We start from the raw sequence: 115343 nt of genomic DNA on the forward strand, positions 1-115343 counted from the left end.
CGAGGTGCGCGCGGCGCGCAGCACCACCCTGGCGCTGCGCTGGCTGGTGCAGTACTCCCGCGCCCGCCGCGAGAAGACCATGACCGAGCGCCTCATGAACGAGCTCCTCGACGCCAGCAACGGTCTCGGGGCGAGCGTGAAGAAGCGCGAGGACACCCACAAGATGGCCGAGTCCAACAAGGCCTTCGCCCACTACCGCTGGTAACCCGGCGGGTTCGACGAGACGACGAGGACGCGAAGAAAGTGGCCACCACGACCGCACTTGACCTGGCCAAGGTCCGCAACATCGGGATCATGGCCCATATCGACGCGGGCAAGACCACCACGACCGAGCGCATCCTGTTCTACACCGGCATCAACTACAAGATCGGTGAGGTCCACGAGGGCGCTGCCACGATGGACTGGATGGAGCAGGAGCAGGAGCGCGGCATCACCATCACGTCCGCCGCGACCACCTGCATCTGGGACGGTCACACGATCAACATCATCGACACCCCGGGCCACGTCGACTTCACCATCGAGGTGGAGAGGTCGCTGCGTGTCCTCGACGGCGCTGTCGCCGTGTTCGACGGTGTCGCGGGTGTCGAGCCCCAGTCGGAGACGGTGTGGCGTCAGGCTGACGGCTACAACGTCCCCCGCATCTGCTTCGTGAACAAGATGGACCGCGTCGGCGCGGAGTTCCACCGCTGCGTCGACATGATGATCAGCAGGCTGGCGGCCACGCCGGCCGTCGTCCAGCTCCCGTGGGGCGTCGAGGCCGACTTCAAGGGCGTCATCGACCTCATCCGGATGAAGGGGCTCCTCTGGAGCGCCGAGGCGGCCAAGGGCGAGATGTACGACGTCGTCGACATCCCGGCCGACCACGTCGAGGCCGCTCGTGAGTGGCGCGACCGCCTCATCGAGACGGTCGCCGAGAACGACGACGAGCTGATGGAGCTCTTCCTGGAGGGCACCGAGCCCACCGAGGAGCAGCTGGTCGCGGCCCTGCGCCGGGCCACGCTGGCGAGCGCCATCAACCCGGTGCTGTGCGGCACGGCGTTCAAGAACAAGGGCGTCCAGCCCCTGCTCGACGCCATCGTCGCCTACCTCCCGGCGCCGACCGACATCCCGGCCATCAAGGGCCACGCGGTCGGCGACGAGAACACCGCGGTCGAGCGGCAGCCCGACCCGCAGGCGCCGTTCTCGGCCCTGGCCTTCAAGATCGCCAGCGACCCGCACCTGGGCAAGATCACCTATATCCGCATCTACTCGGGCACGCTCGAGGCCGGTTCACAGGTCGTCAACTCTGTGAAGGGCAAGAAGGAGCGGATCGGCAAGATCTACCAGATGCACGCCAACAAGCGCGAGGAGCGCCCGTCGGCGATCGCCGGTCAGATCGTCGCCGTGATGGGTCTCAAGGACACCACCACCGGTGACACCCTGTCCGACCCGGCCAAGCAGGTCGTGCTCGAGTCCATGACGTTCCCGGCTCCGGTCATCAACGTCGCGATCGAGCCCAAGACCAAGGGCGACCAGGAGAAGCTCTCGACCGCGATCCAGCGGCTGGCCGAGGAGGACCCGTCCTTCCAGGTCCGCCGTGACGAGGAGACCGGTCAGACGGTCATCTGGGGCATGGGCGAACTCCACCTGGAGATCCTCGTCGACCGGATGCGCCGCGAGTTCAAGGTCGAGGCGAACGTCGGTCGTCCGCAGGTCGCCTACCGTGAGACCATTCGCCGCAAGGTGGAGAAGGTCGACTACACCCACAAGAAGCAGACCGGTGGTTCCGGTCAGTTCGCGCGGGTGATCATCGACCTGGAGCCGCTGGGCGAGGGCAACGACGGTTACGAGTTCGAGAACAAGGTCACGGGTGGCCGCGTGCCGCGGGAGTACATCCCGTCGGTCGACGCGGGCGCCCAGGAGGCCGCCGAGTTCGGCGTGCTGGCCGGCTACCCGATGGTGGGCGTGAAGGTGACGCTCCAGGACGGTGCCGCGCACGACGTCGACTCCTCGGAGATGGCGTTCAAGATCGCCGGCTCGATGGCCTTCAAGGAGGCCGCGCGCAAGGCTGACGCCGTGCTCCTCGAGCCGATGATGGCCGTCGAGGTCACCACGCCCGAGGACTACATGGGTGACGTCATCGGCGACCTCAACGGTCGCCGGGGGCAGATCCAGGCGATGGACGAGCGGGCCGGCGCCCGCGTCGTCAAGGCGCTCGTACCGCTGTCTGAGATGTTCGGCTACGTGGGTGACCTGCGTAGCAAGACGCAGGGGCGGGCGAGCTACAGCATGCAGTTCGACTCCTACTCGGAGGTGCCCCCGGGCATCGCCAAGGAGATCGTCGCGAAGGCCCGGGGCGAGTAGTTCCCGGTCCCTGGCGGGACGGTGCGAGCCGTCCCGCCGCCTAGGGGTTCGGGAACACCCGGGCCCGAGTGTGCAGACGAAAGTCAGTCAGATTCTCAAGGAGAGAACCAGTGGGCAAGGCCAAGTTCGAGCGGACAAAGCCGCACATGAACATCGGCACCATTGGGCATATCGACCACGGTAAGACCACGCTGACCGCGGCGATCACCAAGGTGCTCCACGACCGTTTCCCCGAGCTCAACGCGGCTACGCCGTTCGACAAGATCGACAAGGCGCCCGAGGAGAAGGCCCGCGGCATCACGATCTCCATCTCGCACGTCGAGTACCAGACCGACAAGCGCCACTACGCCCACGTGGACTGCCCCGGTCACGCCGACTACGTGAAGAACATGATCACCGGTGCCGCTCAGATGGACGGCGCCATCCTCGTGGTCGCCGCCACCGACGGCCCGATGCCGCAGACGAAGGAGCACGTCCTCCTGGCCCGCCAGGTCGGCGTTCCCTACATCGTCGTGGCCCTCAACAAGGCCGACATGGTCGACGACGAGGAGATCCTGGAGCTCGTCGAGCTCGAGGTCCGCGAGCTCCTGTCCGCGCAGGAGTTCCCCGGCGACGACCTGCCCGTGGTGCGCGTCTCCGCTCTCAAGGCCCTGGAGGGCGACGAGAAGTGGGCCGACAGCATCATCGAGCTGATGAACGCCGTCGACGAGAACGTGCCCGAGCCGCCGCGTGAGACGGAGAAGCCGTTCCTCATGCCGGTCGAGGACGTGTTCTCGATCACCGGCCGCGGCACCGTCGTCACCGGCCGGATCGAGCGCGGTGTCGTCAAGGTCAACGAGCAGGTCGACATCATCGGCATCAAGCCGGAGAAGACGACCACCACCGTCACCAGCATCGAGATGTTCAACAAGATGCTCGACACCGGTGAGGCCGGCGACAACGCCGCCCTGCTGCTCCGCGGCATCAAGCGCGACGAGGTCGAGCGCGGCCAGTGCATCATCAAGCCGGGCACGACCACCCCGCACACCGAGTTCGAGGGCCAGGTCTACATCCTGTCCAAGGACGAGGGCGGCCGCCACACGCCGTTCTTCAACAACTACCGCCCGCAGTTCTACTTCCGTACGACGGACGTGACCGGCGTGGTGAACCTCCCCGAGGGCACCGAGATGGTCATGCCGGGCGACAACACCGAAATGCGCGTTGAGCTGATCCAGCCCATCGCCATGGAGGAAGGCCTCAAGTTCGCGATCCGTGAGGGTGGCCGCACCGTCGGCGCCGGCCGGGTCACGAAGATCCTCAAGTAGTTCGACCGCGGGGCGGCGGTCGGCCCCCGGAAGGGGCCGGCCGCCGTGCCACGAACGGGGCGGTCCGCCGCGAGGCGGGCCGGTCCGGGCGCCACGGAAAGCCGTGATCCAGCAGTCACTTCGGGACGAGGACCGAAGTCACTGCCGGATCACGGAAGAAAAGACAGATCGAAAGCGTCTGTCACGTGGGGCCACGCACCCACCAGCGGCACAAGCCGCACGATACTTTTTCTGACGACAGCGAAGGACACCGAGGCCACTATGGCGGGACAGAAGATCCGCATCCGGCTTAAGGCCTATGACCACGAGGTCATCGACGTTTCGGCCAAGAAGATCGTCGAGACGGTGACGCGGACTGGCGCGAAGGTCGCGGGCCCGGTGCCGCTGCCGACCGAGAAGAACGTGTACTGCGTCATCCGCTCGCCGCACAAGTACAAGGACAGCCGCGAGCACTTCGAGATGCGCACGCACAAGCGGTTGATTGACATCATCGACCCGACGCCCAAGACCGTCGACTCGCTCATGCGGCTCGACCTCCCCGCGGGCGTCGACATTTCGATCAAGCTCTGAGGGAACGCACTGACATGGCTAAGACGATCAAGGGCGTCCTGGGCAAGAAGCTCGGCATGACCCAGGTCTTCGACGCGGACAACCGGCTCGTACCGGTGACCGTGGTCGAGGCCGGTCCGTGCGTGGTGACCCGCGTCCGCACTGCAGAGAAGGACGGCTACTCCGCCATCCAGCTCGGCTTCGGGCAGGTCGACCCCCGGAAGGTCAACAAGCCGCTCGGCGACTACCTGCGTAAGCACGACATCACCCCGCGCCGTTACTTCGCGGAGATCCGCACCGACGACGCGAGCGACTACACGCTCGGCCAGGAGCTGCTGGCCGACACCTTCGAAGCCGGCCAGTTCGTCGACGTGACGGGCAAGAGCAAGGGCAAGGGCTTCGCCGGTGTCATGAAGCGGCACGGCTTCGGTGGTCTGGGCGCGTCGCACGGTACGCAGCGCAAGCACAGGTCGCCGGGTTCCATCGGTGGCTGCGCCACCCCGGGCCGCGTATTCAAGGGCCTGCGCATGGCCGGGCGGATGGGCAACGTCCGCACGACTGTGCAGAGCCTCAAGGTTCACGCCGTGGACGCCGAGAAGGGTCTCATCCTGATCAAGGGTGCGATTCCCGGCGCCAACGGCAGCCTGGTCCTCGTCCGCACCGCTGCCAAGAAGGGGGCCGCGAAGTGACCAGCATCGACGTGCTCGACGCGAGCGGCGCCAAGACCGGCACCGTCGAGCTTCCTGAAGACATCTTCGGCGCGAAGGTCAACATCCCGCTGATCCACCAGGTCGTGGTGGCGCAGCAGGCGGCGCGCCGGCAGGGCACTCACAAGACCAAGACCCGCGGTGAGGTCTCCGGTGGCGGCAAGAAGCCGTACCGGCAGAAGGGCACCGGCCGCGCCCGTCAGGGCTCGACCCGTGCGCCGCAGTTCGCCGGCGGTGGCGTCGTCCACGGCCCGGTGCCGCGCGACTACTCGCAGCGGACGCCCAAGAAGATGAAGGCCGCCGCGCTGCGCGGCGCCCTGTCCGACAGGGCGGCCGCAGGTGCCGTGCACGTGGTGAGCGGCCTGGTCAGCGGCGAGACGCCGAAGACCAGGGCGGCCCTGCAGGCGCTGCGCGCCATCACCCAGGTCAGGTCCGTGCTGCTCGTCGTCGACGAGGCGGACGAGCTGACCTGGATGAGCCTGCGCAACGCGCCGGAGGTCCACCTGCTGGACTCCGGGCAGCTCAACACCTACGACGTGCTCTGCAACGACGCCGTGGTCTTCACGCGCGAGGCGTACGACCAGGTCGTGGCCCGGTTGTCTGCGGGCGCTCGCACTGAGAAGGAAGACGCCTGATGGACAACACCGCTCAGACGGTCGTCCGTAAGAAGACGACCATGGCGCGGATCACCGACCCGCGCGACGTCATCATCAAGCCGGTGGTCTCCGAGAAGAGCTACGGGCTGATCGACGAGAACAACAAGTACACGTTCCTGGTGCGGAACACCGCGAACAAGACGCAGATCAAGATCGCGGTGGAGAAGATCTTCGGGGTCAAGGTCACCGGGGTCAACACGATCAACCGGCAGGGCAAGCGCAAGCGGACCCGGACCGGTTTCGGCAAGCGTCCCGACACCAAGCGCGCGATCGTGAGCTTGGCCGAGGGCGATCGGATCGACATCTTCGGTCAGATCGGTTGATCGCCTAGGGCTTCGCCCTGGCGATCAACCCCGCGGGGGGCACGCCCCCCGCGTGCCCCCCTCGGGTCGCCTTCGGCGGCAAAGGCGAGGCGCTGCGCACGAATCGTCCATTCGAAACCTTCGGTTTCTCATCAAAGCCTGGCGGCTTTGAGGGGAGACGCGTGGGGCCGGATGACAGATGAATGAGAGATCCAGTTCTGTAACTGGGTTCTGACGAAGGATGAACGAAAAAGATGGGCATCCGTAAGTACAAGCCGACGACTCCCGGTCGTCGCGGGGCGAGTGTCTCGGACTTCTCCGAGATCACCCGCAGCACGCCGGAGAAGTCGCTGCTTGCACCCCTTCACGGCAAGGGCGGCCGCAACGTACACGGCCGGGTCACCGCTCGCCACCAGGGCGGCGGTCACAAGCGCGCCTACCGGATCATCGACTTCCGTAGGCATGACAAGGACGGCATTCCGGCCAAGGTCGCTCACATCGAGTACGACCCCAACCGCACCGCCAACATCGCACTGCTGCACTACGCCGACGGCGAGAAGCGCTACATCATCGCGCCGACCGGCCTCAAGCAGGGCGACCGCATCGAGAACGGCCCCGCGGCCGACATCAAGCCGGGCAACTGCCTGCCGCTGCGCAACATCCCGACCGGTACCTTCATCCACGCGGTGGAGCTCCGTCCGGGCGGCGGCGCCAAGCTCGGCCGCTCCGCGGGCGCGCAGATCCAGCTGCTCGCCAAGGAGGGCCAGTACGCCACGCTGCGTATGCCCTCGGGCGAGATGCGCATGGTCGACGTGCGCTGCCGCGCGTCGGTCGGTCAGGTCGGCAACGCCGAGCAGGCCAACATCAACTGGGGCAAGGCCGGCCGCATGCGGTGGAAGGGCAAGCGCCCGACCGTCCGCGGCGTCGCCATGAACCCGGTCGACCACCCGCACGGTGGTGGTGAGGGCAAGACCTCCGGTGGTCGCCACCCGGTGAACCCGAAGGGCAAGCCCGAGGGCCGCACCCGCCAGCCCAACAAGGCCAGCGACCGCCTGATCATTCGCCGGCGTAGCAAGAAGAAGCGGTAGGAGCAGCCAGAATGCCACGTAGCCTTAAGAAGGGTCCCTTCGTCGACGATCACCTTCAGAAGAAGGTGGACGCGCAGAACGAGAAGGGCACCAAGAACGTCATCAAGACGTGGTCGCGGCGCTCCATGATCGTTCCCGACATGCTCGGGCACACGATCGCCGTGCACGACGGCCGCAAGCACGTCCCGGTGTTCGTCACCGAGTCGATGATCGGCCACAAGCTCGGAGAGTTCGCCCCGACGCGGACCTTCCGCAGCCACGTCAAGGAAGACCGCCGCAGCCGGCGATAGACAGCCTTCAGAAGTAAGAGGAGTAAGCGATGGAAGCCAGGGCTCAGGCGCGGTTCGTCCGCGTCACGCCCCAGAAGGCCCGCCGTGTGGTGGACCTTATTCGCGGGCTGCCCGCTTCGGAGGCGCAGGCCGTGCTGCAGTTCGCTCCCCAGTCGGCGAGCGAGCCGATCTACAAGGTGCTCTCGAGCGCGATGGCGAACGCCGAGCACAACTTCGATCTCGACCCTCAGACGCTGGTCGTCAGCCGCGCCTGGGTGGACGAGGGCCCGACGCTGAAGCGGTTCCGTCCGCGTGCTCAGGGTCGTGCCTATCGGATCAACAAGCGGACGAGCCACATCACCGTGATCGTGGAGTCCCGCGAGCCGAAGGGAAGGACCCGATAGTGGGCCAGAAGGTTAACCCGCACGGGTTCCGCCTCGGCATCACGACCGACTTCAAGAGCCGGTGGTACGCCGACAAGCTGTACAAGTCGTACGTCGCCGAGGACGTGGCGATCCGTCGCATGCTGCAGAAGGGCATGGAGCGGGCCGGCATCTCCAAGGTGGAGATCGAGCGTACGACCGACCGCGTCCAGGTCGACATCCACACCGCGCGTCCGGGCATCGTCATCGGCCGCCGCGGCGCGGAGGCCGACCGCATCCGCGGCGACCTGGAGAAGCTGACCAAGAAGCAGGTCCAGCTCAACATCCTCGAGGTGAAGAACCCCGAGACCGACGCCCAGCTCGTCGCGCAGGGCGTGGCCGAGCAGCTCTCCAGCCGCGTCTCGTTCCGGCGTGCCATGCGCAAGGCCATGCAGTCGGCCATGAAGAGCGGCGCCAAGGGCATCCGGGTGCAGTGCTCGGGCCGTCTCGGCGGCGCTGAGATGTCGAGGTCGGAGTTCTACCGCGAGGGCCGGGTGCCGCTGCACACGCTCCGCGCGGACATCGACTACGGCTTCTACGAGGCCCGTACCACCTTCGGCCGGATCGGCGTGAAGGTGTGGATCTACAAGGGTGAGGCGGCGACCAGCCGCGCCGAGCGTGAGGCCGCCGCTGCCGGCGCCCGCGCCGGCCAGCGCCGGGAGCGTGACGACCGCAGGGGCGGCGGCGGTGGCGACCGTCCGCGCCGTTCCGGTGGTGCCCGCCGCGGCGGCGGTCGTGGCGACCGCGCCCCCAGGACTGAGGCGGCCGCGCAGGCCGCCCCCGAGACCGGCCCGGCCGCGCAGCCGGGTGCTGAAGGGAGCTGACCATGCTGATCCCGCGCAGGGTCAAGCACCGCAAGCAGCACCGGCCCGACCGCAGCGGAGCCGCCAAGGGCGGCACCAGGGTCGTGTTCGGCGAGTACGGCATTCAGGCGATTGAGCACTCCTACGTGACCAACCGCCAGATCGAGTCGGCCCGTATCGCCATGACCCGTCACATCCGCCGTGGTGGGAAGGTGTGGATCAACATCTACCCCGACCGTCCGCTCACCAAGAAGCCGGCCGAGACCCGCATGGGTTCCGGTAAGGGTTCGCCCGAGTGGTGGATCGCCAACGTCAAGCCCGGACGCGTGATGTTCGAGCTGTCCGGCGTGGCGGAGCCGATCGCGCGTGAGGCACTTCAGCGCGCGATCCACAAGCTGCCCATGAAGTGCAAGATTGTTAAGCGTGAAGTGGGTGAGGCGTGATGGCTAAGGGCCTGACCGCCGGAGAGCTGCGGGTGGAGGACCAGGACACCCTGGTCCAGAAGCTGAAGGAGGCGAAGGAGGAGCTGTTCAACCTCCGCTTCCAGGCGGCGACCGGTCAGTTGGAGAGCCACGGGCGGCTGCGCGCCGTCCGCCGCGAGATCGCCCGTATCTACACCGTGATGCGCGAGCGTGAGCTCGGCATCGTCACGGTCGAGAAGGAGACGAGCGATGGCTGAGACCGAGACCACCGAGACGGCGAACGAGCAGCGGAACTTCCGCAAGGTTCGCGAGGGCCTGGTCGTGAGCGACAAGATGGACAAGACCGTCGTCGTCGCCGTCGAGGACCGGGTCAAGCACCGGCTGTACGGCAAGGTCATCCGCCGTACGACCAAGTACAAGGCGCACGACGAGTCCAACGCCTGCGGCGTGGGCGACCGTGTGCTTCTGATGGAGACCCGCCCCCTCTCCGCCACCAAGCGGTGGAGGGTCGTGGAGATCCTCGAGAAGGCCAAGTAGGTTTTCTCGGATATACCGCGCCTCGTGGGGGGTCACACCCCCATGACGGCGTCCAAGGACGCGGGGCCGTCAGGCCTCGCGTCGCCTGCGGTGCGGCCCCAGGAGGCGAGTCCTCCGGGCTTGCCGGGCCTTCGGGCCCGGGAGTCCGGGACGGAGCCTCCTGCGGGTGTGTGGCCGGGGGACCAAGACCATATCGGGTTCCGCCAGGCTCACGGGGAAGCGCGCTTCCGCCGTGAGAACCGGCGCGACTAACAGGAGTCAACGTGATCCAGCAGGAGTCGCGGCTCAAGGTCGCCGACAACACGGGTGCCAAGGAGATTCTCTGCATCCGTGTGCTCGGCGGCTCGGGCCGACGCTACGCCGGTATCGGCGACATCATCGTCGCCACTGTCAAGGACGCCCTGCCCGGCAGCACGGGCGTCAAGAAGGGCGATGTCGTCAAGGCCGTCATCGTCCGCACCGCCAAGGAGCGCCGCCGGCCCGACGGCTCCTACATCCGCTTCGACGAGAACGCCGCCGTCATCATCAAGGACAGCGGTGACCCTCGGGGCACCCGTATCTTCGGCCCGGTCGGCCGTGAGCTGCGCGACAAGAAGTTCATGCGCATCATCTCGCTCGCTCCGGAGGTGCTGTAATGCCGAAGCTGCATGTGAAGAAGGGTGACCTCGTCACCGTCATCGCCGGCAAGGACAAGGGCGCCAAGGGCCGGGTCATCGCCACGCTGCCGAGCCGGGACCGCGTGGTGGTCGAGGGCGTCAACATGATCAAGAAGCACACCAAGGAGACCAACCAGGGTCCGCGTGGCGCCAAGACGGGCGGCGTGCAGACCATGGAGGCTCCCATTCACGTGAGCAACGTGAAGAAGCTCAAGGAAGACAGCGCCAAGGACAAGGCCGCCGACAAGCCCGCCGACAAGAAGGCTGACAAGGCCGACGAGACGGGTGAGGACAGCTGATGACTGCTACGACCACTGAGACCGAGCGTCCGACGCCGCGCCTCAAGACGAAGTACCGCGAGGAGATCGCGGCCAAGCTTCGCGAGGAGTTCGGCATCGAGAACGTCATGCAGATCCCCGGCCTGGTGAAGATCAAGGTCAACATGGGTGTCGGCGAGGCGGCCCGCGACTCGAAGCTGATCGAGGGCGCCGTCCGCGACCTGACCGTGATCACCGGCCAGAAGCCGGCGGTCGTCCGGGCCCGCAAGTCCATCGCCCAGTTCAAGCTGCGCGAGGGCATGCCGATCGGCGCGCACGTCACGCTCCGCGGTGACCGCATGTGGGAGTTCCTCGACCGGCTGCTGGCGCTGGCCCTGCCCCGGATCCGGGACTTCCGCGGCCTGTCGCCGAAGCAGTTCGACGGCAACGGCAACTACACGTTCGGCCTGACCGAGCAGGTCATGTTCCACGAGGTCGACCAGGACAAGGTGGACCGGCCGCGGGGCATGGACATCACGATCGTGACCACCGCGAAGAACGACGACCAGGGCCGGGCGCTGCTCAAGCTTCTCGGCTTCCCCTTCAAGGAGGCCTGATCCAATGGCGAAGAAGTCGCTGATCGCCAAGGCGGGGCGCAAGCAGAAGTTCGATGTGCGCGCCTACACCCGCTGCTCGCGCTGCGGGCGCCCGCGCGCCGTCTACAGGAAGTTCGGCCTGTGCCGCGTGTGCTTCCGCGAGATGGCGCACCGGGGCGAGCTGCCTGGCATCACCAAGTCCAGCTGGTAGTTACCCTTGGGGGATGGCGTTCGTCGTCCCCCACCGGGTGATCGCCCGCCGTACATATCTGTAAATCTCAAACCCGGGGCTCTCGCCGAGAGCTCCCATGACCGCGCCGAAGGTCCACCGGCAGAGCAGTGCACTCCACTGACACTCGGCCGACTGGAAACCGCGGCGAGGAAGGCCACTGGCCATGACGATGACCGACCCGATCGCAGACATGCTCACGCGTCTGCGTAATGCGAACTCGGCGTACCACGACAGCGTGTCGATGCCGTACTCGAAGATCAAGGCGCACATCGCCGAGATCCTCCAGCAGGAGGGCTACATCCAGGCCTGGAGCGTCGAAGACGCCAAGGTCGGCAAGAACCTCGTGGTGGAGCTCAAGTTCGGGCCGAGCCGTGAGCGTTCGCTGGCGGGCCTGCGCCGGGTTTCCAAGCCCGGTCTGCGGGTCTATGCGAAGAAGGACAACCTGCCTCGAGTCCTGGGCGGACTGGGCGTCGCGATCATCTCGACGTCCCACGGTCTCATGACTGACAAGCAGGCCGGCAAGCGTGGTGTGGGCGGGGAAGTCCTCGCCTACGTCTGGTAGAGGGGAGGAACACAGCATGTCACGTATCGGACGGCTGCCCATCCCTGTGCCCAGTGGCGTAGACATCACGATCGACGGCCAGGATGTCCAGGTCAAGGGCCCGAAGGGCACGCTCACTCACAAGATCGCCGAGCCCATCAAGGTGGGTCGCGACGACGACGGCGCCATCGAGGTCACGCGCCCCAGCGACGAGAACAAGGTCCGCGCGCTGCACGGGCTGTCGCGGACGCTGATCGCCAACATGGTGCAGGGCGTCACGCAGGGCTACTCCAAGTCCCTGGAGATCGTCGGCGTCGGTTACCGCGTCCAGGCCAAGGGCCCGACGCAGCTGGAGTTCTCGCTGGGCTTCAGCCACCCGGTCATCGTGAACGCCCCCGAGGGCGTCACCTTCCGCGTCGAGAAGCCGACCCTGTTCCACGTGGACGGCATCGACAAGCAGAAGGTCGGCGAGGTCGCCGCCAACATCCGCAAGCTGCGCAAGCCCGACCCGTACAAGGGCAAGGGCGTGCGCTACCAGGGCGAACAGATCCGCCGCAAGGTCGGAAAGGCTGGTAAGTAGGCATGGCTCCGAAGACTGCGTTCGGCAAGCACACGGCTGCCCGCACCGTCTCGCGGGCCCGCCGTCACCGCCGCGTCCGCAAGCAGGTCGTCGGTACGGCCCAGCGTCCGCGCCTGGTCGTCAACCGCTCGACCCGCCACATGTTCGTCCAGATCGTGGACGACACGGTCGGCCACACGCTGGTGAGCGCGTCCACCATGGACCCCTCGCTGCGCGCGCTGGAGGCGGACAAGACCGAGAAGGCCAAGAAGGTCGGCGAGCTCCTCGCTCAGCGGGCCAAGGAAGCCGGGATCACCGCTGTCGTGTTCGACCGCGGTGGCAACCGCTACGCCGGCCGCATCGCGGCTCTGGCGGACAGCGCCCGCGAAGGCGGGCTCGAGTTCTGATGGCAACTGAGAAGAGGAACCACTGATGGCTGCAGCTCCGCGTCGCGGTGGCGGCACCGGTGGCGAGCGGCGGGACCGTCGTGACGATCGCCGCGGTGGCGCCGCCGACAAGGGCGTCTCGTACATCGAGCGCGTAGTGAAGATCAACCGAGTGGCCAAGGTCGTGAAGGGTGGTCGTCGCTTCAGCTTCACCGCCCTCGTCGTCGTCGGTGACGGCAACGGCCTGGTCGGCGTCGGCTATGGCAAGGCCAAGGAAGTCCCGGCCGCCATCGCCAAGGGCGTCGAAGAGGCGAAGAAGCACTTCTTCAAGGTGCCCCGGATCCAGGGCACGATCCCGCACACCGTGCAGGGCGAGGAGGCGGCCGGTGTCGTCTTCCTGCGTCCGGCGTCCGCCGGTACCGGCGTCATCGCCGGCGGCCCGGTGCGCGCGGTCCTGGAGGCGGCCGGCATCCACGACGTGCTGTCGAAGTCGCTCGGCTCCGACAACCCGATCAACATCGTGCACGCCACCGTGGCGGCTCTGAAGGGCCTCTCCCGGCCCGAGGAGATCGCCGCCCGCCGTGGCCTGCCGATCGAGGACGTGGCTCCGGCCCGGATGCTCAAGGCCCAGCGCGAGGGCATCGCCGAGGCCGCGGCCGCTAAGGCGGTGAGCTAGTCGTGGCACGCCTGAAGATCACTCAGGTTCGCTCGAAGATCGGTGGCAAGCAGAACCAGCGTGACTCGCTGCGCTCGCTTGGCCTGAAGCGAATCGGCGACGTCGTCGTCAAGGAGGACCGCCCCGAGATTCGCGGGATGGTCTCCGTGGTGACGCACCTCGTCGTGGTGGAAGAGGTCGACTAGTCATGACTGACAAGGCTCCGCTGAAGATTCACGACCTGCGTCCGGCCCCCGGCGCCAACAAGCCGAAGATCCGCAAGGGTCGCGGCGAGGCGTCGAAGGGCAAGACCGCCGGTCGCGGCACCAAGGGCAGCCACGCCCGGACGACCGTCCCCCTCGGCTTCGAGGGTGGTCAGGTGCCGCTGCAGAGGCGTCTGCCGAAGCTCAAGGGCTTCTCCAACGCCCTGTTCAAGACGACCTACCAGGTCGTCAACCTCGACAGGCTCGGCGAGCTGTTCCCCGACGGTGGCGACGTCACCGTCGAGGCGCTGGTCGCCAAGGGCGCTGTCCGCAAGAACCAGCCGGTCAAGGTCCTGGGCACCGGGGAGATCTCGGTCGCGGTGAACGTGCAGGCGCATGCCTTCTCGAACGCCGCGAAGGAGAAGATCGCCGCCGCCGGCGGTTCCGTGACCGAGCTGTAAGAGCAATTACGGCGCGTGGGGGCTCTGACAATGGGCCCCCACGCACGTAGTGCGTTAGAGTTCGCGAGACGGCAGGATTCTGTCCTGCTCGATTTGACCTGAGACTCAGATGGCAGATCCCCGCACCATCGCATACTCACATCGCCTCATAGGCGCGCAGGAGGGACCGTGCTGACCGCGTTTACCCGGGCGTTCCGGACGCCGGACCTGCGCAAGAAGTTGCTCTTCACCCTGGGCATCATCGCGCTGTTCCGTCTCGGCTCGGTTCTTCCGACTCCGGGCGTTCACGTTCAGAATCTGGCGGCCTGCTTCGACCAGGCCCGTGAAGGCGCCAACGGAAACGTCTACGGAATGGTGCAGCTGTTCAGCGGCGGCGCCCTTCTGAAACTTTCAGTGTTCGCGCTGGGCATCATGCCCTACATCACCGCGAGCATCATCCTTCAGCTGCTGGTCGTCGTCATCCCGCGACTCGAAGCGCTCAAGAAGGAGGGCCAGTCCGGTCAGGCCAAGATCACGCAGTACACGCGTTACCTGACCATCGCACTCGGCGTCCTCCAGTCGACCGCGTTCATCGCCCTGGCCCGGTCCGGGCAGCTGTTCCCGAACTGTCAGCAGAACGTGCTGCTCGACCCCGACAACATCTTCCAGATCGTGACCATGGTCATCATCATGACCGCGGGTACCTCTGTGATCATGTGGCTGGGCGAGCTCATCACGGATCGCGGTGTCGGCAACGGCATGTCGATCCTGATCTTCACCTCGGTCGTGTCGATCTTCCCGTCCGAGATGGCCAACATCTTCCAGGCGAACAAGTTCACCTTCGCGGCCGTGCTCGTGGTCGGCGTGTTCCTCGTGGCCGCCGTGGTCTTCGTCGAGCAGGCGCAGCGCCGGATCCCGGTGCAGTACGCCAAGCGGATGGTCGGACGCCGGATGTACGGCGGCACGTCGACCTACATCCCGCTGAAGGTCAACCAGGCCGGCATCATCCCGGTCATCTTCGCCTCGTCGCTGCTCTACCTGCCGCAGCTGATCACCTCGCTGTTCGCGAACGCCGAGAACCCCAACGCGGTCATCCAGTGGATCTCGCAGAACCTCGCGACCGGTGACACGCCGATCTACATGGCGACGTTCTTCCTCCTGATCGTCTTCTTCACCTACTTCTACGTGTCCATCACCTTCAACCCCACTGAAGTGTCCGACAACATGAAGAAGTACGGTGGGTTCATTCCGGGCATCCGTCCGGGCCGGCCGACGGCTGAGTACCTCAACTTCGTGCTCACCCGCCTGACCACGCCCGGTGCGCTCTATCTGGGTCTGATCTCCATGGTCCCGATCGTCGCGCTCGCGGTGGCCGGTGCGAGCCAGAACTTCCCGTTCGGAGGGACGAGCATTCTGATCATGGTTGGTGTCGGCCTGGACACGGTCAAGCAAATCGAGAGCCAGCTGCAGCAGCGTAACTACGAAGGCTTCCTGCGGTAGTGCGTCTCGTTCTCGTCGGGCCCCCTGGAGCGGGTAAAGGGACCCAGGCCCAGTACATAGCATCGAACCTGTCCATCCCGAAGATCTCGACAGGTGACATTTTCCGTGCCAACGTCTCCGGGGGCACGGAGCTAGGCAAGCTCGCCAAGACCTACATGGACCGCGGTGACCTGGTGCCTGACCAGGTGACCATCGCCATGGTCCGTGACCGCCTCTCGGAGGACGACGCGCAGGACGGTTTCCTGCTCGACGGCTTCCCCCGCAACGTGCCCCAGGCCGAGATCCTCAAGAAGATGCTCGCCGACTGGGGCCAGGGGCTCGATCTCGTGCTGGAGCTCGTGGTCGACGACGACGAGGTGGTCAGGCGCCTGGCGGGACGGCGTACGTGCAGCCAGTGCGGGCGCATCTGGCACGTGGAGTTCGACGACAAGCAGGACGACCGGTGCGACGCCTGCGACGGCACGCTGTTCCAGCGTGACGACGACAAGGAGGAGACCGTCAGGCACCGCCTGGAGGTCTACCAGGAGCAGACGGCACCCCTGATCTCCTACTACGCCGACGAGGGAACCCTGGTCGGCGTGGACGCCACGGGGCCGGTGGAGGAGGTCACCCAGCGGGCCATGGACGCGATCCGTCCGTTCCTGGGGTGAGTTCCCGAGGCTGTTCGCGGAGGTGGCACGGAAATCCGTGCCACCTCGCGGTTATTGTGGGGGAATTGGGCTCCGATGTTGCCCGTTGAAGCCCTTGGGGGTGCCGTACGTGTTCAAAAGAAACAAGCATGGAATCCAGATCAAGTCGCCTGAGCAGCTGGAGAAGATGCGCGCCGCGGGCCTGGTGGTGGGGCGCACGCTCGATCTGCTGAAGCGGGCCGTCGAGCCCGGCATCACGCCGCTCGACCTCGACGTGATCGCGGAGAAGGCGATCAGGGACGAGGGCGCGATCCCGTCCTTCAAGGGCTACCAGGGCTTTCCCGCCTCGATCTGCGCCTCGGTGAACAACGAGGTGGTCCACGGGATCCCCACGGCCGCGCGCAAGCTGCGCGAGGGCGACATCATCGCGATCGACTGCGGCGCCATCCTGGACGGCTGGCACGGCGACTCCGCCGTGACGGTCGCGGTGGGTGAGGCGGATCCGAAGCTGCTGGAGCTGATCCGGATCACCGAGGAGGCGATGTGGGCCGGCATCAGGGCGTTGAAGCCCGGCCGCCACCTCTCCGACATCGGCCACGCGATCGAGCGCTACGTCAAGTCCCAGGGCAGGTTCGGCATCCCGCCCGAGTACGGCGGTCACGGCATCGGCACCGAGATGCACATGGACCCGTGGATCGCCAACCACGGCAAGCCCGGGCGCGGCCCCGTCCTGGAGGCGGGCATGTGCCTGGCCATCGAGCCCATGGTCAACCTCGGGTCGGAGCGGACGCGGGTGCTGGCCGACGACTGGACCGTGGTGACGGTGGACGGGAAACCGTCCGCACACTTCGAACACAGCGTCGCGGTAACACATAATGGTCCTTGGGTGCTAACTGCCCTAGATGGGGGCAAAGAGCGCCTATCGCAGTCTTAGCCGCGAGTCCGGGAGTGGGTGGGTATGGCGCAGAGTCCCGAGATGCGTGCTTCCGACGTCGATCGTGATCAGGTGGCCGCCGTGCTGCGTGAACACACCGCCGAAGGCCGCATCACCATGGACGAGTTCAACGAGCGGCTCGAACAGCTCTACAGGAGCAGGACCTATGGTGAGCTGGCCAGGCTCACCGCGGACCTGCCGGACGTCGACCTGCGCAACCGCCCCGCCAAGATCTCCCCGCAGCCGGTCGCCAAGCGCGGCATGCACCCCGGGATGATGGCGGCCTGGAGCGCGTGGGCGGCGGCCAGCGCGATCAACTGGGTCGTCTGGTTCATCGTCAGCCTCGCCTCCGATGACTTCGCCTATCCGTGGCCGCTCTGGGTGATGGGCCCCTGGGGGGCCATTCTGCTGGTCAGCACCATTTTCGGGAGAAGCGGGAAAGAGGAGTGAAGGGCCCGGTATCTGTGCACTAGTGCACTGTGCGTATTCGTCCACAGATGGAAATCGCGTGGCTTCCTAACGTGAGCGGTGTCGAGAACACGACTCACGGAGGAACCGAAATGCGCAAGATCATTGCAGCCGCAGCCCTCGCCGGTTCGATGACCGTCACCGGTCTCGCGCTCGCCCCCGCCGCCCAGGCGTCCGCCGCCCCGGCCGCCACCCAGGCGTCGGCCACCGCCGGCACCTGGGGGAAGTACTACTCCAGCAACAAGAAGGCCTACGCCTACGGGAAGACCTGGTCCTTCAAGGGCAAGGTCCACACGAAGTGGTACGGCAAGGAGTTCACCTCCAAGCACGGCTACGTCTGGTTCCGGTACGAGTACAAGAACGGCAGGACCGGCAAGCACTTCTACCGCTGGAACGGTTCGACCGGCCACACCTGGAGCAAGTCGAACATCAAGAAGCTGTACACCTACACCTGCTGGGGCGGCGCCACCAAGTACTGCGGCTCGGTGCACCGCATCTACTAGCAGCCCATTCCCCGCACCAGGAAGGCCCGCCGCTCCCCGGCGGGCCTTCTTGACGCGTGAGAGCTGATGCGCGGGGCGGGACGCGGCGGAGATGGTCCGAGACGGGGAACGGTTCGGGTAGACTGGGGCGTGGTTGTGTCAGGACACCTGGCACGCGTTTCGCGTTTTCCGCCATGGTGTCGTACACTCCTTAGTCGGCTCACTATGACTATCACGCGTCGGCGCCCCTTGCCGGTCGCCGCTCTCTCCGGAGCGTGAGGTCGCGGCTGCTTAGTGAACCGGAGCCTCAGACGATCGATCAGTGAAACGCGAGGGATTTTGGCCAAGAAAGACGGCGCCATCGAGATCGAGGGCACTGTGGTTGAGTCGCTCCCGAACGCCATGTTCCGGGTGCAGCTCGACAACGGCCATAAGGTCCTGGCCCACATCAGCGGACGGATGCGGATGCACTACATCCGGATTCTGCCGGACGACCGGGTAGTCGTGGAACTGAGCCCCTATGACCTCAGTCGTGGGCGGATCGTCTACCGATACAAGTAAGACGTCTGAGGACATAAAGGACTATGAAGGTAAAGCCGAGCGTCAAGAAGATCTGCGACAAGTGCAAGGTGATTCGCCGGCACGGTCGCGTCATGGTGATCTGCGACAACCTGCGCCACAAGCAGCGCCAGGGCTAGTCGCCGCAAGGCTTCTCCGAGTCCGCCCCGATCAGGGTGCGGGCTCGACGCATGAGAAGTCTGCTTCGTAAGCGCGTGTCACACCCGAGCAGGCAGGCCTCATCAGAGACCTGGACCACTCGGGAGACCCCCGGTCGGAGGCCGGGGCCCTCACCCCGGGCATGGGGAGGGGAGGTGGCGCGCAAGACCTCCGCCACAACGAAGGAGAATGCCCACCATGGCTCGCCTGGTTGGCGTCGACCTCCCCCGCGACAAGCGGCTGGAGATCGCTCTCACCTACATCTACGGCATCGGCCGCACCCGCGCCCAGGAGATCCTCCAGGCGACCGGTGTGAGCCCCGACCTCCGCGTGCACCAGCTCTCCGACCAAGAGCTCGTCCCGATGCGTGACTACATCGAGGCGAACTTCAAGATCGAGGGTGACCTGCGCCGCGAGGTCCAGGCCGACATCCGACGCAAGATCGAGATCGGTTGCTACCAGGGCATCCGGCACCGCAAGGGCCTCCCCGTCCACGGCCAGCGCACGCAGACCAACGCGCGCACCCGCAAGGGCAAGAAGAAGACCGTGGCCGGCAAGAAGAAGCCCGGCAAGAAGTAGTAGTCCACCGGAGCGCGAACGGTCAGGCCCGGGAGCGGTAGCTCGCGTGACCAGCGAGGGCCGAGTAAGCGCGACCATTCAGCACAGCCGCGGACCGAAGACCTCAGGAGTTGAAGGCAAGCAATGCCTCCTAAGAGCCGTCAGGGCGCGCCTAAGAAGGTGCGCCGCAAGGAGAAGAAGAACGTCGCTCACGGGCACGCCCACATCAAGAGCACGTTCAACAACACGATCGTCTCGATCACCGACCCCAACGGGAACGTGATCTCCTGGGCCAGCGCGGGCCACGTGGGCTTCAAGGGCTCCCGTAAGTCCACCCCGTTCGCCGCTCAGATGGCCGCCGAGAACGCCGCCCGCCGCGCCATGGAGCACGGCATGCGCAAGGTCGACGTCTTCGTGAAGGGCCCCGGCTCCGGCCGGGAGACCGCGATCCGCTCGCTCCAGGCCACCGGCCTGGAGGTGGGCTCGATCCAGGACGTCACCCCCGTTCCGCACAACGGCTGCCGGCCGCCCAAGCGCCGCCGCGTCTGATTCCAGGAGATAGAGAGAAATGGCTCGTTACACGGGCGCGGACTGCAAGCTGTGCCGCCGGGAGAAGACCAAGCTCTTCCTCAAGGGCAGCAAGTGCGATTCCGCCAAGTGCCCCATCGAGATCCGTCCTTACCCGCCGGGTGAGCACGGCCGCGGACGCCCCAAGGAGTCCGAGTACCAGCTTCAGCTTCGCGAGAAGCAGAAGACCCGCCGCATCTACGGCGTCCTCGAGAAGCAGTTCCGCAACTACTACGAGGAAGCCGCGGGCAAGAGCGGCAAGTCGGGTGAGGTTCTCCTCCAGATCCTGGAGAGCCGCCTCGACAACGTCGTCTACCGCGCCGGTTTCGCGCAGTCGCGTGACGCCGCCCGCCAGCAGGTCCGCCACGGCCACATCATGGTCAACGGCAAGAAGGTGGACATCCCGTCCTACCGTGTGCGCGAGCACGACATCATCGAGGTGCGCGAGACCAAGCGCAGCCTGATGCCGTACGAGGTGGCCCGCGCCACCGCCGGCGAGCGCACCGTCCCGGCCTGGCTGGGCGTCGTGCCGGACAAGCTCCGCATCCTGGTGCACCAGCTGCCCGTCCGGCAGCAGATCGACACCCAGGTGCAGGAGCAGCTGATCGTCGAGTACTACTCGAAGTAGTCACTCGCCTTCCTGGTTCTCGTACGGTTCCCGTACGAGAACTAGGCTGTTTCATCGGAGTGGCGTCATATAGCGGGCGCCACACGAAAAAGGGGAGACCCGCACATGCTGATCGCTCAGCGCCCGACTCTTCTCGAAGAGTCCATCGACGAGACGCGTTCCCGGTTCATCATCGAGCCGCTGGAGCCGGGCTTCGGCTACACCATCGGCAACTCGCTCCGCCGCACGCTGCTGTCGTCCATCCCGGGCGCGGCCGTGACGAGCATCCGGGTGGAGGGCGTGCTGCACGAGTTCTCGACCGTTCCCGGGGTCAAGGAAGACGTCACCGACATCATCCTCAACCTCAAGGAACTCGTCGTGTCCTCCGAGCACGACGAGCCGGTCGTGATGTACCTGCGCAAGCAGGGTCCGGGCGAGGTCACCGCCGCCGACATCGCGCCGCCGGCCGGTGTCGAGGTGCACAACCCCGAGCTGCGCATCGCCACGCTCAACAGCAAGGCGAAGCTGGAGATGGAGCTGACGGTCGAGCGTGGCCGCGGCTACGTCTCCGCCGCCCAGAACAAGCAGCCCGGCCAGGAGATCGGCCGCATCCCGATCGACTCCATCTACTCGCCGGTCCTCAAGGTCACCTACAAGGTCGAGGCGACCCGAGTCGAGCAGCGCACCGACTTCGACCGCCTGATCCTCGACGTCGAGACCAAGCCGGCCATGAAGCCCCGCGACGCGGTGGCCTCCGCCGGAAAGACCCTCGTCGAGCTCTTCGGCCTGGCCCGTGAGCTCAACGTCGAGGCCGAGGGCATCGACATCGGCCCGTCGCCGACCGACGCGGCCCTGGCCGCCGACCTGGCGCTGCCGATCGAGGAGCTCAACCTCACCGTCCGCTCGTACAACTGCCTCAAGCGCGAGGGCATCCACACCGTGGGCGAGCTGGTCGCGCGGAGCGAGCAGGACCTGCTCGACATCCGCAACTTCGGCGCGAAGTCGATCGAAGAGGTCAAGCAGAAGCTGCACGAGATGTCGCTGGCGCTCAAGGACTCCCCGCCCGGGTTCGACCCGAGCGCGGTGGCCGGCGGCGGCTACGACGACGACGACAGCGCGTACGTCGAGACCGAGCAGTACTGACCCGCGCGGGCCCCTGATCGCGGGGGCCCGCCGGGCAAGGCCGCACCCGCGCGGCCTTCGTATCGCGGGGGGCCGCGACGGCCTCCCGCCCGACCCCGGTACCTGGCACGGCCGGGGCGGTTAACTCACAAGGAGAGAGCAATGCCCAAGCCCACCAAGGGCGCACGTCTTGGCGGCAGCCCGGCCCACGAGCGGCTGATCCTGGCCAACCTGGCCACCGATCTGTTCCGCCACGGCAAGATCCGCACGACGGTCACCAAGGCCAAGCGCCTCCGCCCGCTGGCGGAGCGCCTGATCACCAAGGCGAAGAAGGGCGACATCCACAACCGTCGCCAGGTGCTCACGGTCGTCAAGGACAAGGGCGTCGTCCACCACCTCTTCACCGAGATCGCGACGACGTTCGCCGAGCGTCCCGGCGGCTACACCCGGATCACCAAGATCGGGGCGCGGAAGGGCGACAACGCCCCGATGGCCGTCATCGAGCTGGTGACCGAGCCGCTGAACACGGTGACCCGCACCTCCGCTCCGGCCGCCGCCCCCGCCGCTCCGGCGCAGGAGGAGCAGGCCGAGGCGAAGACCGACGCCGACACCGAGGCGAAGGCCGAGACCGAGGAGAGCGCCGAGGCTCCGGCCGAGGCCAAGAGCGACGACGCCGCCGAGGCGCCGGAGGCGAAGAAGGACGAGGCCTGAGACACGAGGCCCGACGGGCCCGGACCTCTTGATCGGGGTTCGGGCCCTTTGTCGTCCTCGTGACCGTGTGTTTCTTCGCCTGGAGGTGATCGTGGTACGGCTGCGGCTGGATCTCGGGTACGACGGGAGCGGATTCTCCGGCTGGGCCCGTCAGCCCGCGTTGCGTACCGTGCAGGGGGAGATCGAGCTGGCGCTCGGCCGGATCCTCCGGCTGGAGGACCCGGCGCTGACCGTCGCGGGGCGCACCGACGCCGGAGTGCACGCGCGCGGGCAGGTGGCGCACCTGGACGTGCCGGACGAGGCCCTGGCGCAGCTCGACGGCAACCGGCCGGAGCCGCTGGGGACGGACGAGCGGCTCGCCGCGCTCGTGAGGAGGCTCGGAGGCGTCCTTCCCGCGGATGTCCGTGTTTTTCGGGTCTCCATGGCCCCTGAGGGCTTCGACGCGCGTTTTTCTGCCTTGTCCCGGCGGTACGCGTACCGGGTGAGCGACGCCCCCGGCGGTGGCGATCCGCTGCGGCGGCACGAGGTCCTGTGGCACAACCGCCCGCTCGACCTCGACGCGCTGAACACCGCCGCCTCCCGGCTGCTCGGCGAGCACGACTTCGCCGCGTTCTGCAAGAAACGCGAGGGCGCCACCACCATCCGGGAGCTGCAGCGGCTCGACTGGGCGCGCGACCCCGACGGGGTGCTGGTCGCGACCGTGGTGGCCGACGCGTTCTGCCACTCGATGGTACGGGCCCTCGTCGGCTCCCTCCTGGCAGCGGGCGACGGCCGGAGGCCGGTCGAGTGGCCGGGACAGGTGCTCGCCGCGGGCGTACGCGACACCGGGGTGCACGTGGCGCCCGCGCACGGCCTGTGCCTGGAAGAGGTCTGCTACCCGCCGGACGAGGAACTCGCGGCCCGCGCCACCACCACGCGGCGGGTGCGCACCCTGACCCTCGAAGGCTGAATCCGCCGGGCCGGAGACTCAGTTGTCGGCGACGCGGCGTTCCAGGACCTTGGCCGTCTCGTCGCGGAACTCGCTGCTCACCTTGACCAGGGTCTTCTCCTTGCCGTTCGGCGTGTGGCCGTCGGCGTGGGTGGCGTAGCTGAAGACGATGTAGCGGCCCCACACCAGCCCGGCCGCGTAGCCGCCGGCGATGTTCACCCGGTCGCCGCCGGACCCGCCGGGGCCCGCCAGGCCGCGGAACCACAGGTTGCGGTCGAGGTTCTTGGCCTGGTCGACCTCCAGGGCGGCGTCCCTGCTCGGCAGGACCGCGATGCCGGTGGTCACCGCGTAGCGGCGCTTGCGGTCGACGTACGTGGCGCGCAGCACGCGGTTGCACTTCTGCGCCTTCAGCGCCTCCGCGAACGGCCCCGACGCGGCGTCCGCGCAGTCGTCGTCCAGCTCCGACCTGACCCGGGTGAACGTGGTGCCGGCCGCGTCCACCTTCTTGTCCGGGAACGCCTCCTTGAGCGACAGCGCCTTCGGATCGGTGATCTCCGAGTTGAGCATGGACGTGCCGGACGGCTGCGCGGGGGTGGTGACGGAGGGCGCGGCGGTGGGAGCCGTCGTGGGGGCGGCGGTGGGGGCGGCGGTGGGGGCGGCCACGCCCGTGGGCGCCGACGAGTTGACGGACCGGACGGCGAAGAACCCGCCCGTGGCGACCCCGGCGAGCACCAGCACGCCGAGCGTGGCGAACAGCGCCCGCTTGCTCTTCGGCGGCTCCTGGACCTGGATGGACGCGAGCGACTGCCCGAAGGGACCGCCCTGCCCTGGACCGCTCTGCCCGGGACCGCCCTGGCTCAGGGGGGTCAGTTCACCCTGCCGGGGTGGCCGTCCGGCGAGTTCGCCGAGGGCCGGTGATCGGCCGGGTCGTGCGGGCGGCAGGCCGGTGGGTCCGCCCTCGGCGGGCGACCGGCGGGGGACGGGCGTGCCGGGTGGAGATCCCTGCGGCGGAACGAGGCCGCCCTGAGTCGAGCCCGTCGCACCGGTGGCGCCCTGAGCGGGGCTGGCGGCGCGCGGCGTACCCGGTCCGCCGCTCGGCACGCCTGGCGCACTCGGGGGCGGGCCGGCGGGGGTCTGCCGCCCGGAGTGGGGCGCGCCCCCGGCCGGTCGAGCGGGGCCCGGCGCGGGCGGCATGTCTCCAGCGGCCGGGGAGGTCGCCACGGAGCCCAGCGGGGTCTGCGGCCCGCCGCGGGGCGTACCCCCGCCTTGGGTCACACCTCCGGCTTGGGGCGTGCCTCCGGCTTGGGGCGTGCCTCCGGCTTGGGTCACACCTCCGCCTTGCGGCGTGCCTCCGTCTTGGGGTGTGCTTCCGGCTTGGGCGACACTTCCGGCTTGGGCGACACTTCCGGCTTGCGGCGTGCCTCCGGCTTGGGGCAGGTGGGCGCCGAAGCCGCCCGGAGGCGGAACGGGAACCCCTTGGATCACGCTGCCCAAGGTCTGCGGTCCTGGATCGGCTGGAGTCTCCTGGCCGCCTGCGGCAGCAGGACGCGGGTCGGTTCCGATCCCGGCGGGGCCGTCTTCGACGGGTGTCAGGGAGGCGGCGGCGCCACCCCCAGCCTCGGGCTGAGCGTCGCCTTCAGTCGTGAGCTGAGGGCTGTCACCGGCCGGGCGCTCGCCCTGGAGAGAGACGGCCTCCCGCTGACCGGGCTCGGCGTCTTCCCCGGACCCCTGGGCGTTCCCGCCGGACCCTGACGAGGCGGACCGGCGCCCCCAGACCTCGGACGCGAACGGGAGGTCGAGCTGGTCGCGGGACTCCGGGGCGGGGGGCGGCCAGACGGGAATGTCGTTCGGTTCGGTCCGGCGACCCGTATGCCTCCTCCGGGGTTCGTGCGAGGTCTCGGAGTCATCCGTGGCATGGGACGCACCGGGAGGACGACCGCCGCCCGGGGACCGCTCGGCGGAGGGGCCGCCCTGGAGGGGAGCCTCGGCACGATGAGCGCCGTCCGGCGCGGACCGTCCGACGTGAGGGCTGTCCCCGGAGGTGGGCGGAGCGCTGACCGGGGACCGCTCGGCGGCAGCGCCGGCATGATGAGCCGAAGGGTCGCCTTGGGCGGGGGCGGTGGGCGCGGCGAGCGCATGGGCGCCGCTTGAGGACTGTCGGGGGGTGGGGCCGCCCTGGATGGGATCGCCCGCTGCCTCGGGGGCAGGCTTGTCGGGGGCGGGCGGGGGCACGGCGCCCTGCTGGGCGGCGGGGGAGAGCTTCGGGTCGAACAGCGGCGCCGGCGGCCCCTTCCGTCCGGGCGACGGCACCGGCATCCCCGGCCCCGCCTTCCGCGCGAACGGCGGCACGCGGCCCGGCCGGGTCGGCCCTTCGGCGCCCTGCTGCCGATCGGCGTCCGGTTCCTGGTCGTAGGAGGGGCGGGTCGGCTCCACGCCGTAGGGCGGCCTGGGGTCCTCCACCGGGTAGAGCTCCTCCGCGTCCAGCCCGTACGGCGGGGGGCCCTCGTCTCCGGAGGGCGGAGCCGCGTCGTGGTCGGCGGGGGTGGGCGCACTGAGAGGTACGGGCCGCGCCGCCATCGCGTCCGGGTCGAAGTAACGCGACGGCCCTGACGGCACCGGTTCGGCTCCCCAGCTGTCGGCGGAGTCGGAGGCCGACGCGGGGTCGGGACGGCGACCGGCGGATTCGCCCCAGCTGATCGGCCCGGCTGTCCAGCCTTCCGCGGCCGGGGGCTCGCCGGGCGGAGTCGGACCAGGTCCCCACGGCGGGCGCACGGACGCGGCGACGTCACCCTCGCCGGCGACGCGGTGATCGCCGGTCTGGGGGATGCGTCCGTAGGGACGGGTGTCGTGCTGGTCGGGCTGGGGGCCGTGCTCGTGGGGCCGGTCGTTCTGGTGGATGCGTTGGTACGGCCGGGTCTCGCGCTCGTCGCTCTGGCCGCCACTCCCGGGCGGCGTCTCCTGCCGGGGATCGCGTTCGTACGGGTGGGCGTGGTGCTCGCCGGTCTGGGGGCCGCGCTCGTACGGACGGGGCTGGTGCGGGCCGGGCTGGGGCGCGGGGGTGTCGTCGTCGGGTTCGAGCTCGCCGGTGGCGGCCGGCCACGGGGGCATGGCGGGGGAGTCGGTGACCGGCGTCGGCCATACCTGCATGCCGGCGGCCGCGGCGGTGAACGCCTGGGGAGGCCCCCAGCGCGTGCCGCCGAGGTCGGCGGGCTTTCCCCAGGAGCTCTTCGGCGGCTGGGAGATGACGGGCGGGACGACGGAGACGCTCGTGGGCGACTCCTCGTCGTCCGCGAACCAGTCGTACGTCGCACCCTCCGCGGCCTGCACCTCCCAGGGCTGGGCGCCGGGGAAGGGCGGAGGGGCCTGCTCGGCGGCGGTGCGTACGTCTGAAGAGCCGCTGTCCCGTGGCGGAAGGGGGCCGGTGTCTCGCATGCCCTCGCTGTCTCGTGCGTGGGGTACGCCCGAAGGGGGGTTGTCTCGTACGGGCGCGGCCGGGGTGGTGTCCCGTACGCCTGAGGGGGCGGCGGGACGGGACGGCGGGGCGGCGTCGGAGTCGTCGACGGAGAGCCAGGACTCGGCGGGAGCGGCGCCCGCGGGCTGCCAGGCGTCCTCGCGCGATGGCTCGCCCTCGACCGTGAGCCAGGCTCGCGCCGAGGGGTCGTCCGGGTATGCCGGTGGACTCCCCTGCTCGCTGGGTTGCTGACGACCGAAGCTCGGCGGGGGCGTCGGGGGTGCGCCGCCCGCTTCCCTGCGCTCGTGCCCTGACCCGGGTCCCTGCCCACGCATAAGGCGAGCGTAGCGAGAGTCCCTAGATCGTTCTCTCGGTATGAGTGTTCCGGGCCTTAGGAATCGTCACTTTTGCGGGATTTCGCGTACGAAGTGAAGGTTCAGGCCGCGCGGGCGCCCGTCAGCGTCCGTACGTCGAGGGCCTTGAAGACCGTCGCCTTGGTGATGTCGTCGGCCGCCTGGAAGAGACGCTTGGACGCGTTCTTGTCGGGCTCGGAGCCGTCCTTGTTCTGGAACCAGACCAGGACCGCGTAGTGGCCGTGGGTCCACACCTTGGCGCCGCCGCTGCCGGAGCCGAGGAACTTGGTCACCTCGTCCTTGCCCGCGAGGGGCTTGACGTAGTTGGACTTGTCGCCGGACTTGGCCACCCTGGCGGCGTTCTTGGTCGTGCTGAGGTTGGCCACGCCGACCGTGCCGATGATCTCCCCCTTCTTGTCACGGAAGCTGGCCCGCATCATCTGGGTGCACTTGGCCGACTTGAGGGCCTTCGTGATCTTCTCGCCGAGCACGCCGTCGCCGCACTTCTTGTCCTTGCTGGTGACGGTCATCTCGTACGAGCGACCCGAGGCGGTGATCTTCTTGGACCCGAAGAGCTCCTTCAGCGTGAGCGGGTCGGGGTCCGTGCTGCGGCTGCCCGCGTAACCGAACTCGCCGGGCGGGGCCGACGGGAGCGGGGCGGAGGTGCGCTGGGCCGAGCTGGACACGGCGGCCGGGTCGTCCGCGTTGAACATCACCGCCAGGCCGCCGCCGAGCAGCGCGAGCACGCCGACGCCGGCGAGCGAGGCCCACAGCGGGCCGCGGGAACGGGGGCCCTCGTCGTACGGGCTCCAGGTCCGGGGGCTGGCCTTCTCCGTCTGCTCCGGCTTGTCGGGGCTGTCCACCTGGTCGGCCTTGTCCGCCTTGGTGGCCTTGGCTGCCTTGGACCTGCCGCGCCTGCCGCGACCGGCGTCCTTGGGCTCGTCGCCGCCGGGCAGCGGGGCGTCTCCGGGGGGACCGGCCGGCGGCTGCTGCGCGTTCGCGGTGGTGAACGCCTCCGTGGGCTGCGGCGCGCCGGGCGGCGGCTTCCGGTTGCTCGGCGTGAACGCGTCGGACTGGCCGGTGGCGAACGGGTCGGACGGGTTCCTCGGACCCGAGGGGATCGGGGGCCCCTGCGGGCCGGTGGCGAGGGGGACCGGCGCGCCCAGCGGGCCGGTGGGCGGGCCGGCGAGCGGGTCGGAAGGGCCTCGCGGGCCGGGCGGGCCTGCGGGGCCTCCCCGGTCGCCCGCGGCGAAGGGGCCGGACGGGCCCTGCTGGCGGGGTGTGAAGGCGTCACCGGCCGGGGGGAATCCGCCGGTGGGCGGCTGTCCGTCGGCGCCCTGCTGGACGGGCGTGAAGAAGCCGGAGTCGGCCGGTGGCTGGCGGTCTCTACGAGAACGACGCGGGGTGCCGTCTGTGCCGGTTTGCGGTTCCTCGGGAAAACCCATGCGGAGACATTACCGTGAAGGTGGTCACGAACGTCCGAAGTCCTGCGTCCACCAAGGCCCGCCGGGGCCCCACACCACGCCGACGCCGATGGCGTTGAAGTCGCAGTTGAGCATGTTGCGGCGGTGGTCGGGACTGGCGAGCCAGCCCTGGACCGCCTCCTCGGCGGAGGCGTAGCCGCGGCCGATGTTCTCGGCGGTGCCGTTGCGGTACCCGGCCCGTTCCATCCGGTCCCAGGGCGAGGAGCCGTCGGGCGACTCGTGGGTGAACTGCCCGGACCGGGCCATCTCCATGGAGTGCGTACGGGCCGCCCTGGTGAGCCTGGGATCGGACGTGAGCGGGCGGCAGCCCTTCCTGGCCCTGGCGGCGTTGGTGAGGCGGACGACGTCGGCGGCCATGCCGGGCATGCTCCTGATCGACTGGTCGTCGCCCAGCACCCGGACCGGGTCGTCGTCGGTGAAGCCGGGGATCTCGCCGGTGGGGCTCTTCGTGGGCCGGACGTCGGCCTCGGCCTGGGCGCGCGGCATCGTGGTGGTCGCCTGCCTGGGGACCCGCTCGGCCTGGGGCTGCGCCTTCGGCGGCGTGGCGCGCGGGGTGGCCTGGGCGGTGGTGGGCGGCGTGGTCTCGTTCAGGAAGATGTGGTCGTCGGGTATCGAGTCGCCGGACATGCGGCCGAGCAGGACACCCGTGAACAGGGCCGCCGCGAGCAGGCCCACGGCACCCAGGTTGGTCCGGCGCCGGACGGTCCGCTGGGTGTGCCGGGTGTGAGAACTCTGCCACATACCGCCACCAACGATAGGGATGTCGGGTCCTGGTAAAGAAGGGATTGCAGGGAACCGAAATAGATTCGTTCTGTGGTCAGGTAGAATCACCACTGGTTACCGGTCTTTTGACTGCCCTCCCGAGGGCAGGTAACCTCTCGTTCGTTGTGTGCATAGGTCCGCGTGACCGATGCGCGGCGCGTCCGGCGTCATCTCCCATCATCATGGCCATCGGGCCGGGAGACGGAAGGTCCGGGCCGTCGTGTGCCCGCACCGACCGACCCCAAGCGCCGCCGTTTCCCGGCGGCGCGCCGAAGACGCGAGCATAAAGAAGGCTACGACCGTGCGCACGTACTCACCGAAGCCCGCCGACGTCCAGCGTCAGTGGTACGTCATCGACGCGACCGATGTCGTCCTGGGCAGGCTGGCCAGCCACGTCGCGACCCTGCTCCGCGGCAAGCACAAGCCGATCTTCGCCAACCACGTCGACACCGGTGACTTCGTCATCGTCATCAACGCTGACAAGATCGCGCTCAGTGGCAACAAGCTCGAGCAGAAGAAGGCGTACCGCCACTCGGGTTACCCCGGCGGTCTGCGTTCCGTCACCTACGGCGAGCTCATGGAGAAGCGGCCCGACAAGGCCGTCGAGAAGGCCGTCAAGGGCATGCTGCCGAAGAACTCCCTCGGCCGGAAGATGATCAAGAAGCTGAAGGTCTACGCGGGTTCCGAGCACCCGCACCAGGCCCAGCGGCCCGTGCCGTTCGAGATCACCCAGATCGCCCAGTAGACCCCCCTGCGGGGGGTGCCCCCCGCATGCCCCCCGAACGAACGGGGGGAGTGGACCTAGTTTGATGTCGTGGGGAGACCCCACGCCTTGTCCCTGGCGGGGCAAGCGAAAGATTTCAGAGGAGAACCGTGGCTGAGCCCACCGGTGTCGAGACGGTCGTCGAGGCCGAGCAGGAGGACTTCTCCAGCGAGGAGTTCCCGTCCGAGTACACCACCGAATCCGCCGCCAGCGCTGACGCCCCCGTGCGCAAGCCCGTGACCACGGGCAACTCGTACGGCACCGGCCGCCGGAAGGAGGCGATCGCCCGCGTGCGCATCGTCCCCGGCACCGGCAAGTGGACGATCAACGGTCGTTCGCTCGACGCCTACTTCCCGAACAAGGTTCACCAGCAGATCGTCAACGAGCCCTTCGTGGTGCTCGGCGCCGAGGAGGCGTTCGACGTCATCGCGCGCATCGACGGCGGCGGCGTGACCGGCCAGGCCGGTGCGCTGCGCATGGGCCTGTCCCGCGCGCTGGCGATCCTGGACGTCGAGGTCAACCGCCCGCCGCTGAAGAAGGCCGGCTTCCTCACCCGTGACGCCCGCGCCACGGAGCGGAAGAAGTACGGCCTCAAGAAGGCCCGCAAGGCTCCGCAGTACAGCAAGCGCTAAGTTGGCGCGGCTGTTCGGCACCGACGGGGTGCGTGGGGTCGCAGGACGCGACCTCACGGCCGAGCTCGCCATGGACCTCTCGGTCGCGGCGGCTCACGTCCTCGGCGATGCAGGCGTGTTCGCCACCGGCTCCAGCCTCAGGCGGCCGGTGGCGGTCGTAGGCCGGGACCCGCGTGCCTCGGGGGAGTTCCTCGAGGCCGCCGTGGTCGCCGGCCTCGCGTCGTCCGGAGTGGATGTGCTGCGCCTCGGCGTGCTGCCCACCCCGGCCGTCGCCCACCTCACGGCCGCGCTCGGCGCCGACCTCGGCGTCATGTTGTCGGCCTCCCACAACCCGGCGCCCGACAACGGGATCAAGTTCCTGGCCAGGGGCGGCTTCAAGCTGTCCGACGCGGTCGAGGACGAGATCGAGCGGCGGCTCGGCGAGGAGTGGAGCTTCCCCGTCGGCTCGTCCGTCGGGCGGGTGCGTGACGCGTACGGCGAGGCCGACCGCTACATCACCCACGTGCTCGACACCGTCAAGGGCAGGCTCGACGGGCTCCATGTCGTGGTCGACTGCGCCCACGGAGCCGCCCACATGGTGGCCCCCGAGGCGCTGCTGCGCGCCGGCGCGCAGGTCGAGGCCATCGGCGCCCGGCCCGACGGCCTCAACATCAACGACGGCTATGGCTCCACCCACCTCGACAGGCTGCGGCAGATCGTCGTCTCGCGCGGCGCCGATCTCGGCATCGCGTACGACGGCGACGCCGACCGCTGTCTGGCCGTCGACCACACCGGGGCGATCGTCGACGGCGACCAGATCATGGCCGTCCTCGCCGTGGACATGCACGAGCAGGGCTCGCTGGCCAAGGACACCGTGGTCGCCACCGTGATGTCCAACCTGGGGTTCAAGCTGGCCATGCGCGAAGCGGGTCTCACCGTGATCGAGACCGCGGTGGGCGACAGGTACGTGCTGGAGCGGATGAAGGCGGAAGGCTACAACCTGGGCGGCGAGCAGTCAGGGCATGTGATCATGCTCGACCACGCCACCACGGGTGACGGCCTGCTCACCTCGCTCCACCTGCTGGCGGTGGTGGCCCGGTCCGGCCGGTCGCTGCGCGAGCTGGCCTCGGTGATGACGGCGCTGCCGCAGATCCTGATCAACGTCAAGGGCGTCGACCGGGGCAAGGCCGCCGCGCCGGAGCTCAAGGCCGCGGTGACCGAGGCGGAGTCGGAGCTGGGCGAGACGGGCCGCGTGCTGATCCGGCCCAGCGGGACCGAGCCGATGATCCGCGTCATGGTGGAGGCCTCCTCCGAGGAGCAGGCCACCAAGGTCGCCGAACGCCTCGCGGACGTGGTCCGCACCGTCTGCGCCTGAACGCACCTCCGGGTACGGGATCGCCGTGCCCGGAGGTCAGGCGTGAGACCTGAGCTGGTCGTCGAGAGTCCAGATGCCTGCCTCGACCCCGCTCACCCGTCTCTGGTAGAGCTCACGTTCGGCGAGGATGCACAGATCTCCCAACCCGAGCTTGCTCATGACGTGATCGGTCAGCGGGACTCCGGTTCCTGCCCCGTCGATGAGCGCACGCAGGAACTCCGGCCCCCACTCCACGGAGTGAAGCACCCACGGCGCCTTGCCCTCGATGACCTGCTGCAGGAGCTGGGAGAGCTTGTCGGCATCCTGGCGACGCAGCCGGCCGTCGGCCAGCTGGGCGATGTGATTACCGGTCTCGATCACCGCTGTCACGGGGAGGATCAGCCTGCAGCGGGCGCGCTTGTCCGCGAGCTGCCCGGCGACCGTCTCGCGGTCCTGGTTCTTGCCCGGGATGTCGAGGAGATTACAGAGGACTCAGGTGTCGACGAATTCGACCCTAGGCCCATCAGACGGTCGAACTCGGTGTGGTCGTTCTCGGGCGGGCCCTGTTCCAGCAGCCCTGACGTGATGACAGCACCCAGATCGCCCTGGGCCATCAAGCTCGGGTAACCGGGGAGATCCGGCAGTTCGGTGAGCTGGGAGAGCCCTGTCGTCCGGTCGCGGGTGGTCACCACGACACTCTGGTGATCTTCTTGCGAAAGGGCCGACAGCAGCGCTGGGCTGTGCGTGGTGAACATGACATGGGCGGTGTGCTCCTGGGTCGCGCTTTTCACCAGTCTCAGGAGCTGTGAGGCCTGGGAAGGATGCAGGCCGTTCTCCAGTTCCTCGATGACGAACAGGGGTGTCACGCCGCCGTCAGCGGGGTCACGCCGGCTGAGATCCAGGTCCATGCCTTGACGGAGAAGCGCCGTGGCGATGGCTATGAAGCGCAGGAGGCCGTCGCTCATCTCGCGGGCAGGGGTCGTGGCGCCATCCTCTCGGAGCGCGAGCATCAGGTCGTCGAGTTCGGAGCGGATCAGTTCGATGCCGGAGATGTCGTGGTCGACGAGAGCCTGAGCGTGCCGCAGAAGGCGTTCATAAGCCGTCGGGTCCACTTGCTTGAGGTGCTCGACAACCGCGGAGATGTTCTCTGCGGTCCTTCGCAGGCGGATGTCCCTGCTGGGGACGTACTGGCGCATCAGATGGGGCACCGGATCAGGGGTAGTTGAGCCGTCAGCAGGCGGGACGAGCGGAAGGCGGCTTTCGGGTCGTGTCCGCGCCGCCCGTTGTACCAGGTGGCCTCGATGCTTCCACTGCCACCGGACGATCTCTCGGCGTGCAGAAGCGTATGGAGGGCGCGCCCTGACGGGTCACGTGTGTTGCGGAGCTTGCCGGAGAAAGCGCGGAGCGACTCGCTGATGATCTCTGGTTCGGGGATTTTCCGCTGCTGTTGCGGCCGATGAGCAGGGTCATGTCACCCAGCGGCAGGCGAGCGTCACGAAAGGTCTTGAAGCTCGTCAGGCACAGCTCGGTCAGGCGCGCGCATGGCCCAACGTTACACGCGGGTGGATCACGCGCTCGGTCGTTACTCGTCGCCCGTCAGGGAGTAGGCGCGCAGGCGCCGGCCGGCGAGGAAGACGGCGGCGACGGTGACGATGATCAGGGCCGGGACGGCGAAGCCCAGGCTGACCTCCGCCTCGAAGAACGGGGAGGCGGTGATCTGGTCGGCGACCGTCTGGCCCCACTGCTGGATGGAGAAGCGCCTCGCCCCCGGCACCAGGCTGCCGACCAGTGCCTCCCAGACGAGGGCGTAGATGATGCCGATCGTGACGGCGTGGCGGGTGACGACGCCCAGCAGCAGGAAGACGGCCGCGTAGGCGATGCCCGCGACGAGGGTGCCGACGGCGAAGCCGGAGGCGATGCCGTCTTCGGAGCCGACGAGGATCCAGGCGGCCAGGTAGGTCGGCACGGCCGCGAAGACCGCCACCAGCGAGGCGGCCACCACGAACTTCGTCCGCGCGATGACCGGCCGGGAGATCGGCTTGGACATCAGGTGGATGATGGTGCCGTCGTCGATCTCGGGCGCGATCACGCCGGTGCCGGCGATGAGGCCGAGCAGCGGCAGGAGGGTGCTGAGGGCGAAGCCCCGCATCAGCTCCACGGTCGTGCGCTGGTCGTCGCCGCCGAAGAAGCTGAACATCAGGGCCAGGGCGATCAGCGCGAGGGGAAGCAGGAGCAATAGGACGACCCTGCGCCGGCCCAGCAGCGCCCGGTAGGTGATGCCTGCCACGACGGTGTTCACGTCAGCTGCTCCTGTTGATCAGGTAGGAAAAGACGCTCTCCAGGTCCTCGTCGGCGGGCGACACCTCGTGCAGGCGCACGCCCTCGGCGCGGGCCACGCGGGGGAGCAGCCGGGCGAACCTGCGGAGCTCGGTGGCCCGCACCTCCAGGCCGTCACGGCCGAGGGTGACGCCGCCGGCGGAGTCGTCGCGGATGAGGGCGGCGGCGAGCTTGCGGTCGTCGCTGGAGCGGATCCGGAACAGGTGGGGCCGGTCGGTCATGAGCCGGCGGATGTCGCGGAAGTTGCCCGAGGCGGCGTGGCGGCCCGCCACCAGCACCTCGATGTGCTGGGCGACCCGCTCGACCTCCTCCAGGATGTGGGAGCTGAACAGGATCGTCTTGCCCGAGGTGCCCATCGCCCGGATGAGGTCCATCAGGTGGAGCCGCTGGCGCGGGTCCATGCCGTTGAAGGGCTCGTCGAGCAGGAGCACGCCGGGGTCGTGGACGAGCGCGGCGGCGACCTTGACCCGCTGGCGCATGCCCTTGGAGTAGGTCTCGACCCGGCGGTCCTTCGGCTCCTCCATCTCGACCGTGGCCAGGGCCTTGCGGGCGGCCTCCTCGGGGTCGGGCAGGCTGTGGAGCTTGGCCGCCGACAGCACGAACTGCCAGCCGGTCAGGAATCCGTAGACGCCCTCGCGCTCGGGCACCAGGCCGATGTCGCGGTAGATCCGGTGGTTCTTCCACACCTGGGTGCCGTCGAGGGTGACGGTGCCGCCGGAGGGGGCGAGGAACCCGGCCATCAGGTGGAGGAGCGTCGACTTGCCGGCGCCGTTGGGGCCGAGCAGGCCGGTGACGCCGGGCCCGATCGTCATGGTGACGTCGTTGACCGCGACGACGTTGCCGTACCAGCGGGAGACCTGGGAGAGTTCGATCTTCACTGTGAGGCCGCCTTCCGGTAGCGCGCGGACAGGACCGCCACCGCGGCGGCGATGAGCGCCAGCACGATGAGGGCGGGCACCGGGCCGCCGGGGTAGGAGCCTTCCGGGATGTGCTCGGTGGTGCCGAACAACCCTGCCTGCACGGCGTCCACCAGCCAGAACGGGTTGATCAGCCAGGCCCAGGCGGCGGCCGCGTCGTGGCCGGTGGAGTAGAGGGCAGCGAAGATCATCGGTGCGGCGCCGGTGGACAGCAGGTAGACGGTGATCACTGAGGCGACGCCGAGCCCGCGCCGGGGCGTCAGCGCGGCCAGGGCCAGCCCGACGGTGGACAGCAGGACGGACAGCACCGCGGCCATGGCCACGGCGCCGAGATACTGGCCGGTGGGCGGCGAGCCGGGCATGTCGACGAGCAGGTCGCCGACGAACATCACCGTCAGCGGCACCGCCACCAGCAGGAACATCGCCACGGTCATGGCCGCGACCTTGGCTCCGACGTACTCGGCGATCGTGACCGGGCGGGAGAGGTAGAGCGGGAGCACGCGGTGGCGCAGGTCGGGGGCGACCACGGTGGGTGACTGGGAGGCCAGGAAGATGGCGATCACGGCCTGCATGACGACGGCGTAGCCGCTGTAGTCGCCGAGCCGCTGCTGGGCCAGGGCCATCATGGCGATGGACACCACGACGGGGAGCATCATGACGGCCGCCAGCGAGAACGGCATGATCTTGGATCGGGCGGGCCTGCCCAGCCCGAAGACGCCGCGCAGGCTGTGGACGCCCAGCGCGAGCGCGGTGTGGGAGCGGCCGAGGCGGGGTCCGTCGTAGTGGCGGTAGCCGATGTCGTAGATCTCAGACACGGGCGGCCTCCTCCCTGAAGACGTCCTCGATGCGCCGGCGGCCCTGCTCCAGGCGGATCAGGCACAGGTCGAGGTCGGCGGCGGCGTCGCGGACGGCGTCGTAGGTCTCGGGCCCGAGCACCTCGACCAGGAGCATGCGGCCGAGCGGGCTGACGGTCTGGCCGAGCTCGGTCAGCCGCCCGGCCAGCGCGTCGGCGCCCTCCTCGACCTCGACCGTGATGGACTCGGTCGCCTGGGTGAACTCGGTGAGCGCGGACGAGCGCAGCAGGCGGCCGGCGTCGATGACGATGACGTGGTCGCAGACCCGCTCCAGCTCGCCGAGCAGGTGGGAGGTGACGAGCACGCTGATGCCGAACTCGGTGCCGATGCGCCTGATCAGGGTCAGCATCTCGTCGCGGCCACGCGGGTCGAGCCCGTTGGTCGGCTCGTCGAGGAAGATGAGCTTGGGGTCGTGGACGAGCGCCTGGGCCAGCTTGACCCGCTGCTTCATGCCGGTGGAGTAGCCGCCGATCGGGCGGTAGCGCTCCTCGGCGAGGCCGACGTGGCGCAGCACGTCGGCGGCGCGCTCGCGGGCGGCGGTGCGCGGCAGCCCGGACATCCGCGCCAGGTGGACGACCAGCTCGGTGGCGGACACGTCGGGCGGCAGGCATTCGTGCTCCGGCATGTAGCCGACGAGCCTGCGGATCTCGGCGCCCTGGGTGAACGCGTCGAGGCCGAGCACGGTGGCGCGGCCCTCGGAGACGGGCAGCAGGCCGAGCAGGATCTTGATGAGCGTCGACTTGCCCGCGCCGTTCGCCCCGACGAGGCCGGTGACGCCGGGACCGGCGGTGACCGTGAGCCGGTCGAGCGCCGTGACGGTGGGGAAGCGTTTGGTCAGCCCCTCGATGGCGAGGATGTGCATGCCCCGGACCCTACCGGCCGGGGTCGTTCGGAATCGTCGTCCCAAGGGATGAATGGGTGTCATCCCTGAGTCCGGCATCCGGGTCCCGGCCGGGGTCGTCCCAGGGGCTCACGTCCGGCGCAGGACCACCCTGCGGACGGAGTGGTCGCGGCCCTTGTGCATGACCAGGTCGGCGCGGCCGCGGGTGGGGGCGATGTTCTCCAGCAGGTTGCGCTCGTTGATGTCGCGCCAGACGTTGACGGCGAAGTCCGTCGCCTTGTCGTACGGCATGTCGGCGATGAACTTGAAGTACGACTTGGGGTCTTCGAAGGCGGTGCGGCGGAGTTTGTGGAAGCGGTCCACGTACCACGTGCGGACGTTCTCGACCTTGGCGTCGACGTAGATGGAGAAGTCGAAGTAGTCGTTGACGGCGAGGGAGGTGGGCGGGGCGGGCTGGAGGACGTTGAGCCCTTCCATGATGAGGATGTCTGGATTTTTCACGACCTGGTAGGTGTCCGGGACGATGTCGTACTCCAGATGGCTGTAGACCGGCGCCCGCACCTCGGCCGCCCCCGCCTTCACCTCCGCCACGAACCGCACCAGCGCCCTGCGGTCGTAGCTCTCCGGGAAGCCCTTGCGGTGCATGATGCCCTTGGATTCGAGCACCGCGTTGGGATAGAGGAAGCTGTCAGTCGTGACCAGCTCGACGTGCGGGTGCTCGGGCCACCTGGCCAGCAGCGTGTGGAGCAGCCGCGCGGTCGTCGACTTGCCGACCGCGACGCTGCCGGCGATGCCCAGGATGTACGGCACGCGCCGCTCGGGATGCCCGAGAAAGGCGCTCAGCACGCTGCTGCGCTGTTTCGACCCGGTGAAGTGCAGGTTGAGCAGCCGGGTCAGCGGGAGATAGATGTCGGTGACTTCGGTGAGGTCGATGGGGTCGTCGACGCCGCGCAGCTCTTCGAGCTCGTCCGCGGTGAGAGTCAAGGGCGTGTTCTTGCGAAGATCGCTCCACTGCTCCCTGCTCAGTTCCACGTAGCCGTTGTTCACTCTGGCAGCGTAACGACGCGGTCCGGATCGCCCCTCGGCCGGGGTATCCACAGCCTGTGGATGAAATCGGGGGATTACCGATAACCAGTTCGGGGAAGTATGGCGAATTCGCCGGAATGACGGGGATATCCCGGTCTACTGTTCGGGTGTCCCCCGCTGGAGAGGCCGTCTGGAGGTCCTGTGGATCGTCTGGATCGTCGCAGCTTCCTCGCCGGGGCGGCCGTCCTGGCGGCTGGGCCGTTCGCCGGAGTGGCGTGCGCCGGACAGCGCGGCGGAGCCCGTCCGATCGGGAGCCAGGGGCCGCGCGGGGGCTACGGGCGGCTGAGACCGGTGCGCGACCTGGCCGACGGCGAGGTCCGGCTGCACCTGCCCGAGGGCTTCCGCTACCGCTCGTTCGGCGCGGCCGGTGAGCGCCTGCCCGGCGGCTTCACCGTGCCGGGCAGGCACGACGGCATGGCCGCCTTCCGCGGCCCGCGCGACACCGCGATCCTGATCCGCAACCACGAGGTCGACGGCCCGGTCGGCGCGTTCGGCGACCCGGAGCGCGCCTACGACGGGATGGCCGGCGGCGGCACCGTCACCCTGCACGTGACCCGCCACGGCGAGGTGCTCAAGAGCTTCCCGTCGCTCACCGGCACGATGCGGAACTGCTCCGGCGGCCCCATGCCGTGGGGCGCCTGGATCAGCTGCGAGGAGACCGTCGACGGCCCCGACGTGGCCGCCCCCGGCAACGCCCGCCTGGCCGAGAAGCACGGCTACGTCTTCGAGGTCCCGCTGCGGGGCGCCGCCGACGCCCGGCCGATCAGGGCGGCGGGGCGCTTCGCGCACGAGGCGGCCGCCTTGGACCCCGCCACCGGCACGCTGTACCTCACCGAGGACAACGTCCACGCCCCCTCCGGTTTCTACCGGTACGTCCCGCCACAGGACCCCACGCGGGCCGGGCGGCTGCTCGACGGCGGCAAGCTCCAGATGCTCGCGGTCGAGGGCGAGCCCGGCGCCGATCTGGCCCGAGGGCACCGCGCCGGCACGACGTTCGCCGCCACCTGGGTGGACGTCGACGACCCCGACCCCTCCCTGCCCCGCGGCACGTCCCGGGCCGCCGCCGAGCGGGCCGTCGGCGACCAGGGCAGGAAGGCCGGCGCCGCCGTCTTCGCCCGCCTCGAAGGCGCCGTACACCACCAGGGCACCGTCTACTTCGTCTCCACCCAGGGCGGCGACCCGGACCCCGGTGACGACCCGCCGGACGGCTTCGGCGACGGGCGCGGCCAGGTCTGGGCGTACGAGACGTGGAGCGGCACGCTCAGGCTCGTCTACCAGTCGCCCCGCGCCGCCGCGCTCGACCTGCCGGACAACGTGACGGTCAGCAACCGCGGCACGCTCGTGCTCTGCGAGGACGGCGGGGGCGACAACTACCTGCGCGGGCTGACCCGCGACGGGGAGATCTTCGACTTCTGCCGCCTGGCGCCGGTCACCGGTGACTCCGGCGCCGAGTTCGCCGGCTCGACGTTCGGACCCGGCGGCCGGACTCTCTACGTGAACGTGCAGACCGTGCGGGGGCGCTCCATCGCCATCTGGGGGCCCTGGCAGCGCGGCGCCTTCTGACCGCGTGCCGCGCGCCGACGGTCGGGGGAGCGGATCGGCCGCGAGTAGCCTGGGACGATGATCCTCGGCATCGGGGTCGACGTGGTCGACATCGCACGCTTCCGCGACGCTCTCGAACGCACCCCCGCGCTGCGCGAGAGGCTGTTCACCGCGGCCGAGCGCGGGCTCGCGATCCAGTCGCTGGCCGGCAGGTTCGCCGCCAAGGAGGCCGTGGCCAAGGCCCTCGGCGCGCCGCGCGGCCTGAGCCACCTGGAGGCGGAGGTGCGCCGCGACACGAACGGCAGGCCCGAGCTGCGCGTCACCGGCGAGGCCGCCGAGGTCGCCCGCGAGATGGGGGTCAAACGCTGGCACGTCTCGCTGAGCCACGACGGGGGCGTCGCGATGGCCTACGTGATCGCCGAAGGCTAGGTTGGTCAGGGTGTTCACCGCCTACACCGCCGACCAGATCAGGACCGCCGAGCGCGCGCTGATGGCCACGTTGCCGGAGGGCACGCTCATGCGCCGCGCCGCGACCGGGCTGGCCGCCGTCTGCGCCGCCCTGCTGCCCCGGGTGTACGGGAGCCGCGTCGTGCTGCTGGTGGGCAGCGGCGACAACGGCGGCGACGCCCTCTACGCCGGCGCCGCGCTCGCCGGGCGCGGCGCCTCGGTGACGGCCGTGCTGGCCGGTTCCCGCGCCCACGAGGCGGGGCTGGCGGCCCTGCTGGCCGCCGGCGGCCGCGCGACCGGCCATTCCGCGAGCGCTTTCAGCCCGGGCGGGACCGCGTCCGGACAGGGCGGGGACGTGTTCGTCCCGCACGAGACGCGGGTGTCCGGGGTCGCGGACCAGGCGCGCCGGGCCGTCGAGCGCGCCGACCTGATCCTGGACGGCCTGGTCGGGATCGGCGCGTCGGGGGCGCTCCGCGAGCCGTACGCCGGACTGGCCGAGGCCGCCGGCCGCGCCGCCGCCCCGGTCGTCGCCGTGGACGTGCCCAGCGGGGTCGACTCCTCCACCGGCCGGGTCGAGGGGGCCGCGATCCGGGCCGCGGTGACCGTGACGATGGGGGCGCGCAAGACCGGCCTGCTCGTCGACCCCGGGGCCACGCTCGCGGGCCGGATCGAGCTGGTCGACATCGGGCTCGGCCCGTACCTGCCGGACCCGGACGTCACGGCGCTCACCCGCGCGTCGGCGCGCGGCCTGCTGCCCCGCCCGGCCGCCGAGTCCGACAAGTACCGCAGGGGCGTGGTCGGCGTCGCCGCCGGCAGCGACCACTACACCGGCGCCGCCGTGCTCGCCGTCGGCGGCGCGCTCAACGCGGGCGCGGGCATGGTCCGCTACGCCGGTCCCGCCGGGCCCGCCGGACAGGTGCGGGCCCGCTGGCCCGAGGCCGTCGTCACCGAGCTGGACGCGCCGGACGTGGACGCCGTCGGCCGGGTGCAGGCCTGGGTCGTCGGCCCCGGACTCGGCACCGGGGAGTGGGCCCGCGAGCTGCTCGCCCGGGTGCTCGCCACCGACGTGCCGGTGCTGGTCGACGCCGACGGGCTGAATCTCGTGGCCCGGGACGTCTCGCTGCTGCGCCGTACCGCGCCCGTGCTGATCACCCCGCACGCGGGGGAGCTGGCGCGGCTGACGGGGACCGCGCGCGGGGCCATCGAGGCCGCGCCGCTCGCGCACGCGCGCGCGGCGGCGGCCGAGCTGGGCGTGACCGTGCTGCTCAAGGGGTCCACCACGGTCGTCGCGGAGGAGGGGGCGCCGACGTGGGTGAACGGCACGGGAACCCCGTGGCTGGCCACCGGCGGCACCGGCGACGTCCTGTCCGGCGTGGCCGGATCGCTGCTCGCCCAGGGGCTCGGCGCGCGCGAGGCCGGCGCGTGCGGCGCGTACCTGCACGGGCTCGCCGGACGGATCGCCGCCGCCGGGGCGCCGCTCACGGCCGCGGGCGTGGCCGAGGCGCTCCCCGCCGCCATCAGGGCGCTGAACGAGGACCCGGCCGCTCCCCGGGGCTGACGCCGGGGAAAGGGCGGGCGGGGCGTCGTCAGGGGTTCTGAGCGGCGGAAATCCGCGCTCGACCACGCCCGGGAGCTGCCAAACTAGAAGAATGAGCTCCCCGATGGCGACGCCCGCCGAGGCGCGGGTCGACCTGGCCGCGATCAGGCACAACGTGGCGCTGCTGCGCGAACGCGCCGGCGGCGCCGAGCTGATGACCGCCGTCAAGGCCGACGCCTACGGGCACGGCCTGGTGCCCGCGTCCCTGGCCATGCTGGAGGCGGGCGCCGGCCGGCTCGGCACCGCGTTCATCCAGGAGGCGCTCGACCTGCGGGCCGCCGGCGTCACCGCGCCGATCCTGGCCTGGCTCATCACGCCCGGCGAGCCCGTCGGCGAGGCGCTGCGGGCCGGCGTCGAGGTGTCGGCGTCCGACGAGCGGCTGCTCGGCGAGATCGCCGAGGCCGCCAGGGCCACCGGGGTCACCGCCCGCGTCCATCTGGAGGCCGACACCGGCATGAGCAGGGGCGGCTCCCCGCCCGCCGCCTGGCCCGGCCTGCTGCGCAAGGCGCTGGAGCTGCGCGCGGAGGGCTCCGTCGAGGTCGTCGGCCTGTGGTCGCACTTCGCCTGCTCCGACATCCCCGGCCATCCGTCCGTGGAGTCCCAGCTCGACGCCTTCGAGGCCGCGCTCAAGGTGGCCGAGCAGGCCGGGGTGGCCGGCTCCCAGGTGATCAGGCACCTGGCCAACTCGGCCGCCGTGATGACGCTGCCCAGGGCCCACTTCGACATGGTGCGTGCCGGCATCGCCGTCTACGGGCTGAGCCCCGTCCCCGAGCTGGGCGACTTCGGCCTGCGCCCGGCCATGACGCTCGCGGCCCGCGTCGCCATGGTCAAGCGGGTGCCGGAAGGGTCGGGGGTGTCCTACGGTCACCTCTACGTGACCGGCCGGGAGACCACGCTCGCGCTGGTCCCGCTCGGCTACGCCGACGGCGTCCTGCGTCACGCGACCGACCGCGCCGAGGTGCTGGCCGGCGGCCGGCGCCGCCGGGTGACCGGTCGCGTCTGCATGGATCAGTTCATGATCGACGTGGGTGATGACCCTTTGCGGGCAGGTGACGAGGTGATCCTGTTCGGGCCGGGCGGACAGGGGGAGCCGACCGCTCAGGAATGGGCGGATACGCTCGGCACGATCACGCATGAGATCGTGACGAGGATCGGGTCACGCGTACCGAGAGTGTACGAAGGACAGGTGACATGACGACGACCACACGCCGCAGGGTCGGGGTCGCGGGCGCGCTCGTCGGCGCCGCGTCGGCGGGCATCGCGGCGGCCGCGATGGCCAAGCGCTACGCGGTCGGGCGCATCCGTCTGCGCCCCGACCTGGAGGCCGGGGAGCCCTTCGGCGAGCTGCGCGGCACCGACCACACCCTCATCACCTCCGACGGCGTGGCGCTGCACGTCGAGGTCGACGAGCCCCAGGAGCGCCACGCGGCCGGCGACGGCGAGCCGCTCACCGTCGTGCTGTGCCACGGCTACTGCCTCAGCCTCGAATCGTGGCACTACCAGCGCAGGGACCTGCGCGAGAACCACCGCATCGTGCTGTGGGACCAGCGCTCCCACGGCCGCTCCCAGCGCGCAGTCTCCGGCGACACCTCGATCGACCGGCTCGGCGACGACCTGGCCGAGCTGCTGGCGACGTTCGTGCCGGGGCCGTGCGTCCTCGTCGGCCACTCCATGGGCGGTATGACGATCATGGCGCTCGCCGACCGCCACCCCGAGCTGTTCGGCGACAAGGTACGCGGCGTGGCCCTCATCGCCACCTCGGCGGGCAAGCTGGCCGAGGTCACGCTGGGGTTGCCCGCCCTGGTGTCCAAGGCCGTGCACAAGGTCGCCCCGGGCACGGTGTCGATGCTCGGCCGCAGGGGCTCGCTCGTCGACCGCACCCGCCACGCGGGCAGCGACATCGCCTTCCTGCTGACCCGCTACATGGCCTTCGGCGACTCCAGGAACATCAGCCCCACCCTCGTCGACTTCGCCGAGTCCATGATCAGGGCGACCCCGACCGAGGTGGTCGCCGACTTCTATCCCGCGCTGATGGGCCACGACAAGCTGTCCGCGCTGCACGTCCTCGACCCGGTGCCCACCGCCATCCTGGTCGGCGACAAGGACTGGCTGACGCCGCCCGACCACAGCCGCGCCATGGCCGAGGCCCTGCCCAAGGCCCAGTTGACCGAGGTGCCCGACACCTCTCACCTGATCCAGCTCGAACGCCCCGGCGCGGTCACCGACGCGCTGCGCGACCTGATCAAGAGGGTGGTCCCGTGAGGCTGAGCACCGCTGAAGAGACCCGGGCGTACGGCTCGCGCCTGGCCTCCCTGCTGCGGCCCGGCGACCTGCTGGTCCTGTCGGGCCCGCTCGGCGCCGGCAAGACCACGCTCGTACAGGGCGTCGCCGAAGGGCTCAAGGTGCGGGGGCCGATCACCTCGCCCACGTTCGTCATCGCCCGCGTGCACCCGTCGCTGTGCGGCGGCCCGGCGCTGGTCCACGTCGACGCCTACCGCCTCGGCGGTGACCTGGAGGTCGACGACCTCGACCTCGACGCCTCGCTGGAGGAGTCGGTGACCGTCGTCGAGTGGGGCGAGGGCCTGGTCGAGGGGCTGTCGGACGACCGCCTGGAGATCCACATCGACCGCGAGTCGGGCGACGACGCCCGCGTCGTGACCCTGCGCGGCGTGGGCCCGCGCTGGGCCGACACGCCGGCTGACGCCGCAGGAGAGTAAAGCGCGCTCCGGCGGCCGGTCATCCTGTCACCCTTGACGTACCTTCGCCATGACGGAAAACATGATCATTGGTAAGGGTTGGTCCGGAAAATCTGGGTATTCAGGAATGCGGTGTCCACGAAACCGGTGGATACTCGTCAAGAGCGGCGGAGTGGGGTGCGGCGGTGCTCAGGGTCAAGCGAGTCGCGTACGCGGGGGCCATCCTCATGATCGGTGTCATGGGCTGCGCCGCCGAGGCGCAGACGCCCACCGGCAGTCCGACACCCGCCGACACCGGCAGTCCGGCGGGTTCGGTCGCGCCCACCGCGACCGCGACGACCACCGCCACCACGACCGCGACGGCCACGGCGACGACCACGCCGACGGTCTCCTCCATCTCGGTCCAGCTCAACCCCGACCGCGTCACCGCGGGCGAGAGCTCCACCGTGTGGATCCTGGCCAACTGCCCGGCGCCGCAGGGCGGGCCCGCCCACACCGGCACCGCCACCTCCCGGGCGTTCGTCAGCGGCGTCACGCTCAACCCGGCCCCGGCGGGCGGCACGCCGAGCCCGACCGGCAGCGCCGGGGGCGACTGGGTGCGCGGCCAGGCCCAGGTCTCCGGGACCGTCCGGCGCGGCTCGTACCGCGTGGACGTCAAGTGCGACGGCACCAACCACGCCGGCCGCGCGACCCTGCGCGTGGCGCGGCCCGAACCGCTGCCCAGCGACGTGCCCACCAGGGCGCCCAGGGCGGGCGGCGGCGGCACGTTCGGCCAGGAGGCCGACGAGGGCACGTCGATCCCGCTGGGCGGCGTCGGCGCGGCCCTCGGGCTCGCGCTGGCCGTCGGCGTCGGCGTGGCGGTCAAGCGCCGCCGGTCCTAACCATGGCGGGTTCGGGACGGGTGGTGGTCGCGGGCGCCGTGACGGGCCTGGTGCTGGTCGCCTTCGGTCAGGGGCTGGGGCAGCCCGAGCAGGCGGCGGCCGCCGTGGTCCCCGAGAAGATCGGCATCCCGTCGATCGACGTCGAGGCGCCGCTGATGGAACTCGGGGTCAAGGACGGCGAGGTCGAGCTGCCGCCTTACGAGAAGCCCGGGATGGCGGGCTGGTACACCGGCAGCGTGGTGCCGGGCGAGAAGGGCGCCTCGGTGATCATCGGCCACGTCGACACCAAGACCGAGCCCGCCGTGTTCTACAAGCTCCGCCACGTGCGCAAGGGCTCGACGGTGCGGGTGGAGCGGAGCGACGGCAAGGTCGTCACGTACAAGGTCGACGGCGTCGAGCAGGTGCACAAGGACAGGTTCCCGTTCCGCAAGGTGTACGTCGAGGACGGGCTCAAGCTCGTGACCTGCGGCGGCAGGTTCGACCGGGCCAAGGGCGAGTATCTCGACAACGTCATCGTGTACGCCTCGCCCGCCTGACAACCGGTTGCCCGTCAGGCGATCATGGAAGCATGAGCGTACCGGAGAACCCGCCCGCGACCGGGACCCGCACGCCCTGGCCGACCGTGCGCGGGTTCCAGCACGCGCAGGGCGTCATGGCCCTGAAGTGGCTCCGCCACCGCACCGGCTGGGCCTGACCAGCCCCGCGACCGGGCCCGCGACCGTGACCTGTGGGCGTCGGACGGAGGCGGGCCGGGGGTCGCAGGCGACGAGGCCCGTCAGTCCGGGCGCGGCCGGGGGCGGGCCGCGGGTAGGCTAAACAGTCGTGCTGGTCCTGGCCTTTGACACCGCGACGCCCGCCGTCACCGCCGCTCTCCACGACGGCGAACGGGTGCTCGCCGAATCCACGACGATCGACGCCCGCCGTCACGGCGAGCTGCTCGCGCCGGCCGTCGAGCGCGTCCTGTCCGAGGCCGGCGTGCGGCTGCGCGACGTGACCGCGGTCGTGGCCGGCCGCGGCCCCGGCCCCTACACGGGCCTGCGCGTCGGCCTGATGACCGCGCAGGCGCTGGCGGCCACGCTGGACGTGCCCGCCCACGGCATCTGCACGCTCGACGTCCTCGCGTACGGCAGCGGCCTCGACGAACCGTTCCTGGTGGCGACCGACGCGCGGCGCAAGGAGGTGTTCTGGGCCCGCTACGCCGATCGGCGCACCCGCCTCGACGGCCCGTCCGTCGACAAGCCCGCCGACTTGCCCGTCGAGGGCCTGCCGGTGGTCGGCGCAGGGGCCGGCCTCTACCCCGAGGCCCTGGGCGCCGCCGCCGATCCGGCCTACCCGTACGCCGGGTTCCTGGCCGCCCTGGCGGCCGAGCGCATCGCGGCGGGGGCGCCGCTCGACGAGGCCCGCCCGATCTACCTGCGCCGCCCCGACGCGGTCGTGCCGGGCGCGCCCAAGAAGGTGACGGCGTGAGACTGCGCCAGATGACCGAGGGCGACCTGCCGGAGGTCATGGCGATCGAGCGGGCCACGTTCCCGCTCGACGCGTGGAGCGAGGGCATGATGCGCGGCGAGCTGGCCGACCAGCCGCGCACCCGGCACTACGTGGTGGCCGTGGCCGACGACGTGATCGCCGGCTACGCCGGGGTCGCGGTCGCCTCCGACCAGGCCGACGTGCAGACGATCGCGGTGCTGGAGGCCCACCGCGCCGCGGGCGTCGGCGCCGCGATGCTCACCGAACTGCTGGCCGAGGCGCGCCGGCGCGGAGCCCGGGAGATCTTCCTGGAGGTGCGGGAGGACAACCCGGTGGCGCGCCGCCTGTACGAGCGCTTCGGGTTCGAGCGCCTCGGCGTCCGCCGCCGCTACTACGACGACGGCACCGACGCGATCACGATGAGGAGGAAGCTGGATGGCTGACGCACCGCTGGTCCTGGGCATCGAGACGTCCTGTGACGAGACCGGCATCGGCCTGGTCAGGGGCCACACGCTGCTGGCCAACACCATCGCCTCCAGCATGGACGAGCACGCCCGCTTCGGCGGGGTGGTGCCGGAGGTCGCCTCCCGCGCCCATCTGGAGGCCATGACGCCCACGGTGGACGCGGCGCTGGCCGCCGCAGGGGTGAGGCTGTCCGACGTCGACGCGGTGGCCGTCACCGCCGGTCCCGGGCTGGCCGGGGCGCTGCTGGTCGGCGTGGCCGCCGCCAAGTCCTACGCGCTCGGCCTGGGCGTGCCTCTCTACGGCGTCAACCACCTGGCCGCGCACGTCGCCGTCGACCAGCTCGAACACGGGCCGCTGCCCAAGCCCTGCATCGCCCTGCTGGTGTCCGGCGGTCACTCCTCGCTGCTGCTGGTGCCCGACGTGGCCGACGACGTGATCTCGCTCGGGTCGACCGTCGACGACGCGGCGGGGGAGGCGTTCGACAAGGTGGCGCGGGTGCTCGGGCTGCCGTTCCCGGGCGGCCCGTACATCGACAAGGCGGCCCGCGACGGCTCCGGCACGGCAGTCGCCTTCCCGCGCGGCAAGATCGACGACGGCACTCTCGACTTCTCCTTCTCCGGACTCAAGACCGCCGTGGCCCGGTGGGTGGAGGCGCGGGAGGCCGGGGGTGAGCGCGTCCACGTGCCCGACGTGGCGGCCTCGTTCCAGGAGGCGGTGGTCGACGTGCTGACCCGCAAGGCGCTGCAGGCGTGCCGCCAGTACGACGTGCACGACCTGCTCATCGGCGGCGGGGTGGCGGCCAACTCGCGGCTGCGCGCGCTGGCGCAGGAGCGGTGTGAGGCGGCCGGCGTGCGGCTGCGGGTGCCCCGGCCCGGGCTGTGCACCGACAACGGCGCGATGGTGGCGGCGCTGGGCTCCGACCTGGTGGCGGCCGGGGTCGCGCCCTCGGCGCTGGACATCCCGGCCGACTCGTCGCTGCCCATCACGACCGTGCACGTCTGACGGCGCCGGCCCGGTGCGCCTGGGTAAGGCGGGAGCCGGCGTCAGTCCTTGCTCCGGCTGGGCCGCAGCAACGCCTCGGCCAGCGCCAGCATGGTCTCTTCCAGGGAGCCGAGGCGCTTGTTGAGGTCGCTGGTGGCGGGCTCGACGATGTCGGAGACGGTCTCGGCGAGCGTGTCGCGGTCGGGGCGGGAGCGGACGGTCTCGGCGAGCGAGGCCGCCGCCTCGGTCAGCCGTTCGCCGTGGGTGTCGAGCAGCTTGCCGATGCCCAGGGCCGCGGGCAGGCCGTCGATGCGCCGGCCGACCGCCTCCAGGGTCTCGCCGGCCTGCTCGGCGCGGGTGTTGAGGCCGGTCAGGTGGGCGTCGAGCCCGTCGACCCGGTGGGTCAGGCGCTCCTCGGCCTCGCCCAGTCGCCCGTCGAGCGAGGCCAGCCGGCCGTCGATGCCGGTGAAGCGCTCCTCATGGCGGCCGTCGACGGACTCCAGCCGCTGGTCCTGCGCGGTCAGCCGGTCCTCGACGGCGTCGAACCGGCCCGTGTGGGCGGCGAGGTGCGTGTCGATCGCGTCGAACCGGCCCGTGTGGGCGGTCAGCTCTTCGTCCAGCACGTCGAAGCGGCCCGCGTGGGAGGCCATGCGGGCGTCGATGGTGTCGAACCGGCCGGTCTGGGCGGTCAGGTGCTTGTGGAGCGCGTCGAGGCGGTTGGTGTGGGTGGTCACCCGGCCGTCCATGCCGCGCAGGCGGGCGTCGACGTCGGCCAGGCTCTCCTCGGCCGTCTCGAACCGGGCGTCGAGGGCCATGAGCAGGCTCTCCACCCGGTCCACCCGGCCGTCGACGCCGTCGAAGCGCCCGGACAGGCTGTGGCCGAGCTCCTCGACCCGGGCTCCCACCTCCTGGGTGACGTTCGCGACCCGCTCGTCGAAGGTGGCGGACAGGTCGACCACCACGCCCTCGACGCGGTCGGTGCGCGCGTTGAGCTCGGCCAGCGACTTGTCGAGCCGGGTGAACCGGGTGGCCGCCGCCTCCATGCTCGTGCTCATCTGCGCCAGCTTGGCCGTGACGTCGCCCATCCGCTCGGCCAGGTCGCCGGTGAAGTCGAGGACCGTCTGCAGCCGGCCCAGCGTCTCCTCCATCCCCTCGCACACGGCGGTCACGTCGGCGCGCAGCTTCGGCAGCTCCATCACCGGGTGGACGCGCTTGCCGACCGACTCCACCGCGGAGTCGACCTCGCCGACCTGCTCGCCCACCGCGTCGACGTGGTCGCGCACCGCCTCGACGTGCTGAGCCAGCCCCTCGGCCCACATGGGCGGCTTGGCGGCGATGTCGTCCAGGCGGCCGCTGACGGTCGCCAGGGTGCCGCTCAGGCCGCCCAGCTCGCGTTCGCGCACCTCGCGCAGGAGCCACTCCATGCCCTCCAGCCGCTGACGGATCTCGTCGAGCACGGCACCCTGCGTGCGCTGCTCGTAGACGTGATCCTGCGCGGCCCGCGCCAGCAGCTCCCGCATCCGCTCCGAGATGGCCGTCTGGCCACCCGGCTGCAGCAGGGTGGTGTGGTTGGAATGGTCCACCGAAAGGCTCCTTCGCTGTCGACGGTCTGCCGCGTAGCGGTGTGATGGTCCGATGTGCAGATAAGAAGGAGAACGCGGCTCACCGCAATAGGGGGGAGAACTCCCGTCAGCTCACCTTAGCCGCTTGATCAAGGTCCGTCAGGGGCGAAGAAAAACATCGCGCTTGCCGGTGAATCGCCCTGATTTGTCATTCACGCAGGTGGGCAGGGGTCGCAGATCAGGACAGTGGGCTTATCGGACACGCGCGTCAGAATGACCACGGCGGTTCTGTCGCCGGACAATCTCAGGTCTCCCCGCAGGCGTTCTATATCCACCGCGGAGCCGCGTTTCTTGATGACGGCGTTGCCCACGCCGCGTTCCCTCAGCGCGGCCCTGAGCCTTTTCAGTGAGAACGGCATCACCTGCCGCACCTCGTAACGGGCTGCCCACGGGGTGTCGACCGGCTCGTCGCCCGAGATGTAGGCGATCATCGGGTCGGGCAGCCACCCGCCCACCAGTTCGGCCACCTCGCCGACCAGGTGCGCCCTGACGGCCGCGCCGTCCGGCTCGTAGACGTACCGCCCGACCGGCCCGGTGGCGGCCCGCACGCCGGTGGCGGTGAGCGTGTGCCCTCCCGGCAGCAGCGTGGCGCGCCGCGCCGCCTCCGGCGCGCGGCCGGTCCACAGCGTCGCCTCCTTCACCTCGCCCTTGTACGAGACCCACTCGGCCTCCGCGCCTTCGGGGATGAACTCGTACGGGATGCCCGGCGCGACCTTCACGCAGCCCACCGGCGCCCGGCCCAGCAGGTCGAGCACCACCGGCCAGGGCGGCGAGTAGGCCATCGGGTCGAACGTGCGGCCCCGGGAGGTGCGCCGCGCGGGGTCGGCGAACAGCACGTCGTACGCCTCCGGCCGCACCTCTGCCGCGTCGCCCACCCGTACGGTCACCCGGTCGGACACCCCGAGAGCCTCGGCGTTGGCCCTGGCCACGGCGACGGACAGCGGGTCGGTGTCCACCGCGTCCACCACGCACCCGGCTCCGGCCAGGGCGAGCAGGTCGCCTCCGACGCCGCAGCAGGCGTCGGCCACGCGCAGCCCCGGGGCCGCGCCCAGCCGGCGCGCCCGGTGGGCGGCGACCTCGGCCCTGGTGGCCTGCTCCAGGCCGTGAGGGGTGAAGAACATCCGCGCGGCGTCGGTGCCGAACTTGGCCACGGCCCGCTCGCGCAGCCGGGCCTGGGTGAGCGCGGCCGAGGTGAGCGCGGCGTCGTGGCTCCTGCGCAGCCGCGTGGCGGCGGCGACGGGGTCGGCGCCGGACAGCTCCTCCGCCTCGGCGAGCGCCGCGCGGCCACGCGGGGTGAGCAGGGCGGTGAAGGCGTCGAGATCCACGGCACACGACCGTATCGCCCGCCGGCCCGCCGGGGGCCGCGCGGCCGTAGGCTGGGACTCCGGCCGTCCCGGATCTCGGGCGTCCCACGTCAAAGGTCTGACCGCGATCGCTCTCAGCAGACGCGTTCGTGTTGACTGTCAAGCCCCTCTTGCATATGTTTCCTGTTGGCACTCTCCCCTTGAGAGTGCCAACGTGCGACGAGGCAGGTCTGGCACCCGCGACGGCAGGCCCCGCTGGTCGCCTCTTCTAATCAGTCACATCTGAAGGGGAGGTCCGATCGTGACGACCGCCACCAAGGTTCCCGTTAAGCCGCTCGGCGACCGCATCGTGGTGCAGCCGCTTGAGGCAGAGCAGACGACCGCTTCCGGCCTGGTCATTCCCGACACCGCCAAGGAGAAGCCGCAGGAGGGCAAGGTCCTCGCGGTGGGCCCGGGCAACTGGGACGAGGACGGCGAGAAGCGGATTCCGCTCGACGTGAGCGAGGGCGACATCGTCCTCTACAGCAAGTACGGCGGCACCGAGGTCAAGTACGGCGGCGAGGAGTACCTCGTGCTCTCCGCCCGCGACGTTCTCGCGATCATCGAGAAGTAAGCCGGATGTGTCGGGCCCCGGGCGCTCTTGAGGCACCCGGGGCCTTCGACGCCAGGAGAGGACTTTCAGCAAAATGGCGAAGATCCTGGAATTCGACGAGGCTGCCCGTCGCGCGCTCGAGCGCGGCGTCAACGCCCTCGCGGACGCCGTGAAGGTAACGCTCGGCCCCCGTGGCCGCAACGTCGTCATCGACAAGAAGTTCGGTGCACCGACGATCACCAACGACGGCGTGACCATCGCTCGGGAGATCGAGCTGGAGGAGCGCTACGAGAACCTCGGCGCCCAGCTCGCCAAGGAAGTGGCCACCAAGACCAACGACATCGCGGGTGACGGCACCACCACCGCGACGGTCCTGGCCCAGGCCATGGTCCGCGAGGGCCTGCGCAACGTCGCGGCCGGCGCCTCGCCGCTGTCGCTCAAGCGCGGCATCGACCGGGCCGCCAAGGAGGTCAGCGACAAGCTGCTCGCCTCGGCCCGGCAGGTCGAGGACAAGAAGGAGATCGCCAACGTCGCGACGATCTCCGCCCAGGACGCCAAGATCGGCGAGCTGATCGCCGAGGCGTTCGACAAGGTCGGCAAGGACGGCGTGCTGACCGTCGAAGAGTCCAACGCCATGGGCATGGACCTGGAGTTCACCGAGGGTCTCCAGTTCGACAAGGGCTACCTGTCGGCCTACATGGTCACCGACACCGAGCGCATGGAGGCCGTCCTGGAGGACGCCTACATCCTGCTCACCCAGGGCAAGATCTCCTCCATCGCGGACTTCCTGCCGCTGCTGGAGCAGATCGCCCAGACCAAGAAGCCGCTGCTCGTGGTCGCCGAGGACGTCGAGGGCGAGGCCCTGGCCGTCCTGGTCACCAACAAGATCCGCGGCACCTTCACCTCCGTCGCCGTCAAGGCTCCGGGCTTCGGCGACCGCCGCAAGGCGATGCTGCAGGACATGGCCATCCTCACCGGCGGCCAGGTCGTCAGCGAGGAGATCGGCCTCAAGCTGGAGAACGTCGGCCTGGAGGTGCTCGGCACCGCCCGTCGCGTGGTGATCGACAAGGACAACACCACGATCGTCGACGGCGCCGGCGACCCCGCCGCCATCGAGGACCGCGTCAAGGAGATCAAGCTCGCCATCGAGCAGTCCGACTCCGACTGGGACCGCGAGAAGCTCCAGGAGCGCCTGGCCAAGCTGGCCGGCGGTGTGTGCGTGCTGCGCGTCGGCGCCGCCACCGAGGTGGAGCTCAAGGAGAAGAAGCACCGCCTGGAGGACGCGATCTCCGCGACCCGCGCCGCCATCGAGGAGGGCATCGTCTCCGGCGGCGGCTCGGCGCTGATCCACGTCTCCAAGGAGCTCGACGACCTCGGTCTGTCGGGCGACGAGGCGACCGGCGTGAACATCGTGCGCCGCGCCCTCGTCGAGCCGACCCGCTGGATCGCCGAGAACGCCGGCCTGGAGGGCTACGTCGTCACGCACAAGGTGACGGAGCTGTCCGCCGGTCACGGCCTCAACGCCGCCACCGGCGAGTACGGTGACCTGATCGGCCAGGGCGTCATCGACCCGGTCAAGGTGACCCGTTCGGCGGTGCAGAACGCCGCCTCGATCGCGGGCATGCTGCTGACGACCGAGGCGCTGGTCGTCGACAAGCCCGAGGAGGAGGCTCCGGCCGCCGGCCAGGGCCACGGTCACGGCCACGGCCACTGACCCCTTCGGCTCCTCACGGCCCGCACCGGCTCCGGTGCGGGCCGTCGCCGTTTTCGGACCCCGGCTCCGGCGCTTTCTCCTCGTATATTCTTTCGAACGGGTTAGTGCTATGTCATGTAGCGGGCGGCGAATCTTGAGGGAGAATGTCGGACTAATTGGTAAACCATGGGCGGGAGCTAAGCGTCTCGCTCTGACAAATGTCGTGCGTACCGGGTCATTTGCTGAAATATCCTGCCGTCATCACAGCCCTACTGTAGCCGGTCGATTACGCGAAGTTATCGTCGCGTCAATGTGACCAATCCGTAGCCTCTCGTCATGACGACAGGCCGGATCAACGCGGGCATCATGCCTATCGTGAGCGAGGGAAGCGTCGCCGACGCCAAAATTGGGGTAAGGCTCGCGTCGAGACTTCCGGCACGGACGGATGACTCCGACCTAAGAGAACTGACGAGCCTCGCCGTGCAAGGCGATCGCACCGCGATCGAATCCTTGCTCGGCGAGTTGCGTCCGATGGTGGTGCGCTATTGCCGCGCCAGGCTGGGCAGGGTGTCAGGGCAATATCACATCGCCGACGACGTGGCTCAGGAAGTGTGCATCGCGGTCCTGTCCGCGCTGCCGCGGTACCGCGACATGGGACGGCCGTTCGCCTCGTTCGTGTTCGGGATCGCCTCGCACAAGGTGGCCGACGCGCTGCGCAGCTCCGTGCGCTCGGCCGTGCCGACGCAGGACCTGCCCGACGGGCCCGACGACGGGCCGGGGCCGGAGGAGACCGTCGTCCGCTACATCGAGGTGGAGCACGCCCGCCGCCTGCTCGCGCGGCTGCCGCGCAACCAGCGTGAGCTGCTGCTGTTGCGGGTGGTGTCGGGGCTGTCGGCCGAGGAGACGGGTAATGTACTCGGCATGTCACCAGGCGCCGTACGCGTCGCCCAGCACCGGGCGCTCGCCAGGCTGAGGCAGATGGCCGAGCTGGAGTCCGCTTGACGCCAGAGGAAGAGAGCGACGCGCTGCTTGACGCGCTCGCCGCCGGAGAGCTGCCCGACAGCGCCGACCCGGCCGCCCGGGTGCTCGCCGTCCTGGTCGGTGAGGTCCTCGATCAGCGGCGCTCCTCGGTGTCGATGACACCGTCGACGTAGCCTCTGGCGTACTCCCAGGTGACGTAGTCGGCCGGGTCCGGATGGAACGCGGGCTCGTGCACCTGCGGCCGGCCCTGCTCGATCATCTGGCGCAGGTTGCCGCGCAACAGGTCCCAGTCGAAGAAGTGCTGCTCGCCGCACTCCGGGCAGTCGAGCACGAGCCCCAGCACCCCCTGCGGCTCCAGCAGGGAGCGGAAGACCTCCACGTCGGCCAGGTCGGTGATCGCCTCGTCGCGTTCGGCAGCGGTCAGCGGCTCGGCGTCGTCGAGCCGGCCCATCGCGGAGGACGGGTCGTCGGGGTCATCCGCGAACGGGTCGCGGGGGACGTCTTCCGGCACCTTCCCACCATATGACCGAGGCGGCGGCTTCGGTGGTCATTGACCGAGCCATCCGCGCCGGGCGGGCGTCCGGATGGAGCCGAGCGCGCCGTCGTTCTTGACGGAGCGTCGGCACTCCACGCGAGGCCGGGGCGGCGCCGGCCAGCAGGACGCGGAGGGGGGTTCGGTGGCGCGGCGCTCCCCGGCCGGAGTGCCGGTGGCCCGGAGGGTGGGCGGAGGCATCCGCCGATCCGCCCTCCAGGCACTTCTGCGATGCCGGGACCACGATGAACCCGTGGGGGTCGTCGTCCTCCCGGCATCCATGTGTTTTGGGTTCACCCTCTAGACTTGACGTCATCAGACGAGGCAGGGGAGGGGCCGCGGCATGTCCAAGTTCACGGAGACGGGTCTGACATTCGACGACGTGCTGCTGGTGCCGGCATATTCGGACCTCCAGCCGGGCGAGGCCGAGACCAGGACCCGCCTGTCGCGCCGCATCACGCTCAACATCCCGCTGGTCTCCGCCGCCATGGACACCGTGACCGAGGCCCGCATGGCGGTGGCCATGGCGCGCCAGGGCGGGATCGGCATCCTGCACCGCAACCTGTCGATCGAGGAGCAGGCCCAGCAGGCCGACCTGGTCAAACGGTCCGAGGCCGGCATGGTCACCAACCCGGTGACGTGCAGCCCGGACGACACGCTGGCCGACGTCGAGCGGTTGTGCGCGACCTACCGCATCTCCGGCGTGCCGGTCACCGACGCGTCGGGCATCCTCGTCGGCATCGTGACCAACCGCGACATGCGCTTCGAGACCGACCACACGCGTCTCGTACGCGAGGTCATGACGAAGATGCCGCTGGTCACCGCCCCGGTCGGGGTGTCGCGTGACGACGCGTTCTCCCTGCTGCGGCGTAACAAGATCGAGAAGCTGCCCCTCGTCGACTCCGGCGGCAGGCTGCGCGGCCTCATCACGGTCAAGGACTTCACCAAGAGCGAGCAGTACCCCCTGGCCACCAAGGACGCCGACGGACGGCTGGTCGTCGGGGCCGCCGTGGGCGTCGGCGGCGACGCCGAGAGCCGCGCCAGGGCGCTGATCGAGGCCGGGGTCGACGTCGTCGTGGTGGACGTGGCCCACGGTCACTCCAAGGGCCTGGCCGACATGATCGGCATGATCAAGGCCAACGCCAAGGTCGACGTGATCGGCGGCAACATCGCGACCAGGGCCGGCGCCCAGATGCTGGTCGACGCGGGCGCCGACGCGGTCAAAGTGGGCGTGGGCCCCGGCTCCATCTGCACCACCCGCGTGGTCGCCGGCGTGGGCGCGCCCCAGATCACCGCCATCCACCAGGCGTCGCTCGCCTGCGCCCCGGCGGGCGTGCCGGTCATCGGCGACGGCGGGCTGCAATACTCCGGCGACATCGCCAAGGCCATCGCCGCCGGCGCCGACTCGGTCATGCTCGGCTCGCTGCTGGCCGGCTGCGAGGAGTCGCCCGGCGAGCTGATCTTCATCAACGGCAAGCAGTTCAAGTCCTACCGCGGCATGGGCTCGCTGGGCGCGGTGCGCAACCGCGAGCGCGGCGGCACCTCGTTCAGCAAGGACCGCTACGCGCAGGCCGAGGTCGGCGGGGAGGACAAGTACATCCCCGAGGGCATCGAGGGTCAGGTGCCCTACCGCGGGCCGGTCGCCGCCGTCGCCCACCAGCTCGTCGGCGGGCTGCGCCAGGGCATGTGGTACGCGGGCTGCCGCACCATCGAGCAGATGCACACCCGCTGCGAGCTGATGCCGATCACCGCGGCCGGTCTCAAGGAGAGCCATCCCCACGACATCCAGATGACCGTGGAAGCTCCTAACTATCACAGAAGGTAATCAATGACTCAGCAGGTGGAGATCGGCCGGGGCAAGTCGGGCCGCCGGGCGTACTCGCTCGACGAGATCGGCCTCGTGCCCTCGCGGCGCACCCGCGATCCGGAAGAGGTCTCGATCGCCTGGCAGATCGACGCGTACCGGTTCGAGCTGCCCGTCGTCGTCGCCCCGATGGACAGTGTCGTCTCGCCCGCCACCGCGATCGCGATCGGCCGGCTCGGCGGTCTCGCCCCGCTCGACCTCGAAGGTCTCTGGACCCGCTACGAGGACCCGACCTCGCTGCTGGAGGAGTGCGCCTCCCTCAGCGCGGAGGCGGCCACCCGGCGGCTCCAGGAGATCTACGCGGCCCCGATCAAGGAGGAGCTGATCGGGCGGCGCATCGAGGAGATCAGGGAAGCGGGTGTGACCGCCGCCGTCCGGCTGTCGCCGCAGCGGACCGTCCAGTACCACAAGACGGTCATCGACGCCGGCGTCGACATCTTCGTCATCCGCGGCACCACGGTCTCCGCCGAGCACGTCTCCGGCCGCGCCGAGCCGCTGAACCTCAAGCAGTTCATCTACGAGCTCGACGTGCCGGTCATCGTCGGCGGCTGCGCCACCCACACCGCCGCACTCCACCTGATGCGCACCGGCGCCGCGGGCGTGCTGGTCGGCTTCGGCGGCGGCGCCTCCCACACCACCCGCAACGTGCTGGGCGTCGCGGTGCCGATGGCGACCGCGATCTCCGACGTGGCGGCGGCCCGCCGCGACTACATGGACGAGTCCGGCGGCCGCTACGTGCACGTCATCGCCGACGGCGGCATGGGCACCTCCGGCGACATCGCCAAGGCCATCGCCTGCGGGGCCGACGCGGTCATGGTCGGCTCGCCGCTGGCCAGGGCCGTCGAGGCGCCGGGACGCGGGTTCCACTGGGGCTCCGAGGCCCACCACCCCGACCTGCCGCGAGGCCGGCGGGTCGAGTTCGGCTCGGTCGGCACGCTGGAGCAGATCCTGCACGGCCCGTCGAGCGTGGCCGACGGGTCGATGAACCTCATGGGGGCGCTCAAGCGGACGATGGCCTCCACGGGCTACTCCGACATCAAGGAGTTCCAGCGGGTGGAGGTCGTGGTCGCGCCGACCCGGTAGCCGCCGCGCGCTCCCGTCGTCAGCCGGTGAAGAAGGCGGTCAGCGCCGGGGCGAGCGCGTCGGCCTGGACGTCGTGGGTCTGCCCGTCCAGCGACCGGTGCTCCGCCGTGGGGATGGCGTCGGCCGTGTCCTCGGCGGCCCGCTGGAGCCCGTCGGAGCTGGCGGCGCCGGAGAGCACCAGAACCGGGACCGTGATCGCCGACGCCAGGTCGCGCGGCACCCGGCCGCCGCAGAGCAGTTCGTCGTCGTACGCGAGCGTCGGCGCGATGGCCTCCAGCGCCGGCCACATGGGCTGGCCGCGCATGCCGTCGATGGCCTGGGGCGGCATGCCGACATGGGCCATGAACAGCGCCACGGCGTCGCCCCGGCGCCCGGCGGCGAGCGCCTCGCGCAGGCGGGTCGTGTAGCCGGCGTTGCCGGGGCCTTCGATGAACGGCGGCTCGTACAGGGCGAGCCTGGTGATGCCGGAGCCGGTGGCCGCGGCCCTCATGGCGAGGGCGGCGCCGGACGAGATGCCGTACACGTACGCCTCGCCGCCCGCCTCGCCGATCACTGTCTGGAGGTCCTCGACCTCGCGGTCGGGGGCGTACGGCGGGGTGTCGCCGCTCTCCCCGCGCCCGCGCCGGTCGTAGGCGTAGACGGTGAACGACGAGCTGAGCAGGGCGGCGAGCGGGCGCATCGGGCCCGCCGCGCGGTAGCACATGGCGCCGTCGACGAGGACGAGCGCGGGGCCGCTGCCGGAGCGCTCGTAGCCGATCAGGGTGCCGTCGGGTGAGGTGACTGCGGGCATGGTCGCGTCTCCTTGGGGGGGCTTCCGGGGTGAGGTCGGCAAGGCGGGCGTCTTCCGGTCATGCAGGGGAACAGCGGCTCGGGTGAGTTACGCACCGGTAGATCATCTCACCGGTCCGTCCTGACGCCAGACGGTTGTCAGGTCATGCGGAAGAGCCGCCAGAAGGCCAGCGCGACCTCCGCCGGAGGGGTGTCGCGCGGGCCGGTCACCCAGTGGGCGATCACGCCGGTCAGCGCCCCCGCGAGATAGGCGGCGTGCACGCCGGGCGGCACGTCGTCGTAACCGCCCGGCCGTGAGCCGGCGGCGAATCGGGCCTCCAGTTCGCCGGTGAGGCGCTCCGTGAGCCGGGCGCGGAAGCGCGGGCTGCCCTGGCCGCCGAGCATGCACGCGTACAGCTCGGCGTTCTCGGAGACGTGCGCGAAGAGCGTGGTCAGCGGCTCGGGGGCGTGGTCGCGCGGCGCGTCCAGCGGGCAGAGGGCGGCGGCCCCGGCCACCTCGGCGACCTCCTCCTCCATGGCGTCGGCGGCCAGCGCGTCGACGTCCGGATAGTGCAGGTAGAACGTGGCGCGGTTGACCCCGGCCCGGCCGGCGACGGCGGAGACGGTGAGGGCGCTCAGGTCGCGCTCGACGGCCAGGTCGAGGACGGCGGCGCGCAGGCTCGCCCGGGTGCGCTGGGCGCGCGGATCGTCGGGGTTCACGATGGTCACTATACGATATTTGTTGCTTAATCAACAGTTGTCGCATACATTCGACGGCATGCGTATCGAGATCTGGGCCGACGTGGTGTGCGGCTGGGCCTACATCGGCAAGCGGCGGGTGGAGAAGGCCGTCGAAGGGCTGGACGTCGAGGTCGTGTGGCGGCCGTTCCGGATCGACCCCACGGCGCCCGCGCAGGCGGTCCCCCACGAGGAGGCGATGGCCGACCCGATGGCCGACGCCGCCCTGCGCCGGTGCGCGCCCGGTCTCACCCCCGGCGAGAACCGCGTGCGGATGTCACTCGTCGCAGCCGAGGAGGGCTTCGGCTGGACCTGGGGCCCCGCCTGGCGGGCGGACAGCCACGACGCCCACCGCCTGATCGCCCTCGCCCTGGAGCACGGCGGCCCCGCCCTCCAGGACGCGGTGGCCGAGCGGGTGATGAAGGCCCACTTCCTCGACAGGCTCGACATCAGCGACCCCGCCACCCTCCACCGCCTCGCCGCCGAGTCGGGCTTCGCCGCCGCGGGCGCGCTGCTCGACGCAGGGGAGGGCGACGAGCTCGTACGGGAGCTGCTGCTCAAGGGCAAGGCCATGGGCGTGCGGACCTCGCCGACCGTCGTGGCGGGCGCCGACGCGCTGGCCGGGGCGCAGCCCGCCGAGGTCATCAGGGAGTTCGTCCTGGGGGCGCGGCCCGCGCGCGAGCTGCCCGAGGAGGTGGAGCGCTACCGGCACGCGGAGTCACTGCTCGACCAGCGTGACCCGCTCGGCGCACTGGTGCTGCTCAAGCCGCTGCTCGGCGAGCACGGCGACGACCGCAACGTGCTCCTGCTCGCCGGGCGTGCCTACTACCTGTCCGCCCAGCTCGGCCGGGCCCGTGAGACGCTGGAGCGGCTGGTCGCGGCCACGCCCGACGACGCGTACGCGCGCCACCTGCTCGGGCGCACCCTCCAGCGCCAGGGCCACGCCGGCGAGGCGGCCCCGCACCTGCGGATGGCGGCGGCCATGGCGCCGGAGTACGCCTGAAGGCACGGCGGCGCTCAGGCGGAGGCGAGCACGCCGAGCAGGTGGGCGACCTCGCGGGCGACGGCGTCCCTGCCGGATTTGACGTACTTGCGGGGGTCGACCACCCGGGCGTCGCGGGCCAGGTGGTCGCGGACGGCGCCGGTGAACGCCTGGTTCAGGTGGGTGGCGATGTTGATCTTCTTCATGCCGTGCCGAACGGCCGCGCGCAGGGTGTCGTCGGGCACCCCCGAGGAGCCGTGCAGGACCAGCGGGACCGGCAGCGCGGCCCGCAGCTCGGCGATGAGCGCCAGGTCGAGCACGGCCTCCTTGGTGGTCATGGCGTGCGAGGTGCCCACCGCGACGGCCAGCGCGTCCACGCCCGTCGCGCGCACGTAACCGGCCGCCTCGTGCGGCTTGGTGCGGGCGCCGGGGGCGTGCACGCCGTCCTTGCCGCCCACCTCGCCCAGCTCGGCCTCCACCCAGACGCCGCGCGCGTGGCACCAGGCGGTCACCTCGGCGGTGGCGGCCACGTTCGCCTCGTCGGGCAGCGCGGAGGCGTCGAACATCACCGAGCCGATCCCGAGCGTCACCGCCTCCTCGACCAGCGCGCGGTCGGTGGCGTGGTCCAGGTGCACGGCGACCGGCACCGCGGCCGCGCGCGCGACGGCCAGCGAGGCCAGCGCCACCGGCTCCAGCGCGCCGTGGTAGCGCACGCAGTTCTCGCTGATCTGCAGCACCACGGGCACGCCCGCGGTCTCGGCCCCGGCCACGATGGCCGTGGCGTGCTCCAGCTGGATCACGTTGAACGCGCCCACCCCGGCGGGGGACTGGCGGATGACGTCGCCGATGGCGGTGAGCGGCATGGGGGAGTCTCCTTCAGACGATCTCGATCAGGGGGTGGACGGCCTCGTACACGCCCGCGTCGAAGGCGCCGGCGACCGGCGCGGCCACCGCGGCGGCGCCCAGCGCCGCCGCCCGCCGCAGCAGCTCGGGCCAGGCGCAGGGGGACACCAGGCCGAGCGCCAGCCCGGCCACCAGCGCGTCGCCGGCCCCGGTGGGGTTGCCTTCGACGGCGTACGGCATGCGGGCGCGGTACGTGCCCTCGCCCGTGACGGCCAGCACCCCGGCCGCACCCAGCGACACGACCACCGCTCCGGCGCCCTGATCGCGCAGCGACTCGGCGCCCTCCTCGGGGTCGCCGTGCCGGACGGCCCTGGCCAGCTCCTCGGCGTTGGGCTTGACGATGGCGGGCCGGCCGCCGGGCGCGTGGCGGAGCGGCTCGCCGTCGGCGTCCACGATCGCGGGCACGCCCCGGTCGCGGGCGAAGGCGGCCAGGGTGGCGTACGTCGTCGCGGGCAGCCCCTGCGGCAGGCTGCCCGACAGCACGACGGCCCGCGCCTCGCGCAGCAGCGCCTCGTACGTGCGCAGGAAGCCGGCGAACTCGTCCGCGGCCACCCGCGGCCCCGGCTCGTTGAAGAGCGTGTGCCCGCCGGGTTCGGCGACGACCAGCGTGGTGCGGGACTCGCCGGAGACCGGCACCAGCGCGTGTCGCAGGCCGGCGACCTCCAGGTCCTGCTCCACGGCCCTGCCGGTGGCGCCGCCGGCCAGGCCGGTGACCAGCACCTCCTCGCCGAGCGCGGCCAGCACCCGCGCCACGTTGACGCCCTTGCCGCCGGCGCGCCGGTGGACGGCGGCGACGCGGTTGACCCCGTCCCAGGAGACCGGCGGGGTCTCGTAGGTGACGTCGAGCGCCGCGTTGAGCGTCACGGTGACGATCATCAGGGCTCCGTGACCCAGGCGCCGCGTCTCATCACGCCCGCCACCTCCAGGTCGCCGGAGAGCACCACCAGGTCGGCGTGCTTGCCGACGGCGATCGAGCCCACGCGGTCGGCCAGGCCGAGCGTGCGGGCGGGCGTCAGCGAGGTCGTGGCGGACGCCTCCGGCAGCGACAGGCCCAGCTCCCGCACGGCCCGGCGGAAGGCGACGTCCATGGTGAGGGTGGAGCCCGCGATGGAGCCGCCCTCGGCCAGCCGCGCCACCCCGTCCAGCACGCGCACCCGCATCGGCCCGAGGAGGTACTCGCCGTCGCTCAGCCCGGTCGCCGAGATCGAGTCGGTGACCATCGCCACCCGCCCGGCCCCGGCCACCGCGCAGGCCAGCCGGAGCATGGCCGGGTGCACGTGCACGCCGTCGTTGATCAGCTCGACCGTCACCCGCTCGTCCTGCAGCAGCGCCGCGATCGGGCCGGGGGCGCGGTGGCCGAGCTGCGGCATCGCGTTGTAGAGGTGGGTGGCGACGGTGGCGCCCGCCTCGATGCCGTCCAGCGTCCGCTCGTAGCCGGCCTCGCTGTGGCCGAGCGCGGCGATCACGCCCGCGGCGGCCGCCGCCCGGATCACCTCGAGCGCGCCCGGCAGCTCCGCCGCGATGGTGAGCATCCGCAGGTGCCCGCGCCCCGCCTCCACCAGCCCGGCGAACTCGGCGGGCGACGGCTCGCGGAGCAGCTCGGGGTCGTGCGCGCCGCAGCGCGCCCTGGCGAGGTACGGGCCTTCGAGGTGGATGCCGGCCAGCAGGCCGTCGTCGCACAGCTCGGCCAGTGACGCGACGGCCCTGGCCAGCCGTTCGGGGGTGTCGGTGACCAGGCTGGCCATCATCGTGGTGGTGCCGTGGCGCTGGTGCAGCGCCACCGCGTCGCGTGCCCCCTCCTGCTCGCCGCTGGGGAAGGACCCGCCCGCTCCGCCGTGGTTGTGCAGGTCGACGAAGCCGGGCACGACGTGCCGGCCGCCCAGGCTGTGGCCGGGCCGGGGGGCGGCTCCGTGACCGACGTGGGTGATGCGGCCGTCTTCGATGGTCAGCCACCCCTCGTGCACTCCGTCGGGGGTCACGATGCGGGCGTCGGCGAGAGTGAGGCTCATGGAGAAAGGATCACAGATCGGGTCAGGTGGAGGGGCTCGTCGGGGTTCAGCCCCCGGGCGAACGCCCTGGCCACCGCCACCCGCTGGGCGCGGACCAGCTCGGCCATCGGGTCCAGGCCGCTCTCGACGAACGTGCCGCCGGTCGCCTCCACCTGTGCCCGCAGGCCCTCGGGGGCGGCGCCGAGCATCCAGGTGACGCGGCCGGGGCCGGCGATGCTGATCGGGCCGTGGCGGTATTCCATCGCCGGGTACGCCTCGGTCCACGACCGGGACGCCTCGCGCATCTTCAGCGCGGCCTCCTGCGCCAGCCCGACGGCCCAACCGGTGCCGAGGAAGGTGACCTGCTCCGCGCTGATCAGCTCGTCCGGCAGCGGCTCGGCCAGGGCCCGCTCGGCGTCGGCGACGACCGGCCCGAGATCCTCGCCGAGGGCGGCGCGGAGCATGGCCAGCTGAGTGGTGGCGAACCGGGTCTGCACGACCGAGCGCTCGTCGGCGTAGTCGAGCACGATCACCTGGTCGGCGGCGCGCATGATCGGCGTCTCCGGGTCGGCGGTGATGGCCGTCGAGGCGGTGTCCCACCTGGACAGCAGGTCGAGCACCTCGGTGGTGGTGCCGGAGCGGGTCAGCGCGAGCACCCGGTCGTAGCGGCGCCCGGAGGGGGCTTCGGAGGCGGCGAACGCGTCGGTCTCGCCCTGCCCGGCGCGCTCGCGGAGCGTCGCGTACGCCATGGCGACGAACCACGAGGTGCCGCAGCCGACGACGGCGACCCGCTCGCCGGGGCGGGGGAGCGCGTGGGCGGGGACGTCCGCGACGGCCCGGCGCCAGCACTCGGGCTGGGAGGCGATCTCGGCTTCGGTATGGGTGGACACCGCTACCTCCGTAATGCTCGTTTCTGCATTTTTTATAGCATAAATACGCAAATTTGGGCACCTGTGGCTCCGGGTGCGCGGGTGTGCCACGCTTGCCCCCTTGACGGATCTCCGAAGGGAGGGTGATCGTGTCCCGATACGACCGGTGGAACGCGATCCTCGAGCTGCTCGCGCAAGAAGGCCGGCTCTCCGTCGAAGACGCGGCCCGCGCGCTCGACGTCTCCACCGCCACCATCCGCCGCGACTTCGACCAGCTCGCCCAGCAGCAGATGCTCATGCGCACGCGCGGCGGCGCGGTCGCGCAGAGCGTCAGCTACGACCTGCCGCTGCGCTACAAGACGGCCAGGCACGCCGACGAGAAGCACCGCATCGCGGCCGCCGCCGCAGAGCTGGTACGGCCCGGCGCCGTGGTTGGGCTCAACGGCGGCACCACCACCTCCGAGCTGGCCCGCGTGCTGGCCACGCAGGCGACGCTGGAGTCCGGGTTCACGATCGTCACCAACGCGCTCAACATCGCCGCCGAGCTGGTGGTCCGGCAGCACGTGAAGATCGTGGTGACCGGCGGGGTGGCCAGGCCGCAGTCGTACGAGCTGATCGGGCCGCTCGCCTCGGGCGTGCTGGAGCGGGTCACGCTCGACATCGCCTTCCTCGGCGTGGACGGGCTCGACGTGGAGCTGGGCGCCTCGGCGCACCACGAGGGGGAGGCCGACGTCAACCACCTGCTCATCAGCAGGGCCGCCCACGTCGCGGTCGTGGCGGACTCCTCGAAGCTGGGGAAGCGGGCATTTTCCCGTATTTGCCCCATTGGGGAGATCGACACCCTTGTCACCGACGAGCGGCTGCCCGAGGCGGAGGCCGCCCGCTTCACCGAGGCGGGTGTGAAGGTGATACGGGCATAAGCGGGTAAGTATGGACACAAGTCGCAGAATGCTGGGAGGTGCGGATGACGGTGATCGGCGTGGCCCGGCTGGGTCCCGTCGAGCGGAGCGCGGCGCTGGAGGCGATGGCGGCGCGTGAGCTGGACGTGGTCGTGATCGGCGGCGGAGTGGTCGGCGCGGGCACCGCGCTGGACGCGGCCACGCGCGGACTGGAGGTCGGCCTCGTGGAGGCCCGCGACTTCGCCTCCGGCACCTCCTCACGCTCGTCCAAACTGATCCACGGCGGCCTGCGCTACCTCGAACAGCTCAACTTCGACCTCGTCCGCGAGGCCCTTCAGGAACGGGCGCTCCTGCTGCAGCGCATCGCCCCGCACCTGGTCCGGCCGGTGCCCTTCCTGTTCCCGATGACCCACTTCGGATGGGAACGCCCGTACGTGGGAGCCGGTGTCATGCTCTACGACACGCTCGGCTTCGCCGCCGGGCTGACCAGGGGCGTGCCCGGCCACCGCCACCTGTCCAGGAAACGGGCGCTGCGCCTGGCCCCGGCGCTGCGGAAGTCCGCCTTCACCGGCGCCGTGCAGTACTGGGACGCCCAGGTCGACGACGCCCGCTACGTGATGATGTCCCTGCGCACCGCCGCCACCTACGGCGCCCACGTGGCGGCCCGCGCCCAGGCGGTCGGGTTCCTGCGCGAGGGGGAACGGGTCACCGGCGTGCGGGTGCGCGACCTGGAGTCCGGCGACGAGCTCGACGTGCGCGCGCGGCAGGTGGTCAACGCCACCGGCGTGTGGACCGACGACATCCAGGAGCTCGTCGGCGGGCGCGGCCAGATCCACGTGCGCGCCTCCAAGGGCATCCACCTGCTGGTGCCGCGCGACCGGATCCACTCGCTCACCGGGCTCATCCTCCGTACGGAGAAGTCCGTGCTGTTCGTGATCCCGTGGGGCCGCCACTGGATCATCGGCACCACCGACACCGAGTGGACCCTGGACAAGGCGCACCCCGCCGCGTCCCGGGCCGACATCGACTACCTGCTCGACCACGTCAACGCGGTGCTGTCGGTCCCGCTGACCAGGGACGACGTCGAAGGCGTGTACGCGGGGCTGCGGCCGCTGCTGTCCGGCGAGTCGGACGAGACGTCCAAGCTGTCGCGCGAGCACGTGGTCGCGCACCCGGTGCCCGGCCTGGTGATGATCGCCGGCGGCAAGTACACCACCTACCGGGTGATGGCCAAGGACGCCGTCGACGCCGTCGCCCACGGGCTCGACCAGCGGGTGCCCTCGTCGTGCACGGACCGCATCCCGCTGGCCGGCGCCGAGGGCTACCAGGCGCTGTGGAACTCCCGCCACCGGATCGCGCACGACTCCGGCCTGCACGTCGCCAGGATCGAGCACCTGCTGCAGCGGTACGGGTCGCTCATCGACGAGGTGCTGGCGCTGATCGAGGCCGACCCGGCGCTGGGCGCCCCGCTGCACGGCGCCGACGACTACCTGCGGGCCGAGATCGTCTACGCCGCCACCCACGAGGGCGCACGGCACCTCAACGACGTGCTGACCAGGCGCACCCACATCTCCATCGAGACCTTCCACCGCGGCCTGGCCGTCGCCCAGGAGGCGGCCGAGCTGCTCGCCGGCCCGCTGGGCTGGGACGACGAGCAGGTCAAGCGCGAGGTCGAGTACTACACCAAGCGCATCGAGGCCGAGCGCCTGTCACAGGAGCAGGACACCGACCAGGAGGCCGACGCGATCAGGCTCGGCGCCCCCGAGATCGTCCCGGTGGCGATGCCGGAGCCGTCGTCATGAGCCGAGCGGGATCCACGCCTGCTTGGCGAGCGTGGCCAGGTCGTTGACCTGCGCCCCCTCGTACGAGAACGTCCAGATCGACTCGCCGATCACCATCGACCGCTGGATGCCGGGCTGGTAGGTGTAGTCCTGCTCGGTGCGGCTCGGGTGCTCGATCGTGCCGGTCTTCGTCACCTCCGAGTCGGTGATCTTCAGGACGACGGCGCCGGTCTGGAACCGGCCGCCGGCGTGGCTGCTGAGCGGGATGACCGCGGTGCCGGTCTTCGGCCAGTAGAGGAACGCGTGCGGGTCCCACTCGGCCTCCGAGCCGGAGTCCTTCTGGAACAGCTGCGACAGCCTGCGCGGGCCGGCCGGGTCGCTGACGTCGAACAGCGAGACCTGCGTGCCGAGCGTCCTGCCCTCGCCGCTGGCCTCCTGCCCGACGCCGATCAACCGGCCGTCGCCCGCCGGGTGCAGGTAGGCCGAGTAGCCGGTGATCTTGAGTTCGCCGGTCACCTTCGGGGCCGCCGGGTCGCGCAGGTCGAGCGTGTAGAGCGGGTCCACCTGCCGGAACGTCACCACGTACCCGACCGGGCCGATGAACCGGACCGAGTAGATCCGCTCGCCCTCGCCCAGCCCGCCGACCTGGCCGGCGGTCTTCATCGTGGCCGCGTCGAGCACGTGCACGCTGCTGGAGCTGGTCCTGCCGTCGGCCGAACCGAGCGTGGTGGCCACGCGCAGGTGGCCGTCGTGCTCCGACAGCGAGTACTGGTTGAGCAGCCGCCCCGGCACCTTGCCGGAGGCCGCGTACGAGGGAGCGCCCGGCCCGGAGACGTCGAACCGGTGCACCTCGGTCTCCTCGGGGGGCACGCTGGGGGTCGGCTCGTCCGGGGAGGGCTCGGCGGCGGGGGCGTCCGGGCTCTCCTCTGCCGGCATCGGCTGGATCGGCCACCACCAGCGCGGGTTGCTCGCCACGTACAGGCTCCGGCCGGTGCCGTAGACGATGTCGCCGTCGGCGGCCAGCGCGATCGGGTCGGAGCCCGCGGCGGTGACGCCCTGCGCCAGGTCGAGCGTGTGCAGGGTGAGCATCGAGGTGCCGGTGTAGTCGGCCGGGTGACTGACCCGCTCGCACGGCACCGACGTCTTCCTGACCGCGCCCGACGCGTCGGTGATTTCGATCTCGGGAAGCCAGGCGGTCAGCGGCGCGCCGCGCACCACGGCCTGGTTCATGGTCTTGCGCTCGGCCTCGCTCACGCTCTCCTTGGCCTCGGGGAAGGCGATGTCGGGCTGGCCGCGGGTGACGAGCCGGACCGTGGAGCCGATCATGCGGGCGTCCACGTGGACGCCGTCAGGCTTGATCGAGCCGATCACCTTCGGCTGTCCCGCGAGGTCGACGAGCACGTACCGGGTCTCGCCGGGAGGCGCGAAGCCGTCCGCGATCCGGCTCTTCACCATGCCGCCGCCCTGGAGCAGCACCAGCGCCCGGTCCCCGGAGACCAGCAGGTCGGCGGGGGCGTAGCCGCGCTCGCCCGTGCCCAGGTCGAGGGAGGCGGTGACCTTCCTGGTGGCGGTGTCGATGACCCGCAGCACGCCGCCGCCGACCGTGAAGACGCGGTCGCCGTCGGTCTTGACCAGGTCGGGCTCGTCCACGCCGGCCTCGTGCACGTTCGTGGTCGAGTGGTCGGGGGTCTGCTTGAGCGCGGTGTCCCGGGTCGCCGAGGCGTCCTCCATGTACATGATCTGCGGGCCGCCGAAGCCCCACGGGCCCACGTTCGCGGCCGCCTTCTCACGCAGTCCCTTCAGCAGCTCGTCGCAGTCGCTGTAGGAGACCAGGCGGACCTGCCCGAGCGGGGTGGCGGGCGCTGTGCCGGGAGGCGCCGAGGTGCAGGCGGCCAGGGCCGCCACGAGCGCGGCGGCCACGACCGGGCGGGTGAGCGTCTTCATGCCCCCACAACGGACCGCGGCAGCGGGCGGTTCACGCGAAGATCCTCGCCGGCGCGCACCATCTCACACCGCGTCGATGCTGCCCGCACCAGAGCGGCCCCGCAACCACCGAGGACGGATCCCGGCCGCTCGTTGGAGTTCGGGCTACACCTCGGCCCCCCAGCACTGTGAATGGCCCTGCGATGGCGGCTCTCACACTGTCGCACGCATTCGGACACCGCTCTTCCCCGGCAAGCCGACGGAGCACGACGTTCCACGAACGAACCCTCTTCCGGGCTTTGTGGTAAGTCACATTCCGTACCGGTGTAGTACCAGAAATGAATCTTGATCGCTTGTCCTGAGAAATGTTAATTTCCCTCTGTTTGGTCAGGCTCCAGAACCGCACAAGTCAGCATGCCTGTTGGGTGGGGGAGCGACGTCCGACATCCCGAATGGGATGTCCCTCGTTGTGGTTCGGAGCGTGACGACGCATGCGCCCCTTTCTGTCGTGGATTGATGATTTCCGTTTCGCAGGCGTTACCGCCTTCGCCACGTTGACGCTGACATTACCCGGCCTTCTCATGCTCGCGGCCGAACCGACCTGGGCGGACGCCGCTCGCACCATCGAACTCGACACGCCGACACAGCAATGGGGATCCGGCGGCGGAACGCCGTCGCTCGTCTCCGCTGCCACAACCACGCCGGCCGATGCCATGCATACGGTTGTGGCGGAAGTCGACCCGCCCAATAACGCTTTGCCGGAGGAAGTCCGCGCAACCGTCACCCGGACGAAAAAGGAGTCCCCGAAAAGGCACTCTGCGCAATCGACGATGACAGCCCTGGATGATCCGCCGTGCGGCTCTTACTCGCCTTGGAGCGCTTATACCTATGTCGCGTACGGCACCCGCGTCGCCTCTGGCGGACGCGTCTGGGAGGCCACGCAGAACATTCCCGGCAGCCTCAACTCCCATCCGCCGGAGGAGGATCCGACCGGATGGATGCTCATCGGCTTCTGTCCGCCGCCGCCTGCCCCAGAGATCATCTCGCTTATGCCGGAGAACGGTATTCAGCTGATGACCACGCGGCCGACGTTCTCCGCCGCGGCCACCACATGGCCCGGTGGGTCGGTCGGGTACCGATGGGAGATCTGCACCACCCCGGACATGGAAAACTGCCTGCCCCAGGGGGAGGACTGCTGCGGTGAGACCGGGCAATGGACGCCAGAGGAGGGGTTACTCGCCTGGGGGCGCCAGTACTGGTGGCAACTGGAAGTTACGGATGCGTCCGTCACCGGCGGGGAAAGCGCCTCGTCGCCGATCCGGACATTCGTGGTCGGGGTCCGCCAGCCCACGATCACCTCACGGCTCTCCACACGGGGGGTCAACGGCCAGGATTTCCACCAGCTCGCGGGCAACTACACCACCACGTTCACCGACGCCGAGATCGCCGGCGTGGGCCCGCCGCTGTCGGTGGTGAGGTCCTACAACAGCATGGACCCGAGGCGCAGCGGGGCGTTCGGCGCCGGCTGGTCGACTCGCTGGGACATGAGGGTCCTGCCGGAGAACATCCGCGGCCGAGAGGCGCTGCTCGTCACCTACCCGGACGGACGCCAGATCCGCTTCGCGGCTAAAGGCGACGGCACCTACCAGCCGCCGCCGGGCCTGCACGCCACACTCGCCGACGCGAGCCAGTCGCCCACCTGCCCGTCCGGCGCCACCTGCACCGGCTGGGCACTGATGGACAAGTCGTCCACCACGTATCTGTTCGACGCCGACGGACGGCTGACCAGAATTGCCGACAGCCGCGGGCGTTCCCAGACGCTCGTCTACGGCGCCGACGGGAAGCTGGCTGAGGCGACGGCGCCGGGCGGCCGCACTCTGAGCTTCACCTGGACCGGGCAACACGTCACCACGGTCTCCACGGCGGCTGTCGACGGTGCGCCGCTCACTTGGACCTACCACTACAACGGTGACGTTCTGGAGAGGGTCTGTGACCCGGCCGAACATTGCGTCCTCTACGGTCACGCGGCCGGCTCTCTGTACAGGACCGCGGTCCTGGACTCCGACCCGATGGGCTACTGGCGGCTCGGCGAAACCACGGGCACTGAAGGCAAGGACCTGGGATGGAACGGCGAGACCCTGTACTACTCGGGTGTCGGCTTTGGGAAACCGGGAGCGCTGAGCGGAACCCCCGACACCTCCGTGCAGATCAGCTCCGCGTCGCAGCTGCACCTGCCGTACGCGATCCTTCCGCGAGCGGGCACGTGGGCGACCGTGGAGACCTGGGTGAAGACCACGGGCACCGGCTCCGTGCTCACCGCCGGTAACGAATGGGGAACCCAGCAGCACCCGGTGCTGCGTGTGCTCGCGAACGGACGCCTCGCCGCCGCGTTCCAGCCGACCGCCACGCCCATCACTACTGGATCTCCGGTAAACGACGACGCCTGGCACCACGTGGTTCTGACCGTTGCCAAGGACGTGCAGACGCTATACGTGGACGGGCAGCAGGTCGGCACCCTCAACGGGACACTCGGTGACTCGATGGAGTGGCCCGAGCTCAAGGCCGGAGACATCGCGGCCCACCTGGACGAACTCGCCGTCTACGACCGCCCGCTGGCCGCCGGTGAGGTCGCCGGCCACTACGCGGCCCGCGCGGAATCACCTTACAAGCTTGCCCGGATCACCCTCCCTTCCGGCCGCGTCTGGGCCGCCAACGTTTACGACGCCGTCACTGACCGAGTCAAGACGCACACCGATCAGCATGGTGGTACCTGGCAGGTCAGCGAGCCCGTGTACAAGCGCACGACCGGCATGAGCACCGTCACCGTCACCGACCCCCAGCAGGGCACGCTCACGTACGTGCACGACGCCTGGCGCGGCTACCGGCTCATGTCCCGGACGGATCAGCTGGGTAAGAAGACCGCGTACTCCTATGACACGGGCGGCTTCCTCTTCAGCACTGTCGATGCCAATGACAACGTCGTCGAGACTTACAATGACGCACGCGGCAACGTGATCCAGCGGCGGACCTGCCGCACCTCAGGCTCCTGCCAGTGGACCCGTTACTCCTACCACGAGAACGCGGCCAACCCCTTCGACGCTCGCAACGACCTGCTGCTCGCCAGCTGGGACCCGCGCGTGACGGGCACCGACAAGGTAAAGGCGACCAGTTGGGAGTACAGCTCCCACGGCGAGGAGACAAAGCAGACGACACCCGCCACTCCCGACTTCCCCGCCGGCCGGTCCATATCGACGGCGTACACCGACGGGACGGAGCCGGCCGTCGGCGGTGGGACCACGCCCGCCGGCCTGGTAAAGACCAGGACGGATGCCCGCGGCAACGTGTGGACGCAGAAGTACACGGCCGCCGGCGACCTCGCGGAACAGATCGAACCCGAGGGCATGCGCACGGTCTACGAGTACGACTCGATCGGTCGACCCACCGCACGCGTCGAGTATTCGGACGCCTTTCCGGACGGAGTCAGATCGACCTTCACCTACGACGGCCTGGGACGGCTGCGCACCCACACCGGTGCCCCCGTCGAGAACGAGATCACTGGCAAGACGCACACCAGCCAGGCCCGCTACACCTACGACCCCGACGGCAACAAGCTCACCGACACCGTGGTCGATCTCACGGGCGGCGACCCTGAGCGGACGATCACGTACACCTACGACACCCGGGGACGCACGGAAACGGTCACCGGACCGGAGGGCGGTGTCATTCGCTACACCTGGGACCAGGTAGGTGCCAAGGTCGAGGTCACCGACGAACTGGGCTCGGTGTTCGGCTACACATACACCAAACGCGGTGAACTGGCCAGCCGCACTCTGAAGAACTGGACCGGCAGCCCGGTGAATCCGCAGCAGGCCCGGGAGATCGTGCTGGAGTCGTACTCCTACGATCCCGCCGGCCGCCTCGCGAGCCGGGTGGACGCGATGGAGCGCAAGACCTCCTTCACGTACTACAAGGACGACCTGCTGCACCAGGTCATCGGCACCGCCGTCAAGCTGAACGGCTCCTCCACCACGAAGGACGTGGTGCTGGAGGCGCTCACCTACGACGCCGCCGGCAACCCCGCCATCCTGACCACCCCGGGCGCGCAGACCGCGTACGTGTATGACGCGGCCAACCGGCTCACGTCCAGCACCTTCGACACGGCCAGGCTCGCGCGCAAGATCACCAATGTCTACGATGCCAACGGTAACGTCGTCAAGCAGACGTTGAGGGCAGAGGGTACCTCCCGTGAGGAGGGAGTCGAGTACGCGTACAACAAGGAGAACCGGCTCGTCCGCCGCACGGTCGAGAACGGCGACGATGACCTCACCACCACGTGGACGGTCGATGACCGGGGCCTGGTGACGTCGACGACGGACCCTCGGGGGAACGTCGCGGGAGCCGACCCGGAGCGGTTCACCACCTCGGATCGGCATGACGCGGCCGGACGCCTAGTGGAGAGGAAGCTGCCGGAGGTCAAGGTCGAGCACGCCGGAACCAACGGCGCCGACCTGGCGCGGCCCACCACCCGCTACGGTCACGACAGCGCAGGGCGGCAGACGCACGTCATGGACGCCGAAGGCCGGCTGAGCACGACCACGTTCGACAGGGCAGGTCGGGTCACCGCCGTCATTGATCCCGCCTACACGCCGCCTGGCGGTACCCAGATCATCCCCAAGGAGATCTACGGCTACGACGCGGCCGGCCGCCTCACGAGAGTCACTGACCGCAGCGGTCAGCTGTCGACCCTGGAGTACGACGCCCTGGGCAACCAGGTACGCGTCACCGACCCGGCCGTGAACGGGGCGGCGCCCGGACAGTGGATCAACGAGTACAACCGGGTCGGCGAGCCTCTGGCCGAGATCGACCCCAACGGCGCAAGGGCCGAGGCAACGTACGACGACCTGGGCCGCATGATCACGCGGACCGAGATAGAGCGGCATCCGGCTGCGGCGGCGCACACCACGAAGCTGACCTACACCGACGCCGGATTCCTGGAGAAGCTGTCGCCGCCGGCCGGCCAGCCCACCTTGTTCACCCACAACGCGGCCGGCGAGGTCACGCTGCTCACGGACCCGATGGGCAACAAAACCGCCACCACCTACGACCTGGCGGGCCGCGTCACGAAGACGACGACTCCTCTGGGGTACGCGAGCCTCGCTGAGTACGACTTGGCAGGCCGGCTGACCGCGCTCAAGGACCTCGACACCGATGGCAGGGTGATCCGGACCACCGCCTACGGCTACGACGCCGCTTCCAACCAGATCAGTACGACGTCCGGCGAAGGCCGGGTCACGGAGCGTTCGTTCGACGAGACCGGCCTGCTCGTCGAACTCATGGAGCCCGTGTCGGCGAACGAGTCGATCACCACGACGTTCGGCTACGACGCGGTCGGCGACCGCACCCGCACGACGGACGGCCGCGGCAACACGGTAGGGACGACCTACAACAGCCTCCGCCTGGTGGAATCGCTCATCGAACCATCCACGGCCGCGCACCCGGACCTCGCGGACCGTACCTGGCTGCACACCTACGACGCGGAAGGCAACTTAACCTCCCTCGCGGAACCCGGGGGCGTCCGCATCGACCGTCAGTTCGACGAGCTCGGACGCCTCACTAAGGAGACGGGTCACGGCGCCTCGGTCGCCACGCCGGAGCGGACCTACCGCTACGACGCAGCAGGCAGGCAGATCGCCATCGGAGACTACGGCCTCGAATACAACGACCAGGACCTGCTCACCAGAGTCACCCGCAACTCGGCACAGATAGCAGCCTTCACCTACGACGCCCTGGGCAACCCGCTGACCCGGTCCGACACCTCGGGCAACGCCAGCTTCACCTGGGACGACAACGAACGGCTGAAGACGGCGACGGACCCGGTGACAGGGCGAGCCTTCTCCTACGGTTATGACACGGACGACCGGCTCACGTCCCTGAACTCCAGCAACCCGGCCAACAGTCAGACCTTCACCTACGACCCGCTCGACCGCTTGGAGACCCACACGCTGAAGAGCGGCGGTGGCGCTCAACTCGCGAAGATCGCGTACGGGTGGGACAAGGACGACAACCTCATCTCCAAGAACACCACCGGCACTGCCGGGGCCGGAGCCAACACGTACGGGTACGACCACGTCGGCCGCTTGACGTCCTGGACCGCGCCCGACGGTACAGTCACCGCCTACACCTGGGACGCCGCGGGCAACCGGACCGGAGTGGGAGACAAGGCCTACTCCTATGACGAGCGGAACCGACTCATCTCCGGCGGTGGCACCGACTACAGCTACACCGCGCGTGGCACCCTGACCGCCACAACCACTGGCGGTGTCACCACCAACATGACCTTCGACGCCTTCGATCGCCTGGTGGCCGAGGGCGACGTCACTTACACCTACGACGCGCTCGACCGTCTCATCTCTCGCAGGAAAGGGACGGACGAAACCACCTTCGCCTACTCCGGGCTTGAGAATGACATAGTCACGGTGGCGGACGGCAGTGGGACCGTAACAGCCAAGTACGGGCGTGATCCGAATGGCCGCGTGCTCAGCATGAAGGAAGGAGCATCGCCGGCGCTTGGCGTCATGACGGACTATCACGCTGATGTCGTGGCGACCTACACGGGAACGAGCCTGGCGGACTCGGTTGCGTACAACCCGTTCGGGGAGCCCATAGCCCGCACCGGAAGTCAGCGTTCACTCGGCTACCAGAGCGAGTACACCGACCCTGACACCGGCAAAGTGAACATGCACGCACGCTGGTACCAGCCCGGTACGGGCGGGTTCGCCTCGCGTGATGACTGGATGCTGGAGCCGGAGCCGTCCATTCGGGCCAACCGCTACTCGTATGCCGACGGAGCGCCTCTCAGCAACGGCGACCCGTCCGGACACGCCCCGGACTGTTGCGGCGCCGGTGGCGGTGGCGGTGGTATCGGCAGTTACAACGCCAAGAACTGGAAGCCCATCTGGCGGACGGTGGAAGCCGTTGACGCGGCGAGCGACTTGGCCGGGCCAGCCGGATGGGCCAAGGGCGCCGCCAAGCGAGCGATCAAGGCGGGATTCAAGAAGGTCTTCAAGGGCGGAGGCAAGAAAAGCGCCTCCCAGGGCGGCAAGAAAGCCCTGGGCAGGGACAACGTGAACCGTCTACAGCGCGAGAAGGGAAACAAGCGCTACCTGTACGCGCCGAAGAAGAAGCCCAAGTCCAAGAAGCAGGCCGAAGGAAAGGGTAGACCTAAGACAGTAAAGACGCCCAAGACGCCTAAGAAGCTTAAGCCTACTACGGGGAAGAAGCCCGAAAAAAAGCCTAAGAAAAATCCAGCGGGGCCGAACGGTAAAAACAACAAGAAACCCACGACCAAGTCCCCGAAAAACCGTAATCCAACACCCAAGAAAGCACAGGCCGAGCGGCAGAGGCAGAAGGACAAGGGGTGTCGCACCGGCCCCTGCACCGGTAGTGACCGCGATGGTCCGGAGGCAGGCTACTACAACGTCGGCACAGGTCATGATGAAGGCTATGGCCCGGCGTATCGCGAGATCGTCGAAGAGGCGACCGAGACCACGACCGAGTCGATCGTCGAGGACATCATCGACGATGTGGCCCCTGACCTGCCGTCCGACCCGCTGCCGGACGAAGGGCTGGACAGTTGCTTGCCCAACAGCTTTGTCCCCGGCACCCCGGTTCTCATGGCAGACGGTAGCCGCAAAGTCATCGAAGACGTCAAGGTAGGCGACCACGTGCTCGCCGCCGATCCAGGAACCGGCCGCATGGAGGCTCAGCCCGTTACCGCGCTGATCAGCAGTCACGGTCGCAAGCACCTGGTCCGCATCACCGTGGACCTCGACGGCGACCGCGGAAACGCGACCGACGTCATCGAGGCCACTGCCGAGCACCCGTTCTGGCTGCCCGCCCTGAAGGAATGGGTCCCTGCCGGACAACTTGAGGCCGGCGCGTGGCTGCGGACCTCGGCCGGAACGTACGTCCAGATCAGCGCGATCCAGCACCGCACCGCCACCCAGCGCGTCCACAACCTGACCGTCGACGAGCTGCACACCTACCATGTGGTAACAGGCGACCAGGCGCTTCTCGTTCACAACGCTCGCCCGCCTCGACCTCACCCGGACGTGGGTACCCATTATGAACTGGCGCCGGCAGGCCCAGGCATGGAGCGACACCATATTCCGCCACACTCGACTAGGCCCGCTGGCAGCAGCTACAGTCAGGGCCCCACGATCCGGATGGACCGGGCCGATCACCGCGCACTGTACTCGACGGGCCGGTCGTTGGAGTCGCAGGCCTGGCGGCAGTGGCAGAAGGAGCTGGTTGACGCCGGCAGGCATGACGAAGCCATGGAGATGGAGTACCGCGATATAAAGCAGCGTTTTCCAGGGAAGTACGATGTTGAGATTGACGTGCATCGGAAGAATTACACTGGGGGCTCTACGTGCCCGTAGGGGATCATGCAAGGATGGCTGAGCGGATACTCGAGGTCCATATCGGCGCGGGGTTGGACGACTTGCGGTTCGACATGGACGAAGCTCAGGTTAGGGCCGGGCTAGCTACTTACGGCAATGTAGTGGACGCAACAGCTCCTGGAGGTGCACTGTGCCTCCGCACGGAAGGCATTGACGAAACATTTTCGGTGTACGCCGCGTTCAAAGCCGCCACCGGTACTCTGTACACGCTCGAGATTTGGCGGCCGAGTAACATCAGATTGATCGATGTCGATGTTTTCGGCACTCTCCTCTTCGCTACTCCTGCCACCCAAATTCTGGACAGAATCACAGAGTTGGGGCATAGGGTTGATGCTGAAGACCAGTGGCATCCCATACTGCCTGATGCATCGATCGGCCTGGATCGTGAGGGTGGCGATGATTGTGATGACGATGGCCTTGCTCGTTACTTTCAGTCAATATTTATCGCGCCGCCTGGCTACTACGCGAGACCAGGCTGCGGTTGAATAGGTAGGTAGCTACACCGGTTGAATTGGTAGAGTCTCTGGGTCGTGACGGATGACGGTCGGTGCGGTACGACCGGAGTATGCGGTACGGACAAAGGGGTGGATACACGCCCGCGGAGCAGGAACGGTGGGAGCGTGTACGGCTGCAGGCGGCCGAGTGGTTCTCGGCTGGAGAGTCAACCAGGACGGTCGCCGCACGATTAAGGATGCACGAGCGGTCGGTGACCCGCTGGCGCAAGGCCTGGCTTGAGGGCGGGGAGCAAGCGCTGCGCTCGAAGGGTCCGGTGTCGAAGGAGAAGTTATCGGCCCGGCAGTGGGCGCCGGCTGGATGCCGAACTGCGGCGGGGACCGCTGGCCTGAGGCTGCGCGGAAGACCAGTGCTGGACACTGGGCCGGGTCAAGGCCCTGATCGGGCGGCTGTTCCACATCGGCTACACGATCGAGGGGGTCAGCAAGCTGCTGCACCGCCACGGCTGGTCGGCGCAGGTCCCGGTCCGGCTGCAGCCGGTGGCGTGTGATGAGGCCAGCTCAGGTCGAGCCGCCCTTGCTCGATGGCTGGAAGCGGTGTCATGGTTGGTCAGCTAAGAGAAGAGCTGTGTTCGTTTCAACTCCGTCGCGGGGAGGACGGTCGGCTGCTACGGGTCGACCGTGCATCGGGACGGTGATGAGATCGACGCCCTCCTTGCGAGAACGGTTCTCGCTTATGACGTGACGACTGCACTACTGCGGGGGTTGCGCCGCCACGAACGTGCCGCGCCCTCTCACAGTCCGGACCGCGCCCTGTTTGTTGAGGGAGCGGATCGCCGCGCGCACGGTGTTGCGGCTGACGCTGAACTCGTCGCACATCTCGGCTTCTGATGGGATGGCGCGATTCAGCTCGTAAGTGCCGTCCTTGATCCGCTCCAGGATGACGGCTGCGATCTGCTGGTAGATCGGGTCCGGTCCGAGCAGGTCAATCGCCATCTAACTGACCCTAAGCGACCTAGGTGGATGCTAAACGTACAGGCTGGCTCGTGCAGGTATAGGATCACCCTCAGTGCCGAACCGGCACGTCCTCGCATGTGCCCGGCCCCCGGAGGAGGTCACGGATGCCGAGAGACAAGTGCTGGGGAACATCTGTCGCTTCTTGAGGAAGATCACGTCGCGATCGAATGGTCGAAGTCGCTGCCGTGGTGTCGCTCGGTCAGGGTTCGGAGCTACACGTGCGACTGCTCGTCGACCGTGTACGAGCTGTGTACGTCAGGCGGGCTGGTCCACATCCGCCGGACCGTGCGATCGTCTGGCGGCAGCCAGGTCAGTGAGAGTCCTTGGCTGCGTGCCGCCGAGGCGATGCGGCTATGGGATGACCTTCTCGCGGGGCGCGCACGTTGACGTTCGCCGCGGTCACGCCGTCTGGCTGCTGATCTACCGGTCAGTAGCCAACCCGAATATCCTTCTGGCATGCACGTCACCACCGGCAGGACCCGGCAAATCATCGCCCCCTTCACCGGCGAACCCCTCGCCGAACTCCCACTGGCCGGTGCGGACGACGTGCGCGAGGCGTACCGCAAAGCACGAGCAGCGCAAGAGGCGTGGGCAGCCCAACCCCCTCAGGAACGGGCAAGACCGTTCCTGCGGCTGCACGACGTGATCCTGGACCGGCGCGAGGAGATCCTCGACCTCCTCCAGGACGAGACCGGCAAGGCCCGCTCGCACGCCTTCGAGGAGGTCCTCGACGTCGCCGGCTGCGTGCTCTACTACGCCCGCCGGGCGCCCGGCCTGCTGGCCCCGCAGGGACGCAAGGGCGTCTTCCCGATCGCCACCCGGGTGAGCGAGCTGCGCCGGCCCAAGGGCGTGGTCGCGCTCATCTCGCCGTGGAACTACCCGCTGTCGCTGGGCGTCACCGACGCCGTGCCCGCGCTGCTGGCGGGCAACGCGGTCGTGCACAAGCCCGACACCCAGACCACGCTGTCCACCCGCTGGGCCGTGGACCTGCTGGTGGAGCTCGGCATGCCGCGCGACCTCTGGCAGATCACGCCCGGCGACCCGGAAGAGATCGGCGAGGCGCTGCTCGACGGCGCCGACTACGTGGCCTTCACCGGCTCCACCCGCAGCGGCAGGAAGATCGCCGAGGAGGCGGCCAAGCGGCTCATCGGCTGCTCGCTGGAGCTCGGCGGCAAGAACCCGATGCTGGTGCTCGACGACGCCGACCTGGACCTGGCCGTGCAGGGCGCGATCCGCGCCTGCTTCGCCAACGCCGGCCAGCTGTGCCTGTCGATCGAGCGGCTGTACGTGCACGCGTCTCTGTTCGAGGCGTTCGCCGACCGGTTCGCCCGTCAGGTGCGCAACCTGAAGCTGGGCGCCGGCCGCGACTGGTCGGTCCAGATGGGCTCGCTCACCCACCGCCACCAACTGGAGACCGTCACCCGGCACGTCGAGGGCGCCGTCGCCCGCGGCGCCACCGTGCTCGCCGGCGGCAGGGCAAGGCCCGACCTCGGCCCGCTGTTCTACGAGCCGACCGTGCTCACCGGCGTGACCGAGGACATGGAGCTCTGCCGCGACGAGACGTTCGGCCCCGTGGTGGCGCTCTACCCGTTCACCACCGACGACGAGGCGGTCGAGCTGGCCAACGACACGGCCTACGGCCTCAACGCCTCCATCTGGACCACCGACACCTCCCGCGGCCGCGCGCTCGCCGCCCGGATCAAGGCCGGCACGGTCAACATCAACGAGGGGTACGGCGCCGCGTACGCCTCCTACGACGCCCCGATGGGCGGCATGAAGGCGTCCGGCCTGGGCCGCAGGCACGGCGCGGAGGGCCTGCTGCGCTACACCGAGGCGCAGACCGTGGCCGCGCAGGCGTCCTGGCTGCGCCTGGAGCCGCCGTTCGACCTGTCCCAGGAGGCGTGGGCGGACGTGCTGGCCACCACGCTCAAGGTGATGAAGTGGCTGAGGGTGAAGTGAACGGGTTCGACGTCGTCGTCATCGGCTCCGGGTTCGGCGGCAGCGTCTCGGCGCTCCGGCTGGCGGAGAAGGGCTACCGGGTCGCGGTGCTGGAGGCGGGGCGGCGCTTCGAGCGGTCCACGCTGCCCGCCACCTCCTGGCGGCTGCGCGACTTCCTGTGGGCGCCGTGGCTGGGCCTCAAGGGCATCCAGCGGATCCACCTGGTCCGCGGCGAGAAGGGCACCGGCGTGATGGTGCTCGCCGGGGCAGGGGTGGGCGGCGGGTCGCTGGTGTACGCCAACACGCTCTACGAACCGCTCGACCCGTTCTACCGCGACCCGCAGTGGGCCTCGATCACCGACTGGAAGGGCGAGCTGGCGCCCTACTACGACCAGGCCAGGCGGATGCTCGGGGTGACGGTCAACCCCACCCGCACCCCGGCCGACGAGGTGATGGTGAAGATCGCCGAGCGGATGGGCGTGGGCGGCACCTTCCGCCTGGCCCCCGTCGGCGTCTACTTCGGGCCCGACGGCGCCGACCCGTACTTCGGCGGCGCCGGACCGGAACGGCGCGGCTGCGTGCAGTGCGGCGCGTGCATGACCGGCTGCCGCCACGGCGCCAAGAACACGCTCACCGAGAACTACCTCTACCTGGCCGAGCGGGCGGGCGCCCGGGTCTACGCCGAGTGCACGGTCACCTCGGTCCGCCCGCTGCCGTCCGGCGGGTACGAGGTCCTCGCCCGGCGGACCGGCTCGGCCCGGCAGCGCCGGCTCTTCACCGCCCGGCAGGTGATCTTCTCGGCCGGGACGTGGGGCACCCAGCGGCTGCTGCACCGGCTGCGCGACGACGGCACGCTGCCCCGGATCTCGCCCCGGCTGGGCACGCTCACCCGTACCAACTCCGAGGCGCTGCTCGGCTTCGAGCGGTTGTCGCGCGACGGCGAGAAGCTCAACGCCGGGGTGGCGATCACCTCCTCGATCCACCCGGACGCCGAGACGCACATCGAGCCGGTCCGCTACGGCGACGGCTCCAACGCGATGGGCCTGCTGCGCACGCTGCTGATCGACGGCGGACGCAACCGGTGGAAGGCGTTCGCCCGCGAGGCCGCGCGCCGGCCGCTGCACGCGCTGCGCCTGCTCGACCTGCGCGGCTGGTCGGAGCGGTCGGTGATCGCGCTGGTCATGCAGGCCAAGGACAACTCGATCACGGTACGGCGCGGCCGGTTCGGGCTGCGCTCGGCCCGGGGCCACGGCGAGCCGAACCCCACCTGGATCCCGGCCGGGCACGAGGCGGTGCGGATCGGGGCCGAGGAGGCCGGCGGCGAGCCGCGCGGGTCGTGGCTGGACCTGTTCGACATCCCCGCGACCGCGCACTTCCTGGGCGGCTGCGCGATCGGCGCCTCGCCGGACGAGGGCGTGATCGACCCGTACCACCGGCTCTACGGGTACGAGGGGCTGCATGTCGTGGACGGCTCGTCCGTGTCCGCCAACCTGGGCGTGAACCCCTCGCTGACCATCACGGCGCTGGCCGAGCGGGCGATGGCGTTCTGGCCGAACGCGGGCGAGCCCGACGGCCGCCCGCCGCTCGGCTCGGCCTACCGGCCCCTGGACCCGGTCGCGCCGCGCTCCCCGGCGGTGCCCGCCACGGCCCCCGCCGCGCTCCGGCTGATCACCCGCTGACCGCCTCGATCTCGTCCAGGAGCGCTGTCAGGGTGGCGTCGTCCGTGGCCGGGGCCATCACCGTGATCCGCAGGTGGCGGACCCCGGCCAGCTCGGTCGAGGTGAGGTAGAAGGTGCCGTCGCTCATCAGCCGCTCGCGGATCGCCGCCTGGTCGCCGTCGCCGTAGCGGAAGCACACGATGTTGCTCTCCGGCTCGTACGGCAGCGTGAACCCCGGGCGTTCGCGGGCCAGCTCCCAGAACCGGCGGGCGGTGTCGTACCGGGAGGCCACGTAGTCGCCGAGGCCGCGCTCGCCCCGCCAGGCGAGGTTGAGGAACACCTTCAGCCCCAGTTCGGCCTTGGTGCACTCGACCGTGCGGCGGATCTGGTCGAAGCCCTGGTCGCCGTAGAACAGGTAGCTGGCCTCCTGCTTGAACGCCGCGTCCAGGTCGCTCTCCCTGCGCACCAGCACCGCCGCCGACAGGGCCGAGGCGCGCAGCATCTTGTGCGCGTCCCAGATCACCGAGTCGGCCAGCGCGACGCCGTCGAGCAGGTGGGCGTGCCGGTCCGACAGCAGGGCCGAGGCGCCGTGCGCGCCGTCCACGTGGAACCACACGCCGCGCTCGCGGCACCACTCGCCGATCGCCCGCAGGTCGTCGTACAGGCCGGTGCCGGTGGCGCAGGCGGCCGCCACCAGCGCCATGACCCGCCTGCCCGGGAGGTCCGGCAGCCTGGCCGGGTCGATCCGGCCCAGCTCGTCCGTCTCCAGCGGCACGATCGCGCGCTGCCCCAGCCCGAGGATCGAGGCCGCCCGGGAGATCGAGTAGTGGGCCGACGGCGGGGCCAGGATCACCAGGTCGTCCGGCACGCCCCGCTCCCATGCCTCCGGTGCCACCCGCGCCCGCGCGGCCAGCATCGCGGTCAGGTTGGCCAGCGAGCCGCCGTGCGTCAGCACGCCGCCGCCGGCCGGGAAGCCCACCTTGTCCAGCATCCAGCGCAGGACCTCGAACTCGACCGTGGCCGCGGACGCGCCCATCTCGTAGATGTTCATCGGGTTGTTGATCGCGCCGTGCACGAAGTCGGCCAGCGCGGCCGGGAAGTCCGGGGGAGCGGCCTGGTGGGCCAGGAACGCCGGGTGGTGCAGCCGGGTGCCCTCGGCCAGGTAGGTGCGCAGGAAGTCGCGGTACGACTCGGGGGTCATGCCGCCCTTGGCGATCAGTTCACGCAGCCGCAGCCGGTCCGCGAGCTCGCCCGGCGGCGTGCGCCGGACCACGGGGGCCGCGCCCCGCTGGCTGTCCGCCACGTAGGTGGTCAGTTCCTCGACCGTGACACCGGCCGACTCGGTGAACTCCTCAAAGTTCCACATATCCCGGAATACTGGGGATATCGTCGGCGTACGGCTAGTCTTGCCGAATTGGAGGCCGATACTGGTGCATAACGCCGAACTGGATTCGATCGACCTGGCCATCCTGGCCGAGTTGCAGCGAGATGCCCGGTTGCCCAACAAGGATCTTGCAGAGCGGCTGGGCGTCGCGCCCTCCACGGCGCTCGAACGGGTGCGGGCGCTGCGCCGGCGCGGGGTGATCACCGGCTTCCGCGCCTCGGTCGACATCGCCAGGCTGGGCCGCCCGTTGCAGGCGCTGCTCGCCCTCCGGGTACGGCCGCACACCAGCCAGCTCGTCGACCCGCTGAGCGCGTTCGTGCTGTCGCTGCCCGAGACGATCACGCTCTTCCACGTGGCCGGAGCTGAAGACTTCCTGGTCCACGTCGCGGTCGCCGACGCCGAGCACCTGCACCGGTTGTGCCTGGAGAAGTTCCTGGTACGGCCCGAGATCGTGCACCTGCAGACCACGCTGATCTTCAAGAGCCAGCATCAGCCCGTCCAGCGGCCCTCCGATATGTGAAAATATCCGGCCATGGCCCTTCGGATCACCACGCTCGCGGAGCGCCCCGAGTTCGCCGCGACCCTGTGGGACATGGACAACGCCTGGCCGGAGTTCATGATGAAGGACCCCATCGCCGACTTCTTCTACGCCGTCGCCGACACGGTCTATCCCGCGTACGTCCTCGTCGCCGACGACGACGCCGAGCCCGGCCGGCTGGTCGCGCGGGGCTGCACGATGCCGTTCACGCTCACTGACGGCGAGCTGCCCGACGACGGCTGGGACGGCGTCATCCGGCGCGCCTGGCTGGCCCGCGAGCGCGGCGAGCGGCCCGGCCGGATCTCCGCGCTGGAGATCACCGTCCGCCGCGACCTGCTCGGCAAGGGCGTCTCGCCGCTCATGGTGGCCGCCATGCGCGACAACGCCGCCCGCCTCGGCTTCGACGAGCTGGTCGCCCCCGTACGGCCCAACCACAAGCACCGGGAACCGCACACCCCCATGGCGGAGTACGCCTTCCGCGCCCGCGCCGACGGGCTGCCGCACGACCCGTGGCTGCGGGTGCACGTACGCGCCGGCGGGAAGATCGTCAAGGTGGCGCCGCGCTCCATGACGATCGCCGGCACGCTCGCCGAGTGGCGCGCGTGGACCGGCCTGCCCTTCGACCGGCCCGGCCCCGTCGAGGTGCCGGGCGCGCTCAACCCCGTCCACGTCCAGCCCGAGCACGACCACGCCGTCTACGTCGAGCCCAACGTCTGGGTCAGCCACCCGCTCGGCTGACGATCAGGCGTTAGCGTTTCCGGCATGACGGAACTCCAGCCCAGATTGCGGGCCATCATCGACCTGATGGTCCCGGAAGCGCGCGAGTCAGGCGGACGGCACGAGTACGACGGCGCCGTCCAGGACCTGTCTCCCGAGGGCGTGCGCGCCGGCCTGGCCCGGCTCGGCGACGGCGACCTTCCGGGAGACCCCCACGACGCCCGCCACCTCCAGGTCTTCGAACAGGCCCTGCGGGTCCAGCTCGGCGAGCTCGAACTGCACCGCAGGAACCCGCTGTTCCACCTGTCCAACCTGGAGCTCGCCTGCTACGACCGCGACTACGCCCCCGAGGAGCGCCGCGCCGCCGCCCGGGCCGCCCACCTCGCGCGCTGGCCAGAAGCGGTACGGCACGCGCTCGCCGCGCTCGACCAGGTCAGCGCCCCCGTGGCGGCCTCCCTGCTCGGCGCGGTCAAGGGCCTGGCCGCGGGCATCACCGACCAGGCCGCCCTGGAGGCGCACGGCCGCCTGGTCGCGCACGTCGAACAAGCCGCCGAGCACGGCGACCCGGACGCCGCGCTCGGCGCGGACGCGCTGGCCCGGCTCATGGGCGCCACCGAAGGGCTGGAGGTCGACCTCGGCAGGCTGGCCGAGCGCGCCGACGCCGAACGCGAGCGCCTGACGGCCCGCCTCACCGACGCCTGCGACCGGCTCGGCCAGGGCGGCAGGCCGCCGCTCGACGTGGTCCGCGAGCTGGTCAAGCAGCACCCCGACATCGACGGCGTGATCGAGGCGGCCAGGATCGGCACCGAGAAGGCCATCGCGTTCACCCGCGAGAAGGACCTGGCCCCCTACCACGACGGCACCTGCCTGGTCGGCCTCGCCCCCGAGTCGCGCCGCTGGGCGATGGCCATGATGTCGTGGAACGCCCCCGGCGAGCCCGAAGGCCCGTCCTGGTACTACGTCACCCCGCCCGACCCGTCCTGGCCGGCGCAGGACGTCGAGGAGTGGCTGGAGGTCTTCAGCGACACCACGCTGCCCGCCATCAACGTGCACGAGGTCGCGCCCGGCCACTTCTCCCACGGCCTGGCCCTGCGCCGGGCCCGGTCCGACGTGCGGCGGCTGCTGCAGTCGTTCTCGTTCGCCGAAGGCTGGGCGCACTACGCCGAGGAGCTCTGCGTCGAAGAGGGCTTCGAGTCCGGCGACCCGCGCTTCGAGATCGGCGTCTGGGTGGAGGCGCTGATCCGCGTCACCCGGCTGGCCTGCGCGATCGGCGTGCACACCGGCGCGATGACGGTGGACGACGCGGCCGCCCGCTTCGCCGACCACACCCACCTGGCCGGCCCGGCCGCGATGGCCGAGGCCAGGCGGGCCACGTTCGATCCCACGTACGGCCGCTACACCTGGGGCAAGCTGGTCATCATGGACCTGCGCGAGCAGGCACGGCAGGCGTGGGGCGCCGGATTCACCCTCCAGCGGTTCCACAGGCACCTGCTCGACCTCGGGTCGCCGCCGCTGGGTCTGCTGTCGATAGACTGAGTTCACCGCATTCGCCTTTGGGGGGTTCTCTCGGTGTCTGAGTTCGACACGGTCCTGGTGGTCGACTTCGGCGCGCAGTACGCGCAGCTCATCGCCAGGCGGGTGCGCGAGTGCCACGTCTACTCCGAGATCGTCCCGTCGACCATGACGGTCGCGGAGATGATGGCGAAGAACCCCAAGGCGATCATCCTGTCCGGCGGCCCCTCGTCCGTCTACGCCGAAAACGCCCCCGCCGTGCCCCGCGGCCTGTTCGAGACCGGGGTGCCGACGTTCGGCATCTGCTACGGCTTCCAGGCGATGGCGCAGGCGCTGGGCGGCGAGGTGGCCCGCACCGGCGTCGCCGAGTACGGCGGCACCGCGCTGGAGGTGCTCGACGAAGGCGTGATCTTCGCGGGCCTCCCGGCGGCCCAGAAGGTGTGGATGTCCCACGGCGACAGCGTCGCCGCCGCCCCTGAGGGCTTCCTGGTGACCGCCTCCACGAGCGAGACCCCGGTCGCCGCCTTCGAGCACCCCGGCCGCGGCCTCTACGGGGTGCAGTTCCACCCTGAGGTGCTCCACAGCGAGCACGGCCAGCAGGTGCTCAAGCACTTCCTGGAGGCGGCCGGCTGCCGCCCCACCTGGACCATGCTCAACATCGTCGAAGACTCCGTCGAGGCGGTCCGCCGCCAGGTCGGCGAGGGCCGCGCCATCTGCGCCCTGTCCGGAGGCGTCGACTCAGCGGTGGCCGCCGCCATCGTCCAGCGCGCCATCGGCGACCGGCTCACCTGCGTCTTCGTCGACCACGGGCTGCTGCGCAAGGGCGAGGCCGAGCAGGTCGAGCGCGACTTCGTCGCCGCCACCGGCGTGCGGCTGCGGGTGGTCGACGCCTCCGACCGGTTCCTGAAGGCCCTCGAAGGGGTCTCCGACCCCGAGGAGAAGCGCAAGATCATCGGCCGGGAGTTCATCCGCGTCTTCGAGGACGAGCAGCGCGCCATCATGGCCGACGGACCGGTGGACTTCCTGGTGCAGGGCACGCTCTACCCGGACGTGGTCGAGTCCGGCGGCGGCACCGGCACCGCCAACATCAAGTCCCACCACAACGTGGGCGGGCTGCCGGAGGACCTGCAGTTCAAGCTGGTGGAGCCGCTGCGCACGCTGTTCAAGGACGAGGTGCGCCGGGCCGGCGAGGAGCTGGGGCTGCCGCCGGCGATGGTGTGGCGCCAGCCGTTCCCCGGGCCGGGGCTGGGCATCCGGATCGTCGGTGAGGTGACACGCGAGCGGCTCGACCTGCTGCGTGAAGCCGACGCGATCGCCCGTGAGGAGCTGTCGCGGGCGGGGCTCGACCGGGACATCTGGCAGTGCCCGGTGGTGCTGCTCGCCGACGTGCGGTCGGTGGGGGTGCAGGGAGATGGGCGTACGTACGGGCATCCGGTGGTGCTGCGGCCGGTGACGTCCGAGGACGCGATGACGGCCGACTGGTCGCGGGTGCCCTACGACGTGCTGTCGCGGATCTCCACGCGGATCACCAACGAGGTGCGCGAGGTCAACCGGGTGGTGCTCGACATCACGAGCAAGCCCCCGGGCACCATCGAGTGGGAGTGACCCCGCACCGGGCCACCTGACCAGGTCACCCTCCCTGCCTGCCCCGCAGGTCCACGACGAGCAGGTCGTTCTCCCAGAAGGCCGCCGTGCCGAGCGCCTCGCACGCGCCGACGAACCGCCGGCCGAGCCAGGAACGCTCCTCGCCTTCGGCCAGGACCGTGCGGCAGTAGTCGAGCTTGAGCGGCACCGCGCGCAGCCGTATCGGACCGAGCTCGTCCACGGTCACCAGGAACAGCAGCGACAGGTCGTTGCGCAGCTCCGGGTCCACCGCGTAGTCGTCGAGGAAGTCGCCCATGTCGTACAGGACCGGTGGCGCCACGCCGTGCGCGACGTGCGCGGAGTGACCGGCGATCAGCGTCGCCCCGGCGTCGGCCAGGACCGTGGCCGCGACGCGGATGTACGGGAGCGGCCCGGCCGTCATGTTGGGCCCCCAGTGCGGGCTGACCAGCACCGTATCGGCTTCCGTACGCATCCTCGCCACCGTGTCCGTCAGCCAGCCGGGAACGCCGGAGGGCAGGTCGGCGTAGGCGACGCCCGGCCGGTCGGGGGTGGCCGCATAGTCCTCCGGGTGGTCGGTCACGGAGATGACGGCGATCCGCAGCCCCCGCACGACGAGGACGACCGGCTCGCGCGCCTGGTCGAGAGCCGCGCCCGCGCCCGCCGTACGGATCTCCACGCGTTCGAGATGTGCGCGGGTGTCGAGCAGCGCGTCGTGGCCGTAGTCCAGCGCGTGGTTGTTGGCCAGCGTGACGCAGCTGACGCCGAGCTCGGCGAGCAGATCGGCGGCCTGCGGCGGAGCGCGGAAATGGAACACCTTGCCCGGCGCGAACCGCGAGCTGCCGCGAGCGGAGACGCAGCACTCCAGGTTGAGCAGGATGGCGTCGGCCTCGGACAGGTACTCCCGGACGCCGTCCGAGAAGAACGCATCCGGGTCGTGGGAATCGGCCAGCCGGTCCGCGACGCCCCGACCGAGCATCGTGTCACCCGCCAGCGCGAGCGTGACAGCCACGACCTCCTCCTGCCCCCGATGACGGGGTCGAACACAGCACGGCCGATCCCGGGACGCCGCGCGGAAGGAAGGCTCGCGCCGGGCCGAAAACCTGCCGCGACCTGCAACGACTCGCCATCCGGGGGTAGGGGGTCAGGTGGAAGCAGCAGCTACCTTCTCGGGGGAGGCACACATGAGCGCACCGGGAACTGACAAGAGGGTCCAGGACGTGATGCACCACGGGGCCGAGTGCATCGGCGAGCACGACAGCCTGCGCAAGGCCACGCGGATGATGCGCGACCTGTCGGTCGGCGCGCTGCCGATCTGCGGGGACGACGACCGGCTCAAGGGCATCATCACCGACCGCGACATCGTGATCGAGTGCTGCGCCGCGGACAAGGACCTCGACAGCACCACCGCCGGCGAACTCGCCCGCGGCCTCGTGTGGGTCAAGGCCGACAGCGGCGTCGAGGAGGCGCTGGAGAAGATGGGCCGGCACCAGGTCAAACGGCTGCCCGTGATCGACGACAGGCGGATCGTGGGCATGGTCAGCGAGGCCGATCTGGCCAAGGAACTGCCCGACGACAAGCTCGCGGACTTCGTCCACCGGATCTACACGCCCTCCTGACCCGGCCGGGCGCGGGGGCTCCGTCCTTACGGGGACCCCCGACGCCCCACCCGCCGGAGAGCGGGCCTTACTGTCACACCATGGAATTGCTGCGATATGTGGCCTTCAGCGAGCGCGTTGACGGAGGAAACCCCGCCGGAGTCGTCCTCGACGCCAGTGGTCTCGCCCCGGAGAGAATGCTGGCGATCGCCGAGGAGGTCGGCTACTCGGAGACCGCCTTTGTGACAGAACGGACCGACCGGACGCTCTCGGTCCGCTACTTCAGCCCGAAGGTGGAAGTGCCCTTCTGCGGCCACGCCACCATCGCGACGGCGGTGGCGTTCGCGGACGTACACGGGCCCGGAGACCTGCTCATGAACACCCAGGCCGGGCCGATCAAGGTGACGACCTCTGTGGATTCCGCCGGCCACACCGTCGCCACCCTGGTCAGCGTCCCGCCGCGCGTGGAGGCGATGAACGACACGCTCCTGGAGAACCTCCTGTCGGCCCTGGGCTGGTCGTCGTCCGACCTGGATCCCGCGCTGCCCCCCAGAGTGGCCAACGCCGGCGCCTCTCATCCGATCATCGCCGCCGCCACCCGCGAACGTCTCGCCGACCTCACCTACGACTTCCCTGCGCTGGCGGACTTGATGGCCCAGGCCGGCTGGACGACGATCGACCTCGTCTGGCGGGAACGGACCGACGTGTTCCACGCCAGGAACCCCTTCCCGCCAGGGGGCGTGGTGGAGGATCCGGCGACGGGGGCCGCCGCGGCGGCGTTCGGCGGCTATCTGCGCGCTCTCGGACTCCTCGCGTTGCCTGCCACCGTGACGGTCCACCAGGGCCACGACATGGGCCGCCCCAGCACCATCACGGTGTCGATCCCCGCGGACCCGGCGTGCGGGATCTCTGTCACGGGAACGGCGGTCGAGATCGCGTAGGCGAGAGGCGCGCCGGTGCGGATGAGCGGAGGCAGGCAGTCCTCCGTTCTCCTGATCCTTCGCGTGATACCGCAGGTCGTCTGGGATAGTGAGCGGGTGGGTACCGTTCACATCGAGGCCAAACCTGATCACCTGCTGCGCCTCGCCCGCCAGAAGGATCCGGTGGGCGCCGTCGTGGAGATGATCTGGAACGCCCTGGACGCGGAGGCGAGCCTCGTCACCGTCGATCTGGAGATCAACGAACTGGGCGGTGTCGAGTCGGTCAGCATCAGCGACGACGGCCACGGGATGCCGAACGCTTCGTGCAGGAGCTACTTCGGTGGCCTGGGCGGGTCGTGGAAGACGACGGCCAAGGTGTCACCCCAGCTCAAGCGTGGCCTGCACGGGCGGAGCGGGCAGGGCAGACTTCGCGTGTTCGCACTGGGCGGGCAGGTCCGGTGGGCCACGGTCGCGGAGGCGGCTGACGGGCGGATCGAGCGTACGGTCATCAGCGGCTCCGTCGACAGCCCTGCGGACTTCGACATCTCCCAGCCGGAGCCCGTTCAGCTTCCGTGCGGGACGCGTGTCGAGGCGTCCGTGCCGGCGGACTTCGTGGGCCGCCTCACTCAGGACGACACCGCCCAGCAACTGGCTTCGACGTTCGCGCCCTTCCTGGCCGCCAACCCCGACGTGCGGATCGTCTACCAGGGCACGCCTCTCGATCCGGCCACGGTCTGGACCGATGTGGCCGAATACCCGCTGCCCTGGCCGGACTCGGATGGGTACGCGGCGCCGGTGGTGCGCGTCATCGAATGGCCGAAGGACGTCGGCCGTGTCCTCGCTCTTTGTGACACCAATGGTGTCGTCCTCGACGACGTCTCACCGGGCATTCAGGCGCCCGGCTATCACTTCACGGCCTACCTGCTCTGGGACGGTTTCGTCGAACGCCGGGACGACCTGTCCTTGGCGGAGCTTGACGAGATCGCCCCGCTTCTGGCAATCGCCAGAGACACTCTCCGCACCCATTTCAAGCAACGCGAGCAGGAACGCCGGGCCAGGTTGATCCAGGAGTGGAAGACCGAGGGTGTCTACCCGTACTCAGCTGGACCGGTCGAGCCCGCGCGGGCAGTCGAGCGTGAGCTGTTCGACGAGGTGGCGACCAGGATCGCCCGCCGACTGCCCGGCGTGACACAGAGCAAGAGGACCACCCTGCGGCTTCTCCGGGAGATCATTTCTCATGATCCGAGCGGGCTGTACCCCGTGCTGGATGAGCTGTTCCGGCTGCCTCAGCCAGAGCAGGAAGAGCTCAAGCGCATTCTTCAGAGGACCAGCCTCGCCGAAGTGATCAAGGCCACGAGCCAGGTCACCGATCGGCTCGACTTCCTCGCCGCGCTCAAGAAGCTCGTCTTCGAGCCGGAGGTCAGCAGGACGCTCAAGGAACGGAGCGAACTCCACAAGATCCTGGAGCGTGAGACCTGGATCTTCGGTGACGCCTACACGCTGATGGTGAGCGATCAGAGCCTGGACACCGTGCTCAAGCGGCATCTCATGGCACTGGGCCGTGAGCCTGGGAACGGTCAGCTCCATCCAGTGCGCCGCGAAGACGGCAGAACAGGCATTGTCGACCTCATGCTGGGCCGGGCGCATCGGGGGACCTTCGGCCGCGAGCACCTGGTGGTCGAGCTCAAGGCGCCCAAGGTCAAGATCGGTCAGGTGGAGGTCGCACAGATCAAGAGCTATGCCAAGGCCGTCGTCGGCGACCCACAGTTCCATGACGCACGAGTGTCCTGGGACTTCTGGGTCGTCTCCACGGAGATGGACGACGTGGTCAGAGAGGACGCGAGCGCACCGCATCTTCCACCCGGTTGCATCGCCGAATGGAAGAACGGCGTCCGCATCTGGGCGCGGACCTGGAGTGAGATCATCGACGACTGCGAGGATCGCCTCCACTTCTATCGCGACCGGCTGAACCACGATCCGGCCGCCGAGCATGCCGTGGAATACCTCCGCCGCGTCCATGCGGATGTCACGCCGGCGGCTGCCACGGTTTCGACCTCACCTCGTTGACCTCACCTCGTTGACCTCACCTCGTTGACCTCACCTCGTTCACCTCACCTCGTCAGGCGGACAGGAACAAGGAGATCATCGGGCGGCTCGTCGACCGGCTCGGCGACTGATCCTTGGTGCCAGGGCTGCGGCTGGTTTGACTATAAGATCCTTTATGGTTCGAAATGCCGCTTTCCGGATCCTGGTTGCCTCCGCGCACCGATGCGCGCGCCACGTGCGCCACTTGATCAGGGCGGTATGAAAGGTCGGGCAAGGAGGAGGGGGCCTCATGCCGCAGCACGATCCCTACGGGCACGCCGGACAGCCGCCTGAGCAACGGAGAGGGCCGGTGCCGCCGCCGGACGGCGGGCCTTGGGGTCCTCCGCCCGGGCAACAGGGACACCAATCCCCGTGGGACACGACTCCACAGGGCGGTCACCCGCAGGCCGGTCACCCGCAGGCCGGTCACCCGCAGGCCGGTCACCCGCAGGGCTCATACCCGCAGGCCGGTTACCCGCCAGCCGCGCCGTATCCGGGGCAGGTTCCGCCTGGGTACGCCGGGACGCCTGGCCATCCACCGGCCTATCCGGGGGCGGGTGCGCCCGGTCACCCCGGCGGTCCGCCGATGCCGCCTCAGGTTCCGGGACCGCCTCACTTCCCGTACGGGCCAGGAGCGCCTGGGCCCATGCCGACCGGCCGCAAGGGACGCTCCGGAGGACGCGGGCCGCTGATCGCGGTGGTCGCCGTGGTCAGCGTGATCCTGGTCGTCGCCGTGGGGGCCGGCCTCGTCTGGATGGCCGTCGGGAGTGGCGACGTCGAACTCTCGGTCGCCGGCGGTGACGACGAGATGGAGATCGCCTGGACCAAGGAGTCCAGGGAGGAGCGGCTGGGCGGCGGTTCGGAGCCGGTCGCGACGTACGCCACCTGGCTGACGGGAGATTTCGTCATCCGGGCCTCGACCGACGGCGTCGCGGCGTACCGGGTGGCGGACGGCACGCCGGCGTGGACCGTCCCGGTGCCGGACGGCGCGCGGATGTGCACGGCCGCCACCACCGCGTCCGGGGACCGGGGAGTGATCGCCTACGGCGGCGGACGCTGCGACCGGCTGGGAGTGATCGACCTCAAGGCCGGAAAGCTCGCCCGCACCATGAAGGTGCCGATGCCGAAGAACGCGGGGCAACAGCCGGAGGTGACGCGCCTCGTCGTCGCGGGCGATGTGGCCGTGGTCGACGACGAGGGCGCCATGACCGCCTTCGGGATCTCCGACGGCCGGCAGCGGTGGCGCCAGGCTGACGGCGACTGCCGGGGGGACGTATGGGCGATGGGGGACAAGCGGCTCGTCTCCGACCGACGCTGCATCTCGAAGAGGGGGACGTTCCTGGTCACGTACGACCCGGCGACCGGCAAGGAGTTGACCGAGACGTTCCTGGGCGACCGGACGGTCGTGCTGAACGTCGTCTCCCATGACCCTGTCGTGGCCGTGACCGGCACCGGAGCGCCGATACCGACCGTGGTCGCACTCGACGCCGCGGGCGAGAAGACCGCCGAGATACCGGCGGAGGCGGCCGGGCGGGACCTCCAGGTGCTCGGCACGACCTCGCTCACCTCGTCGGCCGCCATCGACCAGCCCTCGATGGTCGTACACGGCGACACGCTCTATGCGGTGAACAAAGCGGCCGACCCGTGGGCCATGGTCGCGTTCGACCTGACCACCGGGAAACAACGGTGGACTGAGAAGGGCAACCAGGGCGAAACGAAGATCATCCGGGTCGATGACCGGGGCGTGTGGGCACTGCAGACCGGAGGCGGAGCTGGCTACCTGGTGGTGACCGACCACAAGACCGGCGAGACCTCGGTCGTCAAGGAGGGCGCGCTGACGCCCGCGTGGTCATCGACCAAGTCCAGCCAGGTGTTCGAGCGCCAGGGGACACTGGTGGTGACGCCGACCTCACGCGAGATCGATGTCGTGCCCTCCCTCACCGTGCTCCGCTGAGGGCCGGCCTGGGGATTTCGGTCTGCCGGGTGGTGGACGGCGCCGGCAAGGGACTCACGAACTCCTCCGATCCTTTTCGTCGCCTGGACGCGTCATAAGGATTGAGGCCTTGCCGAACGGTCAGATTGAGCTATTTCGATAGCGACATGAGCGATATGTGAGGTAGCCTGCAAGGCTCTGTTTGATCAGTGATCATGATGAACGGGTGGGGCGCTCATGACGAGCACGCACATCGAGGAGTTGTCGGAACACTCGTCCAACTTCGGATTTCTCCTGCCCCACGAGCCCATGCTCGTTCTGGATGGCGCCTCCGCCGAATCCCACGTCTACACCGACCCCGACGTGGCGCTGTACAAGGCCAGGCGCTTCGCCGAGATCCTGGCCAAGCTGCTGGTCAGGCTCACCAACACTACGGTCCAACAGAACAATCAGAATGCTCGCATCCTCGCCTTGACCCGGGCCGGGGTTCTGGTTCCGTCAATCAGCCAGGCATTTCATCAGGTCCGCGACTCCGGAAACCAGGCTGTCCACACCCATTACGGGGATGTCCGGGTAGCCCTTAATTGCGTCAAAATCTGCTTCGAACTGGGAGTTTGGTTCCATCGGGCGCTTTGTCCGGATGATGAGCGTACTTTCGCGTTTGTCCCACCGCCCGAACCCGCCACGACGAAGGCCGAGAACGCCGCTGAGCAGACACAGCTCGACCAGCTTCGCGCCGAGCTCGAAACTCACCGCGAGCGCCTGGCAGAGGTTCTGCTCACCCGGGACGAGAAGGCGACGCTGCTGGAGGCCGAGGCGCGCGCTCGCGCACAAGCCCAGGAGGCCCTGGAACGAGCGAACGCGGAGCGCGATCGCCTGAATCTGCTTCTGAAGCAGATGGATGACCGCATGACGGACATGAGGCGCTCGTTCGATGAGAACCTCAAGAAGATCAAGAAGCCGACTCCGGCTGAGCGCGACAATCTCATCGCGCGTGCGGTGCGGGTCGCCCGTCAGCCTCGTACGGAACGGGAGGTCCGTGAAGAGGTCGACCGGATGCTCGTCGCCGCCGGCTGGCTCATCCAGGACGCTGGCCGGGAAAACCTGTACGCAGGCGACGGCGTGGCCGTCCGTGAGGCGCACACCGCGCGCGGCCCCGCCGACTATCTCCTCTACGTGGAGCGCAAGCTGGTCGGGGTGGTCGAGGCCAAGCGTGAGGGCACGGCGCTGCGAGCGGTCGAGGGCCAGTCGGCGCGCTACGCCAGTGGCCTGACGGCGTCCCAGCAGATGCAGGCTTGGCGCATCCCGCTCCCGTTCCGCTATGAGACGACCGCGACCGAGACGCACTTCACCAACACTCTCGACCCCAACCCCCGCGCCCGGGAGGTCTTCTCCTTCCACCGGCCCGAGACGCTGGCCCGCTGGATGCGCGCGGCCGACGAGGACCCGGCGGCCCCGACGCTCCGCGCCAAGCTGCACCGCGGCCTGCCCGAGTTGCTCACCAAAGGACTCCGGCCGGCGCAGGAGCGAGCCGTCCAAGGGCTGGAGCAGTCGCTACGACGGAACGAGCCGCGCTCCCTGATCCAGATGGCGACGGGAGCCGGCAAGACCTACACCGCCGTCACCTCCTCCTACCGCCTGCTCAAGCACGCTGGAGCGTTCCGAGTTCTGTTCCTGGTGGATCGGAACAATCTGGGCAAGCAGGCCCTCACCGAGTTCACCAACTACCTCACGCCCGACGACGGCCGGAAGTTCAGCGAGCTGTTCAACGTGCAGCGGTTGGCGGGCGCCGACATGCTCGGCTCCTCCAAGGTCGTGATCTCCACGGTCCAACGCCTGTACGCGATGCTCAAGGGCAGGGACGTGCCGTCGCCGGACGCGGAGTACGAGGAGTTCGACTCGTACGACGTCGATGAGGTCGTCGGCGTGGAGTACAACCCGGACGTGCCGCCGGAGACGTTCGACCTGATCGTCGTGGACGAGTGTCACCGCTCGATCTACGGGCTCTGGCGGGCGGTGCTGGAGTACTTCGACGCTTTCGTCGTCGGCCTCACGGCCACGCCGGTGGCCCAGACCTTCGGCTTCTTCCATCAGAACCTGGTCAGCGAGTACACGTACACGGAGGCCGTCGCCGACGGGGTCAACGTCGACTTCAACGTCTACCGGATCCGCACGGAGATCGGGGAGAACGGCGCGACCATCCCACCGGGCATCGTGGTGCCCAAACTCGACCGCAAGACGCGAGAGCAGCGGTACGAGGAACTCGACGACGAGTACGCGTACACCAGCCGCCAGCTCGCTCGGAAAGTCATCAGCAGGGGCCAGCTCAAGCTGGTGCTGGAGACGTTCCGGGACCGGCTGTTCACCGAGATCTTCGCTCGCCAGCCCGGCCAGCCCGAGCGGAGGTACGTGCCCAAGACGCTCATCTTCGCCGTGGACGAGAACCACGCCGAGGAGATCGTCGACACCGTGCGCAAGGTGTTCAACCAGAGCAACGAGTTCTGCCAGAAGATCACCTACACGGTGAAGAACTCCGACAAGCTGATCGCCGCCTTCCGCAACAGCCCCGAACTGCGCATCGCCGTCACCGTCAACATGATCGCCACCGGAACTGACATCAAGCCCCTCGAATGCGTCTTCTTCCTCAACGAGGTGAAGAGCTGGGCCATGTTCGAGCAGATGAAGGGCCGCGGGGCACGCAGTATCGACCCTGACGAACTGCGCTCGGTCACGCCCGACGTCGCGGCCAAGGACCGGTTCGTCCTGGTGGATGCGGTCGGCGTCACGGACTCCGAGCGGGTGGACGCCTCACCACTGGAGAAGCAGACAGAGAAGCAGATCAGCCTCGCCAAGCTGCTCAAGAAGGCCGGCACGCTCGGCCTTTCCTTGGACGAGGCCTCCACGCTCGCCTCCCGGATCTCCCGCCTGAACAAGCAGATCACGCCCGAGGAGCGCGCCGAGTTGGAGCAACTCGCAGCACGGCCGCTGACCGAGGTAGTGCGGAGCCTGTCACGCTGCAACGACCCCGACGTGATCGAGGAGGCCCGGCGGTCCGGGCCGGGCTGGGAACACCGGCTCATCGAGGAGGCAGCCCGACCGCTGGCCGACCCCGAATTCCGGCAGCGGCTGCTGGACATCCGGCGGGCGCACGACATCGTGTACGACGAGGTCAACGCCGACTCGCTGCTCGAAGCCGGGGGAGTGGAGCGCAGCAAGATCGCTGAACGGGTCGTCACCTCGTGGGCCGCCTACGTCAAGGAGCACCGGGACGAGTTGACGGCACTGGAAGTCGCCTACCGCACGGGGCAGAGCGGGCGCGAGGTGTACCGGCAGCTCAAGGAGCTTTCCTCACGGCTCGCCCGGCCGCCGTACCAGTGGACGCCTGACCGGCTGTGGGAGGCGTACGAGGTCCTCGGTAAGACGGCCGCCAGGCCGGGGGTACGGTACGGTGCTGCCGACCTCATCCAACTCATCCGGTACGAACTCGGCCTGGCCGAAGGAGAGCCGAGACCGCACCGCAGCGTCGTCGAAGAGCGCTTCGCCGCCTGGCTCGTCCGGCAGGAGCAGGCCGGGGTGCGGTTCACCGGGGAGCAGGTGTGGTGGCTGGAGCGAATCAGAGATGTGGTCGCGACGAGCGCCACCTTCGACCACAATGACTTGGACGAAGTACCGTTCACCGAACGCGGCGGCACCGACGGGTTTCTCCGAGTGTTTGGTGACGACCAAGCGGAAACCATCCTCACCGATCTGAATCGAGACCTCACCGCATGACCGATTTGCCTTCCGGCTGGGAACGAGTTTCTGTGGCCGACATAGCTGACGTGCAGGGCGGAATCCAGAAACAGGCCAAGCGGCGTCCTGTGAAGAACAAGTATCCCTTTCTACGTGTGGCGAATGTGGGACGAGGTAAGCTCAACCTGAAAGATGTCCACGAAATTGAGCTTTTCGAGGGCGAGATCGAAAGGTTTAGACTTCGCCCTGGCGACCTGCTTGTAGTTGAAGGAAATGGGAGTCCGAAAGAGATAGGTCGTGCTGCGATGTGGCATGGGGAGATTGGAGACTGCGTCCATCAAAATCATTTGATCCGGGTACGACCGACCAGTGCCGTATTGCCGAAATATTTGGAGCTCGCTTGGAGCTCTCCGGATATTGTATGGCAACTCCGAAGAACGGCGAGCTCGACTAGTGGGCTTTTCACGCTCAGCACTTCCAAAATAAAATTAATTCAAGTGTCTATCCCGCCCCGCGAGGAGCAGCAGCGCATTGTTGATATTCTAGAAAGTCAGCTCTCGCGTTGCGGGGCTGCGGTTTCTCTACTACTCGGAATTATGAAGCGGATTGATGCGCTGAGAGATCGAGTGATGGAAGCAGCTTCTCTGGGCAGGCTACTCGAAGTGAACTCGGAAAGCTTTGCTGCCCCGCCCGCTCCTGCTGGCGTGCTTGACGGAGATCTTCCGCGTCTCCCCAATGATTGGCGCTGGCTAAGGCTCGGTGATATCGCTGAAGTTGTTGGCGGGGTGACGAAGGATTCGAAGAAACAGTCCGACCCGAACTTGCCTGAGGTGCCTTACCTTAGAGTCGCCAATGTTCAGAGAGCTCGGCTGAATCTCTCAAGCATATCGTATATCAGAGTTTCTGCGGCAAAAGCGGACCAGTTGATGCTACGGCGAGGCGACGTTCTTCTCAATGAAGGTGGAGATCGGGATAAGCTTGGCCGCGGATGGATTTGGGAAGACCAGATTCCGGGTTGCATTCATCAAAATCATGTTTTCCGCGCTCGCCTACTCGATAAAATTCTCCATCCGAAACTTTTGGCCTGGCATGCCAACGGTTTCGGAAGGACTTGGTTTGAGCGAAATGGGAAGCAAAGTGTTAACTTGGCCTCCATTGGCCTATCGAAAATAAAGATGTTTCCCGTCCCTATTCCTCCGCCGGCTCTACAAGAAAAACTTGTTGCTGAAGCCGAGCGACACTTGTCCATTCTTGATGACGCTGAGGCGGCAGTCCGCAGGGCACTCCTTCAAGCCGATCATCTCCGACGATCCCTATTGTCTGAGGCGTGTTCCGGGCGCTTGACATCGCAGGCGTCTGAGGATGAGCCAGCATCTGAATCGTTGTACCGGGCCCAGGTCAAACGAGCAACTAAGCATGACAGCAAGGCAGGGAAGATCAAAAAAAGTTCGGTCGTGCGGCGGAGCACAGTGCCGAACACCGTAGTGAGCTCAATAGATGATGTTGAGCCAACAATTATGAAGGGCACTCCTGTGCAGGAGACACTACTTTGAGCACTGTGGAAACTAGACGGCTAGTCGCCCAGCTGTGGAACTATTGTGATGTTCTTCGGGATGACGGTGTCTCCACAATCGACTATGTGGAACAACTGACGTATCTGCTTTTCTTGAAGATGGCGCATGAACGGGCGAGTAGGCGATTCAACGCCGATGATTCGCTTGCAGGCGTCGCTGCTCGTTGGCAAGCGTTGATCGATGCCGAGGCTGACGAACTGGAAGGCGCATACCGGCGTACGTTGCACGATCTAGGACGTCAGCCGGGCACACTCGGAGTTATCTTTCGCAAGGCACAGAATAGGATCCAGGATCCAGCCAAACTGAAGCGGCTGATCGTCGACCTAATCGACAAGGAGAACTGGTCGAGCCAAGGGGCCGATGTCAAGGGTGATGCCTATGAGGAATTGCTGGCGAGAGGGGCTGAAGACATCAAGACTGGCGCTGGACAGTACTTCACACCACGTGCGTTGATCTCCACGATGGTGGACTGTGTCCAGCCAGGGCCGAACGACACGATCGCCGATCCAGCATGCGGCACTGGCGGCTTCCTCCTTGCTGCGCATGAGTATATCGTCGAGCGTCATGGCTCCACACTCACCCCCGAGCAGCGCGCTGGCCTCAATTCGGGCGCCATTAGCGGAACCGAACTCGTGGATGGCACCGCCCGGCTTGCGGCGATGAATATGTTGGTCCACGGAATCGGTAAGCCTAACGGCCCTTCGCTGATCGATGTTCGAGACGGACTGGCTGAAGCGCCGGCACGGCACTACAGCGTGGTGCTGGCCAATCCGCCGTTCGGCAAGAAGTCCTCTATCACGGTGATCGGTGAGAACGGCCGAGCGGACCGGGAGGCGATCTCCTACACCCGGCAAGATTTTTGGACCACCACGACGAACAAACAGCTCAACTTCGTCCAACACATCGCCTCGATGCTCGCCATTCCGGGCAGGGCCGCAGTGGTCCTCCCTGACAACGTGTTGTTCGAAGGCGGGGCAGGCGAGACGGTACGTGACCGACTGCTCAAGCAGTTCGACGTCCACACGCTGCTGCGGCTGCCGACCGGCATCTTTTATGCCGGCGGAGTCAAGGCCAACGTCCTGTTCTTCGACAAGAAGGAAGCTCGCCCAGGCCGCCCGTGGACGGAGACACTCTGGGTGTACGACTTCCGGATCGGCCAGCACTTCACACTCAAGCAGAACCCCCTCCGCCGTGAGCACCTGGACGACTTCGTCAAGTGCTACCGGCCCGGCGAGCCGCGCTCGACCCGAGTCGAGACTGAGCGATTCCGCCCGTTCAGCTATGACGAGTTGATCGCGCGAGACAAGGTCAACCTCGACATCAGCTGGTTGAAGGACCCAGCCCTGGAGGATGCCGACTCGCTGCTTCCGCCGGAGGTGATCGCGCAGGAGATCGTGGAGGACTTGGAGGCGGCCTTGAGCGAGTTCGCGGCCATCGCAGAGGCGCTGCAACAGTCTCGGACGAAGACTTCCGGGTCTTGATTCCTTTCCAAGCAGACGGCTCGCCGATCAGATCGGCGAGCCGTAGGGGCTGGCGGTGAACCGGGTAGTCAGGGCAGGTCGAACTCGCCGCCCTTGACGCCGGAAACGAAGGCTTTCCACTCGCTTGGATTGAAGACCAACGTCGGCCCGTGAGGGTCCTTGCTGTCGCGTACGGCCACGATGTCGGGAAGGTTGTCAGCCACTTCGACGCAGTCTCCACCTGTTCCGTTGGAGAGGCTCGACTTTCGCCACTTCAGGCGACTGGCATGCTCAGGGTTCTCGTCGTGCCCATGGTTCATGATGCGCCTCCTGCTGCCTGTTCGATCAGGCGTCGGGTCTCATCGGGTCCCAGTGCCGTTGCCCGCAGGTGATCGAATAGCCGGTTGTAGGCATTTACGTCATTCGGGGCTTCCAGGTAGATACTTCCCCTCCAGTACTCCACGTACACGACATCTGGATCCGACGGTTTGGGGAACTTCATGATGCGAAACCCGCCGTTCATGGCCGGATGGACGCCGCTGTCGAAGGCCAGCACCTGGATGTTGATCGTGTTCTGCCACGAGAGCTCAAGCAGGTGTCGTAGTTGACGCTGCATGGCCTTTTTGCCTCCGACCTCCCGTCGAATGACCGCTTCGTTCAGCACCATCCACATCTCGGGAGGGTTTGCCGACGTCAGAAGCTCTTGGCGCTTCATCCGGATGGAGAGGTTCTGGGCGATTTCTTCCTCGGGCGGCAGAATCGGTTCGGCCCCTATCACGGCGCGTCCGTACTCCTCCGTCTGGAACAGTCCGGGTACGTACTCGGTTTCGTAACCGGAGATAGATGACGCGTCCTCTTCGAGGCCCACGTAGCTCTGGAAGTACTCGGGGATCGTGTCGGAGAGTTTGTCCCACCAACCGCGTTTCCGGGCATCGCGGGCCAGTTGAAGAAGGACTTCCCTGGTGTGTGCGGGCACCTCGTAGATCTCCAGCAGCATGGTCACGTCGGCAATGCGCGCACCGACCAGGGCTGCCTCGATGCGTGTGATGGTAGGCGCCGAACACCCCATTCGCTCCGCGACCGCGTCGCGGGACATGCCCTTCTCCTTGCGCAGGCTGCGCAAGACGGCGGCCAAGCGGCGCTGGCGGGCCGATGGGCTGCGGTGAGCTGGCATGTAACCTCCCGGGGAAGAGCCTTACCGATCTTGGATATAAAACTGAACCAGGTGCATTCCGCTAACCGTCTTGCGCTTAGAGTAAGTGATGAGTCACACTCTGCGAGGGTCAATGCTTTGATTGGCGCAGGTCTCTTGGCGGCTGAGACGGGGCGCCGTAGACCTGCACCAGGTGCAGCCTGCTCGCGACAGTCGCGGCCTGCTGGATCGGCTCCGCGCGAAGGGCGGTTGGATCGATGCGACGCAAGCGAAGGCAGGACGATCTGGAACGTTCCACAGTGCCCCGAGAGCAGGAGCAGTTCCACTATTTGGTGCAACTTGCGTGGGATCTCGCGAGGCGCGGTCTGGCTGTTTCGGTGCAGTTGCCGAGGCGCGACGAGCCGTGCGTCGCGGTCCAGCGGGAGTCCGGGCCCTTGCTCGTACGGGCTTCTCCGCGGGGTGAGAGATGGGTCTTCTCATGGGGACGAGGGCGCGACCGGAGGGTGGATGCGGGGGACGAGAGTGCGTGCGAGCGGGTCTGGGAGGTGGCGCAGTGAGTGATCGGGCTCTGGTGGACCTGACGATCCCGGGAAGCGCGGCTTGGGTCTGCTTGGTTCGCCGCTGGGTCGCCGACGCCCTGACGGTGGCAGGGCATCGCGAGGTGGATGGCGCCCGGCTCATCGCGAGCGAACTGTCGGGGAATGCCGTGCTGCACACCGAGTCGGGGCGGCCGGGCGGACTGGTGAGAGTGAAGGTCTTCGGCGTTACCGACTCGCTGGCCAGGATCGAGGTGATCGATGAGGGGGCGGCCACGGTTCCTCTGCCTCGCCGGTCCGGCGACGAGGAGTGCGGCGGTCGCGGGCTCTGGCTGGTGCAACAGACTGCGATCAGATGGGGTACCCGAACCGTTCCGAAGCGATGGAACCTGGTGTGGGCCGAGGTGTCCACGCTGGAAGCGCTCGACATGGGTGACCTGGAAGGCGTGGAAGAGGTTCCAGCATGACTCCTGACTTCCACGGGCCTCACGCCGACGCCGGTGGGTTCGATGCCGGGCCGGTCGACTGGCGCGATCCGTTGCCGCGCTTCTGTCGAGTCCGCGCTGCTTTCTGGCCGGTGAGGCCGGTTGGCTCTATTGAGGGTGAAGCGGCGGACCGCGCGTGGTGCTCCAGGGCGGTGAGGCGAACGGCGACCAGGCCGCGCGCCTTGGGCTGGACGAACCGTGGCGGGCCCCGCACCCGGCGGGGCCCGTCCACGTCAGTCGCAGGTCAGGAGGGTCTTGCCGAGGGTCGTGCGGGCGGCGACGGCCGCGTGCGCGTCGGCCGCGCGCTCCAGCGGGAACGTCTGCCCGACGTGCGGTCTGAGCCGCCCGGCCGCGGCCTCGGCCAGTGACCGCCCGATCAGCTCCCGTACGCGGTCGATTCCCGGCGGCCCGTCCCCGATCCCGATCACTCGCACGTCGCGGGCGGCGGCCTCCTCGGCGGTGAAGTCGGCGAACGTGCCACCGGCGGAGCCGTAGGCGAAGAACACGGCGCCGCTCGCCGCCGCCTCCAGCGCCTGCCTGCCGAGGGCGCCGCCCGCGCCGTCGAACACCGCCCGCACGCCGCCGGTCTGTTCGCGCACCCGTTCGGCCCAGCCCTCCTCGGTGTAGTCCACGGCGTCCTCGGCGCCGGCCTCGCGCGCCAGGTCCAGCTTGGCCCGGCCGCGCGCCGCCCCGATCACCCGCGCCCCCGCCGCCGTCGCGAGCTGGGTGATCACGACGCCCAGGCTGCCGCCCGCGGCGGTGACGAGCACGGCGTCGCCCGGTCCCACGCCGGACGCGTCCACCAACCCCAGGGCGGTCGGGCCGTCGTGCAGCAGGGCCAGCGCCTCGTGCGGGCCGAGCCCGGCCGGGATCTCCACCACGGACCCGGTGCGGGCGACCGCCTTCGTGGCGTATCCGCCGACCGGGGCGAGGATGGGGCTGCCCTCGCTGATGGGCTTCCCGGTACGGGCGACGACCCGCCGCCCGGCCCACCCGGGGTCCACGCCCTCCCCGGTGGCCACGACCGTGCCGGTCACTCCGTCGCCCGGCACGTACGGCGGCTTCACCGGGAAGAAGCCCTCACCCCAGCCCGCTCTCAGCTGGGTGTCGAGGAACAGCACGTCCACGGCCGTCACCTCGATCAGGACCTCGTCGGGCCCGGCGACCGGGTCGGGGGCGTCCCGTGCCACCAGCACCTCGGGGCCACCGAACGCCGTCACTTCGACGATGCGCATGCCACTTCCTCCGCCTCAGGCTGTCGGTTCTGTGACTGACAGCCTGCGACCTCAAGCAAAGTCGAGGTCAAGGGGCGATGGCCGGGCTGCCGCCGCCGTCTATCGCGGCCTGGCCCGCGCCTTCGCCGACCCCGTCGAGGCGACCCAGCGGCAGAGACCTAGCGTGGTGTGTTTCCTCACGACTATGATGATCTAGCTCGGGTCCAGTCTGTGGTTTCACGGTAGGGAGCACCCGACTGTGGCTGGTGCGGCGACTCCCGGCGCCGGTGCGCCGCGGCTGATGGCGGTGCCCGCGTTCGTGGGCCGCGAGTCCGAGCTCGCCGCGTGCCGGCGGGCGCTGGCCGGGGACCCGGCGATCGTGCTCGTCGAGGGCGAGGCCGGGGTCGGCAAGAGCCGCCTGCTGCGGGAACTGCTGAGCACGCGCCCGGACCGCTGCCTGGTGGCCTTCTGCCCGCCGTTCCGCGAGCCGTACACGCTGGGCCCGGTGGTCGACGCGGTCCGCCAGGCCGTCGGCAGCGTCGCCGGGCTGGGGCTGAGCGCGCTCGCCGGGGCGCTGCGGCCGCTGTTCCCCGAGTGGGCGGACGAGCTGCCACCCGCGCCGGAGCCTTCCGAGGACGCCCGCGCCGCCCGTCACCTGCTCTTCCGCGCGCTCGACGAGGCGTTGGACCGGCTGCGGGTGTCGGTGCTGGCGGTGGAGGACGCCCACTGGGCCGATGAGGCCACGCTGGAGTTCCTGCTGTTCCTGGCCGCCCGGCACCCGTTGCGGACCGGTCTGGTCGTGACCTACCGCCCGGACGACGTGCCGCAGACCTCGTTGCTGCTGCGGTTGTCGTCCCGGCTGCCGGCGACGGGGCTGCGGCTCACGCTGCAACCCCTGGACGTGGCGCGAACCGGCGCCCTCGTGTCGTCGATGCTGGACGACGAGCCCGTCTCTCCGGCCTTCGCCCAGTTGCTGCACCGGCACACCGACGGGGTGCCGCTGGCCGTCGAGGAGTCGGTGCGCCTGCTGTACGAGCGCGCGGACCTGACCCGCATGAACGGGGAGTGGGCGCGGCGCAAACTGGCGCGCATCGACGTGCCGCCGACCGTGCGGGACGCGGTTCTCGAACGGGTCGCGCGGCTCCGCCCGGCCGCGCGGGCCGTCCTCCAGGCGGCGGCCGTGCTGTCCGCCCCGGCGGACGAGACCACCCTCGCCGCCCTGGTCCACAAGCCGGGCGAGCGCCGACCCGAGGACCGCAGGCCGGACGCTCTCGGGCCCGACCGCCGCAGGCCCGACGGTCTCGCGCTGGACGGCCTGGCGGGGCCGCTGGACGGCCTGGCCGAGGCGCTGGCCTGCGGGCTGCTGCGCGAGGACGGCGGGTCGCTGTCGTTCCGGCACGTGCTCGCCTCCAGGGCCGTGTACGAGGCGATCCCGCCGCCGCGCCGCCGGGCGATGCACCTGAGAGCGGGCCGCGCCCTGGCCTCACGGACGCCGCTCCCGGTGTCGCAGCTGGCCCGCCACTTCCGTGAGGCGGGGGACGTGGCCGCCTGGCGGCGCCACGCCGAGCGGGCCGCCTGTCTCGCTCTGGCCGCCGCCGACGAGGCCGGCGCCGCTTCCCTGCTGTACGACCTGATCACCCATCCGGCCTCGCCCCCTGCCGACGCCGCCCGGCTGGTCGCCGCGATCCCGTTCTCGTCCTTCACCGGTGACGACCGCTTCCAGGGGCTGGTCCGGAGCCTGCGGTCCGCGCTCGAGCCGGGCAGGCTGCCGCCCGAGGACGCGGCGGAAACCCGCTACCAGCTCGGCCGCGTACTGATGATCATGGAGGAGTACGAGGCGGGCCGGGCCGAGCTGAAGAAGGCGGTCGCCCACCTGCCGCCGGGCTCCCTGAGCGCCGCGCGGATCATGACCTACCTCGGCTGGCCGCGCGAGCCGTCCACGCCCGCGGCCACGCACCTGCGCTGGTTGCGCCGTGCGGCCGAGGCCGCCGACTCGGTGCCGGCGGGCGAGCGGCTCAACCTCCTCGTCGAGCGCGCCACCGCGCTTCTGATGCTGGGCGAGGAAGAGGGGTGGGCGGAGACGCGCCGGATGACCCGCGAGCCGGCCGACGCGGAGGAGGCGCGCCACCTCGGCAAGGGCCTCCTGAACCTCGGCGACGCCGCGGTGCGCTGGGGCCGCCACGCGGACGCCGCGCGCTATCTGGCGCGGGCCGAGCTGATCACCGAGCGCCACGGGTTTCTCCGCTACCGGGACGTCATCCTGGCGACGCGCCTGCATCTCGACTGGTACGAGGGCCGCTGGCGAGGGCTCGCCGACCGGGCCGCCGGCCTGATGGACAACGAGGCGGTGCAGCCGGTGACGAGGCTGGAGGCCATCCTGGTGGCCGCGTTGCTGCGCGCGGCGGCGGGTGACGACGGGGCGGGTGAGCGGTTCGAGCACGTGCTGGCGGAAAGCCGGCGGTACGGCGCCGTCGAGCTCCTGGCCGAGCCCGCGGCGGCCCTGTGCGGGTTGCTGCTCGCGCGCGGAGACGCGGGGCGGGCGCTGCGGGTCACCGACGAGCCCGTGCGGCAGGCGGCGGAGAAGGGGATCTGGCTGTGGGCGGCCGACCTCGCCCCCGCCCGCGTCCGGGCGCTGGCCGCCGCCGGACGGACGGACGAGGCCGGCGAGCTGGTCGACGCGTTCGCCGCCTGGGTGCGCGGCCGGGACGCGCCGGCGTCCTGGGCGGGGCTGGTGCTGTGCCACGCGATCCTCGACGAGGTACGTGCCGGTCCCGCGGAGGCGGCGGCCGCGTACGGTCGCGCGGCGGACGCCTGGCAGCGGCTTCCGCGGCCCTATGACGCGCTGCTGGCCCAGGAGCGGCAGGTCGCCTGCCTGCTGGCGGCCGGTGAGACCGGGACGGCCCTTCCGCTCGCCCGGCTGGTGCTCCAGGGACTCACCGCGCTCGGCGCCCGCGCGGCGGCGGAGCGGGTGGCCGGCCTGCTGCGCGATCACCACGTGGAGGTGCGCGGGCGCGGTCGGCGCGGCTACGGCGACCAGCTCTCGCCCCGGGAGCTGGAGGTCGTCCGCCTGCTCGCCACCGGCAAGACCAACCGGGAGATCGCGGCAGTCCTGTCGAGGTCCCCGAGAACGGTCGCCGCGCAGGTCAACTCGGCCATGCGCAAGCTCGGGGTCAACTCCCGCACGGCGCTCGCGGTCGGCGCCGTCGAGGCCGGTCTCGTCTCCTGACCGCGAACCGGGGCCTTCTGTCATTTATTAGGTCATCCAACCCATGACAAGGGTGGCGAACGCGCGCAAGCTCGCTGCGTGAAGACCCCTCCGAGCGACCTTCGGGATGACTCTCCGGCCGATGAGGACGCGCCGCCCGAAGCCGAGGCCGAGAAAGAAGCGGCCGAAGACGAGTACGAACCGCTCTGACACCCCCCAGGAGAACCCCCATGAAGATCTTCACTGGCGTGCGCCGGCGATGGCCGGTCGCGGCCGTCGCGGCGCTCGCGATGGCCGCCACGGCGGTGCACGCGCCGGCCGCCGCGGCAGGCGACAACGACAAGAGCGACAAGCGACCCCAGGCAGCCCAGACCGACCCGGCGCGCACCGCCGCGCCGATCACCCTCGACGGCGTCAAGCCCGGCACGCACGAGATCACCCTCATCACCGGCGACAAGGTGACGCTGACCGAGGAGGGCGGTCGCTACCGCGTCGAGACGAAGGCCGCGCCCAGGCCCGGCCGCGCCCTGCCCACCTTCCACGGCCAGGGCGGACCCGACGGCTTCTACGTCTACCCCGACGACGTGCTGCCCGCGATCAGGACGGGCCGCGTCGACCGCGCGCTCTTCGACGTGAAGTACCTGGCCGAGCACGGCTACGCGGACGACACGTCCACCCCGGTGATCGTGCAGTACCCCGGGAAGGCCGGGAACCGCAGGGCCGCCGCCGACGCTCTGCCCGCCAGCACGCCGACCGCGACGCTCGACAGCGTCAACGGCGTCGCGCTGGCCGTGCCGCACGACCGGACGGCCACGTTCTGGTCCGCCGTGCTGGGCGGCACGCCCGAGGGACGGACGGCGAGCACGCTCGGCGCGGGGCTCGCCAAGGTGTGGCTCGACCGCAAGGTCGAGGCCGATCTCGACCGGAGCGTGCCGCTGGTCGGCGCGCCGCAGGCGTGGGCCGCCGGTCTGGACGGCGCCGGCGTGAAGGTCGCCGTCCTGGACACCGGGATCGACGACGCGCACCCGGATCTCGCAGGCAAGGTCGCCGAAGCCCGGTCGTTCGTCGACGGCGTCGAGACGGTGAAGGACGGCCACGGTCACGGCACCCACGTCGCCTCCACCATCACCGGCAGCGGCGCCGCCTCCGACGGCAGGCAGAAGGGCGTCGCGCCCGGCGTGGAGCTCGCCGTCGGCAAGGTGCTCGACGACAACGGCGGCGGCCAGACGAGCGACGTCATCGAGGGCATGCAGTGGGCCGCGACCAGCGGCGCCAAGGTCGTCAACATGAGTCTCGGCGGCGGCCCCACGGACGGCACCGATCCGCTCAGCCAGGCGCTCGACAACCTGACGGCCGAGACCGGCGCGCTGTTCGTCGTCGCCGCGGGCAACGACGGCCAGGCCGAGAGCGTCGGCGCGCCGGGCGCCGCCCGGTCCGCGCTGACCGTGGCGGCCACCGACAAGGAGGACAAGCCGGCCTGGTTCTCCAGCCGCGGCCCGCGGCCCGACGGCGCGCTCAAGCCGGACATCGCGGCCCCCGGCGTGGAGATCGTCGCCGCCCGCGCCGCGGGGACGAGCATGGGCACGCCCACCGGTGACGCGTACACGTCGGCGAACGGCACGTCGATGGCCACGCCGCACGTCGCCGGCGCGGCGGCGATCCTCGCTCAGCGGCACCCGGACTGGACGGCGGCCCAGCTCAAGATCGCGCTGATGAGCACCGCCAAGGACGTGGGCCTGACCGTGTACGAGCGCGGAGCGGGCCGGCTCGACCTGGCGAACGCGATCACCCAGCGGGTCCACGCGGCCACCGCGAACCTCGACTACGGCTACGTCGATGCGGGCGCCGCGCCGATCAGCAAGGAGATCGCGTACGTCAACGCGTCGGACCAGCCGGTGACCCTCACCCTGACCCCCGCGCTGGCGACCGCCGCGGGCGAGGCGGTCCCTGAGGGCGTCCTGGCGGTGGACCGGACGCTGACGATCGCGCCCGGCCGGACGGGCACGGCCACCGTCACGCTCTCCCCGGCGGACCTGGCCATCGGCGCCTACACGGGCGCGGTCACCGCCACCGACGACCGGGGCACGCGGCTCACCATCCCCGTCGGCCTGCTCCGCGAGCCGCCGAAGGTCAAGCTCACCATGCGTTTCCTCGACCGCCAGGGCGCTCCCGCGAATCCGGAGGTCCTGTCCGTCATCGACGTGACCGGCGACCGGGGCAACCTCGCCGGCCGCGCCCAGGGGGAGTCGCCCGGCGTCATCAGCGTCATGGTGCCCGCCGGCGTCTACAGCGTCACCGGCGCTCTCTCCTGGATCGACCCGGTGACGTACGTGCCCAGCACCGCCTGGCTGGTGAACCCGGAAATCGAGGTCGCCGGGGACACCGAGGTCACGCTCGACGGGCGCGAACTCCGGGAGATCCGTTTCGACACGCCGAAGCGGGCGGTGTCGTCACCGGAGTCGCAGACGTACACCCACGTCCAGCAGACGATGAAGAACGGCGTCCCCTGGTTCAGCTACACGTCCTCCGCGCCCTACTTCCAGCACTGGATCACCCCCACCGAACGCCTCACCAGGAGCAAGCTGCTCTTCACCACCAGCTGGGGTCTGGCGCTGCCCGAGGTGACCATGGAGGTGCGGGGGCGGGACCCGCTCAAGCTGAACCCCGCGGTCTGGCCGCACACCGGGAAGGTCGCCAAGGGCTTCCCCATGGAACAGGTTCCCTTCGCCGGTGATCTGAAGGCGGACCTGGTGGACGTCGGCGTGGGTGAGAACCTGACCGGCCTCGATCTGCGGGGCAAGCTGGCGCTGCTCGACGACGGCGGCGACTGCGGCGGACGGGTGGAGATATTCCGGAGGATCCGGGACGCGGGAGCGGCCGGGGTCCTGATGTGGCCGTCGGCGCCGTTCAGATCCTGCGGGTTCGGGCCGCACATCCCCCAGACGGTGTACGCCGAGCCGGGCGACACCAGCACGGAGGTCGGCATCCCCTACGTGACGGTGGCCCCCGCCGAGGCCAAGGAGCTGACCAGGCGACTGGCCAAGGGTCCGGTCACCATCACGGTCAAGGGCACGCCCACGTCGCCCTACGCCTACCAGCTGCACCCGGTCGAGCGGGACCGGATTCCCGCGTCCATGACGTACAAGATCACCGAGCGGCGGCTGGCGACCATCGACACCCAGTACCACTCCGGCACACCCGCGGACTACGAGTCCTCCTCCTGGCCGGTGGCCGAGGGCCAGGCGAACGTCTACCCGGCCTACCTGCCGATCGTCCGGGCTCCGGACAGGCGCACCGAGTACGTCGGCCCGATAGATCCCGAGGTCGTCGTCGTACGCCAGACGAGCAGCGAACAGCGGAACCAGCTCCGTACCATGCACGTGTTCGACAAGCCGGTCCGTCTCACCCAGCGGTGGAACGCCGGGCCTTACACTCCGGGCGCCTTCACCGTGTCGGACTCCGTCCGCCGGGCGGCCGACGGGCAGGGGACCGGGTTCTGCCCGATCTGCCGGCAGGCGGACGTCCTGTGGGCCACCTACACCCTGATCGGGCCTGAGGGCCAGTCCGGGGACACCTACATCGGCGGCGCTCGCCTGTACAAGGACGGCGCGGAGATCCCGCCCGGCGACGCCCGCGGGTTCCCGGTGTTCACCCTGCCCAAGGAGACGGGCGACTACCGGCTGACCCTCGACGATCCCGGGAACGGGACCACGGCGGAGTGGACCTTCCGCTCCGGCACGGTCACCGAGGACGCCACCCGGGACCTGAAGTGTCTGGGCCTCCTGCTCGGCATCACGGATCCGTGCCGGCCGGAACAGGTGGTGTTCGTCTCGTACGACCTGTCGGACGGCATCGGGCTCGACAACAGCGTGCCGGCGGGACGGCGGCACACCTTCGCCGCCGACGCCTACCACGCGCCGAGCACGGTCCGCGCGCCGAAGGTCTCCGGCCTCAAACTGTGGACCAGCACCGACGACGGCGCGAGCTGGGAGCCGGCCGACGTGCGCCGCGGTCGTGACGGCGGCTACACCGTCTCGGCCACGTATCCGCGCCTGGCGGCCACCAAGGGCGCGGTGAGCCTGCGGGCCGAGGCCTGGGACGCCGCGGGCAACCGCGTCACCCAGACCACGCTGCGCGCCTTCACCCTCCGGTAGCCGGATCTCGGCGGGCTCCGTGGTGAACGGGGCCCGCCGAGCCGCTACGGGTAGCTGACGCCCGGCTTCAGCTTGCCGCCGTAGAGCTGCGGGACGGTGACCAGGTGGTAGCCCTGCTTCTTCAGCTCCCTGATGACGCCCGGCATGGCCTGGACCGTCTGCGGGACCGTGTCGTGCATGAGGATGATCCCGTCGCGCTTGGCCAGGCCGAGCACCTTGGCGGCGATCTTCTTCTTGTCCTTGAGCGACCAGTCGAGCGTGGTGCCGGTCCACTTCACCTCGGCGAGGTTCAGCTGGTCGGCCACGCGCAGCACGCGCTCGTCGGTGTGGCCGAACGGCGGCCGGAACATGGTCGCCGTGTGGCCGGTGGCCCGCTTGATGGCTTCCTGGCCCGCCTGGATGTCGTCGAGGATCTCCTCTTCGAGCCGGGGCCTCAGCGAGAAGTGGGAGTAGGTGTGGTTGCCGATCGCGTGGCCCTCGGCGAGGGTCCGCCGCGCCAGCCGGGGGCGCTGGTCCACGTACTTGCCCGTGAGGAAGAACGTGGCCTTGGCCCGCTCCTTCTTGAGGATCTTGAGCAGCTTGGCGGTGCTCGTGCCGGGGCCGTCGTCGAAGGTCAGCGCCAGACACTTGACCTTGGTGCAGTCGATCTTCGCCTGGGTGGTGGAGGCGGGGGCGCCGCCCAGCGCCAGCGACGCCGCGAGTAAGCCATGAATCAGCACAGCCAACACCCTACGGCCGATCGGGCCAACTGAAACCGGGACCCCCGAGCGGGTAAGCAAAACGTATAAGGCCGCGTGGCGGCGGCGGGCGGCTGCGAAGGTCGGACGGGGCGCGCCAACCGCACGAGGGGACACCATGCACGATCGCGAGGACGGGTACGGTCACGCCCGCGTCACCGGACGGAAGCGGGTGCCGGGCGCGTGACCGAGGCACTGGAGAGGCGGGTCTGCGAGGGCCCGGGGAACGTCCGGCTGGTCGGCGGCGAGATGCTGCTGTGGTCCGACACGGGCGACGTCACCGGCTGGGGGCCCGTCGCGCTGGAGCTCCTCGACCGGCTGCTGCCCGGCGCCGCCCGGGTGCTGCTGGTCGGCCCGCACCCGGTGGGGCTGGTGGACCGGGTGGCGGCGCGGGCCGGGTCGGTGGCCGCGGTGCTGCGCTCGTTCCCCGACGCGTGCGCGCTGGGGGAGCGGCATCCGGACGCGGACGTCCACTGCGGCCGGCTGGACCTGCTCGCCCTGGACGGGCCGTACGATCTGGTGCTCGCGCTGGACGGGCTGGCCCGCGCCCACTCGGCCGAGGCCCCGGCCGTGCCGTGGGGTGAGTCGCTGGCCGCGCTGGCGGGGCTCGTCGCCCCAGGCGGGCGGCTGGCGCTCGGGGTGCGCAACGACCTCGGGGTCGACCGGCTCGTGGACGCGTGCCCGCCGGACCGCGACGGCGGCGACTCCTGGGAGCCGCACGGCTTCGACCCCACGTACCCGGGAGGGCCGGTCAGCCTGGACGCCGCGCTGGAGTCGGCCGGGCTGCGCGTCGAGCGCTGCTACGCGGCCTACCCCGACGGCCGGGCGCCGCGCGCTGTGCTCGCCCGCGAGCTGCTCGCCATGGGGCTGCCGGAGGCGCTCACGTTCCCGCTGAGCGCGCGCCAGGGGGAACGGATGCCGGCGGCCGACCCGATGCGGCTGACCAGGCTGGTGTTCCGGCACCGGCTGGGCGAGGAACTGGCCCCGCTCTGGCTCGCCGTGGCCGCGCGGGAGGAACCGGAGCCGGTGGACCTGCCGCTCGGCCTGGTCGAGGAGGGCTCGTCCGTGCACGAGCTGGTCGGCGACGGCACCGGCCGGCTCGTGACCAGGCGGCTGCCCGCCGGCGCCGAGCGGCCGGTCCCGGTGGGGCGGGTCGTGGAGGAGGCCCTGGTGGAGGCCTGCGCCCGCGAGGACGTGCGGGCCGTGCGGGTGCTGCTCGCCGCGCTCGCGCAGTGGGTGGAGGACGGCGGCGACGTCACCGCCGCGGCCGACACGCTGGTCTGGGACGGCGACTCCTTCCACCCTCTCGACCCCGGCCCGGCCCCGCCCTCGCCGCCGCCGGCCGTGGTGCTCTGCCGGATGCTGTGGCGGTTCGCGGTGCGGTTGCTGGCCGCCGGGCGCCACCACCCGTGGCCGTGGCCGCTGGAGAGCGACCAGCTCGCGCTCACCCTCTGCGACCTGGCCGGCCGGCCGTGCGACCTTGCCGAGCTGGAGGCGGCCCGCGCGTTCGACGCGGAGCTGGGCCCGTCCGCCGAGCCGGGCGACCCGGCGCCGACGTACCGCGACCTGCTGCGCGCGAGGGACCGGCTGGCCGGGCAGCTCATCGCCGCGCAGGGGAGGATCTCCCGGCTGGAGCGCCGGCTCGTCTCCCGCGAGCGCGCGCTGGCGAGGGCGCGCGCTCGGCTGCGGCGGCGCCGGCACCACGCCTCCGTCTACCGCAGGACGCTCGGCTACCGGCTGTCGCGCGGGCTCGCCCGCCCACGGCGGGCCGCACGCAAGGTCATGCGCCTGCTGTACGGCTGAACCCCGGGGCTGCAGATGGTCAAGAACGGGCATGGACATGGCCTAGCAGTGGCAGAGAGTAAAGATTCAAACACGGCGAGTCGTCATGCTGTCTGTCCATGAGGACCTATTCGCTCGATGACGTCTACGAGACACGCAAGCGGAGAGACTCCTGGTGGACGGTGTACTTCGTGGACCCGGTCGCCTGCCGGGTCGCGCTCGTGGTCGCCAACCGCACCCGGATCACGCCCAACAACCTCACGGTGTTCTCGCTGGTCCTCGGCCTGGCGTCGGCCGTGTGCCTGGCGGCGGGCGAGCTGGCGGCCGGTGCGTTGATCTTCTATCTGAGCTTCATGATCGACTGTGTCGACGGCAAGATCGCCAGGCTGAAGGGCACGGGGACGCCCTTCGGGCTCTGGCTCGACTACGTCGGTGACCGGGTGCGGGTGGTGCTGTGCGCCGCCGGTCTCGCCTACGGGCAGTACGAGCGCACCGGAGAGGTCGCCTACATCCTGCTGGGCGCCGCGGTGGCCGTGCTCGACCTGTTCAGGTACGTGAACGCGCCGCAGATGAAGCGGGTCCACGCCGCCATCAGAGGGGAGCGGAACACCGAGGAGGCCACGCCGGACCTGGTGCCGGCGCCGCGTGAGGAGGACGTCGCGCCGCCTGAGCCGTCGGGCTTCCTGCAGCGGCTCAACGCCTTCCTGGCCCGCCACCGGGTGCGATCGCATCTCATCAGCGGGATCGAGTTCCACGCGGCCGTGTTCGTGATCGCGCCCCTGGTCGGGACCGTGGCGCTGATCCCGGTGGCGGCGGCGGCCAGCTTCCTGCTCCTCGCCAATGAGGTCTTCCTTGTCTACCGGATGTGGCTCTTCGCGCGCAGGCACGGAGTTGCCCAGGAAAGCCGAGAGCACGTTCTCGTCTAAGTTTCGGG

Annotated in this window: 108 protein-coding genes and 2 pseudogenes (1 of these 110 running past the window's edge); 83 read left to right on the top strand and 27 right to left on the bottom strand. The window is 69.8% G+C overall.

Translation table 11 applies throughout. The features are described from left to right. The 37 genes from rpsG to truA all read left to right on the top strand — a co-directional run. Nucleotides 1–205, top strand: partial view of a 30S ribosomal protein S7 gene (rpsG, locus tag ACQEUU_RS07325; RefSeq protein ID WP_055505082.1) — the final stretch only. Its footprint begins 266 nt before the window's first position; 205 of the gene's 471 nt are visible here — the last part of the coding sequence; its start codon lies off the left edge, out of view; its stop codon occupies nucleotides 203–205. Between the two features lie 89 nt (nucleotides 206–294). Continuing rightward, nucleotides 295–2343: an elongation factor G gene (gene fusA, locus ACQEUU_RS07330; RefSeq protein WP_433071762.1), complete on the top strand. Its 2049-nt coding sequence runs from the start codon at nucleotides 295–297 to the stop codon at nucleotides 2341–2343. 110 nt (nucleotides 2344–2453) lie between these two features. Beyond that, nucleotides 2454–3647 (top strand): elongation factor Tu, encoded by a 1194-nt coding sequence (gene tuf / locus ACQEUU_RS07335; RefSeq protein ID WP_270158950.1) that lies wholly within the window; start codon nucleotides 2454–2456, stop codon nucleotides 3645–3647. 261 nt (nucleotides 3648–3908) lie between these two features. Next, nucleotides 3909–4217, top strand: coding sequence for a 30S ribosomal protein S10 (rpsJ, locus tag ACQEUU_RS07340; protein WP_030912931.1), 309 nt, complete (start codon nucleotides 3909–3911; stop codon nucleotides 4215–4217). Between the two features lie 14 nt (nucleotides 4218–4231). Further along, nucleotides 4232–4885, top strand: a complete 654-nt coding sequence (rplC, locus tag ACQEUU_RS07345) for a 50S ribosomal protein L3 (RefSeq protein WP_393398086.1) — start codon at nucleotides 4232–4234, stop codon at nucleotides 4883–4885. Then, a complete protein-coding gene (gene rplD, locus ACQEUU_RS07350; protein ID WP_433062040.1) occupies nucleotides 4882–5538 on the top strand; it encodes a 50S ribosomal protein L4 in 657 nt (218 codons plus the stop codon). The genes rplC and rplD overlap by 4 nt, the downstream gene beginning before the upstream one ends. Continuing rightward, nucleotides 5538–5882 (top strand): 50S ribosomal protein L23, encoded by a 345-nt coding sequence (gene rplW / locus ACQEUU_RS07355; protein WP_433062043.1) that lies wholly within the window; start codon nucleotides 5538–5540, stop codon nucleotides 5880–5882. The genes rplD and rplW overlap by 1 nt, the downstream gene beginning before the upstream one ends. 233 nt (nucleotides 5883–6115) lie before the next feature. Next, nucleotides 6116–6949 carry a 50S ribosomal protein L2 gene (rplB, locus tag ACQEUU_RS07360; RefSeq protein ID WP_270158953.1) on the top strand — a complete coding sequence of 278 codons (834 nt, stop codon included), beginning with the start codon at nucleotides 6116–6118 and terminating at the stop codon, nucleotides 6947–6949. 11 nt (nucleotides 6950–6960) lie between these two features. Further along, a complete protein-coding gene (gene rpsS / locus ACQEUU_RS07365; protein WP_030451498.1) occupies nucleotides 6961–7239 on the top strand; it encodes a 30S ribosomal protein S19 in 279 nt (92 codons plus the stop codon). Between the two features lie 29 nt (nucleotides 7240–7268). After that, nucleotides 7269–7622, top strand: coding sequence for a 50S ribosomal protein L22 (gene rplV, locus ACQEUU_RS07370; protein WP_020542306.1), 354 nt, complete (start codon nucleotides 7269–7271; stop codon nucleotides 7620–7622). After that, a complete protein-coding gene (gene rpsC, locus ACQEUU_RS07375; RefSeq protein ID WP_433062046.1) occupies nucleotides 7622–8464 on the top strand; it encodes a 30S ribosomal protein S3 in 843 nt (280 codons plus the stop codon). The genes rplV and rpsC overlap by 1 nt, the downstream gene beginning before the upstream one ends. Nucleotides 8465–8466: 2 nt before the next feature. Continuing rightward, the gene (gene rplP, locus ACQEUU_RS07380) at nucleotides 8467–8886 is read left to right on the top strand and encodes a 50S ribosomal protein L16 (RefSeq protein WP_270155254.1); all 420 of its coding nucleotides are present in this window, start codon (nucleotides 8467–8469) and stop codon (nucleotides 8884–8886) included. After that, entirely contained in the window at nucleotides 8886–9122 is a 237-nt protein-coding gene (gene rpmC, locus ACQEUU_RS07385) for a 50S ribosomal protein L29 (RefSeq protein ID WP_080047279.1), read from the top strand. Before rplP ends, rpmC begins: the two co-directional genes overlap by 1 nt. Then, entirely contained in the window at nucleotides 9115–9402 is a 288-nt protein-coding gene (gene rpsQ / locus ACQEUU_RS07390; protein WP_433062049.1) for a 30S ribosomal protein S17, read from the top strand. Before rpmC ends, rpsQ begins: the two co-directional genes overlap by 8 nt. A 263-nt stretch (nucleotides 9403–9665) precedes the next feature. After that, nucleotides 9666–10037 carry a 50S ribosomal protein L14 gene (gene rplN, locus ACQEUU_RS07395; RefSeq protein WP_270155256.1) on the top strand — a complete coding sequence of 124 codons (372 nt, stop codon included), beginning with the start codon at nucleotides 9666–9668 and terminating at the stop codon, nucleotides 10035–10037. An 8-nt stretch (nucleotides 10038–10045) separates the two neighbouring features. Continuing rightward, the gene (gene rplX / locus ACQEUU_RS07400; protein WP_433071764.1) at nucleotides 10046–10357 is read left to right on the top strand and encodes a 50S ribosomal protein L24; all 312 of its coding nucleotides are present in this window, start codon (nucleotides 10046–10048) and stop codon (nucleotides 10355–10357) included. Then, the gene (gene rplE, locus ACQEUU_RS07405; protein WP_270155258.1) at nucleotides 10357–10932 is read left to right on the top strand and encodes a 50S ribosomal protein L5; all 576 of its coding nucleotides are present in this window, start codon (nucleotides 10357–10359) and stop codon (nucleotides 10930–10932) included. Before rplX ends, rplE begins: the two co-directional genes overlap by 1 nt. 4 nt (nucleotides 10933–10936) lie before the next feature. Beyond that, nucleotides 10937–11122, top strand: coding sequence for a type Z 30S ribosomal protein S14 (locus ACQEUU_RS07410; RefSeq protein WP_195901251.1), 186 nt, complete (start codon nucleotides 10937–10939; stop codon nucleotides 11120–11122). A gap of 184 nt (nucleotides 11123–11306) precedes the next feature. Continuing rightward, nucleotides 11307–11705, top strand: a complete 399-nt coding sequence (gene rpsH, locus ACQEUU_RS07415) for a 30S ribosomal protein S8 (protein ID WP_148036788.1) — start codon at nucleotides 11307–11309, stop codon at nucleotides 11703–11705. A gap of 16 nt (nucleotides 11706–11721) precedes the next feature. After that, nucleotides 11722–12264: a 50S ribosomal protein L6 gene (rplF, locus tag ACQEUU_RS07420; RefSeq protein ID WP_433062053.1), complete on the top strand. Its 543-nt coding sequence runs from the start codon at nucleotides 11722–11724 to the stop codon at nucleotides 12262–12264. 2 nt (nucleotides 12265–12266) lie between these two features. Then, nucleotides 12267–12650: a 50S ribosomal protein L18 gene (gene rplR / locus ACQEUU_RS07425; protein WP_433062056.1), complete on the top strand. Its 384-nt coding sequence runs from the start codon at nucleotides 12267–12269 to the stop codon at nucleotides 12648–12650. A 25-nt stretch (nucleotides 12651–12675) separates the two neighbouring features. Then, a complete protein-coding gene (gene rpsE, locus ACQEUU_RS07430) occupies nucleotides 12676–13305 on the top strand; it encodes a 30S ribosomal protein S5 (protein WP_270155262.1) in 630 nt (209 codons plus the stop codon). Nucleotides 13306–13307: 2 nt separating this feature from the next. Continuing rightward, on the top strand, nucleotides 13308–13490 hold the full coding sequence (gene rpmD / locus ACQEUU_RS07435; RefSeq protein ID WP_049572666.1) for a 50S ribosomal protein L30: 183 nt from the start codon (nucleotides 13308–13310) through the stop codon (nucleotides 13488–13490). Nucleotides 13491–13492: 2 nt separating this feature from the next. After that, entirely contained in the window at nucleotides 13493–13948 is a 456-nt protein-coding gene (rplO, locus tag ACQEUU_RS07440; protein WP_270155263.1) for a 50S ribosomal protein L15, read from the top strand. A 168-nt stretch (nucleotides 13949–14116) separates the two neighbouring features. After that, nucleotides 14117–15427: a preprotein translocase subunit SecY gene (secY, locus tag ACQEUU_RS07445; protein WP_433062060.1), complete on the top strand. Its 1311-nt coding sequence runs from the start codon at nucleotides 14117–14119 to the stop codon at nucleotides 15425–15427. Next, nucleotides 15427–16077 carry an adenylate kinase gene (locus ACQEUU_RS07450; RefSeq protein WP_270155265.1) on the top strand — a complete coding sequence of 217 codons (651 nt, stop codon included), beginning with the start codon at nucleotides 15427–15429 and terminating at the stop codon, nucleotides 16075–16077. Before secY ends, ACQEUU_RS07450 begins: the two co-directional genes overlap by 1 nt. 109 nt (nucleotides 16078–16186) lie before the next feature. After that, nucleotides 16187–16990, top strand: coding sequence for a type I methionyl aminopeptidase (gene map / locus ACQEUU_RS07455; protein ID WP_433062064.1), 804 nt, complete (start codon nucleotides 16187–16189; stop codon nucleotides 16988–16990). 42 nt (nucleotides 16991–17032) lie between these two features. Next, nucleotides 17033–17440, top strand: coding sequence for a DUF1707 SHOCT-like domain-containing protein (locus ACQEUU_RS07460; RefSeq protein ID WP_433062067.1), 408 nt, complete (start codon nucleotides 17033–17035; stop codon nucleotides 17438–17440). Nucleotides 17441–17550: 110 nt separating this feature from the next. Continuing rightward, a complete protein-coding gene (locus ACQEUU_RS07465) occupies nucleotides 17551–17961 on the top strand; it encodes a hypothetical protein (RefSeq protein ID WP_433062069.1) in 411 nt (136 codons plus the stop codon). A gap of 318 nt (nucleotides 17962–18279) precedes the next feature. Further along, complete coding sequence (gene infA, locus ACQEUU_RS07470; RefSeq protein ID WP_012887858.1) at nucleotides 18280–18501, top strand: translation initiation factor IF-1; 222 nt, start codon at nucleotides 18280–18282, stop codon at nucleotides 18499–18501. 23 nt (nucleotides 18502–18524) lie between these two features. Further along, nucleotides 18525–18638: a 50S ribosomal protein L36 gene (rpmJ, locus tag ACQEUU_RS07475; protein ID WP_003956441.1), complete on the top strand. Its 114-nt coding sequence runs from the start codon at nucleotides 18525–18527 to the stop codon at nucleotides 18636–18638. A 217-nt stretch (nucleotides 18639–18855) separates the two neighbouring features. Next, complete coding sequence (gene rpsM / locus ACQEUU_RS07480) at nucleotides 18856–19236, top strand: 30S ribosomal protein S13 (protein WP_148036797.1); 381 nt, start codon at nucleotides 18856–18858, stop codon at nucleotides 19234–19236. A gap of 123 nt (nucleotides 19237–19359) precedes the next feature. Next, complete coding sequence (rpsK, locus tag ACQEUU_RS07485; RefSeq protein WP_020542285.1) at nucleotides 19360–19764, top strand: 30S ribosomal protein S11; 405 nt, start codon at nucleotides 19360–19362, stop codon at nucleotides 19762–19764. Between the two features lie 19 nt (nucleotides 19765–19783). Then, complete coding sequence (gene rpsD / locus ACQEUU_RS07490) at nucleotides 19784–20410, top strand: 30S ribosomal protein S4 (protein WP_433062071.1); 627 nt, start codon at nucleotides 19784–19786, stop codon at nucleotides 20408–20410. 105 nt (nucleotides 20411–20515) lie between these two features. Further along, nucleotides 20516–21532 carry a DNA-directed RNA polymerase subunit alpha gene (locus tag ACQEUU_RS07495; RefSeq protein WP_433062074.1) on the top strand — a complete coding sequence of 339 codons (1017 nt, stop codon included), beginning with the start codon at nucleotides 20516–20518 and terminating at the stop codon, nucleotides 21530–21532. A 141-nt stretch (nucleotides 21533–21673) separates the two neighbouring features. Next, entirely contained in the window at nucleotides 21674–22222 is a 549-nt protein-coding gene (gene rplQ, locus ACQEUU_RS07500; RefSeq protein WP_433062077.1) for a 50S ribosomal protein L17, read from the top strand. Nucleotides 22223–22313: 91 nt separating this feature from the next. Continuing rightward, nucleotides 22314–23171, top strand: coding sequence for a tRNA pseudouridine(38-40) synthase TruA (gene truA / locus ACQEUU_RS07505; protein ID WP_433071766.1), 858 nt, complete (start codon nucleotides 22314–22316; stop codon nucleotides 23169–23171). A gap of 18 nt (nucleotides 23172–23189) precedes the next feature. Here truA and ACQEUU_RS07510 read toward each other — a convergent pair whose 3' ends face one another. The 3 genes from ACQEUU_RS07510 to ACQEUU_RS07520 all read right to left on the bottom strand — a co-directional run bounded on the left by ACQEUU_RS07510 (nucleotide 23190) and on the right by ACQEUU_RS07520 (nucleotide 29179). After that, complete coding sequence (locus ACQEUU_RS07510) at nucleotides 23190–26582, bottom strand: hypothetical protein (protein ID WP_433062079.1); 3393 nt, start codon at nucleotides 26580–26582, stop codon at nucleotides 23190–23192. Nucleotides 26583–27037: 455 nt separating this feature from the next. Continuing rightward, nucleotides 27038–28399, bottom strand: a complete 1362-nt coding sequence (locus ACQEUU_RS07515) for a hypothetical protein (protein ID WP_433062082.1) — start codon at nucleotides 28397–28399, stop codon at nucleotides 27038–27040. A gap of 24 nt (nucleotides 28400–28423) precedes the next feature. Further along, a complete protein-coding gene (locus tag ACQEUU_RS07520) occupies nucleotides 28424–29179 on the bottom strand; it encodes a CAP domain-containing protein (RefSeq protein WP_433062085.1) in 756 nt (251 codons plus the stop codon). Nucleotides 29180–29501: 322 nt separating this feature from the next. Here ACQEUU_RS07520 and rplM point away from each other — a divergent pair, with 322 nt between their 5' ends. From rplM to glmM, 3 genes are all read left to right on the top strand, one after another. After that, a complete protein-coding gene (rplM, locus tag ACQEUU_RS07525) occupies nucleotides 29502–29945 on the top strand; it encodes a 50S ribosomal protein L13 (protein WP_433062087.1) in 444 nt (147 codons plus the stop codon). Nucleotides 29946–30073: 128 nt separating this feature from the next. After that, on the top strand, nucleotides 30074–30595 hold the full coding sequence (gene rpsI, locus ACQEUU_RS07530; RefSeq protein WP_270153250.1) for a 30S ribosomal protein S9: 522 nt from the start codon (nucleotides 30074–30076) through the stop codon (nucleotides 30593–30595). 1 nt (nucleotide 30596) lies between these two features. Beyond that, complete coding sequence (glmM, locus tag ACQEUU_RS07535) at nucleotides 30597–31949, top strand: phosphoglucosamine mutase (protein WP_433062091.1); 1353 nt, start codon at nucleotides 30597–30599, stop codon at nucleotides 31947–31949. Between the two features lie 36 nt (nucleotides 31950–31985). Here the strand turns inward: glmM and ACQEUU_RS07540 are convergent, their stop codons facing one another. The 7 genes from ACQEUU_RS07540 to coaA all read right to left on the bottom strand — a co-directional run bounded on the left by ACQEUU_RS07540 (nucleotide 31986) and on the right by coaA (nucleotide 37909). Beyond that, complete coding sequence (locus ACQEUU_RS07540; protein WP_433062094.1) at nucleotides 31986–32318, bottom strand: hypothetical protein; 333 nt, start codon at nucleotides 32316–32318, stop codon at nucleotides 31986–31988. Between the two features lie 8 nt (nucleotides 32319–32326). After that, nucleotides 32327–33136, bottom strand: a complete 810-nt coding sequence (locus ACQEUU_RS07545) for an AAA family ATPase (RefSeq protein ID WP_433062096.1) — start codon at nucleotides 33134–33136, stop codon at nucleotides 32327–32329. 374 nt (nucleotides 33137–33510) lie between these two features. After that, nucleotides 33511–34227 (bottom strand): ABC transporter permease subunit, encoded by a 717-nt coding sequence (locus ACQEUU_RS07550; protein ID WP_433062099.1) that lies wholly within the window; start codon nucleotides 34225–34227, stop codon nucleotides 33511–33513. 1 nt (nucleotide 34228) lies between these two features. Further along, a complete protein-coding gene (locus tag ACQEUU_RS07555; RefSeq protein WP_433062101.1) occupies nucleotides 34229–35143 on the bottom strand; it encodes an ABC transporter ATP-binding protein in 915 nt (304 codons plus the stop codon). Then, on the bottom strand, nucleotides 35140–35997 hold the full coding sequence (locus ACQEUU_RS07560; protein WP_433062104.1) for an ABC transporter permease: 858 nt from the start codon (nucleotides 35995–35997) through the stop codon (nucleotides 35140–35142). The genes ACQEUU_RS07555 and ACQEUU_RS07560 overlap by 4 nt, the downstream gene beginning before the upstream one ends. Next, nucleotides 35990–36898, bottom strand: a complete 909-nt coding sequence (locus ACQEUU_RS07565) for an ABC transporter ATP-binding protein (protein WP_433062106.1) — start codon at nucleotides 36896–36898, stop codon at nucleotides 35990–35992. Before ACQEUU_RS07565 ends, ACQEUU_RS07560 begins: the two co-directional genes overlap by 8 nt. Before the next feature lie 108 nt (nucleotides 36899–37006). Beyond that, the gene (coaA, locus tag ACQEUU_RS07570; RefSeq protein WP_433071768.1) at nucleotides 37007–37909 is read right to left on the bottom strand and encodes a type I pantothenate kinase; all 903 of its coding nucleotides are present in this window, start codon (nucleotides 37907–37909) and stop codon (nucleotides 37007–37009) included. A gap of 195 nt (nucleotides 37910–38104) precedes the next feature. Between coaA and ACQEUU_RS07575 the strand changes: the two genes are divergently transcribed. The 12 genes from ACQEUU_RS07575 (at nucleotide 38105) to tsaD (ending at nucleotide 48060) form a co-directional block, all read left to right on the top strand. Further along, a complete protein-coding gene (locus tag ACQEUU_RS07575; protein ID WP_433062109.1) occupies nucleotides 38105–39526 on the top strand; it encodes a PhoX family protein in 1422 nt (473 codons plus the stop codon). A 57-nt stretch (nucleotides 39527–39583) separates the two neighbouring features. Beyond that, a complete protein-coding gene (locus ACQEUU_RS07580) occupies nucleotides 39584–39934 on the top strand; it encodes a holo-ACP synthase (RefSeq protein ID WP_433062111.1) in 351 nt (116 codons plus the stop codon). Nucleotides 39935–39944: 10 nt separating this feature from the next. Then, entirely contained in the window at nucleotides 39945–41510 is a 1566-nt protein-coding gene (locus ACQEUU_RS07585; RefSeq protein ID WP_433062114.1) for an NAD(P)H-hydrate dehydratase, read from the top strand. 103 nt (nucleotides 41511–41613) lie between these two features. Then, entirely contained in the window at nucleotides 41614–42744 is a 1131-nt protein-coding gene (gene alr / locus ACQEUU_RS07590; RefSeq protein ID WP_433071770.1) for an alanine racemase, read from the top strand. Then, nucleotides 42741–43811, top strand: a complete 1071-nt coding sequence (locus ACQEUU_RS07595; RefSeq protein ID WP_433062117.1) for an alpha/beta fold hydrolase — start codon at nucleotides 42741–42743, stop codon at nucleotides 43809–43811. The genes alr and ACQEUU_RS07595 overlap by 4 nt, the downstream gene beginning before the upstream one ends. Further along, nucleotides 43808–44266, top strand: a complete 459-nt coding sequence (tsaE, locus tag ACQEUU_RS07600) for a tRNA (adenosine(37)-N6)-threonylcarbamoyltransferase complex ATPase subunit type 1 TsaE (RefSeq protein ID WP_433062120.1) — start codon at nucleotides 43808–43810, stop codon at nucleotides 44264–44266. The genes ACQEUU_RS07595 and tsaE overlap by 4 nt, the downstream gene beginning before the upstream one ends. Nucleotides 44267–44430: 164 nt before the next feature. After that, entirely contained in the window at nucleotides 44431–45126 is a 696-nt protein-coding gene (locus tag ACQEUU_RS07605) for a hypothetical protein (protein WP_433062122.1), read from the top strand. Between the two features lie 2 nt (nucleotides 45127–45128). Beyond that, the gene (locus ACQEUU_RS07610) at nucleotides 45129–45662 is read left to right on the top strand and encodes a class F sortase (protein ID WP_433062124.1); all 534 of its coding nucleotides are present in this window, start codon (nucleotides 45129–45131) and stop codon (nucleotides 45660–45662) included. 32 nt (nucleotides 45663–45694) lie between these two features. Next, nucleotides 45695–45820 carry a hypothetical protein gene (locus tag ACQEUU_RS07615; RefSeq protein WP_433062127.1) on the top strand — a complete coding sequence of 42 codons (126 nt, stop codon included), beginning with the start codon at nucleotides 45695–45697 and terminating at the stop codon, nucleotides 45818–45820. A 128-nt stretch (nucleotides 45821–45948) separates the two neighbouring features. After that, nucleotides 45949–46593: a tRNA (adenosine(37)-N6)-threonylcarbamoyltransferase complex dimerization subunit type 1 TsaB gene (gene tsaB / locus ACQEUU_RS07620; protein WP_433062130.1), complete on the top strand. Its 645-nt coding sequence runs from the start codon at nucleotides 45949–45951 to the stop codon at nucleotides 46591–46593. Nucleotides 46594–46604: 11 nt separating this feature from the next. After that, nucleotides 46605–47036, top strand: a complete 432-nt coding sequence (gene rimI / locus ACQEUU_RS07625; RefSeq protein WP_433071772.1) for a ribosomal protein S18-alanine N-acetyltransferase — start codon at nucleotides 46605–46607, stop codon at nucleotides 47034–47036. Beyond that, a complete protein-coding gene (gene tsaD / locus ACQEUU_RS07630) occupies nucleotides 47029–48060 on the top strand; it encodes a tRNA (adenosine(37)-N6)-threonylcarbamoyltransferase complex transferase subunit TsaD (RefSeq protein ID WP_433062132.1) in 1032 nt (343 codons plus the stop codon). Before rimI ends, tsaD begins: the two co-directional genes overlap by 8 nt. Nucleotides 48061–48101: 41 nt before the next feature. Here the strand turns inward: tsaD and ACQEUU_RS07635 are convergent, their stop codons facing one another. Beyond that, on the bottom strand, nucleotides 48102–49622 hold the full coding sequence (locus tag ACQEUU_RS07635; protein WP_433062135.1) for a hypothetical protein: 1521 nt from the start codon (nucleotides 49620–49622) through the stop codon (nucleotides 48102–48104). Nucleotides 49623–49813: 191 nt separating this feature from the next. Beyond that, nucleotides 49814–50986 carry a class I SAM-dependent methyltransferase gene (locus ACQEUU_RS07640; protein ID WP_433062137.1) on the bottom strand — a complete coding sequence of 391 codons (1173 nt, stop codon included), beginning with the start codon at nucleotides 50984–50986 and terminating at the stop codon, nucleotides 49814–49816. A 280-nt stretch (nucleotides 50987–51266) separates the two neighbouring features. On the opposite strand from ACQEUU_RS07640, the gene groES reads away from it, so the two are divergent. The 4 genes from groES to ACQEUU_RS07660 all read left to right on the top strand — a co-directional run bounded on the left by groES (nucleotide 51267) and on the right by ACQEUU_RS07660 (nucleotide 54404). After that, nucleotides 51267–51578 carry a co-chaperone GroES gene (gene groES / locus ACQEUU_RS07645; protein WP_148036826.1) on the top strand — a complete coding sequence of 104 codons (312 nt, stop codon included), beginning with the start codon at nucleotides 51267–51269 and terminating at the stop codon, nucleotides 51576–51578. A gap of 73 nt (nucleotides 51579–51651) precedes the next feature. Next, nucleotides 51652–53271, top strand: coding sequence for a chaperonin GroEL (groL, locus tag ACQEUU_RS07650; RefSeq protein ID WP_433062140.1), 1620 nt, complete (start codon nucleotides 51652–51654; stop codon nucleotides 53269–53271). 345 nt (nucleotides 53272–53616) lie between these two features. Beyond that, nucleotides 53617–54252, top strand: coding sequence for a sigma-70 family RNA polymerase sigma factor (locus ACQEUU_RS07655; protein ID WP_270153320.1), 636 nt, complete (start codon nucleotides 53617–53619; stop codon nucleotides 54250–54252). After that, on the top strand, nucleotides 54249–54404 hold the full coding sequence (locus ACQEUU_RS07660; RefSeq protein WP_270153271.1) for a hypothetical protein: 156 nt from the start codon (nucleotides 54249–54251) through the stop codon (nucleotides 54402–54404). Before ACQEUU_RS07655 ends, ACQEUU_RS07660 begins: the two co-directional genes overlap by 4 nt. On the opposite strand, the gene ACQEUU_RS07665 is transcribed toward ACQEUU_RS07660, so the two are convergent. Further along, nucleotides 54365–54742, bottom strand: coding sequence for a DUF5319 family protein (locus ACQEUU_RS07665; RefSeq protein WP_270153272.1), 378 nt, complete (start codon nucleotides 54740–54742; stop codon nucleotides 54365–54367). The two genes, ACQEUU_RS07660 and ACQEUU_RS07665, sit on opposite strands and share 40 nt — an antisense overlap. Before the next feature lie 364 nt (nucleotides 54743–55106). On the opposite strand from ACQEUU_RS07665, the gene guaB reads away from it, so the two are divergent. Further along, nucleotides 55107–56588: an IMP dehydrogenase gene (guaB, locus tag ACQEUU_RS07670; protein ID WP_433062144.1), complete on the top strand. Its 1482-nt coding sequence runs from the start codon at nucleotides 55107–55109 to the stop codon at nucleotides 56586–56588. A 3-nt stretch (nucleotides 56589–56591) separates the two neighbouring features. Next, complete coding sequence (locus tag ACQEUU_RS07675) at nucleotides 56592–57710, top strand: GuaB3 family IMP dehydrogenase-related protein (RefSeq protein ID WP_433062147.1); 1119 nt, start codon at nucleotides 56592–56594, stop codon at nucleotides 57708–57710. Between the two features lie 19 nt (nucleotides 57711–57729). Here ACQEUU_RS07675 and ACQEUU_RS07680 read toward each other — a convergent pair whose 3' ends face one another. Together ACQEUU_RS07680 and ACQEUU_RS07685 are read right to left on the bottom strand one after the other, a co-directional pair. Next, complete coding sequence (locus ACQEUU_RS07680; protein ID WP_433062150.1) at nucleotides 57730–58500, bottom strand: alpha/beta fold hydrolase; 771 nt, start codon at nucleotides 58498–58500, stop codon at nucleotides 57730–57732. 137 nt (nucleotides 58501–58637) lie between these two features. Then, nucleotides 58638–59198 carry a TetR/AcrR family transcriptional regulator gene (locus ACQEUU_RS07685; RefSeq protein WP_433062152.1) on the bottom strand — a complete coding sequence of 187 codons (561 nt, stop codon included), beginning with the start codon at nucleotides 59196–59198 and terminating at the stop codon, nucleotides 58638–58640. A gap of 58 nt (nucleotides 59199–59256) precedes the next feature. Here ACQEUU_RS07685 and ACQEUU_RS07690 point away from each other — a divergent pair, with 58 nt between their 5' ends. After that, entirely contained in the window at nucleotides 59257–60219 is a 963-nt protein-coding gene (locus tag ACQEUU_RS07690; protein WP_433062155.1) for a DsbA family protein, read from the top strand. Between the two features lie 14 nt (nucleotides 60220–60233). Here the strand turns inward: ACQEUU_RS07690 and ACQEUU_RS07695 are convergent, their stop codons facing one another. From ACQEUU_RS07695 to ACQEUU_RS07710, 4 genes are read right to left on the bottom strand one after another with little or no spacing between them, the layout of a single operon-like run. Beyond that, entirely contained in the window at nucleotides 60234–61061 is an 828-nt protein-coding gene (locus tag ACQEUU_RS07695) for a class II fructose-bisphosphate aldolase (protein ID WP_433062157.1), read from the bottom strand. Nucleotides 61062–61074: 13 nt separating this feature from the next. Further along, a complete protein-coding gene (locus ACQEUU_RS07700) occupies nucleotides 61075–61977 on the bottom strand; it encodes a 1-phosphofructokinase family hexose kinase (protein ID WP_433062160.1) in 903 nt (300 codons plus the stop codon). After that, nucleotides 61977–63110: an N-acetylglucosamine-6-phosphate deacetylase gene (gene nagA / locus ACQEUU_RS07705; protein WP_433062162.1), complete on the bottom strand. Its 1134-nt coding sequence runs from the start codon at nucleotides 63108–63110 to the stop codon at nucleotides 61977–61979. The genes ACQEUU_RS07700 and nagA overlap by 1 nt, the downstream gene beginning before the upstream one ends. Beyond that, complete coding sequence (locus ACQEUU_RS07710; RefSeq protein WP_433062164.1) at nucleotides 63107–63979, bottom strand: SIS domain-containing protein; 873 nt, start codon at nucleotides 63977–63979, stop codon at nucleotides 63107–63109. Before ACQEUU_RS07710 ends, nagA begins: the two co-directional genes overlap by 4 nt. Before the next feature lie 128 nt (nucleotides 63980–64107). Between ACQEUU_RS07710 and ACQEUU_RS07715 the strand changes: the two genes are divergently transcribed. Both ACQEUU_RS07715 and ACQEUU_RS07720 read left to right on the top strand, forming a co-directional pair. Beyond that, nucleotides 64108–64878, top strand: a complete 771-nt coding sequence (locus ACQEUU_RS07715; RefSeq protein WP_433062167.1) for a DeoR/GlpR family DNA-binding transcription regulator — start codon at nucleotides 64108–64110, stop codon at nucleotides 64876–64878. A 44-nt stretch (nucleotides 64879–64922) separates the two neighbouring features. After that, nucleotides 64923–66659, top strand: a complete 1737-nt coding sequence (locus ACQEUU_RS07720; protein ID WP_433062170.1) for a glycerol-3-phosphate dehydrogenase/oxidase — start codon at nucleotides 64923–64925, stop codon at nucleotides 66657–66659. Here the strand turns inward: ACQEUU_RS07720 and ACQEUU_RS07725 are convergent. Further along, nucleotides 66654–68582 (bottom strand): beta-propeller domain-containing protein, encoded by a 1929-nt coding sequence (locus tag ACQEUU_RS07725; RefSeq protein ID WP_433062173.1) that lies wholly within the window; start codon nucleotides 68580–68582, stop codon nucleotides 66654–66656. The genes ACQEUU_RS07720 and ACQEUU_RS07725 overlap by 6 nt on opposite strands. Before the next feature lie 470 nt (nucleotides 68583–69052). Here ACQEUU_RS07725 and ACQEUU_RS07730 point away from each other — a divergent pair, with 470 nt between their 5' ends. The 4 genes and pseudogenes from ACQEUU_RS07730 to ACQEUU_RS07745 form a co-directional block, all read left to right on the top strand. Continuing rightward, entirely contained in the window at nucleotides 69053–77002 is a 7950-nt protein-coding gene (locus ACQEUU_RS07730) for a polymorphic toxin-type HINT domain-containing protein (RefSeq protein ID WP_433062176.1), read from the top strand. A 14-nt stretch (nucleotides 77003–77016) separates the two neighbouring features. After that, nucleotides 77017–77508: a hypothetical protein gene (locus ACQEUU_RS07735; RefSeq protein WP_433062178.1), complete on the top strand. Its 492-nt coding sequence runs from the start codon at nucleotides 77017–77019 to the stop codon at nucleotides 77506–77508. Between the two features lie 80 nt (nucleotides 77509–77588). Beyond that, nucleotides 77589–77810 (top strand): annotated as a pseudogene (locus tag ACQEUU_RS07740) (helix-turn-helix domain-containing protein); the annotation flags it as partial. A gap of 79 nt (nucleotides 77811–77889) precedes the next feature. Continuing rightward, nucleotides 77890–78093, top strand: a pseudogene (locus tag ACQEUU_RS07745) (helix-turn-helix domain-containing protein); the annotation flags it as partial. A 135-nt stretch (nucleotides 78094–78228) separates the two neighbouring features. On the opposite strand, the gene ACQEUU_RS07750 reads toward ACQEUU_RS07745, so the two are convergent. Continuing rightward, on the bottom strand, nucleotides 78229–78471 hold the full coding sequence (locus tag ACQEUU_RS07750) for a GntR family transcriptional regulator (protein ID WP_433062180.1): 243 nt from the start codon (nucleotides 78469–78471) through the stop codon (nucleotides 78229–78231). Nucleotides 78472–78948: 477 nt separating this feature from the next. Between ACQEUU_RS07750 and ACQEUU_RS07755 the strand changes: the two genes are divergently transcribed. Together ACQEUU_RS07755 and ACQEUU_RS07760 are read left to right on the top strand one after the other, a co-directional pair. Then, nucleotides 78949–80451 (top strand): succinic semialdehyde dehydrogenase, encoded by a 1503-nt coding sequence (locus tag ACQEUU_RS07755; RefSeq protein ID WP_433062183.1) that lies wholly within the window; start codon nucleotides 78949–78951, stop codon nucleotides 80449–80451. Then, nucleotides 80433–82109 carry an FAD-dependent oxidoreductase gene (locus ACQEUU_RS07760; RefSeq protein ID WP_433062185.1) on the top strand — a complete coding sequence of 559 codons (1677 nt, stop codon included), beginning with the start codon at nucleotides 80433–80435 and terminating at the stop codon, nucleotides 82107–82109. Before ACQEUU_RS07755 ends, ACQEUU_RS07760 begins: the two co-directional genes overlap by 19 nt. Here ACQEUU_RS07760 and ACQEUU_RS07765 read toward each other — a convergent pair. After that, a complete protein-coding gene (locus tag ACQEUU_RS07765; RefSeq protein WP_433062188.1) occupies nucleotides 82099–83454 on the bottom strand; it encodes a pyridoxal phosphate-dependent decarboxylase family protein in 1356 nt (451 codons plus the stop codon). The genes ACQEUU_RS07760 and ACQEUU_RS07765 overlap by 11 nt on opposite strands. Before the next feature lie 64 nt (nucleotides 83455–83518). Here ACQEUU_RS07765 and ACQEUU_RS07770 point away from each other — a divergent pair, with 64 nt between their 5' ends. From ACQEUU_RS07770 to guaA, 4 genes are read left to right on the top strand one after another with little or no spacing between them, the layout of a single operon-like run. Next, complete coding sequence (locus tag ACQEUU_RS07770; protein WP_270153294.1) at nucleotides 83519–83992, top strand: Lrp/AsnC family transcriptional regulator; 474 nt, start codon at nucleotides 83519–83521, stop codon at nucleotides 83990–83992. 12 nt (nucleotides 83993–84004) lie between these two features. Further along, on the top strand, nucleotides 84005–84748 hold the full coding sequence (locus ACQEUU_RS07775) for an N-acetyltransferase (protein ID WP_433062191.1): 744 nt from the start codon (nucleotides 84005–84007) through the stop codon (nucleotides 84746–84748). A gap of 24 nt (nucleotides 84749–84772) precedes the next feature. After that, nucleotides 84773–86263, top strand: coding sequence for a DUF885 family protein (locus ACQEUU_RS07780; protein WP_433062194.1), 1491 nt, complete (start codon nucleotides 84773–84775; stop codon nucleotides 86261–86263). Nucleotides 86264–86296: 33 nt separating this feature from the next. Beyond that, on the top strand, nucleotides 86297–87844 hold the full coding sequence (gene guaA / locus ACQEUU_RS07785; protein ID WP_433062197.1) for a glutamine-hydrolyzing GMP synthase: 1548 nt from the start codon (nucleotides 86297–86299) through the stop codon (nucleotides 87842–87844). A 25-nt stretch (nucleotides 87845–87869) separates the two neighbouring features. Here guaA and ACQEUU_RS07790 read toward each other — a convergent pair whose 3' ends face one another. Beyond that, a complete protein-coding gene (locus tag ACQEUU_RS07790) occupies nucleotides 87870–88853 on the bottom strand; it encodes a CapA family protein (protein WP_433062200.1) in 984 nt (327 codons plus the stop codon). A 172-nt stretch (nucleotides 88854–89025) separates the two neighbouring features. Between ACQEUU_RS07790 and ACQEUU_RS07795 the strand changes: the two genes are divergently transcribed. From ACQEUU_RS07795 to ACQEUU_RS07825, 7 genes are all read left to right on the top strand, one after another. Beyond that, nucleotides 89026–89460, top strand: coding sequence for a CBS domain-containing protein (locus ACQEUU_RS07795; protein ID WP_433062202.1), 435 nt, complete (start codon nucleotides 89026–89028; stop codon nucleotides 89458–89460). Between the two features lie 80 nt (nucleotides 89461–89540). Beyond that, nucleotides 89541–90380, top strand: coding sequence for a PhzF family phenazine biosynthesis protein (locus ACQEUU_RS07800; RefSeq protein ID WP_433062204.1), 840 nt, complete (start codon nucleotides 89541–89543; stop codon nucleotides 90378–90380). Between the two features lie 96 nt (nucleotides 90381–90476). Next, nucleotides 90477–92426, top strand: a complete 1950-nt coding sequence (locus ACQEUU_RS07805; protein WP_433062206.1) for an ATP-binding protein — start codon at nucleotides 90477–90479, stop codon at nucleotides 92424–92426. A 664-nt stretch (nucleotides 92427–93090) separates the two neighbouring features. Continuing rightward, nucleotides 93091–94398, top strand: a complete 1308-nt coding sequence (locus ACQEUU_RS07810; RefSeq protein WP_433062209.1) for a PQQ-binding-like beta-propeller repeat protein — start codon at nucleotides 93091–93093, stop codon at nucleotides 94396–94398. Nucleotides 94399–94614: 216 nt separating this feature from the next. Then, the gene (locus ACQEUU_RS07815) at nucleotides 94615–98148 is read left to right on the top strand and encodes a DEAD/DEAH box helicase family protein (RefSeq protein ID WP_433062212.1); all 3534 of its coding nucleotides are present in this window, start codon (nucleotides 94615–94617) and stop codon (nucleotides 98146–98148) included. Continuing rightward, nucleotides 98145–99662: a restriction endonuclease subunit S gene (locus ACQEUU_RS07820; protein WP_433062214.1), complete on the top strand. Its 1518-nt coding sequence runs from the start codon at nucleotides 98145–98147 to the stop codon at nucleotides 99660–99662. Before ACQEUU_RS07815 ends, ACQEUU_RS07820 begins: the two co-directional genes overlap by 4 nt. Before the next feature lie 5 nt (nucleotides 99663–99667). Then, the gene (locus ACQEUU_RS07825; RefSeq protein ID WP_433071775.1) at nucleotides 99668–101164 is read left to right on the top strand and encodes an N-6 DNA methylase; all 1497 of its coding nucleotides are present in this window, start codon (nucleotides 99668–99670) and stop codon (nucleotides 101162–101164) included. A gap of 68 nt (nucleotides 101165–101232) precedes the next feature. Here the strand turns inward: ACQEUU_RS07825 and ACQEUU_RS07830 are convergent, their stop codons facing one another. Together ACQEUU_RS07830 and ACQEUU_RS07835 are read right to left on the bottom strand one after the other, a co-directional pair. Continuing rightward, nucleotides 101233–101463, bottom strand: a complete 231-nt coding sequence (locus ACQEUU_RS07830) for a DUF397 domain-containing protein (RefSeq protein WP_433062217.1) — start codon at nucleotides 101461–101463, stop codon at nucleotides 101233–101235. Further along, nucleotides 101460–102317, bottom strand: a complete 858-nt coding sequence (locus ACQEUU_RS07835) for a helix-turn-helix domain-containing protein (RefSeq protein ID WP_433062220.1) — start codon at nucleotides 102315–102317, stop codon at nucleotides 101460–101462. Before ACQEUU_RS07835 ends, ACQEUU_RS07830 begins: the two co-directional genes overlap by 4 nt. 532 nt (nucleotides 102318–102849) lie before the next feature. On the opposite strand from ACQEUU_RS07835, the gene ACQEUU_RS07840 reads away from it, so the two are divergent. Further along, nucleotides 102850–103299 (top strand): ATP-binding protein, encoded by a 450-nt coding sequence (locus ACQEUU_RS07840; RefSeq protein ID WP_433062223.1) that lies wholly within the window; start codon nucleotides 102850–102852, stop codon nucleotides 103297–103299. Between the two features lie 251 nt (nucleotides 103300–103550). Here ACQEUU_RS07840 and ACQEUU_RS07845 read toward each other — a convergent pair whose 3' ends face one another. Further along, a complete protein-coding gene (locus ACQEUU_RS07845; RefSeq protein WP_433062227.1) occupies nucleotides 103551–104552 on the bottom strand; it encodes a zinc-binding dehydrogenase in 1002 nt (333 codons plus the stop codon). Nucleotides 104553–104790: 238 nt separating this feature from the next. Between ACQEUU_RS07845 and ACQEUU_RS07850 the strand changes: the two genes are divergently transcribed. Then, on the top strand, nucleotides 104791–107757 hold the full coding sequence (locus ACQEUU_RS07850) for an ATP-binding protein (protein ID WP_433062230.1): 2967 nt from the start codon (nucleotides 104791–104793) through the stop codon (nucleotides 107755–107757). A gap of 209 nt (nucleotides 107758–107966) precedes the next feature. Beyond that, complete coding sequence (locus ACQEUU_RS07855) at nucleotides 107967–111890, top strand: S8 family peptidase (RefSeq protein WP_433062233.1); 3924 nt, start codon at nucleotides 107967–107969, stop codon at nucleotides 111888–111890. 44 nt (nucleotides 111891–111934) lie between these two features. Here the strand turns inward: ACQEUU_RS07855 and ACQEUU_RS07860 are convergent, their stop codons facing one another. Next, entirely contained in the window at nucleotides 111935–112609 is a 675-nt protein-coding gene (locus tag ACQEUU_RS07860; RefSeq protein WP_433062236.1) for a polysaccharide deacetylase family protein, read from the bottom strand. A gap of 201 nt (nucleotides 112610–112810) precedes the next feature. Here ACQEUU_RS07860 and ACQEUU_RS07865 point away from each other — a divergent pair, with 201 nt between their 5' ends. Together ACQEUU_RS07865 and ACQEUU_RS07870 are read left to right on the top strand one after the other, a co-directional pair. After that, entirely contained in the window at nucleotides 112811–114430 is a 1620-nt protein-coding gene (locus tag ACQEUU_RS07865) for a hypothetical protein (protein ID WP_433062239.1), read from the top strand. 98 nt (nucleotides 114431–114528) lie between these two features. Then, the gene (locus ACQEUU_RS07870) at nucleotides 114529–115335 is read left to right on the top strand and encodes a CDP-alcohol phosphatidyltransferase family protein (RefSeq protein WP_433062241.1); all 807 of its coding nucleotides are present in this window, start codon (nucleotides 114529–114531) and stop codon (nucleotides 115333–115335) included. The last annotated feature ends 8 nt before the right edge of the window (nucleotides 115336–115343 follow it).

The organism is Nonomuraea sp. CA-218870, assembly GCF_050936535.1.
Lineage (GTDB): Bacteria > Actinomycetota > Actinomycetes > Streptosporangiales > Streptosporangiaceae > Nonomuraea > Nonomuraea corallina.

Bases quoted from the DNA above. Each gene is read 5' to 3' on its own strand.
- fusA (WP_433071762.1), top strand. From the start codon at position 295: ATGGCCCATATCGACGCGGGCAAGACCACCACGACCGAGCGCATCCTG.
- rpsJ (WP_030912931.1), top strand. From the start codon at position 3,909: ATGGCGGGACAGAAGATCCGCATCCGGCTTAAGGCCTATGACCACGAG.
- rplC (WP_393398086.1), top strand. From the start codon at position 4,232: ATGGCTAAGACGATCAAGGGCGTCCTGGGCAAGAAGCTCGGCATGACC.
- rplW (WP_433062043.1), top strand. From the start codon at position 5,538: ATGGACAACACCGCTCAGACGGTCGTCCGTAAGAAGACGACCATGGCG.
- rplB (WP_270158953.1), top strand. From the start codon at position 6,116: ATGGGCATCCGTAAGTACAAGCCGACGACTCCCGGTCGTCGCGGGGCG.
- rpsS (WP_030451498.1), top strand. From the start codon at position 6,961: ATGCCACGTAGCCTTAAGAAGGGTCCCTTCGTCGACGATCACCTTCAG.
- rplV (WP_020542306.1), top strand. From the start codon at position 7,269: ATGGAAGCCAGGGCTCAGGCGCGGTTCGTCCGCGTCACGCCCCAGAAG.
- rplP (WP_270155254.1), top strand. From the start codon at position 8,467: ATGCTGATCCCGCGCAGGGTCAAGCACCGCAAGCAGCACCGGCCCGAC.
- rpmC (WP_080047279.1), top strand. From the start codon at position 8,886: ATGGCTAAGGGCCTGACCGCCGGAGAGCTGCGGGTGGAGGACCAGGAC.
- rpsQ (WP_433062049.1), top strand. From the start codon at position 9,115: ATGGCTGAGACCGAGACCACCGAGACGGCGAACGAGCAGCGGAACTTC.
- rplE (WP_270155258.1), top strand. From the start codon at position 10,357: ATGACTGCTACGACCACTGAGACCGAGCGTCCGACGCCGCGCCTCAAG.
- ACQEUU_RS07410 (WP_195901251.1), top strand. From the start codon at position 10,937: ATGGCGAAGAAGTCGCTGATCGCCAAGGCGGGGCGCAAGCAGAAGTTC.
- rpsH (WP_148036788.1), top strand. From the start codon at position 11,307: ATGACGATGACCGACCCGATCGCAGACATGCTCACGCGTCTGCGTAAT.
- rplF (WP_433062053.1), top strand. From the start codon at position 11,722: ATGTCACGTATCGGACGGCTGCCCATCCCTGTGCCCAGTGGCGTAGAC.
- rplR (WP_433062056.1), top strand. From the start codon at position 12,267: ATGGCTCCGAAGACTGCGTTCGGCAAGCACACGGCTGCCCGCACCGTC.
- rpsE (WP_270155262.1), top strand. From the start codon at position 12,676: ATGGCTGCAGCTCCGCGTCGCGGTGGCGGCACCGGTGGCGAGCGGCGG.
- rplO (WP_270155263.1), top strand. From the start codon at position 13,493: ATGACTGACAAGGCTCCGCTGAAGATTCACGACCTGCGTCCGGCCCCC.
- ACQEUU_RS07460 (WP_433062067.1), top strand. From the start codon at position 17,033: ATGCGTGCTTCCGACGTCGATCGTGATCAGGTGGCCGCCGTGCTGCGT.
- ACQEUU_RS07465 (WP_433062069.1), top strand. From the start codon at position 17,551: ATGCGCAAGATCATTGCAGCCGCAGCCCTCGCCGGTTCGATGACCGTC.
- rpmJ (WP_003956441.1), top strand. From the start codon at position 18,525: ATGAAGGTAAAGCCGAGCGTCAAGAAGATCTGCGACAAGTGCAAGGTG.
- rpsM (WP_148036797.1), top strand. From the start codon at position 18,856: ATGGCTCGCCTGGTTGGCGTCGACCTCCCCCGCGACAAGCGGCTGGAG.
- rpsK (WP_020542285.1), top strand. From the start codon at position 19,360: ATGCCTCCTAAGAGCCGTCAGGGCGCGCCTAAGAAGGTGCGCCGCAAG.
- rpsD (WP_433062071.1), top strand. From the start codon at position 19,784: ATGGCTCGTTACACGGGCGCGGACTGCAAGCTGTGCCGCCGGGAGAAG.
- ACQEUU_RS07495 (WP_433062074.1), top strand. From the start codon at position 20,516: ATGCTGATCGCTCAGCGCCCGACTCTTCTCGAAGAGTCCATCGACGAG.
- rplQ (WP_433062077.1), top strand. From the start codon at position 21,674: ATGCCCAAGCCCACCAAGGGCGCACGTCTTGGCGGCAGCCCGGCCCAC.
- ACQEUU_RS07510 (WP_433062079.1), bottom strand. From the start codon at position 26,582: ATGCGAGACACCGGCCCCCTTCCGCCACGGGACAGCGGCTCTTCAGAC.
- ACQEUU_RS07515 (WP_433062082.1), bottom strand. From the start codon at position 28,399: ATGGGTTTTCCCGAGGAACCGCAAACCGGCACAGACGGCACCCCGCGT.
- ACQEUU_RS07520 (WP_433062085.1), bottom strand. From the start codon at position 29,179: ATGTGGCAGAGTTCTCACACCCGGCACACCCAGCGGACCGTCCGGCGC.
- ACQEUU_RS07565 (WP_433062106.1), bottom strand. From the start codon at position 36,898: ATGCACATCCTCGCCATCGAGGGGCTGACCAAACGCTTCCCCACCGTC.
- ACQEUU_RS07580 (WP_433062111.1), top strand. From the start codon at position 39,584: ATGATCCTCGGCATCGGGGTCGACGTGGTCGACATCGCACGCTTCCGC.
- alr (WP_433071770.1), top strand. From the start codon at position 41,614: ATGGCGACGCCCGCCGAGGCGCGGGTCGACCTGGCCGCGATCAGGCAC.
- ACQEUU_RS07595 (WP_433062117.1), top strand. From the start codon at position 42,741: ATGACGACGACCACACGCCGCAGGGTCGGGGTCGCGGGCGCGCTCGTC.
- ACQEUU_RS07610 (WP_433062124.1), top strand. From the start codon at position 45,129: ATGGCGGGTTCGGGACGGGTGGTGGTCGCGGGCGCCGTGACGGGCCTG.
- ACQEUU_RS07615 (WP_433062127.1), top strand. From the start codon at position 45,695: ATGAGCGTACCGGAGAACCCGCCCGCGACCGGGACCCGCACGCCCTGG.
- rimI (WP_433071772.1), top strand. From the start codon at position 46,605: ATGACCGAGGGCGACCTGCCGGAGGTCATGGCGATCGAGCGGGCCACG.
- tsaD (WP_433062132.1), top strand. From the start codon at position 47,029: ATGGCTGACGCACCGCTGGTCCTGGGCATCGAGACGTCCTGTGACGAG.
- groL (WP_433062140.1), top strand. From the start codon at position 51,652: ATGGCGAAGATCCTGGAATTCGACGAGGCTGCCCGTCGCGCGCTCGAG.
- ACQEUU_RS07655 (WP_270153320.1), top strand. From the start codon at position 53,617: ATGCCTATCGTGAGCGAGGGAAGCGTCGCCGACGCCAAAATTGGGGTA.
- guaB (WP_433062144.1), top strand. From the start codon at position 55,107: ATGTCCAAGTTCACGGAGACGGGTCTGACATTCGACGACGTGCTGCTG.
- ACQEUU_RS07675 (WP_433062147.1), top strand. From the start codon at position 56,592: ATGACTCAGCAGGTGGAGATCGGCCGGGGCAAGTCGGGCCGCCGGGCG.
- ACQEUU_RS07680 (WP_433062150.1), bottom strand. From the start codon at position 58,500: ATGCCCGCAGTCACCTCACCCGACGGCACCCTGATCGGCTACGAGCGC.
- ACQEUU_RS07690 (WP_433062155.1), top strand. From the start codon at position 59,257: ATGCGTATCGAGATCTGGGCCGACGTGGTGTGCGGCTGGGCCTACATC.
- ACQEUU_RS07695 (WP_433062157.1), bottom strand. From the start codon at position 61,061: ATGCCGCTCACCGCCATCGGCGACGTCATCCGCCAGTCCCCCGCCGGG.
- ACQEUU_RS07700 (WP_433062160.1), bottom strand. From the start codon at position 61,977: ATGATCGTCACCGTGACGCTCAACGCGGCGCTCGACGTCACCTACGAG.
- nagA (WP_433062162.1), bottom strand. From the start codon at position 63,110: ATGAGCCTCACTCTCGCCGACGCCCGCATCGTGACCCCCGACGGAGTG.
- ACQEUU_RS07720 (WP_433062170.1), top strand. From the start codon at position 64,923: ATGACGGTGATCGGCGTGGCCCGGCTGGGTCCCGTCGAGCGGAGCGCG.
- ACQEUU_RS07725 (WP_433062173.1), bottom strand. From the start codon at position 68,582: ATGAAGACGCTCACCCGCCCGGTCGTGGCCGCCGCGCTCGTGGCGGCC.
- ACQEUU_RS07730 (WP_433062176.1), top strand. From the start codon at position 69,053: ATGCGCCCCTTTCTGTCGTGGATTGATGATTTCCGTTTCGCAGGCGTT.
- ACQEUU_RS07735 (WP_433062178.1), top strand. From the start codon at position 77,017: ATGGCTGAGCGGATACTCGAGGTCCATATCGGCGCGGGGTTGGACGAC.
- ACQEUU_RS07750 (WP_433062180.1), bottom strand. From the start codon at position 78,471: ATGGCGATTGACCTGCTCGGACCGGACCCGATCTACCAGCAGATCGCA.
- ACQEUU_RS07755 (WP_433062183.1), top strand. From the start codon at position 78,949: ATGCACGTCACCACCGGCAGGACCCGGCAAATCATCGCCCCCTTCACC.
- ACQEUU_RS07765 (WP_433062188.1), bottom strand. From the start codon at position 83,454: ATGTGGAACTTTGAGGAGTTCACCGAGTCGGCCGGTGTCACGGTCGAG.
- ACQEUU_RS07775 (WP_433062191.1), top strand. From the start codon at position 84,005: ATGGCCCTTCGGATCACCACGCTCGCGGAGCGCCCCGAGTTCGCCGCG.
- ACQEUU_RS07780 (WP_433062194.1), top strand. From the start codon at position 84,773: ATGACGGAACTCCAGCCCAGATTGCGGGCCATCATCGACCTGATGGTC.
- ACQEUU_RS07795 (WP_433062202.1), top strand. From the start codon at position 89,026: ATGAGCGCACCGGGAACTGACAAGAGGGTCCAGGACGTGATGCACCAC.
- ACQEUU_RS07800 (WP_433062204.1), top strand. From the start codon at position 89,541: ATGGAATTGCTGCGATATGTGGCCTTCAGCGAGCGCGTTGACGGAGGA.
- ACQEUU_RS07810 (WP_433062209.1), top strand. From the start codon at position 93,091: ATGCCGACCGGCCGCAAGGGACGCTCCGGAGGACGCGGGCCGCTGATC.
- ACQEUU_RS07815 (WP_433062212.1), top strand. From the start codon at position 94,615: ATGACGAGCACGCACATCGAGGAGTTGTCGGAACACTCGTCCAACTTC.
- ACQEUU_RS07820 (WP_433062214.1), top strand. From the start codon at position 98,145: ATGACCGATTTGCCTTCCGGCTGGGAACGAGTTTCTGTGGCCGACATA.
- ACQEUU_RS07830 (WP_433062217.1), bottom strand. From the start codon at position 101,463: ATGAACCATGGGCACGACGAGAACCCTGAGCATGCCAGTCGCCTGAAG.
- ACQEUU_RS07835 (WP_433062220.1), bottom strand. From the start codon at position 102,317: ATGCCAGCTCACCGCAGCCCATCGGCCCGCCAGCGCCGCTTGGCCGCC.
- ACQEUU_RS07845 (WP_433062227.1), bottom strand. From the start codon at position 104,552: ATGCGCATCGTCGAAGTGACGGCGTTCGGTGGCCCCGAGGTGCTGGTG.
- ACQEUU_RS07855 (WP_433062233.1), top strand. From the start codon at position 107,967: ATGAAGATCTTCACTGGCGTGCGCCGGCGATGGCCGGTCGCGGCCGTC.
- ACQEUU_RS07870 (WP_433062241.1), top strand. From the start codon at position 114,529: ATGAGGACCTATTCGCTCGATGACGTCTACGAGACACGCAAGCGGAGA.